Origin of the sequence: Mycobacterium sp. 852014-50255_SCH5639931 (assembly GCF_001665605.1) — a bacterium.
In the GTDB taxonomy this organism is placed as follows: domain Bacteria; phylum Actinomycetota; class Actinomycetes; order Mycobacteriales; family Mycobacteriaceae; genus Mycobacterium; species Mycobacterium paraffinicum.
On record NZ_LZSV01000016.1, the window covers coordinates 228,876 to 344,218 of the forward strand.

The window sequence follows — 115,343 nt, forward strand, 5'->3', positions numbered from 1 at the left end:
ATGCATTTCGGGGAGAACCAGCTATCACGGAGTTTGATTGGCCTTTCACCCCTACCCACAGCTCATCCCCTCAGTCTTCAACCTAAGTGGGTTCGGGCCTCCACGCGGTCTTACCCGCGCTTCACCCTGGCCATGGGTAGATCACTCCGCTTCGGGTCCAGAACACGCCACTACACCCCAAAGGGGATGCGCCCTATTCAGACTCGCTTTCGCTGCGGCTACCCCGCACGGGTTAACCTCGCGACGTGTCCCTGACTCGCAGGCTCATTCTTCAAAAGGCACGCCATCACCCCACAAGGAGGCTCTGACGGATTGTAGGCACACGGTTTCAGGTACTCTTTCACTCCCCTCCCGGGGTACTTTTCACCATTCCCTCACGGTACTAATCCGCTATCGGTCATCGAGAAGTATTTAGGCTTACCGGGTGGTCCCGGCAGATTCACAGCAGATTCCACGGGCCCGCTGCTACTCGGGAGTTGATACAAGGTAGGTGCCGGGTTTTCGCGTACCGGGCTTTCACCGTCTACGGCGGGCCGTCCCAGGCCACTTCCGCTAACCACGACACTTTCTGACTACCCCTCAGCCAGGTAGAGCTGAGACATATCAATCCCACTACCCCGCACACACAACCCCTACCCGGTTACACATGCGTGCGGTTTAGCCTGTTCCGCGTTCGCTCGCCACTACTGACGGAATCACAATTGTTTTCTTCTCCTACGGGTACTGAGATGTTTCACTTCCCCGCGTTACCTCCCGCACCCTATATATTCAGATACGGGTAACACGACATCACTCGTGCTGGGTTTCCCCATTCGGAAATCCTCGGATCAAAGCTAGGTTGACAGCTCCCCGAGGCATATCGCAGCCTCCCACGTCCTTCATCGGCTCTCGATGCCAAGGCATCCACCATGCGCCCTTAGACACTTACATACACACAAAAATCAAAAAGAAATTACACATTTTAACGAACACGCGACCGTTGCCGGCAACGCATCCGTTTAGATGCTCGCAACCACTATCCAATACTCAAACACCACACCCCACCACCAAGATGGAGGGACACCACACGGACTGGCCGAGTGTTGTCTCAGGGCCCAATAGTGTGTCTGGCAATCATTTGCTGTTGTGCACCCGGCCCTCACCCACTACAGGTGAGAACCCCGCACGGCTTACACCCCACCAATTGGGATGTTTTTCGTGGTGCTCCTTAGAAAGGAGGTGATCCAGCCGCACCTTCCGGTACGGCTACCTTGTTACGACTTCGTCCCAATCGCCGATCCCACCTTCGACAGCTCCCTCCCAAGGGTTAGGCCACTGGCTTCGGGTGTTACCGACTTTCATGACGTGACGGGCGGTGTGTACAAGGCCCGGGAACGTATTCACCGCAGCGTTGCTGATCTGCGATTACTAGCGACTCCGACTTCACGGGGTCGAGTTGCAGACCCCGATCCGAACTGAGACCGGCTTTAAAAGGATTCGCTTAACCTTGCGGCATCGCAGCCCTTTGTACCGGCCATTGTAGCATGTGTGAAGCCCTGGACATAAGGGGCATGATGACTTGACGTCATCCCCACCTTCCTCCGAGTTGACCCCGGCAGTCTCTCACGAGTCCCCGGCATTACCCGCTGGCAACATGAGACAAGGGTTGCGCTCGTTGCGGGACTTAACCCAACATCTCACGACACGAGCTGACGACAGCCATGCACCACCTGCACACAGGCCACAAGGGAACGCCTATCTCTAGACGCGTCCTGTGCATGTCAAACCCAGGTAAGGTTCTTCGCGTTGCATCGAATTAATCCACATGCTCCGCCGCTTGTGCGGGCCCCCGTCAATTCCTTTGAGTTTTAGCCTTGCGGCCGTACTCCCCAGGCGGGGTACTTAATGCGTTAGCTACGGCACGGATCCCAAGGAAGGAAACCCACACCTAGTACCCACCGTTTACGGCGTGGACTACCAGGGTATCTAATCCTGTTCGCTCCCCACGCTTTCGCTCCTCAGCGTCAGTTACTGCCCAGAGACCCGCCTTCGCCACCGGTGTTCCTCCTGATATCTGCGCATTCCACCGCTACACCAGGAATTCCAGTCTCCCCTGCAGTACTCTAGTCTGCCCGTATCGCCCGCACGCTCACAGTTAAGCCGTGAGATTTCACGAACAACGCGACAAACCACCTACGAGCTCTTTACGCCCAGTAATTCCGGACAACGCTCGCACCCTACGTATTACCGCGGCTGCTGGCACGTAGTTGGCCGGTGCTTCTTCTCCACCTACCGTCAACTCACAAAGTGAGCCTTCGTCGATGGTGAAAGAGGTTTACAACCCGAAGGCCGTCATCCCCCACGCGGCGTCGCTGCATCAGGCTTGCGCCCATTGTGCAATATTCCCCACTGCTGCCTCCCGTAGGAGTCTGGGCCGTATCTCAGTCCCAGTGTGGCCGGACACCCTCTCAGGCCGGCTACCCGTCGTCGCCTTGGTAGGCCATCACCCCACCAACAAGCTGATAGGCCGCGGGCCCATCCCACACCGCAAAAGCTTTCCACCACAAGGCATGCGCCAAGTGGTCCTATCCGGTATTAGACCCAGTTTCCCAGGCTTATCCCGAAGTGCAGGGCAGATTGCCCACGTGTTACTCACCCGTTCGCCACTCGAGTACCCCCGAAGGGGCCTTTCCGTTCGACTTGCATGTGTTAAGCACGCCGCCAGCGTTCGTCCTGAGCCAGGATCAAACTCTCCAAACAAAATCTCCTCGCATAACGAGGTGAATTTCAAATCAGAGAAAATCTGACCTAACAAAAAGACACCAAATAACTGGCATCAAAAATTGCCATACCCACACACGGGGAGTGCTAGGTATGGCCAAAAAAACAACAACAAATAATAAAAACCAAACACACTATTGAGTTCTCAAACAACACTTGTTTCGCCCGTTTTGGGGCAACCCTGCCAGCTTAATACAAGTCCGGCAGTGGAGTCAACTCCCAGTTTTGGTCTTCCAGAGACCGTTTCGGGAGCAGCCGTGCCAGGCTAGTACCAATCCAGCGAGGGAGTCAAGCGCCCGGGGTGTCGACCGCCTGGTGTGGCGACCGGCCCTGCGGGGCACTGACTTTGGTTACTCTACCCGCTCGATCTCCGCTCCCAAAATCGCCAGGTTTTCGACGAACAAGGGGTAGCCGCGATCGATGTGGAAGACGTCGTGGACCTCGGTGTCACCGTCCGCCACGAGCCCCGCCAACACCAGGCCGGCACCGGCCCGAATATCCGAACACCACACCGGGGCGCTCGACAATTGGGGCAGACCTCGTACGACGGCATGGTGCCCGTCGGTGCGGGCGTCGGCGCCCAACCGGATCATTTCTTCGACGAAGCGGAAGCGCGCCTCGAAAACGTTTTCCGTGATCATCGACGTGCCGTCGGCGATCGACGCCAGGGCGATAGCCATCGGCTGCAGGTCGGTCGGGAACCCGGGGAACGGCAGCGTCGCGACGTTGACGGCCTTGGGGCGCTCGTACTGCGTGATCCGGAAGCTGTTGTCCGTTTGGGTGACCGTCGCGCCGGCGTCGTGCAGTTTATGCAGCACCACCTGGAGGTGGGCGGGGTCGACCCCCGTCACCGAAATGTCGCCTCGGGTCATCGCGGCCGCGATGCCCCACGTGGCGGCGACGATGCGATCACCGATCACCCGGTGCTCGGTCGGGTGTAGCCGGGGGACGCCGGTGATGGTCATGGTCGGCGAACCCGCACCTTCGACCTGCGCGCCCATCTGATTCAACATGGTGCACAGGTCCACGACATCGGGTTCGCGCGCCGCGTTGTGGATTGTGGTTACGCCCTCGGCCAAGACGGCGGCCATCAAGATGTTTTCGGTGGCTCCTACCGACGGAAACTCGAGCTGAATCTCCGCACCGCGCAACGTTTCGGCTTGGGCGACGACGCAGCCGTGCTCGATATTGCATTGCGCGCCCAGTTGGCGCAGGCCCGACTGGTGCATGTCCAGCGGACGAGACCCGATCGCGTCACCGCCCGGCAGCGCGACCCTGGCCCGCTTGCACCGGCCGACCAGCGGCCCAAGCACGCAGACCGACGCGCGGAACTGTCGCACCGCAGCGAAATCGGCGTCGTATTTCGGCTCGTCCGGTGAGGTGATGCGGGCGACGTCGCCGTCGAGCTCCACGGTGGCGCCGAGCCCACGCAACACCTCGGCCATCAACGGCACGTCGAGGATGTCGGGGCAGTTGGTGATGGTGCTGGTGCCTTCGGCCAGCAGGGTCGCTGCCATCAGCTTGAGCACGCTGTTTTTGGCGCCCCCCACTGCGACTTCGCCGGACAACCGGTTGCCGCCGGTCACCACGAATCGCTCAGCCACCCGCGTCAGTCTAGTGAAGCGGTATCGGCTTGTCAGTCAGCCCGCTTGACGACGATGCGCTCCGCCGAGCGGAGTGAGGAGCGACACCCCCCAGCCGCGCTGGGAGCACCGCCCGCTCGCGGGGGACGGCGAGGGGGCGAGTCAAGCAGTCAGCCGAGGCTCCATGCCTACCCGGGCCGCAGTACCGTTTTGCTCATGGCGATACACCTGACCCGGATCTATACGCGAACCGGTGACGACGGCACGACGGGATTGAGTGACTTCTCGCGGGTCTCCAAGAACGACCCTCGTCTGGTCGCGTACGCCGATTGCGACGAGGCCAACTCGGCGATCGGCGTCGCGATCGCCTTGGGGCAGCCCGACGAGGAAACCGCCGGCGTACTGCGGCAGATCCAGAACGACCTGTTCGACGCCGGCGCGGACCTGTCGACCCCGGTGGTGGAAAACCCCGAATATCCCCCGCTGCGAATCACCCAGCCCTACATCGATCGACTGGAGGGCTGGTGTGACAAATATAACGAGCACCTGCCGGCGCTGAATTCCTTTGTGCTCCCGGGCGGTTCGCCGTTGTCCGCGCTGTTGCACGTCGCCCGCACGATCGTCCGTCGAGCGGAACGATCGGCCTGGGCGGCGATCGATGCCGCGCCGCAGCAGATCAACGTGCTTCCGGCGAAATACCTGAACCGCCTCTCGGATCTGCTTTTCATCCTGGCACGCGCGGCCAATCCCGACGGCGACGTGTTGTGGAAACCCGGCGGAGGCGCGCCGACCCCGGGTTAGCCTGCGGCACAAGGCCTAAACGCTGCGGCGACGGGCGCGTGGTGACGGACGGGACTCCAGCCAGGACAGGAAGGCCGTCAAAGCGCCCTTGTCCAGCGCGATCTCGTAACCGGTCCTGCGGTCCTGCGTCGTGTCGCGCAGCTCCACCACGACGATCTCGTCGGTCATGATGTCGAATTCGTCGCCGCGCGGCGCACGCCGGGCGACAATTTCCACTCCCCGGCGGCTGAGTCGACGGTCCGGCCACAAACGCAGGCTGGAGAGTCGGTAGAACGCCGCCTCACCGCCGCGGTAACGAATCACGCCGTGACGCCAGCCGTGACCTCCGATCGCGGGAATGTCCCGCATGATCCCCGCCGTGCCGCCCTGACGCAGCTTCCACAACCGATAACTCAGCGCGACGACCGCGCCCGCGAGGACAACGACGAGCACGACCATGCCGACCATGGGCGCGCTCATCCTCTTGTCCGGGGCGGCTAGTCGATCGCGCCGACGGCGCGCAATCTGCCGCGCCCCCGCGCCGCGATGCGCGGATCGTCGGACTCAGATTCCTCCCTGGCGGCGCTTTCGTCGATCTCAGATTCGAATGCGGCGGACTCGGCCAGGACCGTGACCGTCTCCTCGGTGACCGACAGGAAACCGCCTTCGATGGCGACCCGCAGATCGTCTTCGCCATCTCGCTCGACGCGCACCATTGCGTCGTCGACCAATTGCGCTACCAACGGGATATGCCGCGGCAGGATGCCGATCTCGCCGACGGTGGTGCGGGTGAACAGGAAAGTCGCCTCACCCGACCAGATCTTCCGGTCTACGGCGACTATCTCAACATTCAAATCCGCCATGCCACAGTGCCCTTCACAGCCTTTGACTCAGTCCTCAGGAATCCAGTTTGGCGCCGAAGCTTTCGGCTTTCTTGGCCAAGTCGTCGAGGCCACCGATCAAGAAGAACGCCTGCTCCGGTATGTGGTCGAAGTCGCCCTTGGTCAGGCGGTCGAACGCCTCGATGGTCTCCTTCAGCGGCACCGTCGAACCCGGCTGACCCGTGAACTGCTCGGCCGCCATCATGTTCTGCGAGAGGAACCGCTCGATGCGTCGTGCGCGCTGAACGAGCTGCTTGTCCTCTTCCGACAGCTCGTCGATACCGAGGATCGCGATGATGTCCTGGAGGTCCTTGTACCGCTGCAGGATTCGGATGACCTCCTGCGCCACGCGGTAGTGCTCGTCACCAACGATGCTCGGGTCCAGGATGGTCGAGCTCGATGCCAGCGGGTCCACCGCGGGGAAAATTCCCTTGGAGAACACCGAACGCGACAGCTCGGTGGTCGCGTCCAGGTGCGCGAACGTCGTCGCCGGCGCGGGGTCGGTGTAGTCGTCGGCGGGCACGTAGACCGCCTGCATCGACGTGATCGAGCGGCCGCGGGTCGACGTGATGCGCTCCTGCAGCTCGCCCATCTCGTCGGCCAGCGTGGGCTGGTAGCCCACGGCCGACGGCATACGGCCGAGCAGTGTCGACACCTCGGAACCCGCCTGAGTGAAGCGGAAGATGTTGTCGATGAACAGCAGCACGTCCTGGCCGGCCTCGTCGCGGAACCACTCCGCCATCGTCAGCGCCGACAGCGCCACCCGCATACGGGTGCCGGGCGGCTCGTCCATCTGACCGAACACCAGCGCAGTGTCTTTGAGCACGTCGGCTTCTTTGAGCTCAACCCAAAGGTCGTTGCCCTCGCGGGTGCGCTCGCCCACGCCGGCGAAAACCGAAGTACCACCGAAGTTGCGGGCGATACGGTTGATCATCTCCTGGATGAGCACCGTCTTGCCCACGCCGGCACCGCCGAACAGCGCGATCTTGCCACCACGCACGTACGGGGTCAGCAGGTCGACGACCTTGAGCCCGGTTTCGAGCATCTCGGTACGGGGCTCGAGCTCTTCGAAGGCCGGGGGCTTGCGGTGGATCGACCAATGCTCGAAGTCCTCGCCGTATCCCGGCTTGTCCAGGCAGTCCCCGAGCGCGTTGAAGACGTGACCCTTCACCTCTTGGCCGACCGGCACCGAGATCGGCTTGCCGCTGTCGGTGACCTCGACGCCGCGGACCAGGCCGTCGGTGGGCTGCAACGAAATGGTGCGAACCAGGCTGTCGCCGAGGTGCTGTGCGACCTCCAGCGTGAGGGTCTTCTTGAGTTCCTCGAACGTGATCTCGGCGTTGAGCGCGTTGAACAGTTCAGGCACGGATCCACGCGGGAACTCGACGTCGACCACGGGACCGGTGATCCGTACCACGCGGCCGCTGTTCTCGGAGTTGGTGGACTTATCGGTCTTTTCTGTTGCTTCGGTAGTAGCAGCCATATCTTTTCTTCTTCCTCGTGTGCTACTTGGCGTCGGCGAGTGCGTTTGCACCGCCGACGATTTCGCTGATCTCTTGGGTGATCTGAGCCTGCCGCTCGCGGTTCGCCATCAGCGTCAGTTCTTTGATCAGGTCGTCCGCATTGTCGGTCGCCGACTTCATCGCTCGTTGGCGCGACGCGAGCTCAGATGCCGCCGATTCGAGCAGCGCGGCGTAGACGCGGGTCGTCACGTACCGCGGTAGCAACGACTCGAAAAGCGTTGTCGCGTCAGGCTCGAACGAGTACAGCGTGTGAAGTTCCTCGGTGTCTTCGACATACTCCACGACCAGCGGAGCGATGCGGTGGGCCACCGCGGCCTGCGACATCATCGACTTGAACTCCGAGTAGACGATGTGCAGTTCGTCCACGCCTTGGTCGTCCTGTGACTCCTCGTCGCCTGCGCCCTTCATGAACGTCTCAACCAGGGTCGAGGCGATCTCCGCGGCGTTTTCGTAGCTGGGTTGCTCGGAGAAGCCCGTCCACGAGTCGGTGATGTCCCAGTTGCGGAATTTGAAGTAGTTCAGCGCCTTACGGCCAACCGTGTAGACGACCGGCGTCTTGCCTTCCTCCCTTAGCAGGGAGAACAGCTCCTCGGATCGACGGAAGATGCTGGAGTTGTAGGCGCCGCACAGACCGCGGTCGGAGGACACCACGACGACGCCGGCCCGCTTGGGCTCTTCCCGTTCGACCAGCAAAGGGTGATCAAGGGCGGCTTCCGACGACAGGGTGGTGAGCATCGCCGTGATCTGGAGCGCGTAGGGCCTGGCGGCTTGCAGCCGGGTCTGCGCCTTGCCGATGCGCGATGTCGCGATCATCTCCTGGGCCTTGGTGATCTTCTTGATCGACCCCGCCGAGCGAATCCGGCCGCGTAGTTCGCGAAGTGTGGCTGCCATCGTTAGCTACTTCTTGTCCTTGCCGCTCTTGGAGTCCTTCTTGTCCTTCGGCTTCTCCTTCTTGACCTGGACCGACTCCTTTTCGAGATCTTCCTCGTCCAGAGGCTCGACGTGCTCGTCGGGCACCACCGATCCGCCGCCCGTGGCCGCGAATCCCTTCTTGAACTTGTTGATGATCTCGGTCAGCTGATTTTCGCCCTCTTCGGAAAGCTTTCCGCTGTCGCGGATACCGGCCAGAAACTTCTCTTCCGATGCCCGCATGTGGTCCAGCAACTCGGTTTCGAAGCGCCTGACGTCCTCGACCGGCACGGAGTCCAGGTGACCGCCGGTGCCCAGGAAGATCGAAACCACCTGCTCCTCAACCGGCATGGGCTGGTACTGCGGTTGCTTGAGCAGCTCGACCAGCCGCTCACCGCGCTCCAGCTGCGCCTTGGAGGTGGCGTCCAGGTCCGAAGCGAAGGCCGCGAACGATTCCAGTTCGCGGTACTGCGACAGGTCCAGACGCAGCGAGCCGGCCACCTCTTTCATGGCCTTGATCTGCGCCGCACCGCCCACGCGGGACACCGACACACCGACGTTGATGGCCGGCCGCACACCCTGGTTGAACAGGTCGGACTCCAGGAAGCACTGGCCGTCGGTGATCGAGATGACGTTGGTCGGGATGTAGGCCGAGATGTCGTTGGCCTTGGTCTCGATGATCGGCAGACCCGTCAGCGAACCGCCCCCAAGTTCGTCGGAGAGCTTCGCGCAGCGCTCCAGCAGCCGCGAGTGCAGGTAGAACACGTCACCGGGGTACGCCTCGCGGCCCGGCGGGCGGCGCAGCAGCAGTGAGATCGCGCGGTACGCCTCGGCCTGCTTGCTCAGGTCGTCGAAGACGATCAGCACGTGCTTGCCGTCGTACATCCAGTGCTGGGCGATCGCCGAACCCGTGTACGGCGCAAGCCATTTGAAGCCCGCGGAGTCCGATGCCGGCGCCGCGACGATGGTGGTGTAGTCCATCGCGCCGCCCTCTTCGAGCGCACGCCGGACCGAAGCGATCGTGGTGCCTTTCTGGCCGATGGCCACGTAGACGCAGCGGACCTGCTTCTTTTCGTCGCCGCTCTCCCAGTTCTCCCGCTGGTTGAGGATGGTGTCGACGCAGACGGCGGTCTTGCCGGTCTTGCGGTCGCCGATGATCAGCTGCCGCTGGCCGCGTCCGATCGGCGTCATCGCGTCGATGGCCTTGATGCCGGTCTGCAGCGGCTCGCTGACGCTTTGCCGCTGCACCACGGACGGCGCCTGGATCTCCAGGGCGCGTCGGATGTCGGTGTCGATGTCTCCCCGACCGTCGATGGGGTGCCCGAGCGGATTGACGACGCGCCCCAGGAATGCGTCGCCGACGGGGACGGACAGGACCTCGCCGGTGCGCTTGACCTGTTGGCCCTCTTCGATTTTCTCGAAGTCGCCGAGGATCACCGCGCCGACGCTGTGCTCGTCGAGGTTCAGTGCGACGCCGAGGACCCCGCCCGGAAACTCGAGCAGTTCCTGGGTCATGACGGAGGGCAGCCCTTCGACGTGCGCGATGCCGTCCCCGGCGTCGACTACGGTACCGACCTCTTCGCGGGAGGTGTCGGAGGCGAAAGAGCCTACGTACTCCTCGACGGCGCTCTGGATGTCATCAGCGGAGATTGTCAACTCGGCCATGGCTTTTCGTCTTCCTACTTGATCTTCGTTCGCGTGTGCTTGTGCTGATTGATGGTGTCAGTCGGGCAATTGAGCCTTTGCCGCGGCAAGGCGAGAAGCGAGTGTCCCGTCAATCACTTCGTCGGCCAGGGAGATAAGCAGGCCGCCCAGGAGTTCGGCATCGATCTCTAGCTGCACCGTCACCCGGTGACCGTAAATACGGCCGAGCACGTCGGTGAGGCGAGACCGCTGGGCATCGCTGAGTTCGGCCGCCGCGCTGACCTGGGCGACGATTTCACCCCGGCGTGCCACCGCAACTTGTGCCAAGAACTGAACAGCCTCCTCGGCCGACCGACCTCTTAGCAGCTGGACGGTGTGCGTCAGCAGCGACACCACAATTGGGTTGACCCTGCCGCTCGCGCTGTCAAGTACGTTGCGCAGCAGCCCAACTCGGCCTTCCACCGGCACACCGTAGTCGCCCAATAGGATGGCGAGTCGCGGCTGCGCGTCAAGAATGCGGGAGAACCGGAACAACTGGTCTTCGACGTCGTCGACCTTGTCCTCACGTTCGGCGACTTCGAGCAACGCCTGCCGCGAGATGTGCTCGATGGCGTCGATCAAATCGGAGTTGGCCGACCAGCGCTCCGAGACGGCCAGCCGGAGAACGTCGAGTGTGGCGTCGGAGACCTTGCCCGAGACCAGCCGCTCGATCAACCGTACCCGGGGCGTCGCGTCCTCGGCGGGCACGGTGAGATACCGGGTGACAACGATCTCGCGGTCCAGCATTTCGGCGACCGAGACGAGCTCGCCGGACACCGTGGAAAGCGCCTTGTTGTCAAGGTCTTTGGCTATGTCGCCGAACCGCTCGACCAGGCTGACCACTGCTTGCCGACTGGCCGAGCGCATCTTCGTCAACAGCGGATACTGAACCTCGGCGGGTGCCGGCGCCATCTCTTCGAGATCTTCCAGGAACCGATCGACGGTGGCCGACTGCTGCTCCGGGTCTGCGACGTAGTTACGCACCAACTCGCCCGCCTGGCGGACAGCTTCGTGACCGAGTTCCAGGCGAAGCTGGCGGCTCAGCTGGGTGCGCAGCAGGTCGACCTGGCGGCCGCCCTGTGCGGTAATGCGTTCGGACTCGACGTCGGCCTGGGTCCGGAACTGTTCTGCGAGGCGGCCCGCGTCCGTCTGGGCCTCTTCGACGAGCCGTTCGGCTTCCGTCTTGGCGGATTCCACGGCATTACTGTGGGCCGTGGTCGACTCGGTCAACCGATCTGCCGCTGCCGCAGAGTCTTTCAACTGTTGGCGCACGGTCTCTTGACGAGCGGCCATCAGACGACGCACCGGCGGCACGACGTACCGCACGACCAGAAGCACGATGGCCGCGAACCCGATCAACTGCCCGATGAATGTCGACATGCGCGATTACCGTCCAGATTTCCCGGTTGCGGACGTGGCAGCGGTGGCCGGGACCACCTCGACGCCCAGGATCCGGCTGGCCAGCGTCGCCGACATGGCCGCCACGTTGGCGCGCAGATCCAGTTCCACGGAGTCTCTCTCCCGCTTCAGTTGCTCGGAGGCCATTTGCAACGTCGACATCACCTGTTGCTCGGCACGGGCGCGCGCGTCTTCGACCACCTTACGGCCTTCGGCGCGGGCATTGTCCCGCAACGACGACGCCTCAACCCGGGCCTCCGTCAAAGCCTCTTCGTAGTCCGCCTTGGCGGCGTCGAACTGCTCAGCGGCCTTCTTGTTGTCGGCAGCCGTCTTGGCAACCATGGCGTCCCGCTCGCGCAACACCCGCATGACCGGCGGCACGACGAACGTGCCGATGACGGCCAGCACGATCAGGAAGATGGCCAGAACGAAGAAGAAAGTGCCGTTCGGGACGAGGAAGTTGTTGCCTCCCTCTGCCATCACCTGGCTGGATGCCAGAACGCTCAGGCTCGCGTCACCCATCACAGCGGGTTAGGTGCCGACGGGTGTGGCGAAGACGAACAGCGCCATGAACGCCAAGTTGATGAAGTAGGCCGCCTCAACCAGACCGACGGTGATGAAGAAAGGCGTGAACAGCCGGCCTTGCGCCTCGGGTTGCCGGGCGATGCCGGATACCAGCGCGTTACCGGCGATACCGTCACCGATACCGGCGCCGATCGCGCCACCGCCCATGATGAGTCCACCGCCGATGAGAGCAGCGGCAGCGACTTGGGGGTCCAGAGCCATTCTTATCCTCCTTGATAGCTGGTAGCGGTCTACCAGGCCTCTGTAATGGTGTGTGGGACAAAGCGATTCATGGTGGGCTCAGTCATGGTGTTCCTCGATCTCCATGGCTTGGCTGAAGTAGAGGATCGTCAAGATCGAGAAGATGAACGCCTGGATCGCCCCGACGAACAGGTCGAAGGCCTTCCAGATCGCGTTGGGTGCCCACATGATGTACGGCGGGAAGAGCGCGATCAGCGCGACCAGGATGCCGCCGGCGAAGATGTTGCCGAAAAGTCGGAGCGACAACGAGATCGGCTTGGCGAGCTCTTCGACGAGGTTGATCGGTGCCAGGAACGCCACGTGGCCCTTGAGCACGGCGAGCGGGTGGCCGACGATGCCGCGGCGCCAGATGCCCGCCACGTGATAGCAGACGAACACGAAGAGGGCCAGCGCCAGAACGTAGTTGATGTCCGCGGCCGCCGACTTCAGCAGTTCGGTGGTGTGCCCGGACTTATCGGTGTACTGCAGCGGGAGCACCGACAGCCAGTTGGAGATCAGGATGAACACGAAGATCGTGACAGCCAGCGGCAACACGAACGGCGCGATCCGCATCCCGACCGCGGCCTCGATCTGATCGCGCATCTGGACGGTGATGGCCTCCCAGAACAACTGCACACCGCTTGGGACCCCGGTGGAAGTGATCTTCGCCCGGAGGAAGAAGGCCAGCGCCAGGACGATCACGGCGGCGATCGCGGTCGACAGGATCGTGTCGGTGTTGACGGTCAGCCCGAGCCATTTGGCCTGGTTGTGTTCCCCAACCTCGATGGCGGCGGCCAGGAACGTCGTCTCAGTCATCGCTGCTGCCTCTTCCTTCCGTTCCTTCCGATCCCGCGATCACGCCGCCGCCTCCGTCCGAGGGATGGGCGTCCGCCCAGTCACCGGCGCGCAGCTTCTTCCACACCGGAAGCGCCGTCGATGCCACCAACAAGACCTGGAAAAGCGCCAGCCCGAACACGACACCCAGGCCGGCGGGCCGGAAAATGTAGGCGATGATCAGCCCGATGATCGTGATCATGGCCAGCCGGGTAGCAGAATTGAGCGCCATCGTGCTTTTCAGCGGGTGCTCTTTCGCGGTGATCGACGCGACCGAACGACGCACCAGAAGGGCGTTGAGCAAACCGAGCAGCAACCCGACACCGAAGAAGACGCCGACCATCACGTGACCGGTCAGACCGGCGGCGATGACTGCCACCGCAGTAACCGCAATGCTGAGGACGAACAGGCGGACCGGGCGGAACGCAACAGAGGGAAACACCAACGGCGCGTCCTGCGCTGGTGTCGTCACTGCAGCACCTCAATCCCAAGTTGGTAGAGCGGGAGTCCCCCGACCGACTGATCGGTGGCCCGCCGAGCGTATCGCACGTCACAGTGGAATCACCCAAGGGGTATCTCCCGACGTGAGTCCCCAGCCGACCCAACCGGATCTGCGTCCGATGGATAGGCGTTCTGTGCGGCTTTTTGGGGTTCTACCTGCACCGTACCATATCGCGAACACCACTACTACTAGCTGTCGTAGTCCTCGTCTTCGTACTCGTCTCGCCGGCGCATGAGCGGGATCGCCGTCGCGACGCCGGCGACCACGATCGCGCCCAGCATCACCGCGGCGGTATCGCGGGGATTGAAGAAAATCGTGCTGGCGGCGCCGAACGCGACGATGCCGACCCACAGGTAGATCAGCAATACCACCCTGCGGTGGGAATGACCGATCTGCAGCAAGCGGTGGTGCAGGTGCATCTTGTCGGGGCTGAACGCGCTGCGGCCCGCGCGGGTGCGGCGCACGATCGCCAGCAGCAAATCAAGCATCGGCACGAACATGACGGCGACCACCAGCAGGAACGGCGACAGCAGCGCGAACACGTCGCGCGCACCATAGGCGTTTTGCGAAACGGGGCCGGCGGCGGTGGTGGAGGCCGCGGCGAGCATCAAGCCGATCAGCATCGAGCCCGAATCACCCATGAAGATCTTGGCGCGGTGGAAGTTGTGCGGCAGGAAGCCCAGACAGGCCCCCGCGAGCACCACGGAGATCACGGCGGGCGGGTAGAAGAGGACATCGCCGCCGTGGTCGCGTAGCAGGCCGACCGAGAACATGCAGATCGCCAGGGCGGTAATCAGTCCGAGCCCGGCGGCCAGTCCGTCGAGTCCGTCGACGAAGTTCATCGCGTTGACGATGGACACCGTGAGCGCCAGCGTGAGCAGGATCGACGAGGCCTGGTCCAGCACGATGGTGCCGACCCCGCCGATCGGGATGTAGAGGACGCTCCAGGCCACGCCCATGGTGACCAGCACACTCGCCGCGGTGATCTGGCCGGCGAACTTCGTCAGGGCGTCGAGCCCCCAACGATCGTCGATGAGGCCGATGCCCATGATCACCGCGCCGGCCACCAGCACCGCCGGCATACCCGTCGAATAGACGAACCCGCGAGTGAGCGCCGGAAGCTGGGACGCCAGGAAGACGGCCGAAAGAACGCCGAGGAACATCGCCAGCCCGCCCATGCGCGGCGTCGGGGTGACGTGTACGTCGCGTTCCCGCGGATAGGCAACCGCGCCCAGCCGGGTGGCGAGCACGCGGACGGGACCGGTCGCGAAATACGTGATGATGGCGGCGGTCAGTCCAACGAGTGCAAGCTCGCGAAGCGGGACACCGGTCCCGCGGTCACCCAGGGCGAGCAAACCACTGGCGAGGTTGGTTACGTCGCTGGACACGTCGAGACCGTACTGCACCAACCTGGCAAGAGAACCGCTCGGGTTAGGCCTGGGCGGTCAGGCTTTCGGGGTCCACCCCGAGCACTTCGGCGATCCGTTCGGCGCTCACCGGGCCGGGCCGCAGGATCCGCGGGGCGGAACCGGTGAGGTCGACGATCGTGGAAGCGGCCTGCTGCTCGGCCGTCCCCGCGTCGAGATAGACGTCGACGAGGTCGCCGAGTTGATTACGGGCCTCGTCGGCATCCACCGCGGGCGGACGGCCGGACACGTTCGCGCTGGACACCGCCATGGGGCCGACTTCGCGCAACAGCTCGATGGCGACCGGGTGTAGCGGCATCCGCAGCATCACCGTGCCGCGTGCGTCGCCGAGGTCCCACTGCAGCGATGGCGCCTGCGTCACCACCAGGCTCAGCGCGCCCGGCCAGAATGCGCGAATCAGGTCGCGGGCCCCGTCCGGCATGGTGTAGACGAGACCCTCGATGGTGTGCCACGAGCCGACCAGCACGCCGACCGGCATGTCCCGGGCCCGCCCCTTCGCCGACAGCAGGGCGCCCACCGCGGCGCTGTTGAAAGCGTCGGCGCCGATACCGTAGACGGTGTCGGTCGGCATGACAACCAGTCGACCACCCTTGAGCGCCCCTGTCGCCGAGGCGATTCCGCGCGAACGTTGGTCGGGATCGGCGCAGTCGAAGACTTCAGTCATCCGCGCCGCTCCTTTCTGCGCGCGGAGACGAATCTCGGCCGACCGGCCAGGTCGTGGCGGGCCGTGACATCGTCGAAATGCCCCGTCCCACAAACCAACTCGACGGTCTGCGGCGACGTCGTGTCGTCATGTTCGACGGCAAAGATGCCGCCCGGGCGAAGCCAGCGTCCGGCCAGGCGGACGATGGGCGCGATCACCGCCATCCCGTCCGGGCCACCGAACACCGCACGATGTGGGTCGTGTTGGGCGACTTCGGGTTCCACCGCCGCGGCGTCGGGAACGTAGGGCGGATTGGCCACCACCAAGTCGACTCCGCCGTCCAGTTCGGAAAGCAGTCCAACGGCTGTGACGTCGGCCCGCAGGAGTTCGACCGGGGTGCCCGCCGCGTTGCGGCGCGCGTACTCGAGCGCCGTCCCGGAGTCATCGATGCCGATGATCCGCGCTGCGGGGTGGTGCTGGGCCAGCGCCACCGCCAATGCGCCCGAACCGGTGCACAAGTCGACGATGACAGGCCGGGTGGGGAGGCGTTGTTCGGTCACCCACGCCAAGAGGGCTTCGGTTTCCGGGCGCGGGATGAAGACACCGGGGCCGACGTGCAGCATCAGGGGCCCGAACGCGGCTGCGCCGGTGAGATGCTGCAGCGGCACCCGCCGGGAGCGTGCAGCCACGACGTCGCGGTAACGACCGAAGAAATCGTCGCCGAGCGACTCGAGCAAGGCCAGCCGACCGCGCTCGGTACCCGTCAGGTGCGCGGCCAGCTCCTCGGCATCCCAACGGGCGGAGTCGATTCCCGCTTCGGCGAGCGTCGCCGCAGCGGAGTCGATCGCGCGCCGCACGACACTCATGCCTGTTGCAACCGGGACTGTCTGTCGGCGGCGCCCAACGCGTCGAACATCGCGTCCAGGTCGCCGTCGAGTACTTGATCGAGATTGTGTGCCTTGTAACCGATTCGGTGGTCGGTGATCCGGTTCTCCGGGAAGTTGTAGGTGCGAATGCGTTCGCTGCGGTCGACGGTCCGGATCTGGCTGGCGCGGTCGGCCGACGCGTCTGCCAGCGCCTGCTCTTCGGCCAATGCCTGCAGGCGGGCGGCCAGCACCTGCAACGCACGCGTCTTGTTCTGCAGCTGCGAGCGTTCGTTCTGACACGTGACCACGATGCCGGTGGGCAGGTGGGTGATTCGCACCGCGGAGTCGGTGGTGTTCACCCCCTGCCCGCCCTTGCCGGACGAGCGGTACACGTCGATGCGCAGATCCGACTCGTCGATCTGCACCTCGCCCACTTCCTCGGGTTCGGGATAGACCAGTACGCCCGCCGCCGAAGTGTGTACGCGGCCTTGCGATTCCGTCACGGGAACGCGCTGCACCCGGTGCACCCCGCCCTCGAACTTCATGCGGGACCACACTCCGTCGGCCGAGTCGCCCTTGCTGGCGATGGACAGCGTCGCGTCCTTGTAGCCACCGAGGTCCGACGTCGTTTCGTCCAGCACGGTCACGTTCCAGCCGTGCCGCTCGGCATAGCGGATGTACATCCTGGCCAGATCCGCCGCGAACAGAGCCGATTCCTCGCCGCCCTCGCCGGATTTGACCTCGAGCACGATGTCGTCGGCGTCATGCGGGTCGCGCGGCGCCAGCATGTCGGTCAATTGGGTGTCCAATTCGGCGACCCGGGACTCGAGTTCGGTCACCTCATCGGCGAACGACTCGTCGTCGGCGGCCAATTCCCGCGCGGTGTCCAGATCGCCGCGCGCCGACTCCAACTTGCGATACGTGGCGACGATCGGGGCCAATCGGGCGAACCGGCGGCCGGCTTTGCGCGCCTCGGCGGGATTGCTGTGCAGGTCGGGATCCGCCAGCCGTTGCTCGAGCTCGGCGTGTTCGGCCAGCAGCACATCAATGGTCTGCACCGGCTGCGTCACGTGTCACCTCCTGGCCGTTCAGCCCCGCGTTCTCATTTGCCGTAGACGCAAACCGACGCCCGGCCTGTGCTCTCTTGCACAGTTCGGGCGTCGGCAACGCAGCTATTTGTCGGTCTTATCCGCCGCGGCACCTTTGCGCTTGCCGTAGCGCTTCTCGAAGCGCGCCACCCGGCCGCCGCTGTCAAGAATCTTCTGCTTGCCGGTGTAGAACGGGTGGCACTGCGAGCACACCTCGACGACGATGTTGCCGCCGGGCTTGGTGCTGCGGGTCTGGAACGTGTTTCCGCACCCGCAGTGCACGGTGGTCTCCGCGTAGGCGGGATGAATGTCAGATTTCATGCTGTCCTCTTCGATCTTGTCGAGCATCGATTATGCCAGGTCAACTGCTGTTCTCCCAAAACAACGGGGTACCCGTCGGCATTCCCGCCGCATGGGTTGCGCCGAAACTTAAACCATGGCGGCGTCAGCCGGCGTGTCGGGTACGTGGCTTAAGTGTCGCGGTGACGACCCGCCGAGGAAGGGGTTCGGCTAGTCGTTGTCCATCGATCCCGGCGTGGTCTTGGAGACCTGCACCAGGAACTCGTAATTGGTCTTCGTCTTGCGCAGCTGCGACATCAGCAGGTCGATGGCCTGGTGGGAGTCCAGACCCGACAGCACGCGGCGCAGCTTGTGCACGATGCCGAACTCGTCCGGCGACAGCAACAGCTCGTCCTTACGGGTACCGGACGGGTTCACGTCGACCGCCGGGAAGACCCGTCGTTCGGAGATCTTGCGGTCCAGCTTGAGCTCGGCGTTACCGGTGCCCTTGAACTCCTCGAAGATGACCGTGTCACCGGTGGATCCGGTCTCGACCATCGCGGTGGCGATGATCGTCAGCGACCCGCCTTCCTCGATGTTTCGCGCTGCACCCAGGAAGCGCTTCGGCGGGTACAGCGCGGTGGAGTCGACACCACCGGACAGGATTCGGCCCGACGCGGGTGACGCGTTGTTGTACGCGCGGCCCAGGCGGGTGATCGAGTCGAGGAGCACCACGACGTCCTTGCCCTGCTCAACGAGCCGCTTGGCGCGCTCGATGGCCAGCTCGGCGACTGCCGTGTGGTCCGTGGGCGGCCGGTCGAAGGTCGAGGCGATCACCTCGCCCTTGACGGAGCGCGTCATGTCGGTGACCTCCTCGGGGCGCTCGTCGACGAGCACGACCATGAGGTGGCATTCCGGGTTGTTCTTGGTGATCGCGTTGGCGATGTCCTGCAGGATCGTCGTCTTACCGGCCTTTGGCGGCGACACGATCAGGGCGCGCTGGCCCTTACCGATCGGCATGATCAGGTCGATGACCCGGGTGGTCAGCCGGTCGGGGGTGGTTTCCAGACGAAGTCGCTGGTTGGGGTAGAGCGGCGTCAGCTTGCTGAAATCGGGCCGCTTCTTCGCGTCCTCGACCGGACCGCCATTGACGCTGTCCAAGCGGACCAGCGGGTTGAACTTCTGGCGTTGGTTGGGCTGCTCGCCGTCCTTCGGCACGCGAACCGCCCCGGTCACCGCGTCGCCGCGGCGCAGGCCGTTCTTGCGCACCATGTTCATGGACACGTAGACGTCGTGCGGACCGGCCAGGTAACCGGAGGTGCGGACGAACGCGTAATTGTCGAGCACGTCAAGGATTCCGGCGACCGGCTGCACGACGTCGTCCTCGCGGAGTTCGGTGTCGCCGCCCTCGCCGGACCGCTCACCGCGCCGCCTGCGATCGCGGAAGCGGCGACCACGCCTGCCTCCACGACCCTCGCCGTCGTCGTCCTGCTGGTTCGAGCCGCCACGAGACTGCTGGCCGCCCGAGCCCTGCCGATCATCGCTTTGCTCGCTGCCCGAGTCCTGGCCGCGCTCTTCGCTCTGGTTGTCACGCTTGCCGCCCTGGCGGGTGCGGTCCTCGCCGGTCGCATTGGCCTCGCGGTTGCGTGAGCGCTCGCCATCCGATTCGTCGCCGGTGCGGGCTGATCCCGGCTCGCGGGAGGCGCTGCGCCGTTCGCGGCGGGGCGCCTCGGTTGTCGAACCGTCCTGGTGGTCCTCGCCGGCCGGTGCTTCAGCACTGGCGGCGTCGGACTTTGCGCCGTCCTCGGGGGTGGCAGGGGCGGACGTCCCGTTGGACTGTCCCCTGATTTCCTTTATGGCGGCGATGAGTTCGTTCTTGCGCATGCCCGACGTCCCCTTGACGCCGACCTCGTTAGCCAGCGCGCGCAATTCGGGAAGCACCATGGTCGACAGGGAGCCAACCGTGGCTTTGGTTTTGACATCGGGTGTGTCTGGGGTCACAGCGCTCGGCACCTCGTTGCTGTCGGTGCTCGCGTCAGCCGTGAACAGGTCCGTATCGGTCACGGAGTTCCTTTCTTCCCCCGCTGATCACGTCATCCGGGGGGTTCGTTGCATTCAGCCAAATCGCCGAGTGCGCCCAAATATCGACTCTGCAACGGTGATCGCCTAAATCGGCGGAGTAAGCGGCGAACCTCGTCCACGAGAAGAATTGGTGTTGTCCTAGCGGCAAGGCAGTATGGATGCAGATGCAGATGCTGCGATTGCTGGACGGGTCCGAGGATAGCCCGCATCCTGCCTGGAAGCAAGCAAACCCTCCGGCCACGCTAAAGATCAACCGGGGACTGTGACTCCCGGGCTCCAGCGAACTCCGTCGCCGGCGGTCATCTCAGAAAGGGCAAATCCGTTCGCGGCCCCGTACTCCACCACTTCCGTGGGCAACTCCGGCGCTGTGCTCAGTGCAATCAATGCCGGACCGGCCCCCGAAAGTGTCGCTGCCACGTTATGACGCCGCAACAGTCGCAAATATTCCGCAGACGCGGGCATCGCGGGAGCCCGCTGCGGTTGGTGGAGCACATCCTCGGTTGCCGGCATGAGCATGTCCGGGCGTTCGCTCAGCGCTACCACCAGCAAGGCGGCGCGGCTGACGTTGAACCGGGCATCCTCGTGGCTCACCTGGGCGGGCAGTAGCACCCGGGTCTCCGCGGTCAACGAGCGCTCTTGGGGTATCGCGCAGTACAGACGGATGTCGGGGTGCAGGCGCACGGACACCGCCGAATACCGGGGACGGTCACCCGAGCGGTCGATCCAGGAAACCACCGCACCACCCAGCACGGCCGCCGCGGCGTTGTCGGGATGCCCCTCGAACTCCGAGGACAGCTGGATCAGCTGAGCATGGCTCAGCAGTTTCGAATCCGTCTGCGCCACAAGGCCGTTGGCCGCAGCCAGGCCGCCGACCACGGCCGCCGCGGACGAGCCCAGGCCGCGGGAGTGTGGAATGGCATTGCGGCAGCGGACCACCAGGCCCGGGGCGCGGACGCCCACGGCCCGCAGCCCGCATTCCACGGCGCGCACCACCAGGTGTTCGGGACCCCGCGGCACCTGCTCGGCGCCCTCCCCTTCGACCAGCACGACCAGGCCGGAATCCGTTGTCTCCACGACGATCTCGTCGCAGAGGCTCAATGCCAGACCGATGCTGTCGAAACCGGGACCAAGGTTGGCACTGGACGCGGACACCACGGCGCTCGCCACCAGCCCGGTGGGCAGCATCTGACTCACCGACAGGCTCTCATTCAGGAGAGCCCCAGCTTCTCGACGACGAGCACCGGATCAACGGGCAACGGGGAGACGGTCGGCATGTCCCTCAGCGCGGTGTCGGGATCCTTGAGGCCATTGCCGGTCACCGTGCACACCACGGTCGACCCGCGCGCGACCCAGCCGTCGTCAACGGCCTTGAGCAGACCCGCGATGCTGGCCGCCGAGGCGGGCTCGACGAAGACGCCTTCACTTTCGGCCACCAGGTGATACGCCGCGAGAATCTCCTCGTCGGTGGCGGCCAGGAAACGCCCGTTGGACTGCTGCTGCGCGTTGACCGCGGCCGCCCACGAGGCGGGCGCGCCGATGCGTATCGCGGTCGCGATCGTCTCGGGGTTGCTGACCGGGGCGCCGTGCACCAGTGGTGCGGCGCCGGCCGCCTGGGTGCCCAGCATCCGGGGCAGCTTGTTGATCACGCCGTCCTGGTGGTACTCGGTGTAGCCCTTCCAGTACGCGGTGATGTTGCCCGCGTTGCCCACCGGGAGAGCGTGCACGTCCGGCGCGGCGCCCAACGCGTCGACGATCTCGAATGCCGCCGTCTTCTGGCCCTCGATGCGGACCGGGTTGACCGAATTGACCAACGCGATCGTTGGGAAGTCGGCGGCCATTTTGCGGGCCAGTTCCAGGCAGTCGTCGAAATTGCCGTCGATCTGGATGATCTTGGCGCCGTGCATGACCGCCTGCGCCAGCTTGCCCATCGCGATCTTGCCCTGCGGGATGAGCACCGCGCAGGTGATGCCGGCACGTGCGGCGTATGCCGCCGCCGACGCCGAGGTATTGCCGGTCGAGGCGCACAACACGGCCTGCTGGCCCCGCGCCAGTGCGTCGGTGACCGCCATGGTCATGCCCCGGTCCTTGAACGAGCCGGTCGGGTTGAGGCCCTCGACCTTGAGGTGGACCGTGCAGCCGGTCTTTTCCGAGAGACGCGTGGCCGCGATCAGCGGCGTGCCGCCCTCGAGCAGGGTGACGGGGGTCCAGTCGTCGCCCACCGGGAGCCGGTCGCGGTACGCCGCGATCAATCCGGGCCACGGTTGGTGCACGGCGGTATGCGGGACGCTCATGAACCGGTCTCTTCCAATCGCAGCACACTGGTGACGCCCTGCACGACGTCCAAATCCGCCAGCGCATCGACGGTTTCGGAGAGTGCGGCGTCGGTGGCGCTGTGTGTGACAACCACGACACGGGCTCCCACCCGCCGCCCGCCCTCGTCGGACACGCCCTCCTGCCGGACCTCGGCGATGCTCACCTCGCGCTTGGCGAATTCGGCAGCCACCGTGGACAACACGCCCGGCTTGTCGGCGACGTTCATGCTGACGTAGTAGCGGGTGTTGATGAAACCCATTGGGGCGATGGGAAGCTGGGCGTACTTGGATTCCTTCGGCCCGCGGCTGCCCAGTACCCGGTTGCGGGCGGCCATCACCAAGTCACCGGTGACCGCGGATGCGGTGGGTGCGCCACCGGCGCCCTGACCGTAGAACATCAGCCGGCCGGCCGCCTTGGCCTCGACCACCACGGCGTTGAACGCCCCGTTGACGGTGGCCAACGGGTGCGACAGCGGCACCAGCGCCGGATAGACGCGGGCCGAGACCCGTTCCTGTCCATCGTCGCCCGGGATGCGCTCGCAGATGGACAGCAGCTTGATGGTGCAGCCCAAAGAGCGCGCGGAGGCGAAGTCGGCCGGGGTGATTTTGGTGATGCCCTCGCGATAGACGTCGTCGGCGGTGACCCGGGTGTGAAAGGCGATCGATGCCAGAATCGCGGCCTTGGCCGCGGCGTCGTAGCCTTCGACGTCGGCCGTGGGATCGGCCTCGGCGTAGCCCAGCGCGCTCGCCTCGGCCAGGGCGGTTTGGTAGTCGGCGCCGGTGCTGTCCATCGCGGACAGGATGTAGTTGGTGGTGCCGTTGACGATGCCGGCGACCCGCAGCACGGTGTCGCCCGCCAGCGACTGGGTGAGCGGGCGGATGACCGGGATCGCACCCGCGACCGCCGCCTCGAAATACAGGTCGACGTGGGCGTTTTCGGCGGCCTGCGCCAGTTCCCCGGTGGAGGTGGCCAACAGCGCCTTGTTCGCCGTGACGACGGATTTGCCGTGCTCGAGCGCGCGCAGGATGGCCTTGCGGGCCGGTTCCACCGGCCCCATCAGCTCCAAGACGATGTCGACGTCTTCGCGGGAGACGAGTTCCTCGATGTTGTCGGTGAGCAACTCGATCGGAACACCGCGGTCGGCGGCGACCCGCCGCACTCCGACGCCGCGCAACACCAAGGGCGCGCCGACCCGAGCCGCGAGGTCGTCGGCGCTGTCCTCGATGATTCGGACAACTTCGCTTCCGACGTTGCCGAACCCGAGTACCGCTACGCCGACGGGCTTTTCGTCACCGGGCACAGTTCACCTCACTTCCAGACTCAGTAGATCGTCAACCGTCTCGCGGCGCAGGATCAGCCGGGACCGCCCCGCGCGCACCGCCACCACCGCCGGGCGGCAGATCATGTTGTAGCGGCTCGACAGCGAATAGCAGTAGGCGCCGGTCGCCGCGACCCCGAGCAGGTCACCGGGCCGAAGGTCGTCGGGCACCCACGCGTCACGCACCACGATGTCACCGGTTTCGCAGTGCTTTCCGACGATCCGGGCCAGGGTCGCCGGCGCGTCGCTGGCCCGCGAGACGAGCCGGGCGTCGTACTGCGCGTCATAGAGCGCGGTGCGGATGTTGTCGCTCATCCCGCCGTCGACGCTGACGTAACGGCGTTGGGCTGTGCTGCTCACGTCGACGTCCTTGACGGTGCCCACCTCGTACAGCGTGATGGTGCCCGGCCCGGCGATAGCACGCCCGGGCTCCACCACCAGCCTCGGGGTGGGCAGGCCGACGGCCGCCGACTCGTTGCCGACGATGGCAGTCAGCTTGGCCGCCAGTTCGGCCACCGGGGGCGGGTCGTCAGTTCCCAGGTATGAAATCCCCAGCCCCCCACCGAGATCCACGGTCGAGATCTGCACCGTCTTGTCGACGCCGAATTCATTGACGATCTGGTGCAGCAGCCCGATGACGCGATGCGCGGCGACTTCGAAGCCGTCCACGTCAAAGATCTGGGAGCCGATGTGGCTGTGCAGGCCCACCAGTCGCAGGTGATCGGTGGCGAACACCCTGCGCACCGCGGCCATCGCCGCGCCGCTGGCCACCGACAGCCCGAACTTCTGGTCTTCGTGTGCCGTGGAGATGAACTCGTGCGTGTGCGCCTCGACCCCGACGGTGAGCCGGACGTAGACGTCCTGGACGACGCCGGCGTCGGCCGCGATGGCGTCGAGGCGTTCGATTTCGGTCATCGAGTCCAGGACGATGTGCCCGACACCGACTTTGACAGCCGCGGTCAGCTCCGCGACGGATTTGTTGTTGCCGTGGAAGGTGATCCGCTCCGGCGGGAAGTCGGCGTGCAGCGCGACCGCGAGCTCGCCGCCGGTGGAGACGTCGAGCGAGAGCCCTTCCTCATCAACCCAGCGAGCGATCTCGCTGCACAAGAAGGCCTTCGCCGCGTAGCACACGTTGTGGCCACCGCCGAAGGCCGTCGCCAGCTCGCGGCACCGGGAACGGAAGTCGTCCTCGTCGACGACGAACAGCGGGGTGCCGTACTCCTGGGCGAGCTGGGTCACCGGGATTCCAGCGAGGCTGGCCGCACCCGTGTCGTCACGAACGATGTTGCGCGGCCACACGTTCGGCGCGAGCCGCAGCAGCTCGTCGGGGGATTGCGGTCGCGGCGGGCTATTCAGGGGCCGAGTCTCTTCGGCGTGCCGCGGACCGGCGGGGTGTACGTTCACATTCGCTCCGGAGCGGCGACACCGAGGATCGTCAGCCCGTTGGCGATGACCTGGCGGGCGGCCTCGCACAGCGCCAGGCGCGCGGTGTGCAGGTGGGTGGGCTGTTCGTCGCCCTGGGGCAGGACCCGGCACGAGTCGTAGAACCGGTGGTAATCGCCGGCCAGGTCTTCCAGGTAACGGCACACCCGATGCGGTTCCCGCAGGGACGCAGCAGTTTTCAGCACGCGGGGGAATTCCCCGATGCTGCGCAGCAGGGTCCCCTCCTTGTCGTGGCTGAGCAGCTCGAGATGACCGGTGTCGGGGATCAGGCCCAGCTCGGCGGCGTTGCGGGCCAGCGCCGACAGCCGCGCATGCGCGTATTGCACGTAATAGACCGGATTTTCGTTCGACGCCGACGACCACAGCGCCAGGTCGATGTCGATCGGGGTGTCGACCGAGGAACGGATCAGGCTGTAGCGCGCCGCGTCGACGCCGATCGCCTCGACCAGGTCGTCGAGCGTGATGACGGTTCCGGCCCGCTTGCTCATCCGGACCGGCGCGCCGTCGCGGACCAGGTTCACCATCTGCCCGATGAGGACCTCGACGGTCGCCGGGTCGTCACCGAACGCGGCGGCGACGGCCTTGAGCCGGGCGATGTATCCGTGGTGGTCGGCGCCGAGCATGTAGATGCACAAGTCGAAGCCGCGCTGCCGCTTGTCCAGGTAATAGGCGATGTCACCGGCGATGTAGGCGGGCTTGCCGTCGCTCTTGATCACGACGCGGTCCTTGTCGTCACCAAAAGCGCTGGTGCGCAACCAGGTTGCGCCGTCCTTCTCGTAGATGTTGCCCGTCTCGCGCAACCGGGCGATGGCCTGGTCGACCCGGCCGCTGGTGTGCATCGAGTCTTCGTGGGTGTAGACGTCGAAGTCGGTCCCGAACTCGTGCAACGACTCTTTGATGTGGGTGAACATCAGGTCGACGCCGATGGCGCGGAACGTCTCGCGCATGTCGGCGTCGGGCAGGCTCAGCGCGTCGGGCGCCTCCTGCAGCACCTGCGCGGCGATGTCGTTGATGTAGGCGCCGGCATAGCCGTCCTCGGGCGTTGGTTCGCCCCTGGCGGCGGCGATCAGCGAGCTTGCGAACCGGTCGATCTGGGCGCCGTGGTCGTTGAAGTAGTACTCGCGCAGGACGTCGGCGCCCTGCGTGGCGAGCAGCCTGCCCAGCGCGTCGCCGACGGCGGCCCAGCGGGTGCCGCCGATGTGGATGGGTCCGGTGGGGTTGGCCGAGACGAATTCGAGGTTGATCTTGTGGCCGGCCAGCGCGTCGGATTGACCGAAGGTGTCGCCGGCGCCGATGACAGCGTTGACGATCTTGGCCTGCGCCGAGGCCTCGAGACGCAGGTTGATGAAGCCGGGACCGGCCACCTCCGCCGAGGCGACACCGTCGGCCTCGGACAGCGCCTCGGCCAGCCATCCGGCCAGTTCACGGGGGTTGGCGCCGACCTTCTTGCCCAGCTGCAGCGCCAGGTTGCTGGCGTAGTCGCCGTGCTCGGGATTGCGGGGCCGCTCCACGGTGACCGTCGCCGGCAACGCGGCAGCATCCAGCCCACGCTCGACCAGCACCGCGGAGGCGGTGGTCTTGAGCAGCTCAGCGAGGTCAGCGGGGGTCACGAGCGTCCATCCTATTGGCTGAGGTGCCCGCGCCCCGAATCCATTGCGGTGGCATAGCGGCTACCGACATGCGCTACTCTGGCGGGGCCCAATGGCGCAACACCGACGTCGTAGCGCCCCCGTAGCTCAGGGGATAGAGCGTCTGCCTCCGGAGCAGAAGGCCGCAGGTTCGAATCCTGCCGGGGGCACTCATGTTTCTTGCAGGTCAGACGGTGTTTCCGTTAGTCAGCTCGGCTGATGAAAATGCCATTTCGGGCCTCAGTGTCACGAGGATGTCACAACTGTTCCCAAAGTCTTTCCGGCCAGCAAAAGCGCGTCGTCCTGGCTATGGGCGTAGCTCCGCGCCGTGGTCGCCGCGTCGGTATGGCCCAGCCAATTCGCGATGACGGCCAGCGGCACGCCGCGCAGGTGCAGCACGGTCCGAGTGACGGGCGTCGTGCAGCCGGATCGGTCGCACACCGGCCGCCTTGCCTGGAGTCGCCATCAGGCACGCTGAAACGTTCACCGCGCATAGACCGGACTCAGATGGTGCATTTCAGCCCGACGTGGGCGGCGTGGTACCCGAGCCGGCGATAGAACGCCCGAGCCCTTTCGCGAGCCTCGTCTGTGGTCACCTGCGCCAGCTGTGCCCCGTGTGCTCGGCCGTAGTTGTGTGCCCACTCGACGAGTGCAGTACCAAGGCCCTGTGCGCGTTCGGCTTTGGCGACCCGTAATCCCTCGATCTGCAGCCGGGTGGCGCCGCCGCGGGAAAGGCCGGGAATGATCGTCAATTGCACGGTCGCGACGACCATATCGGAACCGTTCAGGACGACTCCGAGGTAGTTGGATCGGTTGCGAACGACGATGTCGTAGGCCGCCTCGTAGCGTTCGAGTTCGGCGTCTTCGCGATCCTGACCGAATTCGTCGTCGGAGAGCAGCTGGGCGATCACCCCCACGTGTTCGCGCGTCGCGCGTTGCACACGATATGTGCGGCCCGCTACCCGCAGCAGTCCTCGAACCGAGGACTGCGCCTGTGCCTGTAGGCGCGCCACCAACAGGTCCAGCCACGCCCCCACGTTGGTTCGTGCCTCCGCGGTATCCGGGTAGCGGCATCGCAGATGTAGCCCGGACTCGTCCTGGATGAACCAGAGCATGACGCCGTCGGTATCAACGCTCGCGCTCACATACTGGGCGTCGAGTCCGACCGAGTCGATGCGCACCGGAAGTCTGCTTTGGTCCAGCCAGGAAATCGCGAACATGCCGGGCGCGATGGGCATTCCACCCCACGGAGCCAGTACGTCGGCCAGTGGCCAGGAACCAAGCTGCACGGCTTCTTTGACGGCCGCGGCCGCGGCGTGCGGCTCGGCAACCGCCGACTCCAGGACCGAATTGGTGATGAACCAGCCCACCGAGTCGTGCCATTTGTCTTCAAATCGGCTGTGCACGGGGAAGACCGCGCGCAGCGGCGCCCCGGCCAACTCGCGGGTCACCGCAGTCATGGCGACCACAGCGAGTGCCAGCGTCGAGACACCGTCTTCGCGTGCCTGCGCGACGAACGCGGCGCCATCATCAACATCGAACACGTCACGCACTTCAACGCGTTCCGGATGCGGCCCGGACTCACCCAACGGCAGCGGAAACCGTGGCATCACCCCACCGCTGTCGCTGACGATTTGTGCCCATCGCGCGCGCACGCGTTCCGGTGCCGCGGGACGGTCCAACAGTGCTTGCGTGTGCACGACAAATGCCGGCGGCGGCTGCAGCGACGACGTACGTCCGATCCGCGCGTCGGCGAGCCACGACAACAGGTCCCGGGCAATCACCAGCATTGACCACATGTCCACGTGGGCGTGGTCGGCAGCGATCACCACCGTCAATCCGGCGGCGGTCTCCAGCACACACAACCGATGTGAGGGCCGCTGATAGGGCGAGCACGTCGCATTGAGAACTACTCGCAGTGCGTCGTTGACCGCCTGGCCCGGAGCGATCTCGTGCTCAACCCATTCGCCCGGGTGAATATCGATCTCATGCAGCTGCGGATCGCCGTCCGCCCCGCGTGTGAATGCCGTTCGTAGGGTGCCGTGGCGGGCGATCACCGCCAGCCAGGCATCGGCCAACGATTGGCGGCTGACCTCCGCCGGCAACCGAATGGACAGAGCCATCCAGGAGCCGGGTCGTGCGCCCGCACCAACGTGTATGCGCTGGTCGAAAGACACCGGGAGCTGCCGGCCAAGGTCAGACACCGACACGTCGTAGCCCCAGAGTCGTCCAAAGGGTAGCCGCAGGTGCGCCACGTTGGTCAGCCGCATGGCGGTACCCTAACGCCCCGGTTAGCCTGAATGCTCGGTCTGCGCGGTCGGCTCCGGGGCGAGCCGTCCGGTCGTGAGAAGAGTTGCGTGATGTCCACTTTCGTGGTTCCCGGAGCAGAGCTTGCGGTTGAACTCAGCGACGAAGGTGGTCATCCGGTAGTTCAACTGCACGGACTTACCTCCAGCCGCGCGCGTGACCGGGTGCTCAATCTCGACCTCGGCAGGGGCCTCAGCGGGACCCGACTGCTGCGGTACGACGCACGCGGCCATGGCAAGTCGACTGGGCGCAAGGTCCCGGAGGATTACCGATGGGAAAGCCTTGCCGAGGATCTTCTGCAGCTGCTCGACAAATGGTTTCCCGGCGAACGGGTGCACGGGGTCGGCCCGTCCATGGGTGCCGGCACGCTGCTGCACGCGGCTGCCCGCGAGCCGGACCGCTTCGCCGGCCTCACGCTCATGGTGCCGGCCACCGCGTGGGAAACCCGGCCCGCGCAGGCGGCGATCTACCGGGTTGCGGCCGAATTTATCGAAACCGAGGGAGTCGGGGCATTCATCGCTTCGGCGCGTGGGGCGACTCCGCCGCCAGCCACGGTCGGCGCGCCCGAAACAGTTCCCGATGTGGCCGACGCGCTGCTGCCGTCACTGTTTCGAGGCGCGGCTCTCAGCGACCTGCCCGCTCCCGAAGCGGTCGCACGAATCGACGTGCCGACGACGATTCTGGCCTGGGTCGGCGACCCGGCGCATCCGATGTCGACAGCGGAATCGCTTGCCGCACTGATGCCGCGGTCAACGCTCACCGTGGCGCACATCCCGGCCGATGTCGAGACCTGGCCCCAGATCCTGAGCCAAGACGTCGCCCGCGGAGGCTGACTTGTACGCGGACGCCACGTCGGCTCGTGCCTGGGCCGCGTCGGCGTCTTGCATGGTGTAGGCAATCAGCGGCCTCCGTCCGTACACCGTGCGCCGGCCCGAATCAATCGAGAGATCCCGGATGAATCCCGCTGCGATTGAGCGCACTGCGCAACCACCACGTTGGCCCAACGCGGCGGCGACGCCTTCGGGTGATCAGATTTGGAACCGATTGTCGCACAACGGATTTCATTTCGGCCGAGCTGAGGCGTCCGACAACGATCCGACACGCACACCCGCATTATGCCTCTGAACTGCGAATATGTGGCTCAATTCCGCAGTTATTGTTCCTGCCGGGGGGCACAAACATTCTCGCAGGTAGGTCGGCCTTACGACCGTCGGCCAGGGCGGGTTAGATCGTCAGCATGGGCGAACGTGTGACGTTCCACGGCTCCACGGGCGCGCAGCTGGCAGGGGTCATCGAGGTGCCGGAAGGACCGGTGCGCGGCTGGGGCGTGTTCGCGCACGGCTTCACGCTCGGTAAGGACTCGCCGGCCGCGGCGAGAATCTGCAAGCAACTGGCCTCCGACGGTATCGGCATGCTGCGCTTCGATGCGCTGGGTCTCGGTGGATCCGAGGGCGACTGGGGGGACGGGTCGTTCACGGTCAAGGTCGACGACATCGCCACGGCATGCGAATTCATGACCAACCGCGGAACCCCGGCCGACATCCTGGTCGGGCACTCGTGGGGCGGCGCGGCGGTGCTCGCTGCGGCACGACAGTGCCAGGGCGTGCGGTCGGTTGTCACCGTTGCCGCACCCGTTGACCCGAGCCACGTCGAGAAGCATTACGACGCAGTCGTCGACCGTTGCTTGGCGGAGGGCACTGCCGAGTGGATGGTCGGTGGCCGCACGCTGACCCTCAAGCGAGCATTCGTCGAGGATGTCCGCGCAGCCCACCTGCGCGACAAGATCAAGGACTTGCGCAAGCCGCTGCTCATCCTGCACTCGCCCACCGACAACACGGTCGGCATCGCGAATGCGAGCGAGATCTTCCGCTTGGCCCGTCACCCCCGCAGCTTCGTTTCGCTCGAGGGTTCGGATCACTTTCTGACCGCTCGGGGTCAAGCTCATCGCGCGGGGCGAATCATCGGCGCCTGGGCCGACGCCTACCTGGGCGATGGAGTTTGAGCCCAGACCGCCTGTAGGACAGCAGAACTGGGCTTACCTCAACTTCGCACCAGGACGAACGCCTCGATGTGGCGCTTGCCGGCCCGCACTTCGTACTTCCGCCAGCCGGGGTACAGCTCGAGGCCCTTCGCCCAGATATCGTCGCGCTCGCCCGGCGAGGCGAGCCGCGCGTTCGCATGCCAGGTGTCGCGGCCGATCGCCACCGTCGCCTCCGGGTGCGCCTTGAGGTTGTGGTACCAGGCGGGATGCTTGGAGCCGCCGAAATTGGACGCGATGAGGGCCAAGCCATCCGGATGCGGGATTCCGTACACGGCGACGGTGCGGGGCTCGCCGGATTTAGCGCCGGTGGTGGTGAGCATCACCACGGGGATGCCGGTCGCGAGGCCGGCGAAGCTGGTTCTGCCGCCCGTGAGCTTGGTGATGAGTCGGTCGAGGTGGTGCGCCGTGGGGCGAAGGAGCGCCGCACCCACCGGCGTGGACGCGAAGCGACGCATGATCCGGTGGAACGCATTGGCATCGCCGAAGGATTGGCCGGGCATGGTGACATTGTGACCCGACCTTGCGCCGCGTAGGGCCTATTCGTCCGAGCTGAATAACTGGACGAAAACGGGTTACAGACGTCGCTTACGGCACTAAGCTGCTGGTCGTGGGCAAGAACGTGTTAGCCAACGGCCGAAGCCGCTGGCTGGCGATCGTGGCCTCGTTCGCGCTTGCGGCCGCCATGGTCTACGCCCAAGACACAAAGCCGCGCTGCTGCGCGCCGAACGCGGTGGCGGCGGCGCCCACCACCGCGGCCGCGGCGTCGATCAACGCCGCCGCCCCGCCCAACACCCCGCACACCGCCAGCCCCGCGGAAGTGGAAATGTTGACCGCCAGCGCGCCTGCCGCGGCGCAGCAATTCCAGGTCGCGCTGCCCCATGGAATCGCGTCGGAGGACAGGCTGCAGGTCAAGACGATCTGGGCGGAACGCGCCATCAGCGTGCTGTTTCCGCAGATCAAAACCATCTATGGGTACCGGGAAGACCCGCTGCCGTGGCACCCGAACGGGCTGGCGATCGACGTGATGATCCCGAACCACGGTAGCCCCGAGGGTATCGAGCTCGGCAACCAGATCGCCGGGTACGCCCTGGCGAATGCGAAGCGATGGGGAATCAACCACGTGATCTGGCGGCAGAAGATTTACCCGGGCGTCGGCGGGGGCAGCTGGACCGCCGATCTCGGGTCGGAAACCCTAAACCACTACGACCACGTGCACATCGCCACCAACGGCGGCGGCTACCCGACCGGGCACGAGGTCTACTACATCGCCTCGATGACGCCCGCGCCGCAGTAATGATTGAGTGACAAAGAGATTCACTCCGGCCCGGCAGGAAACGCCGCCACGGGCATCTCGACGGTTCCTCGGCACGGGCCGCCGTTGATGTCGGTGTGCCAGCTGCCGCGCAGCGAACCGTCCGCCTGCGGCGTGTAGAACGCCCACGACCGCGCGGGCGCCCACACCTTCGGGACGCCGTCGCCCATGTAGCAATCCCATTGGAAGTCGAAGCGCTCAACCCAGCGAGTGCCGTCCCAGGCGTAATGAGACGGCTGGGGCAGCGTCGGGTTCCTGGGCGTGGGGCCGTTGGTGGCGGTGGCCACGCACTTGCCTGCCGGGCAGGCGGTGACGAAGACGTAGTCGGCGCTGAATGTCGGTTCGGGCTGACTGGCCGCCGCGCTGGTGCCGGACTTGCTGGCGGCGTACCTCACCAGCGAATATTTCCCGTTCCACGCCGGTGTCGCCGCGTGCGCCGGAACGACGGTCATCGCGAGCACCGCCGCCGCGATGGCGCCGAGCGGCGCAACGCCGAACCGCCATCCCGGAAACATCAGGTCCATGGTGGGGGTTCGACGACGGAGCCCATACTCCGCCAAGAATTCTTTGAGAAGCCGTTAAGGCCCCGTGCTGATTCTGTGATCAACGCACTCCGCGTCCGTCAGAAAAGTCCACCTCAGCACAAGGAGACCCCGATGTTCCCTCGCCATTTCACCGCCTCGGTCGTCGGCACCGCCGCCCTGGGTCTGGCCGCGCTCGGCCTCGCCGGCACCGCGGGCGCGAGCTCGGTCGATGACGCGTTCCTCGCCCAGCTGGCATCGGATGGCATCACCCCGCCGAGCGCTTCGGTTGCCATCAAGGACGCACACGCCGTCTGCAACGCGCTCGACCAGGGCCACTCGAGCAAGGAGGTCATCAGCGCCGTGGCGAAGGCGACCGGCTTGAGCACCAAGGGCTCCAAGACGTTCGCGGTCGACGCGGCCTCGGCCTACTGCCCGCAGTACGTCACGTCGGCCTGACACCGACCACCACAGTGCGGGGACCCCGGCGGGCCCCCGCATTGTTCATGGCCGCCGCAGCAGAAACAGGCTGTAGGCCGCGACGGACTGCGCGTCGGCGATCACTCCCGACCGGATCATCTGCTCGACGTCCTCGCGGGCGAACCAGGCACTGCGCATGTCCTGTTCCTCGTGCTCGAGATCCGGCTCCCCTTCGGCGATTCCGGTGGCCAGGAACACCCAGCCGCGCTGGCTGGTCATGCCCGGAGCGACGTCGAGCTGGCCGAGCACCTCGAATGATGTCGCACTCAATCCCGTTTCCTCGCGCAGCTCACGCTCGGCCAACTCGGACGGGTCGGTGTCCGCCAAGCCGGGAGCGGTGCCCTGCGGGAATTCCCACCGCCGCTCCCCGAGCGGATACCGGAACTGTTCGACCAGCCGGAAGCGCTGCCCGTCGAACGGCATCACCAGCGCATAGTCCGGTTTGTCCACCACGCCGTAGATGCCGGGGCTGCCGTCCGGGCGACGGATGTCGTCTTCGCGGAGCACCATCCATTGGCTCCGATAGATCTCGCGGGACGCGACGCATTCGATGAAGGGCACCAACCCAGTATCACTGGGATGCCGTGAAGCGGTCGTACGTGCGGCGCAGGGCGCCGCGGTCGACGGAGTGCAGCGCCCGGGTGAGGACTTCGAACACGTCGACGTGCCCGACGGTGGGATCCGCCGTATCGCCACGCGTGTATTGCCACGGCAGGGACCGGCCGCGCCGCAGCACTTCGCCGAGGTACCACACGGCGCCATCGACGAACGGTTCATTCCGCTCTTCGTTCAGGAGCTGTTCGGGTGTCGGGGCCTTCTGAATGACGAGCTCTTCCAACGCGTCAAGGGACTCCGGCGAGAAGTCCCACACGGCATCGCCGCCGTAATGACCTGCCCAGACCGGGAATTGGGCCCCGCGCTCGGCAAGCCAGCATCGCAGGTATTCCTCATCAGAAAACCGCTGTGTGACTTGCCTTTTGGCGCTGAGGCGGCGCTTGCCGGCTTCTTCGACCCGGCCGCGCAACTCGGCCACCCACCGGTGGTCCTCGACGCGGTCGCGCCACTTCGCGAGTTCCTCCCTGGCCGCGACGGTGAGCGGATTGTCTTCGCCGAAGACCCGTGCTTCGTCGGCGACCAGGGCCTGCCAGGTAGCCACCTTGTCCCCGTAGTCCACGGGTTCTGGCTCCCAGAGCGCGATGGTGTGCCGCGCGATCAGCGTGTGGCGGTGGTCGTCGCCCAACTTTTCGCGCATCACCTCGACAAGGGACTCGAGCTCAGCCACGGCGCCGGCGCCGTCCTCCGATTCGCCGTGCCATTGCGCCAGCGACAACCGCATGCCCAACGTGTCCTCGTGGTCGTCGCCGAGCACCCGGCGCCGGGCGGCAAGGACGCGCTCGCCCTCGGCGATGGCACCCGGGTAGTCACCAAGCTCCTTGCGCTTGTGCGCCACGCGGTCCATGGACGTCAGCACGGTGGGGTGCTCTTCGCCCAGCACGCGTTCTTCGTCGGCCAGCAGCTGCGACCATTCGGCCAACGCGGCCCGCGCTTCCTGCTGGGGCCGGTCCGCGAACATGTGGCGCGCCGTCAACGTGGTGATGTGATCCCAACCGAGCACCTCCTCGAACTCGGGTACCAGCTGCTCGAGGACGGCGTAGGCCCCGGCCTGGTCTCCCATTTGGAGCTGCAGGTGTACTAGCGCAAGCTTCATGTCCAAGACGTTGGGGTGGCGCTCCCCCAGGATCGGGCGGCAGACCGCGACCAGCTCGTTCATCAGTGGCAACGCCCCGGCGAAATCGGCCGCGGCGATGCGCTCCGAGATGAGCCGGGTCAAGGCGGCGAGCGGCCCAGGCAGTTCCGGCTGCGTCATACCGCTATCGAATCTCTCCTGCGGCCCCGCCGCAATTCACTCTGCGGCCGGTGTGGCGCTGGCATGAATCGGCACCGTGCCCGATAGTCATAGGAACAAATTCCAACGTCAGCAGAGGTGGGGGTCATGCCGGACGACCCGAAGCGGGCCTAACCATGCGCGGGCACATCATCGTCAGCGGTGACGACGCGCTGGCGACCACGATCGTCGAGGAGCTCAACAACGCCGGTGTGCACATCGTCAAGCTCCAAACCGCCGGCGAGCTCGACACCGCCGAGGTCACCCGCGCTCGCGCCGTGATTTGTGTTGGCGACGACGACGCGACCAACCTCGAAATCGCACTGCTGGCAAGGAAAGCCAACCCCCGGGTGCGCGTGGTGGCACGGCTGGCCAACGACGTGCTGCGGACGGCGATGGCCGCCGACAAGCGTCCCGGCGCGATCCTGGACGTCGCCGACCTCGCCGCGCCCTCGGTCGTCGAGGCGTGTCTGGCGCACACCGTGCACCCCTTCGAGGCGGCGGGCATCGAATTCGTCGTCTCCGGCGCCGAGGCACCGTATAGCGCGACGCTGCGCGAAATCTACGGTGACCTGGCACCGGTGGCGGTGATTCACGGCGAGAACTGCGCCACCCCGGACGAGGTGGTGTCCTGTCCAGGCCGTGATCTGTCGGTGCATGCCGGTGACTGGACCGCGATGATCGGCACCGCTGAGGAATTGGCCGAACGCGGCATCAAGGTCCCGCGGCCGACCGTGACGCGCTATCGCCTGCCCCGGCTGCGGCGGATGCTCGACAGTGCGCGCGCGCTGCGCGACGACGTCAACCCGATGTTCGCCCGAGCGTTGCTGGCCGCGGCATGCCTGCTGATCGGATCGACGGTAATCCTGCGGTTCTGCTACCAGCCGGGACCGAGGATGAACTGGCTCGACGCGCTGTATTTCAGCACCGAGACGATCGCGACGGTCGGTTACGGCGATTTCAGCTTCCTCCATCAGCCGACCTGGCTGCGGCTGTTCAGCATCATGCTGATGTTCGCCGGCGTAACAACCACCGCGCTCCTCGTCGCTTTCGTCGCCGACCTGCTGATATCGCGGCGTTTCGCCCACTCCGTGGGCCGCCGCCGGGCGCGCCATCTACGCAATCACGTCATCGTGGTCGGGCTCGGTTCGTTCGGCAGCCGCGTCGTCGCCGACCTCAGGTCAGCGGGATACGACGTCGCCGTGATCGAGCGGGACGAAAACAACCGCTTCCTGTCGGCGGCGGCCGACCTCGACGTGCCGGTGATCTTCGGGGACGCGACGCTGCGCCAGACGCTGGAGGCCGCCCGCGTCGAGCACGCCCGCGCGGTGGCGGTGCTGACCCAGGACGACATGGTGAACATCGAGACCGGGATCGTGCTGCGCGAGATGCTGGGCCCCCGGGTGAAGCCCGAAGTGGTCCGCACCGACGTTCCCCTGGTGCTGCGCGTATACGACCGCGCGCTGGGTGCCGCGGTGGCGCAGCGGTTCGGATTCGAAAACGTCCGGTCCACCGTCGAACTGGCCGCACCATGGTTCATCGGAGCCGCGATGGGCCTGCAAGTGCTGGGCACATTTTCCGTCGGGCAGCGCTCGTTCATGATCGGTGGAATGCACGTGGCGCCCGGCAGCGAGCTCGACGGGCTGAAGATGTTCGAACTGTCCACCCAGACCCGGGTCATAGCGATCACCCGGCGGGACGCGCCCGTCGAGCTGCACCCGCGGCGGGACGCCTGGCTTCGTGGCGGCGACACCGTCTACCTCGTCGGCCCGTATCGCGAGTTGTTGGCGACGCTGCGCAAGGGGCAGCCGCCCCAGCAGCCGGCCGCCGGCGACGAGCGCGCGTCGGCCTAGTGGCGATCGCAAGCGCGGCGTAGCCGGGCGCGGCGGGTCGCCACCGTCGAGCTAGTGGCGATCGCAAGCGCGGCGTAGCCGGGCGCGGCGGGTCGCCACCGTCGGCCTAGTAATGGGTTAAAGCCGGCCGGTCACGTCCGCCGCGCGGCTCAGCTGGTCGATGTCCGCGCTCGTCGGGATGAGCTGTACCTCGTCGGTGCCGATGTCCTCGAACTTGCGCAGCACCGCCAGCAGCTCGTCCTCGGAGCCGGCCCATCCGGTCGTCGGCGCCATGGCGTCGACGTACTCCGCCGGTATCCAGTTCATGTAGCGCCGTAGGTGGCGATGCACCTGGGCCCGGGCCTGCTCCGGTGACCCGAACGCGAACCAGAACGACGTCACCAGGTGGGGTTTGCCCTTGCCTGCCTGCGCCCACGCTTCGCGCGCGACGTCGAACAACTCGTTCTGCTTGGCGACGTCCAGATCCAGCGTGGTCCCGGCCAGTCCGGCGGCCCACGCCGCGGCGCTGCGGATGGTCTTGGGCCCGATGCTCCCCACGAACAGCGGCGGACCGCCGGGCTGCACAGGCGCCGGCCCCACCGGCAGGACCGACTCGGTGAGCTTTTCGCCGGCCCACACCCGCTTCATCACGGCGACGCGCTCGGCCATCTCGCGCATCGTCTGCGTTGCCGGATCGGCGCCGACGGCGTGGTAGTCCTCGTGCCTGCCACCCACGCCGATGCCCACGCTCAGCCGCCCGCCGCACAGCATGTCGCCGGTCGCCAGGCCCTTGGCCAGCATCACCGGGTCGTGCAACTGCGGCACGATCACGGTGGTCAGCAGCCGCACCCGGTTCGTCCAGGCCGCCAGGGCGCCCAGCAGAGTCAGATTGTCCGGGTTGTCGAACGCGATGCGCTCGCCCCAGCACAGCGACGAGAACGGGCCGGCGTCAATCGCGCGCGCCCAGTTCTCCAAAATTCCCGCGTCCAAGTCCGGCTCCATCACCGGCAGCGTCATCGCAATCCGCACGACGGCGATTCTGGCATGACAGTCAACATCCGGTCGTACAAGTGGCAGCATGGAGCAGATGGGTTTCACCAGCAGTTCCATCGCGCACGTCCGCCTCACCGTCACCGATATTGAGCGATCCCGGCAGTTTTACGAGAGCGTGTTCGGTTGGCCGGTACTACTGGAGGTGCCCGACAACGCCGACGAGGCCACCCGCAGCCAGTTGAGCTTCCTGTTCGGTGGCGTCATCTACGATCTCGGCGGCACGCTGCTGGGACTGCGGCCGGTTGCCACCGACCGCTTCCACGAGGATCGCGCCGGGCTCGACCACATCGCGTTCCGGGTCGGCAGCAAGGATGAATTAGACTCCGCCGCAGCGCATCTCGATGAGCTCAGCGTCGTGCACGAGCCCGTGAAAGACATCGGACCGTCGTACATCCTGCAGTTCCGCGACCCCGACAACATCGCCCTGGAGCTCACGGCACCCAAGTAGGAGGAGGCCATGTCCATCAGTTTCAACCACACGATCGTCGCCGCCCGGGACAAGCGCGAGTCCGCGGAGTTCCTCACCGAATTGTTCGGGCTGCCCAGCCCAAAGCCGTTCGGCCACTTCATGGTTGTCGAACTCGAGCACGGCGCCAGTCTGGACTACGCGGATGCTTCCGACGGCGGGGAGATCCCGCGGCAGCACTATGCATTCCTGGTGTCCGAAGAGGAATTCGACACGATCTACGGCAAGATCTCCTCGCGCGGCCTTCAGCACTGGGCCGACCCGGGCGCCAAACGGCCCGGCGAGATCAACCACAGGGACGGCGGACGCGGGGTGTACTTCCGCGATCCGTCGGGACATGCCATGGAGATTCTCACCCGCCCGTACGGGTCGGGGGGCTGACGCTCCGGCGGGCGGCGGCGCCTACTCGCCGGCGTGCGGTGTGCCGTGCCGCACGCTCTCCTGTGCCCGATAGTCGTGGGCGAATTGGGCGACATGCTCGGGCAGGGCATTGGCGGCGACGTCGGCCAGGGTTGTCTCCTCGAGCACCGACCGCATGCTGGCACGCAACGCCCGCCAGACGTCGGTGAGCGCCGCGGTCGGACCGGAGTAGGGCAGGTCCCCCAGCCCGATGTCGCGCACGCTCGCCAGCGGCCCGTCGATACAGCGCAATACGTCGGCGATGCTGATCTCGTCTCCTGGACGGGCCAGTTCATAGCCGCCTTCGCGGCCCCGATGGCTCTTCACCAGCCGGTCGGTGCGCAGGTTGGTCAGGATGTCGACGAGGAATTGCGGCGGTATGCCCTGCGCTTGGGCCAAGTCGTCGGTTTTCACCAATGCCCCGCTGGGGACCGTGGCGAGCTGGACCATGGCCCGCACCGCGTACTCCGCCTTCGCCGACATGCGCACTCTCAGGATTGTGCCACTCGGCGCGCTAATTCCGGTGCAGCCGGGCTGTGGCGGTGCGCTAAGCCCGCGATTCGAGCAGATCGACGATGCTGCGCGCCTGCTCCTCGACGGTACGGTCCGGCGTAAGCCGCAGGTCGGGGTTTGCCGGCGGCTGATACGGGCTGTCGATGCCCGTGAAGTGCGCGATCTCGCCCGCGCGGGCCTTGGCGTACAGCCCCTTCGGATCACGCTGCTCGCATTCTTCGATCGGGGTATCGCAGAACACCTCGACGAAGTCGAACCCCGCAGCGGCGTGCACATTACGAGCCATCTCGCGTTGCTCGGTCAGCGGGCTGATCGCCGGCACCAGCACGACGTTGCCGCAGTCGGCGAGCAACGCGGCCACATGTGCCAGCCGGCGCAGATTCTCGGCGCGGTCGGCCATGCTGAAGCCCAGGTCGGCGTTCAAACCGTGTCGCAGGTTGTCGCCATCGAGAACGTAAGCGGGCGTGCCCTTTTCGAGCAGCATCTGCTCTACCAGCATGGCCACCGACGATTTGCCGGAACCGGACAGGCCGGTGAACCACACCGTCTTGCCCCGCGGCCGGGCTTCGGCGACGGCCGACGACTTGTGCCGCACGATGTTGGGGCTCGCCGTTTGCACCGAGACGTCGCGCAGCACCATGCCCGCGGCCACGGTGCCGTTGGTGTGCGGGTCGATGAGGATGAACGAACCGGTGCTGGCGTTGCGGGTGTACTCGTCGAGCAGCAGCGGCACCTGGGTACGCAGCGAAATTCGGCCAAGCTCGTTGAGCTGCAACGCCGTTGCGGACTTGTCGCGATGCAGGGTGTTCACGTCGAGCCGGTAGTCAAGCCCGGTCACCCTCGCGCGCGTGGTACGGGTGGTGTGCTTGATTACGTAGTCGCGGCCAGGCTCCAGCGCCGCATCGTCGGCCATCCAGCACACGGTCGCATCGAATTCCTGCGTGACCCGGGGATGATTGTTGTTACGGGCGATGAGATCACCGCGCGAGATGTCGATCTCGTCGGCCAGGCTCACCGACACGGCCATGGGCGGAAACGCTTCCTCCACTGGACCGTTCGGCCCTTCGATCGCGGTGATGCGGGTGGTCTTGCCGACCGGCAAAACGACGACTTCGTCTCCCGGACGCATGACCCCGCTGGCCACGGTGCCGGCGTAGCTGCGGTGGTCTTGATGCTCGCGGGTGTGCGGCCGGATGACGTACTGGACTGGGAACCGCACGTCGACCAGGTTGCGGTCACCGGCGATGTAGACCTCCTCCAGGTGCGACAGCAGCGCCGGACCCTCATACCAGGGCGTCTGGTCCGACTTGGTCACCACGTTGTCGCCGTGCAGCGCGGAAAGCGGGATGGTGGCCACGTCGTGCACATCCAGGCGCGCGGCGAAGGCGTGGAATTCGTCCCGGATGGCCTCGAATTTGTCTCTGTCCCAACCGATCAGGTCCATCTTGTTGACGGCGAGAACGATGTGCCGGATACCGAGCAGCGAGGCCAGGAAGGCGTGCCGGCGGGACTGCTCGAGCAGGCCGTGCCGGGCATCGACGAGCACGATCACGAGTTGGGCGGTCGACGCGCCGGTCACCATGTTGCGGGTGTACTGGATGTGGCCCGGGGTGTCGGCGATGATGAATTTCCGCTTGGGAGTTGCGAAATAGCGGTAGGCGACGTCGATCGTGATGCCCTGCTCGCGTTCGGCCCGCAAGCCGTCGGTCACCAGGGCCAGGTCGGTGTAGTCGTGGCCACGATCCTTGGACGTCTGTTCCACCGCCGCCCACTGGTCCTCCATGACGGCCTTGGAGTCGTAGAGCAAGCGGCCGATCAGGGTGGACTTGCCGTCGTCGACGGAACCCGCGGTGGCGAGGCGAAGCAGCGTGGTGGGTGTGGCCATCAGAAGTACCCCTGCCGTTTGCGGTCTTCCATCCCGGCCTCCGAGATTCGGTCGTCGGCCCTGGTCGCGCCGCGTTCGGTCAGCCGGGACACCGCCGTCTCGGCGATGACCTCCTCCACCGTCGTGGCCTCCGATTCCACGCATCCGGTGCAGGTGACGTCCCCGACGGTGCGGAAACGCACCGTCGCTTCGAACACCGGCTCGTCGTCGCGCGGCTGCATGTGCCGGTCGACCGCCAGCAGCATGCCGTCGCGGCGGAACACCTTGCGCCGGTGCGCGTAATAGATCGAGGGCAGCCCGATGTTCTCCGCGCCGATGTAGGACCAGATGTCGAACTCGGTCCAGTTCGACAGCGGGAAGGCCCGGATGTGCTCGCCCTTGTGGTGCCGGCCGTTGTAGAGGTTCCACAGCTCGGGCCGCTGCGCCTTCGGGTCCCATTGGCCGAACTCGTCGCGGAAGCTGAACACCCGCTCCTTGGCGCGCGCCTTCTCCTCGTCGCGGCGCGCTCCGCCGAACGCCGCGTCGAACTTGTTCTCCCGGATGGCGCGAAGCAGCGTCACCGTCTGGATCGGGTTGCGTCCCTGCTTCGGCTCGACGACGCGCCCGGCGTCGATGTCTTCCTGAACCGAGGCGATCACCAGGCGCACCCCGTGCTCGGCGACCAGCTCGTCACGGGTGGCGATCACCTCGTCGAAGTTGTGGCCGGTGTCGACGTGCATCACGGGGAACGGCAACCGCCCGGGCCGGAACGCCCGCAGCGCCAGGTGCAGCATGACGATGGAGTCCTTGCCCCCCGAGAACAACAGCACGGGCCGCTCGAACTCGGCGGCCACCTCCCGGATGATGTGGATGGCTTCGGCCTCCAGCGAGCGCAGATGGCTCAACTCGTACTGGCCGGCGGCGGGGGCCGCCTTCAGATCGCTGGTCATAGCTTCCTCGGGTAAACCTGGTTGAGTCGGTCATATTTGGCAGCTTTGCCCTCCATAGCATCAGTTCGCGCCGACGGTTGTCAAGTGGGGGCCGCCTCACGGCGCGGAGGACGGCCATGCGACGTATCGGGTCAAGACCGGCGGCAACCCTTTTCCGGCCGATGCCTGGTGCGACAGCATGAACGGATGACCTCCGACCCTGCACCCGCCGGCCCACCACCGAGCGGCCGCGACGTCATCGCGCAATTCCTCCCCCAATCGGCGTTCGTCGCCAAGCTGGGCATCGTCGCCGACCAACTTGAGGAGCACGAGGTCAGGCTCCGTCTGCCGTGGGACCCGTCCAACGTCACCATCGGCGACATGGTCCATGGAGGCGCTATCGCCACACTCGCCGATGTGACCGTCATGGCGGCGGCGTGGTGCGGGGCCGAGGCACCCCCGGAACTGCGGGGCGTAACCGTGTCGATGACGTTGGACTTCATGGCCCCCGCCCGGGCCACCGACGTGATCGGCGTCGGCCGGGTGCTGCGGCGCGGCCGGTCGCTGATCAACTGCGAGGCCGAGATCGTCGACGCGCAGGGCCAGCTTGTCGCGAAGGCCCTCGCCACCTACAAGGTCGGTTAGAGCGTCACTTCCTCGAGCTTGCCCGTGGCGACGTCGAAGACGAACCCGCGAAGCGAGACATGCTTGGTCACGAATTGGCTGTTCTCGATGCGGCGCAGCGACTGCCGGACGTCCTCGCCCACGTCGGGGAATGCCTCGGCCGCCCACGGCGGCTTGACGCCGGTCTCCTCCTGAATGGCGCGCTTGAAGTCGTCGTCGGTGAAGGTGAGCATCCCGCAGTCGGTGTGGTGGATCAGGATGATCTCGCGGGTCCCCAGCAACCGCTGGCTGATGGCGAGCGAGCGGATGACGTCGTCGGTGGCGACTCCGCCGGCGTTGCGGATGACGTGCGTCTCGCCCTCGTTGAGGCCGAGGAGGCGGTAGACGTCGAGCCGGGCGTCCATACACGCGACCACCGCGACGTGTTTGCTCGGCGGCATCGGCAGCGGGCCCTGGAAGCCGCTCGCGTATTGGGCGTTGTTGGCCAGGTAGTCATCGGTAACCGTCACGCGCGCCTCCTCGGGATATCGCGGCCTGAAAGTAGCAACGAACCACCCGTAATTCACTCATGAGAATCAGCCGGATCACAAGGACGGGCCCGGCTCGTTAACCTGTCCCAATGCGAGGCGGGCGGTGTGGTCGGGGATGATCCGCTTCTTGGCGCGCCGATTGCTCAACTACGTCGTGCTGCTGGCGCTGGCGTCCTTTCTGACGTTCTGCCTGACGTCGGTGGCGTTCCGCCCACTGGACAGCCTGTTGCAACGCAGTCCGCGTCCGCCACAGTCGGTGATCGATGCGAAGGCTCATGCGCTCAACTTGGACAAGCCAATACCGATCCGCTACGCGCAGTGGGCCTCGCACGCCGTTCGTGGCGACTTCGGAAAGACCATCACCGGACAGCCCGTCGGCGCCACACTCTGGCGCCGCGTCGGGGTCACCCTGCGGCTCCTGGTCGTCGGGTCGCTGGCCGGCACGGTCCTCGGCATCGCGGCCGGCGCCTGGGGAGCCATCCGCCAGTACCGACTCAGTGACCGCCTCGTCACCATGGTGGCGCTGCTGGTCCTGAGCACCCCGACGTTCGTCATCGCCAGCCTGTTGATCCTGGGTGCGCTGCGGGTGAACTGGGCTTTGGGCGTGCACCTCTTCGATTACACCGGCGAAACCTCGCCGGGGGTGAGCGGCGGGCTCGGGCACCATTTGGTGGACCGGTTGCGGCATTTGATTCTGCCCACGCTCACCCTGACGTTGGCCGCCGCCGCGGGATACAGCCGTTATCAGCGCAACGCGATGCTCGACGTTCTGGGCCAGGATTTCATTCGCACCGCGCGCGCCAAAGGGCTTACCCGCCGGCGCGCGTTGGTCAAGCACGGGTTGCGCACGGCGCTCATACCGTTGGCCACCCTGTTCGCCTACGGGGTGGCCGGGCTGGTCACCGGCGCGGTGTTCGTGGAAAAGATCTTCGGCTGGCATGGCATGGGTGAATGGCTGGTACAGGGCATCGCCACACAGGACACCTACATCATCGCCGCGATCACGCTGTTCTCGGGCACGGTGGTGCTGCTGGCCGGCCTGCTCTCCGACGTCTTCTACGCCGCTCTTGATCCGAGGGTGCGGGTGTCATGACGACCGAACCCAAAGTGGAAGGCGCTCAGGGCATCTCGGCGCCGAAGGCATCGGAGTTCACCTCGCGCCGGACTCTTGTGCTGCGCAGGTTCGTCCGCAACCGGTTGGCGGTCGTGTCGCTGGCGCTGCTGGTGCTGCTGTTCGTCGGCTGCTACACGCTGCCTGCGGTGCTGCCGTATTCCTATGACGACCTCGACTTCGACGCGCTGCTGCAACCACCGAACAGCCGGCACTGGTTGGGCACCAACGCGCTGGGGCAGGACTTGCTGGCGCAGATCCTGCGGGGCATGCAGAAGTCGATGCTGATCGGCGTCTGCGTGGCGGTCATCTCAACCGGCATCGCTGCCACGGTCGGTTCGATCGCCGGCTATTTCGGTGGCTGGCGCGACCGGGCGCTGATGTGGCTGGTCGACCTGCTGCTGGTGGTGCCCAGCTTCATCCTCATCGCCATCGTCACACCGCGAACCAAGAGCTCGGCCAACATACTGATGCTCGTCTTGCTGCTGGCCGGATTCGGCTGGATGATCAGCTCGCGCATGGTGCGGGGCATGACCATGAGTCTGCGCGAGCGCGAATTCATCAGGGCCGCAAGGTACATGGGGGTTTCCAGCCGACGGATCATCCTCGGTCACGTGGTACCGAACGTGGCCTCCATCTTGATCATCGACGCCGCCCTCAACGTCGCCTCGGCCATCCTGGCCGAGACCGGGCTCAGCTTTCTCGGTTTCGGCATTCAGCCGCCCGACGTGTCGCTGGGCACGTTGATCGCCAATGGCACCCAGTCCGCGACCACCTTCCCGTGGGTGTTCCTGTTCCCGGCGGGCGTGCTGGTGTTGATCCTGGTGTGCGCCAACGTGACCGGCGACGGCCTGCGCGACGCCCTGGACCCCGGCAGCGGCATGCTGCGAGGTGGCGCCCGGTGAGCCCGCTGCTGGAGGTGACCGACCTGGCCGTCAACTTTCCGACGGACGGCGAACCGGTGACCGCGGTGCGCGGCATCAGTTACAGCATCGCCCCGGGCGAGGTTGTGGCCATGGTCGGCGAATCGGGCTCGGGCAAGTCGGTTTCGGCGATGGCGGTGGTGGGCCTGCTGCCGGAGTACGCGCGGGTGCGCGGCTCGGTGCGGTTGCACGACACCGAGTTGCTGGGTCTCGGGGACGATGCGATGTCGCGGTTCCGCGGCAAGACGGTCGGGATGGTGTTCCAGGATCCGATGTCGGCGCTGACACCCGTCTACACCGTCGGCGACCAGATCGCCGAGGCGATCGAAATTCATCAGCCGCACGTTGGCAAGAAGGCCGCCCGCCGGCGCGCGGTGGAACTGCTCGGGCTGGTCGGCATCGCGCAGCCGGAACGGCGCGCCCGGGCGTTTCCGCACGAGCTGTCCGGCGGCGAACGGCAGCGGGTGGTGATCGCGATCGCGATCGCCAACGACCCGGATCTGCTGATCTGTGACGAACCCACCACCGCCCTGGACGTCACCGTGCAGGCGCAGATCCTCGAGGTGCTCAAGACGGCGCGCGACGTCACCGGCGCGGGGGTGCTGATCATCACCCACGACCTGGGCGTGGTCGCCGAGTTCGCCGACCGGGCGCTGGTGATGTACGCCGGCCGGGTCGTCGAATCCGCCGGGGTGCACGACCTTTACCGCGATCGCCAAATGCCATACACCGTCGGGCTATTGGGCTCCGTTCCGCGGCTGGACGCCGCCCAGGGCACTCGGCTGGTCCCCATCCCCGGCGCGCCCCCGTCCTTGGTTGGCCTGGAACCCGGCTGCCCCTTCGCGCCGCGCTGCCCTCTCGTCATCGACGAATGCCGAGCGGACGAACCGGAATTGCTCCCGGTCGGGGTGGATCACCGCGCGGCCTGCATCCGGACCGACCGGGTGAACGGGCGCAGCGCGGCGGACATCTACGGGGTCAACACGGAGGCCCCCCGAACCGAATCCGGCGACTCGTCGGTCGTCGTGCGCGTGCGCGATCTGGTCAAGACGTACCGGCTGACGAAGGGCGTGGTGTTACGCCGCACCGTCGGGGAGGTCCGCGCGGTCGACGGCGTCAGTTTCGAGCTGCGCCAGGGCCGCACGCTAGGCATCGTCGGCGAGTCCGGCTCCGGCAAGTCCACCACCCTGCACGAGATCCTGGAGCTCGTTGCACCGCAATCGGGCTCGATCGAAGTGCTCGGTACCGATGTCGCGACCCTGAGCGCCTCCCACCGGCGATCGTTGCGACGCGACATTCAGGTGGTGTTCCAGGACCCGGTGGCCGCGCTGGACCCCCGCCTGCCGGTGTTCGACCTGATCGCCGAGCCGTTGCTGGCCAACGGCTTCGACAAAGACCACACCAACGCGCGCGTGGCAGAGCTGCTTGACATCGTGGGGTTGCGCCGGGCCGACGCCGCCCGCTATCCGGCCGAGTTCTCCGGTGGGCAGAAGCAGCGCATCGGCATCGCCCGGGCGGTCGCACTACAACCGAAGATCCTGGCACTCGACGAGCCGGTGTCCGCCCTCGACGTATCCATCCAGGCCGGCATCATCAACCTGCTGCTCGACCTGCAGGAGCAGTTCGGCCTGTCGTATCTGTTCGTGTCCCATGACCTTTCGGTGGTCAAACACCTCGCTCACCAGGTGGTGGTGATGTATGCCGGCGCGATCGTGGAGCAGGGCGACAGCCGGCAGGTGTTCGGCGATCCGCAGCACGATTACACCCGGCGGCTTTTGGGCGCCGTGCCACAACCGGATCCGGGCAAACGTGTCTAGGCGGGTCGCGACGGCGCTTGTCGTTGTGGCACTTACGGTCTCCGGATGCTCACCGGCCATCAACGTCATGCCGGAAACCGGCCGCAACGCCGCCGAGATCGGCACAACCAGCGATATCAACCCGCAGGATCCCACCACCTTGCGGGACGGCGGCAGCCTGCGGCTGGCGCTCAGCGATTTCCCGCCCAACTTCAACATCCTGCACATCGACGGCAATTCGGCCGAAGTGGCCGCCATGATGAAGGCCACGTTGCCACGGGCATTCATCATCGGCGCCAACGGCTCGACCACGGTCGACACCGACTACTTCACCAACGTCGAACTCACCGGCACCGCACCGCAGGTGGTGACCTACACGATCAACCCGAAGGCGGTGTGGTCCGACGGCACCCCGATCACGTGGGAAGACATCGCCAGCCAAATCCACGCGCTGAGCGGAGCGGACAAGACGTTCGAGATCGCGGGACCCAGCGGCGCCGACCGGGTCGCGTCGGTCACCCGGGGTGCCGATGACCGGCAGGCCGTCATGACCTTCGCCAAACCGTACGCCGAGTGGCGCGGCATGTTCGCCGGCAACGGGATGCTGCTTCCCAAGAGCGTCACGGCCACGCCGGAGGCGTTCAACAAGGGCCAACTCGATGGGCCCGGCCCGTCGGCCGGCCCCTTCATCGTCACGTCGCTGGACCGGACCACCCAACGGATCGTGTTGTCCCGCAACCCGAAATGGTGGGGCGCCCGTCCGCGCCTGGACAACATCACCTACCTGGTGCTGGATGACGCCGCGCGGCTGCCCGCACTGCAGAACAACACCATCGACGCGTCGGGCGTCGGTACGGTCGACCAGCTGACCATCGCGCAGCGCACGAAGGGAATCTCGATCCGGCGCGCCCCTGCCCCCGCGTGGTCTCACTTCACGTTCAACGGTGCGCCCGGGTCGATCCTGGCCGACAAGCCGCTGCGTCTCGCGGTCGCCAAGGGCATCGACCGGCGCACCATCGCCAAGGTCGTCCAATACGGCCTCACCAGTGATCCGGTGGCGTTGGGCAACCACATCTATGTCGCCGGGCAGAAGGGTTATCAGGACAACAGCGCAGCCGTCCCCTACGACCCGGACGAGGCCCGGCGGGAACTCGACGCGCTGGGCTGGAAGTTGAACGGCCAGTTCCGCGAGAAAGACGGCCGCCCACTGGTCATCCGCGATCTGTTCTACGACGCCCAGGGCAGCCGGCAGTTCGCCCAGATCGCCCAGCACAGCCTCGCCCAGATCGGCGTCAAGCTCGAACTGGTGTCCCGGTCCGGCAGCGGATTCTTCACCAACTACATCAACGTCGGCGATTTCGACATCGCCCAATTCGGTTGGCTCGGCGATGCTTTCCCGCTCTCGGCGCTGACCCAGATCTACCTATCGGGTGGCGAAAGTAACTTCGGCAAGATCGGCAGCCCACAGATCGACGCGGCGATCGAACGGACCCTCGAAGAACTCGACCCCGCCAAGGCGCGGGCGTTGGCCAACGATCTCGACAAACTCATCTGGGCCGAGGGGTTCAGCCTGCCGCTGACGCAATCGCCGGGCGACGTCGCGGTCCGCAGCACGCTGGCCAATTTCGGCGCCGCCGGGCTCGGCGACCTGCGCTACACCGCCATCGGGTTCATGCGCGGCTGACCCGGCGCAGCGGCGCCGGGATCGGCAGGATGCCCTCCACTGCGGCGGCAACGCCGATCGCCTTCCACAGCAGGCGCAGCTCCGGGCGCGGCGGAAGCGCGTCGAGCGCCGGGGCTTTCGCGGCGAGCCCGTCGAATTCGCCCCGCGACACCGCTTGGGCGATGGCGATCGCGGCGGGCTCGCGGAAGTCCAGCGCGCTGTGCGCCATGGTGAGCAGCTTCAACAGCACCGCGTGAGGCAGCAGCGCGGCCACGCGCTCGGCGACCGCCGGCGGGGTGATGAGGTCGCGGCCACCGGAAACCACCGCGGTGGGCCAGCCGAAATGCGGCATTTCGGCCACCAGGTCATAGGGCTCGTCCTCGAAAGTCGCCGTCTGCGTGCGTGCCTCGCGTTCCGCCACGGCCGGGTCCAGCGGAAGCCCGTCGGGTTCGGCGGCGTAGTCGAGTTCGCGGAACGCGATGCGGCTCACCAGGTCTTCCTCGTAGCGATACGGCAGGTTGCTCAGGGTGGTGAACCGGGACATCGCGCACCACAACAGCTTTCGACCATCCAGCAGCAGGTCGAGTTCGCGCTCGAGCAGGTCGGCGCCGCCGTAGCCGTAGATCGTCGCCACCACCTGGGTGGCCGCCGCGGTCATCACCCCGGCGTCGACGAGCTTGCGCATTTTGGGCGCCAGCGCGGCGGTTTCGGGGCTATCGCCCCTGAGCAGGAGCCGACGGATCGCGCGGCGCACGATCACAATGTCATGCCGCGACAGCAGTGGAGAGTCGAGGATCATCGCCCGCACCCGGCCGGGATGGCGCACACCGAACCCGGAGGCGATGTAGGTGCCGTACGACGCGCCGTAGATGACGGCCGAGTGGACGTGGGCGTCGTCGAGCACGGCGGCGATGTCGTCGACGACCTGGTTCACGGTGATCGCTTCGGGGGGCAGGTCTGCGCCCGAGTCGTCGTGGCGCGACATACCCACCCCGCGGTGTTCGATCATGATGACGTCCAGGCCGGCAGCGGCCGCGCGGCGCCGCAGGCCCTTGTACAGCTGCACCGACGCCACGCCGGGGCCGCCCGGGATGATGACCAGTGGGTGCGCTGACTTCCGGCCGGTGCGCACGTAGTACAGATCGAACTCTTCGCTGGTTTCCGGCGAGATCGGCCGACGCACGGGCCGCACACCGGGTAACGCCGCAAGCTTCTCCTGCACCCGGCGCCGCTTCGCATTCATCGTCATCGCTGTCGGCCCGCCATGATCCCATTCTGCCGGGACGGCCGGCGGCCACCGCCGCGCCGGTCCACAGGCGGGGTTCGACGCAGCTCAGCGGGTTGGCGCTAGGCGCTGAGATCGATGCGGTGCGCGCCCTTGACGCCGTCGTACCGGTCGGGACTGCAGGTGAGCACAATCACCTGACCGTGCGTGCCCACCGTGTCGAACACCTCCCCCATCTTCGCCAGCCGGTCGGGGTCGGTGAACCCCAGCGCGTCGTCGACCACCACCGGAACGGCGTCCTCCTTGGCGACCAGGGCGGCGCCGGCCAGCCGCGCCAGGATGCCGAGTTGCTCCTTGGCCCCGCCCGAAAGGGATTCGTAGGGCACCGTGACGCCGTCGAGCGTGCGGCTGCGGATGCACAGGTCGCTGTCGATGTCGACCTCGAACGTTGGCCCGAACACCGGCCGGCCAAGCCGTTCCAGTTCCGCGCGATAGGGCTCGACGTACCGCTGCCGCGTGGTGTCGCGGTGGCGCGTCATGACCGAGCGCAACAGCCGCGCCGCGCGGGCCCGGCTGCCGACCCGGATGTGCTCGCTGGCGGCGTGCTCACGTTCGGTTTCCGCGGCGTCGAGCTTGCCCTGGCGCCCCTCGCTGCCGAACACCGAGAGTTCGATGGTGATCTCACGCAATGCGCGCGCGGCGTCTTCGTAGCGTTCGCGCATTTCCTCGGCTTCCTTTGTAGCAGAAGCTAATTCGCCGCGTACCGCGTTCGGATTCGCCGCTGCGAGCCCGTCGGCGAGCTCGGCATGACGACGTTCGGCGGCCCGCGCCGCTTGCAGCGCCGCGTCCGCCGAGGCCGCGAGCTCGTCATCTCCGGCCGATGCACGCTCCTTGGCCAGCCGGTCGGCGGCGGCGGCGAGCTCACCGCGTTGCGTCTGCAATGTGTTGTGGAGAACCGTTGCCCGGGTAGCTAATTCGGTGAGCCGGGCGGCTTCGGCGGTGGCGGTCCGACGGCGGTCGTCGCACTCCGCCATCGCGGCCAGGTGCGCCTTCTCGAGTGCATCGAGTTCGTCGCGGGCCGCGCCGACGTCCGCCGCGGGAAGGCCGGCCTCTGCCGGCTGCGCGGCACGCAGCTCTGCGAGTCGCGCGCGTAGCTGGTCGATCTCCTGGTCGCCGCACAGGCCGGCCAGGGTTGCGCTCAGCTGGTCGCGGCTGCCCTGCAGTTCACGGCGATGCTGGTCCGCAGATCGAGCGGCGGCGAGGTCGGCTACCCGAGCAGTGGATAACGCCGCGGACAATTCTTGCTGTGCGGCAGTGTGTTTCGCTTGGACATCGAGCGCCGTGGCGCCCGGACTGACCCGCACGGTCAGCACGCCGGGGACCTGGACAGAGGTGGGTCCGGTGGTTGTGATGGACCAGGTTTGGCCCGCAGACAGCGACACTCGTTGCTCGCCGATTGCGAGTTCGATGTCCGCGGCGGCGGTGAACTCGACCGCGGCGGACGTCGACGCCAACTGGTCGCCGATGCGATCGGCCGCGGCGGCGGCGTTCTCGATTCGCCGCAGCAGCTGCTCGGTAATGGCGATCTCGCTGAGCGCCGCGCACACTTGATCGCGGTCCCGCTGGATGGCCTCGATCTTGGCCAGTCGGGCATTCAACCGGTCGGCCTCTTCGCGTTCGGCTCGCTGAGCGACGGCGCGCCGGGCGGATTCGACGCGGAGTTGCAGGTCCGCAAGGGCCGCGGCGGCCTCCTGAGTCGCGGCGTCGGCGGCCTCGGCCTCGGCACGCGCCGCCTCGTGCGCGTTGCCGGCTGCCTGCGCTTCGGCCTCGGCGGTAGCGACAACGGCTGTGCGGGTGCTGATTTCGGCGAGCAGTTGCAGGCGTGAGTGGTGGGCGGTTGTCGCGGCGGCGCTTGTCGCCGCTGCGGCGGCGGCAATCAACTCGGCCTCCCGCGCCTGGCCGGTGAGTTCGTCGATCTTTGCCGCGGCCTCCTGAGCAGCGGCGAGCCGGGGGCGGGCGGCGATGCGCTGCTGCGACAACTCCGCGACCCGTTCCGTCAGGACGGCATGCCGACACACCCGCTCGTCGACCTCGGCGACCGCCGCCGCGTACTCGGCGACCGCGGCTTCCGCGTCGGCCAGTCGCGTGATCGCCGCGGCCCATTCGCCCGTCGGACGCCCGGTGGCGGTGAAATAACGGCCGTATTCCGCGTCGATTCGCTCGATGAGCAACGGCTCGCTGCCCGACAGCGCCCCAGTGTCGCCGGCCGCCACATCGAGCGCGCGCGAGAGTGCGTCGCAGCCCGACAGATCCACCGCGGCGGTCGACGCGGACTGCAGCACCCGCTGGGCATGCCAGAGATCGCTGTCCACCGTCTCGGCCAGCATCGCGCGGACGCGTTCGTGTGCCTCGTCGCCGGTGAGCTGCTCGCGGTGCGGGGCCTGAATCGTCAGCTCGGTTTCACATTTCTTATGGAACCGCTTCCGATAGATGAATCGATAAGGGCCACAGCTTAATTCGGCGCTTACCTCGGAGCCGACATCACTGTTAGTGGGTTTGACCTGCTTGACTTCCTTCTTCGTCGAGCGGTCCCTGGATTCCAGCAGTAAGTCCAGGGCTTCGACCATCGATGACTTGCCGATCTCGTTGGCGCCGCACACCACGACGACGCCATGGTCGGGGAACTCGATCTCCCGGTGCGTGATACCGCGGTAATTCGTCAGGGTCAGGCGGTGCAACTTCATGCGGCGCCCTTATCGGTGAGGCGCAGTAACAGAGCCAGCGCCGCTTGCGCGTCGACCGCCGTCTCCGAGTCGGCCTCGCGCGCGGTCGCCACCAACTCGTCGACCGCCGCGGCGGCGAATCCCCCGATACCGAGATCGCTGAATTCGCCGTCGGCCGGGATGACCGCCAGGTCGGTGCGGCGTTCCCACAGGCCGAGCCAGGCATACAACCTCGCGTACTTGTCCAGGCAAGCATCCAGCGCGGCGCGATCGGTGACCGTCAGCGACCCCGTGAGCGCCAACCGCACCACGGTGCGGTCCTTTTCGGTCATCAAGTCCAAGTTGACGTCGAGGTCGGCGATGTCGCGGCGAGTGTCGACCTGTCGGTGCATGGTGACGAACCGCCAGCGGCCGACATGTCGGGATTCGACCGTGACGGCGCGGCGCGGATCGGCTTCGTCGATCTCGACGATGAGGACGTGGCCTGGGTCCGATTCCACGTCATCGAAGTTGGTGACTTCGGGCGCGCCGGAGTACCAGACCCGGCCGCTGTTGCCGACGTGCGTGCGGGAATGCTTGTCCCCCAGCGCCACATAGTGCACCGTGCCGGTCGCCAGCGCGTCGTCGAGCGCGGCGAGCCGAATCAGGGAGGGTTTATCGCGGTCGGGGTCCAGAACGTCGACCCCGCCGTGGGCGACCAGGATCCGGGTGCCCGGTTCCGGCGTCAGGTCTTCGAGGACTTCGGCGACCAGGTCGGTCGTCGGGGCTTTGGACCGCCATGGCGCGGCGACGATCTCCAGCCCGGGCCTTAACTCGTGCACACCGGCCCGGTCGAGCACCACCACGTTGTCGGGACGTTCGGCGGTGAACAGCGCGCTGGTGTAGACCGAGGATGCGTCCAGCGGATCGTGGTTGCCCGGCAGCAGGTAAACGGGAATCCCGATGGCGCGCATGGCTTCCAGGGACTGTCCGACAACCTGCGGGGGAAGCTGGTTGTGTTCGAAGACATCACCGGACACCACGACGAACTCGGCACCCACCTCCGCCGCCAGCGCCCCCAATCCGGCCACCGCATCCCGGCGGGCCGCGGAGTAACGCGGCTGGGCATCACCGGCGAGGAAATGCCGGGTCATGCCGAGCTGCCAGTCGGCGGTGTGCAGGAATCGCATGGCGGTGACCCCCTTTCGAACTGCGTGGTTACCAGGGCATTGCGAGCTTAAGTCCGCGCACCGACAAGACGCGGGACCTCGCCCGGCAGGTCTCCGAGCGGACCCCGCACCAACACCTTCCACCACCGGAGAAAAGCTCCTGCGTGACGGGGACGATGACGACGACGCGGCATAGGGGTTAGCGTGGCTCCCGTGAAAGACCAGCGCACGTTGCTGTTGATGCGCCACGCGAAATCCGACTACCCGTCGGGGGTCACCGACCACGACCGGCCGCTGGCCTCCCGCGGCATCAAGCAGGCCGGACTCGCCGGTGATTGGTTGCGCGCCAACGCGCCCGCCGTCGACGCCGTCCTGTGCTCCACCGCGACGCGTGCCCGGGAGACGTTGGCCAACACGCGCATCGATGCCCCGGTGCGGTATAGCGAGCGGCTGTACGGCGCCACACCCGGCACCATGATCGAGGAGATCAACACCGTCGCGGACGACGTAAAGACGCTGCTGGTCGTCGGACATGAGCCGACGATGTCCGCCCTCGCCCTCGGCCTGGCCGGCAGTGGCACCGATGCCACTGCGGCCGAGGGAATTTCGGCCAAGTTCCCGACGTCGGCGATCGCGGTGCTGGCCGTGCCGTCCGGATGGGAAGACCTCGAACTCGGCCGCGCGGCATTGATCGGCTTCGAGGTGCCGCGCTGAACTACGAGTTCGTGGCCAGCGTCAGCTCCATCAGCTTGAGGGCCTGACCGCAGGCGTCGATGCCGGGAGCCTGGGGGTTGACCCACCACCCGACCACTCCGGCCGCGTCGCTGGCTACTCCGCATGCGCCGTTCGGGTCATCCGGGCGCATCACGATCGAATCGATCCCGGCGATATTGCGCGTCTCGACCTTGTACTTCAGGAAGTCTGCGACCTTGCGTTCATTGCTCAGGCTGCCCTGCTCGAACCAGAACCGGGTGATGTCGATCAACCCGGCCGGGTTGGCCGCCTGCCACCGGCAGATGGCGCCGACGAACGTGCTCTGGATGTCGAGCGGGTCGGCACCCACGGTCTTGGCCAGGATGTCGCTGGTGAGCACCTCACACTCCTTGAGCAGGTTCGGATACTGCTGCTGGGAGTTGTTGTTGCGCGTGGGGCCGCCCGCCTTCACGGCGTTGCCGGCGACGGACCTCGAACATCCGGTCAACACCAGTAACGCCGCGATCAAGACGGCTACCACGACGCGCACGCTTCTTCTGGTCATTTGGAGTTCGCAATCGACTGACGCGCCAATTCTTTGGCTATGTCGCATGGCGGCGGGAACGGCTTTTGGCTGAAGCTGATCGACCACTCGATGAAGTCGTCCTGAAACTGGATGCCCACCTCGCATAGCGAGTCACCGAGGTTCGGCTCGTTTCCTATCGCGATGAAGCCGCCGTGTCCGTTGATGTTGATGTCATCGACGCTGGCGCGCGAGAGTTCCTCGGTCTTGCGCTCACGTCCGATCGGGCTGCCGCGATACCAGGAGAAGGAGAAGTGCGGACCGAGGATGCCGCCCCCGGCCAGCCACTGGCAGCCAACGGAGTTCCGGGCGGTGTTGATCAGGCCGGTTACCTTGGTCAGCTCGGCCACCGTCTGATCGCTGATGCCGCCGCACTGGGGGAACATCGGCCCATGGTGTCCCTCCGAATTTCCCGGCGCCGTCGACGACGTCGCCCCCGGTTTGTTGCCCCCCGAATCGGAGCACGCCGCAACCGCGGGGACCAGGATCGCCAAGGCTAACGCCGCACCGGCCAGCGCCCTCGAGTTACGCCGCACCGCTACCCTGCTTTTGCTCAGCCTGCTGCCGGTCCACACGATGCACTGTAGCGGCAGCTCAGCGGGTCAACCACCGACGCGCCTGAGCAGGCGTTTCAGTCGCCCCCACGCGGGTTGGGCCATCCGGCGGCTGCTGCCCACCGCGGGACGCGCCGTATGCGACCCTTACGAAATGCTCCTGGCACTGCTGCGCCAGTACATCCAGCCGTACCGGCGGCTGGTCGCAGTGCTGATGGCGCTCCAGCTGACCAGCACGCTGGCTTCGCTGTACCTGCCGACGGTCAACGCCGCGATAATCGACGAGGGCGTCGCCAAGGGCGACACGGCCACCATCGTCAGGCTCGGCGTGGTGATGCTTTCGGTCACCGGGTTGCAGGCGTTGTGCGCGGTCGCGGCGGTGTACTTCGGCTCGCGGACCGGGATGGGCTTCGGCCGCGACCTGCGTGCCGCGATCTTCGACCACATCACCACCTTCTCCGAGCATGAGACCGCCCGCTTCGGCGCGCCCACGCTGTTGACGCGCAGCACCAACGACGTCCGCCAGATCCAGTACCTGGTTCAGATATCGAGCACCGTGCTGGTCACCGCGCCCATCATGTGCATCGGCGGAATCTTCATGGCCATCCACCAGGAGGCGGCGCTGACCTGGCTGCTGCTGGTCAGCGTTCCCATCATGGCCGTGGCCAATTACTGGGTGATGTCGCACATGCTGCCCCTGTTCCGCAGGATGCAAGGCCTGATCGACGGCATCAATCGGGTGATGCGCGACCAGCTTTCCGGCGTCCGGGTCGTGCGGGCGTTCGCCCGCGAAGCCTACGAGCGCGACCGATTCGCCCGCGCCAACGCCGCCCTGTCGAACACCGCGCTGACCGCCGGCAATTGGCAGGCGGTGATGCTGCCGGTGACCACGCTGACCGTCAACGTGTCCAGCGTCGCGCTGATCTGGTTCGGTGGGTTGCGCATCGATCGTGGCCAAATGCAGGTCGGCTCACTGACCGCCTTTCTCGCTTACTTCACCCAGATCCTCATGGCGGTGTTGATGGCGACCATGACGCTGGTGGTGCTGCCGCGAGCGTCCGTGTGCGCCGAACGGATCACCGAGGTGCTCGCCACCCAGGCCGCGGTCACCGACCCGACGCGGCCGGTGTTTCCGGGCGGCGGGATCGCCGGGGTGGTGCGCGTGGCGGGTGCGACGTTCACCTATCCGGGCGCCGACCGCCCGGTGCTGCAGGACATTTCGTTGACGGCACGGCCCGGCACCACCACGGCCATCGTCGGTAGCACCGGGTCGGGCAAGTCGACGCTGGTGTCGCTGATCTGCCGGCTCTACGACGTGACCGGCGGCGCCGTCCTGGTCGACGATGTCGATGTCCGCGATTACCACACAGAGCGGCTCTGGTCCGCGATCGGACTGGTTCCTCAACGCGGCTACCTGTTCTCCGGGACCGTGGCCGACAACCTGCGCTACGGCAAGGCGGACGCGACCGACGACGAGATGTGGGAAGCGTTGCGGGTGGCGGACGCCGAGGGATTCGTCCGCGCACACGATGACGGGCTGCGAATGCGGGTGGCCCAGGGCGGAATCAACTTCTCCGGCGGTCAGCGGCAGCGACTGGCGATCGCGCGGGCGGTCATCCGCCGCCCGAGCATCTACCTCTTCGACGACTCGTTCGGGGCTCTCGACGTGCACACCGACGCCCGGGTGCGGGCGTCGCTCACGAAGATAGCGGGCGACGCCACCGTCATCGTTGTCACCCAACGGGTTTCGACCGCCGCCCAGGCCGACCAGGTGATCGTCATCGACGGCGGGAAGCTGGTGGGCACCGGCACGCACGAATCGCTGCTCACCGACTGCGCCACCTACGCGGAGTTCGCCGACTCGCAGTCGGTGAGCGCCCTGCGATCGGGTCGTGTCGGGGGCGCGCCATGACCGTGGCGGCCACCCGAGGCTTGACCCCGGCCCCGGCCGGGCGGTCGCGCGACTTCTGGGGTTCGGCCGCCCGGCTGGTGAAACGGCTTGCGCCGCAACGCCGGCTGAGCATCGCGGTAATCACCCTGGGCATCACGGGGACGGCGATCGGGGTCGTCGTCCCGCGAATCCTCGGGCACGCCACGGATCTGCTGTTCAACGGCGTGCTCGGCCGACAGCTCCCCGCAGGCATCACCAAGGCGCAGGCCGTCGCCGCGGCCCGTGCCCGGGGCGAGGGCACCTTCGCCGACCTACTGTCGGGGATGAATGTGGTGCCGGGCAAGGGCGTGGACTTCGGCGCGGTGGCCCGGACCTTGGCCCTGGCGCTGGGCATGTATCTGATTTCGGCCCTGCTGATTTGGGCGCAAGCGCGGCTGCTCAACGTCACCGTGCAACGCACCATGGTCGCGCTGCGTTCCGACGTCGAGGACAAGATTCACCGGCTGCCGCTGTCGTACTTCGATGGGCGCCAACGCGGCGAGCTGCTGAGCCGGGTCACCAACGATATCGATAATGTGCAGTCGTCGCTGTCGATGACCATCAGCCAGCTGGTGACGTCGATCCTGACAGTGGTGGCGGTACTGGCGATGATGGTGTCCATCTCGCCGCTGTTGGCCCTGATCGCGGTGGCGACGGTGCCGCTGTCGTTGGTGGCGACGCGCGCGATCGCGCGGCGCGCGCAGCGGCTGTTCGTGGCGCAGTGGACGAGCATCGGTCGCCTCAACGCGCACATCGAGGAGACCTACAGCGGCTTCACGGTGGTCAAGACGTTCGGCCACCAGGCCGTTGCGCGCAAGCATTTCCGCGATTGCAACGACGACGTTTATCAGGCCAGTTTCGGCGCCCAATTCTTCTCCGGCCTGGTGGCACCGGCGACGGCATTCATCGGCAACCTCGGCTACGTGGCCGTCGCCGTGGTGGGCGGCCTGCAGGTGGCCACCGGCCACATCACTCTCGGCGGTATCCAGGCTTTCATCCAATATGTCCGGCAGTTCAACGCCCCGCTTAGCCAGGTGGCCGGGATGTACAACACCCTGCAGTCCGGGGTGGCCAGCGCTGAGCGGGTGTTCGATCTGCTCGACGAGCCCGAGGAATCGCCGGACCCCGAGCCCGCCCTGCCGCGGCTCGACGGATGCCCGGCCGGACGGGTGGAGTTCCAGCACGTGAGCTTCGGTTACCACCCGAACACCCCGGTGATCCACGACCTGTCGATGGTCGCCGAACCGGGAACCACGGTCGCGATCATCGGACCCACCGGCGCCGGCAAGACCACGTTGGTGAACCTGCTCATGCGGTTCTACGACGTCGGTTCCGGCCGGATCCTGGTCGACGGGATCGACATAACCACCGTCAGCAGGCAGTCGCTGCGGTCCCGGATCGGCATGGTCTTGCAAGACACGTGGCTCTTCGACGGGACGATCGCGGAGAACATCGCCTACGGGCGGCCCGAGGCCAGTGCGGACGAGGTGGTGGACGCCGCCAAGGCGGCTTACGTCGACCGGTTTGTGCACACCCTGCCGGCCGGCTACGAGACGCGCGTCAGCGGCGGGGGCGGGAATATCAGCGCCGGCGAGAAGCAGCTCATCACCATCGCGCGCGCATTCCTGGCCAGGCCGCGCCTACTGATCCTGGACGAGGCGACCAGCTCGGTCGACACCCGCACCGAAGCACTCATCGCCCGGGCCATGTCCGAGCTTCGCCGGGATCGGACGAGCTTCATTATCGCGCACCGCCTTTCGACGATCCGCGACGCCGACCGCATCGTGGTGGTCGAGGCGGGCCGCATCGTTGAACAAGGCAGTCACGCCGAGTTGTTGGCCCGTCAAGGCGCCTACTACGCCATGACACGGGCCTAGCGCGAGATCCCGCGGCACGGCCTGGCCGCAATCGCGTCGCGGGGAACGCATTTCACTCCCGGTGCCAAAAGTTAGTGTCATTGCGTCGGCCCCGTGGGGATTGCAGCAGAATGGCAAAGGTAGTGACCGGAAGGACCGATAGCCGATGGTGGACAAGCGTCTCGAACTCGGCCTGCTCGGACCGCTGGAGATGCGCGTCGACGGCACGCTGGTGCCCCTGGGCACCCCCAAACAGCGGGCGGTGCTGGCCATGCTGCTGATGAACCGCAACAGTCCGGTGGGGGTGGACCGGCTCATCACGGCCCTGTGGGACGACGAGCCGCCGTCGGGGGCGCGGGCCAGCATTCATTCCTACGTGTCCAACCTGCGTAAGCTGCTCAGCGGCGCCGGCATCGACCCGCGGGCGGTATTGGCCGCCGCGCCTCCCGGATACCGGCTCAACATCGCCGAAAACGATTGCGATCTTGGGCGGTTCATCGCCGAAAAGACGGCGGGCGTGCATGCCGCAGCCACGGGCAGATTCGAAGAGGCCAGCCAGCACTTGGCGGCGGCGTTGGCGCAGTGGCGGGGGCCAGTGCTCGAGGACCTGCGCGAGTTCCAGTTCGTCGACACCTTCGCCACTTCCCTTGTCGAGGAGAAGATCCTGGTCCATGGCGCGAAGGCGGAGGCCGAAATCGCTTGCGGGCGTGCGTTCGCCGTGATCACGGAGCTGGAGGTGCTGACCGCGGAACATCCCTACCGCGAGCCGCTGTGGGCCCAATTGATCACGGCCTACTACCTGACCGACCGCCAATCGGACGCGTTGGCCGCCTACCGCCGCGTCAAAACCACTCTGGCCGACGACCTGGGAATCGATCCGGGACCGACACTGCGGTCGCTCAATGAGCAGATCCTGCGGCAGGAACCGCTAGACGTGAAGCGAACCGCCAAGACCGCCGCCGTCGATACGGTCACTGTCCTCGAACAGCACACGATGGTGTCCGGCCAGCAGGCCATCGCATATCTGCACGAGCTCTCGGGACGCAGCTATCCGCTGCGAGCGGCGGCGACCCGCATCGGGCGGCTCGGCGACAACGACATCGTCCTCGACAGCCCCAAAGTCAGCCGCCACCATGCGGTCATCGTCGACACGGGCACCAGCTTCATCATCAACGACCTCCGCTCGTCCAACGGGGTGCATGTGCAGCATGAGCGAATCCGCTCCGCTGCCACGCTGCGCGACGGCGACCACGTCCGCATCTGCGACCACGAATTCACGTTCCAGATCGCGGCGGACGGCGAGAGCTAGCCATTCGGCCGGGCTTCATCGCGCCGAGGGCGCCGGGCTAATCGCGTGATTGTCGTGCGTCGGACTGGGCGGAGGCTTACGGTCATGGTTGCTGGGTCATGGGGTTGCGGCTGACCCGTGCGCCCGGCAATTGTTGGGTGTCGATGGTGTGGTGGCTGGGTGTGAAGGATCGGCGATGAGTGACGAGCAGGTCTCGCGGGCGGGGACGGAATTTGGGCCTTATCACCTAAAGCGGCTGCTGGGCCGGGGTGGGATGGGGGAGGTTTACGAGGCCGAGCACACCGTCAAGGAGTGGACGGTGGCGGTCAAGCTGCTCTCGGAGACCTTCAGCAAGGACCCGGTGTTTCGGGAGCGGATGAAACGTGAAGCCCGCACCGCCGGTCGTTTGCAGGAGCCGCACGTGGTGCCCATCCACGACTACGGCGAAATCGATGGGCAGATGTTCTTGGAGATGCGCTTGATCGAGGGCACCGACCTAGACAGTGTGCTCAAACGCTTTGGCCCGCTGGCCCCGCCGCGCGCGGTGGCCATCATCACCCAGATCGCCTCGGCGCTCGATGCCGCCCACGCCGCCGGGGTGATGCACCGCGACGTCAAACCGCAGAACATCCTGGTCACCCGCGACGACTTCGCCTATCTGGTCGACTTCGGCATCGCCAGCGCCACCACCGACGAGAAGCTCACCCAGTTGGGCACCGCGGTCGGCACCTGGAAATACATGGCGCCCGAACGGTTTTCCAATGCCGAAGTCACCTACCGCGCCGACATCTACGCGCTGGCTTGCGTGCTCTACGAATGCCTCACCGGCTCGCCGCCCTACACATCCAGCAGCGCGGGTGCACTGGTGACCGCCCACACCATGAACCCCATCCCCCAGCCCACCGCGCTGCGCCCAGGCATCCCCAAGGGCTTCGACGCGGTGGTCACCCGCGGGATGGCCAAGAAACCCGAGGACCGCTACGCCAGCGCCGGCGACCTGGCCCTGGCCGCTCACGACGCACTCAGCGACCCCGACCAAGACCACGCCGCCACGATCTTGCGCCGCAGCCAAGAAGCCACCCTGCCGGGCACCGTCATGGCGCCTCCCCCGCCGCCACCGGGTCGGGCGGCCACTACCCCGCCACCGTCGCCGGGCCAGAATTCACCGACACCCACCCCGGCGCCCGGCTCGACTCCGGTTCCCGCGCAAGGCGCCCCGCCCTGGCGGCCCGACAGCGGGCCCATCCCTGCCGCCGCCCAGCCCCCGGTCACGCCCGCCTATTACCAAGCCGCCAACGCCAATTGGGGCAGTGCACCACAACAATTCAGCGGCCCACCCGCCTGGAATCAACCCCCACCGAGGCGACGCAACCCCTGGCCCATCGTCGCCGCGGTCGCCGCGCTGGTGATCGTCGTCGTGCTGGCCGCCGTGGGCATCGCGATATTCATGGGAGGCGACGACAACAGTCCGCAGGCGAACCGCACGTCGACGACGACCACCACCACCAGGACCGTCCCCACCACGACAACCACCCGGCCCGCCAACGCGCAGAGCAAGTTGCTGGGCATGCTGCCCGCCGGGTATCCCAGTGGCGCTTGCACGCCCGCGACCCCTAAGTCCAACAGCATTTGGGTGAATGCGCTGGCCATGGTCGACTGCGACCAGAACACCAATCAGGGCGGCCCATCCCGCGCGGTCTACGGCCTGTTCGCCGATGCGAACGTGCTCAAGAAGGCGTTCGACGACGACGTCGCCGCGGTGCAGCTGATGAATTGTCCCGGAGCCGGGGCGTCACCGGATGGCTGGCACCACGACAGCACGCCGTCGGTGACCGCGGGCATGATCGCGTGCGGCACCTATAAGGACCACCCCAACGTGATATGGACCAACGAGGCGAAACTCATGCTCTGTGACGTCTACGGGGACCCCCCGGCCATCGAGGACCTGCATACCTGGTGGACCAATTACGGTGGCTGAGCGGATCCAAATCCGCAGCCGCGCTGCACCTTTGAATTACGACTGAAGGTCGGGGCCCTCGGCGCGCAGATCGTCGACTGCCGACATGGCGCTACGCAACTTGGCCAACCATTCCTCGGCATGTTCGCCGACGAGCTTGACCGACCACGCGAGCGCGTCCGCGCGGGACCGGGCGACGCCGGCGTCAACCAATGTGTCGAGCACCTGCCGTTCCGGTTGCTTCAAGCGCGTCATCACCGGTACTGCGATGTGAGTGAAGAGGATTCGCTCCGCGCCGGTGCTGGAGCCGACCTCGACCCCCCAGGAGACCTTGCGACCGTAGCGATCCTGCGCCTCGTCGGCGATTCGCATTCGCTCCGAACGGGTTTCCTCGCGGAACCGCGATGCGCGTCCTTCCGCGCGCGCCTCGGTCTCTCTCTCCGAGCCCTGCGGTTCGGGCAGTCTTCCGATGACCGTGATTTCTTCGCGGTCGACGATGACCGTCGGGTCGCCGTCGAACCAGCTTTCGGGCAGGCGCCCGGCGAACCATTCGGCGGCGTCGCTCGCGTCGGGTCGCTGTGCCTGCTGCCAGCCGCCGGGGCGGCCGTAGCGCCGGCCGTGGGCGTGGTGCGATTTCATAATTACATGATTACATCGTTGCACCGGTAATGGAATGGCGTTCACCGCCGGCGAACGCAACCCCAGCGCCGGGCCGCGCGCGAAAGGTGCGTTCAAGTGCGGCCAACCCGTTGATATGGGCAGTTCAAAGTTGTATTTTTGGTAGCGAAGCAGGCCCGGAAACGACCAATTCTCAAGCGCCGGATGTCAGGGTAGAAAACCGGCCGCGTAGGACCCGCGCATGACGGAGCCCAACGCCCCCTAGCGTCGTCCGGGCCTGCCCATGTCCGCAGGATTTCCCGGTCAGTCACCGCCAGAACCGTCCCCGCGGCGGATCCGGAAGAGCTTGACCTCGTTCTTGATGCCCTTGAGGCGGCGGGCACCGGCGAACGACCCATCGAATGTGCCGGCGTCGCCGATCGCCTCCCAGACCGAGTCCGCCGCCAGCACTGTGCCGGGGCGCGCCACACTCGTGACCCGGCTCGCGACGTTGACCGGGCTGCCGAACCAGTCACCGGCCCGGCTCACCGCCATGCCGGAGGCCACCCCCGCTCGCAGCCGAGGAAAGTCGGCGTCGGTGTCGATGGTGTCCACGAGCTTCACCACGACGTCGAGCATCGGCAGCGGGTCGGGGCAGACGAACATGACCGCGTCGCCGATCGTCTTGATGAATCGCACGGGCGGGACGGTGATGTCACGGGCCAGGACCGCCAGCCGGTTGGCCAGGTGGCCCAGCTCCTCCGCCGACACCGCTTCGCCGATCCGGGTGAAGCCGACGAGGTCGGCGAAGGCCACCGTGATCTGACGCGCTCCCGGCAGCGGCTGGCCGGCGGCGCGCTCGGCGGCATTGACCGCTTCGGTCTCCATCATGTGGCGCAGCTGCATGAACATCATGTGCTGCAGCAGCGGGCCGAGTTCGGGCGCGATCTGGCTGACTAATGCCTTTGACGCCTTGGCGATTTCCAGTTCGGTGGCCCCGGGCCGCATGATCGCCGACAGCGCCGAGTAGCGCATGACCTCGGCAGCGCGTGACAGGCCTTCGGTGAGCACCCGGACGACGAGCACCACCTGCTCGGGATCGAGGCCCAGCTCGACGAAACGCTCGGCGGCGGCGGCGGCCTCACCGTCGGCGCGCATGTGGATGACCGCATCGGGGTCGTCGACTCTGGCCAGACCGATCGCGCGCTGGATCTGTTGCAACCGCCCGAGGTCGATGCCGTGGGCCTCGCTGATCTCCCGGGCCGACACGTAGGTGCCGTCGTCACCGATGAGGTGGCGGGTTGCCAGCAACAGCGGCGGATTGGTCGTCCTGATCTCGTCGGGCGTGATGCCCTGCTCGAGCAGCCACTCCACCAATTCGGCCCGTTCGGCGCGTGCGCTGCCCTCAAGTCCGTCGAGCAGGTCCTCGTCCACTTCGCCAACGTACAACGGGCGTCGATCGCGAGCCATGATGGAGAGCGATGAGCGCACCACTGCTGCGGGGATTCCCGCCGATCGTCGATGAGCACGCGAGTGTCCTGATCCTGGGGTCGTTTCCGAGCGCACAATCCCTGGCGGTCGGTCAGTACTACGGCAACCCCCGAAATGCGTTCTGGCCGATCACCGGCGAGCTGTTCGGGTTCGACGCGACGGCGCCGTACGAATCACGGCTGGCCGCGCTGCAATCGGCGGGCGTGGCCCTCTGGGACGTGTTGCGCGCATGCCGCCGCGCCGGCAGCGCGGATGCGTCAATCGAGCCGAAAAGCTTGGCGGTCAACGACTTCGGTGGACTGTTCGCGCGGTACCCAACGATCGCGCGGGTCTACTTCAACGGCGCCAAGGCCGCGGAGCTGTACCGCAGGCTCGCCGAGGTCGACGAGCGCGTCGAGTACCGGCGGCTGCCGTCGACGAGCCCGGCCCACGCCGTCCGGCCGGGTGCCAAACTGGCCGCGTGGCGCGAGATCGCGTCGATCGCGAGCGCGGCGAAGCCGGGCGAAGCGGGTCGGCGCAATCGATGACCGCGTCGATCGCGAGCGCGGCGAAGCCGGGCGAAGCGGGTCGGCGCAATCGATCGGGTCGGCGCAATCGATGAGGCGCAGCCCTTATGACACCGGCGGTTGCCGGTGTGCCCACGGCCTGGCGGATTCGATCTGCGCCGCGAGCGACAACAGCGTCGCTTCGTCGTACGGCCGGCCCACCAGCTGCACGGCGATCGGCAGGCCGTCACCGTCGAAATCCCACGGCACGGCCGCCGCAGGCTGTCCGGTCAGATTCCAGACCTGCTGGTAGGGCACCCGCTGCGCCACCGCCAGCAGCGTCCATACCGCGCCGCGGCGCTGGTAGGCACCGATGCGGGATGGGCCCGTCGCGTTGCCGGGCGTGACGACGACATCGACGTCGTCGAAGATCGCTTGGATCCGCGCGGCCGCCGCCGGCTCCGCGTCGCGAAGGGCGGTCATCCGGCGGTCCGAGAAGAACGAACCGGCGCGCGCCAGGTTGCGGGTGCGCGCTTCGAGACGTTCAGGGTGAGCCAGTGAATCGGCGTCGTCACTGATACCGCGCAGGTAGCGGGGCAGGTAATTGGTCATGATGGCCGATGGCGGATAGTCGGGGTCGGCGGTGATCACGTCATGCCCCAGATCGCGCAGCAACGCGCCGGCCTGTTCGACCGCCGTGAGTTCATGCTTGCCGATCCTGACGGGCAGCGGGGTTGGCGACTTGGTGCTCAAGGCAATTCGCAGCTTGCCGGGGTGACGCGTCGCCGCGGCCACGAACTCCCCCTCGGGCCCCGGCACGGTCGACGTCGCATCGAGGAAAAGAGCCGCGTCCAGCACCGACCGGGCGAGCGGGCCGTTGACACTCAGCCCGTGCCACGCATCGTCATGCGGCTCCAACGACACCCGATCCCGTTGTGGTTTGACACCGAACAGGCCGCACCAGATCGCCGGGATGCGAATCGACCCGCCACCGTCGGACCCCAGCGCCAGCGGAGCGAGTCCGGCGGCCACCGCGGCGGCGCTACCGCCACTGCTGCCGCCCGGAGTGCGCCGGGGATTCCAGGGGTTGCGGGTCGCACCGAACGTCAGCGATTCGGTGTAGGGAAACATCATCAGCTCGGGCACATTGGTTTTGCCGAGGATGACGGCGCCCGCGGCGCGTAGCCGGCGGACCACCTCCGCGTCGGAGGTCGCGGCGGTGCGATGTCCGCCACTGCCGTAGGTCGTCACCTCGCCGGCGACGTCGACATCGTCTTTGATCGCGATCGGCACCCCGAGCAGCGGGAGCCGCTCGCCGGCGGCGAGGCGGTCCTGCGCGACGGCGGCCTCGTAGCGCGCGCTGTCCGAGAGCACCACGCGATAGCAGCGCAGCTGGCTGTCCAGCCGCGCGATCCGTTCCAGGTAGATTTCGAGCAGCTCGGGCGCGGTCAGTTTGCCGTCGGCCAGCATTCGTGCCTGAGCGGCCGCGCCGGCAAAGGCCACGTCGCGAGCGTCCACTGCGGCAGCGTATCCCCCGCACCGGGCCGGCCAGTACCGTGGGCGACATGTCCTGCGTGTTCTGTGCGATCGTCGCCGGGGAGGCCCCGGCCATCCGGATCTATGAAGACGACGACTACTTGGCGATCCTCGACATCCGCCCATTCACCCGCGGACACACCCTGGTGATCCCCAAGGGGCACAGCGTGGATCTCACCGACACGCCACCAGAGACGCTGGCGGGGATGGTCACCATCGGCCAACGGATCGCCCGCGCCGCCCGCGCGACGGAGTTGGCCGACGCGACCAACATCGCGATCAACGACGGCAGCGCCGCCTTCCAGACGGTGTTCCACATCCACCTGCACGTGCTGCCCCGGCGCAACGGCGACAAGCTGTCGGTCGCCAAGGGGATGCTGCTGCGGCGCGACCCCGACCGGGACGCCACCGCGGAAATCCTGCGCTCGGCCCTGGCCCGCATCGACGCCAGCCAGTAATACTGGGCGGATGGCACTTCCGTCCTGGGTCGAGCAGCGGTTGCTGCCTCAGGTTCTGCGCGTACACGACACCGTCTATCGCAGCACGAACGGCTGGATCGGTCATCGCATGCTGCTGATACCCAGCCTGCTACTCCATACCGTGGGCGCCAAGACGGGCCAGGCGCGAACAGCGGCGCTCACCTATGCCCGGGACGGCGACGACTACCTGATCGTCGCTTCCAAGGGGGGCGACCCGCGCGCCCCCGGCTGGTATCACAACCTGCGCAAGCATCCGGACGTGGAAATCAATGTCGGGCCAAGGCGTTTGGCGGTAACCGCCCGCGCGGTGCTGCCGGACGACCCCGATTACTCCCGGCTCTGGCAGATCGTCAATAAGAACAACGGCGACCGGTACACGGCCTACCAGCAGAAGACCTCGCGGCCGATTCCCGTCGTGGTACTCACGCGACGTTGACCCTGAACCTGACGCGGAGGTTTATTCTCCACTAGCGCGCGGTGAACTCCTCGATGGCTCACCAAACGGCGCGGGATCGGCTGGAGCGGGTATGAATCCCTGGGCGCGAAACCCATGGCGTCGATTCAGGCTGCCCCCGCGCCTCGGTTGGCTCTTCGTCGGCGCATACGGTTTGGCGGCCGCGCTCGTGGTGGCGTCCTCGATCGGCGGCTGGGAGGGCGCCTACGCAACCCGACCGGTCGACGAAATCGCCCTGGCTGTCTGCCTGCTGTTCGGGGCGGGGTGTGCCGGCTACGCGGCCCGGTCGGCGGCCGGGCGGCACAGGGCCGGATGGCTGGCAATGGTGACGGCCCAGCTGGGCTGGGCGGCGGGCGAGGTCATCTGGGCCGTGTACGACGTGCGTCCGAAACTGGCCCACGCCACCCATCCCGCCGCCGCGGAGATCGTGCTGTTGCTATGGCCGTTCGGCGCCTATGCATCGTTGGTGCTGTTGTCGCGCTTCTCGCGACAAAGCCCGCGGCGACTGGTGCTAGACGGCCTCATCGTGGCGACGTCGCTGTTCGTCGTGTCATGGGTCTTCGTCCTCGACAAACAGCTGCGCGAGGACAGCGGCTCCCGGGCGACGACGGTCGCCGAAGTCTTCAACGACGTCCTCCTGCTGACGACCGCGATCCTGATGCTTTCCCGGGTTCGTCGCGGCGACCCGCCGAGCCGCAACCTGCTGGCCGGGGGCGTGACGACGATCAGCATTGCCGACATCGCGATGGTGTTCAAGAGCGGGATCGGCAGCTACCAGGTCAGCGATCTCGTGGACCTCGGCAGAGTGGGCGGGCTCGCCATGATCGCGCTCGCCGCGCTGTCGAGCGTCTACGAGGTCCCGGTGCCGGGGGCGCGTGACGACGAAATACGGTCGCGCACCCGGCTGTGGCTGCCGTACCTGCCGCTGCTGGTGGCCGCCGCAGTTGGGCTGACCCGCGCGGTCAGGTTGATGGCGCACGGACCTCTGCTGATCGCGCTGGGGATCCTGGTGGCCGCGGTACTCGTCCGGCAGTTCGTCATGCTGATGGAGAACCAGAGATTACTGTCCGAGGTGGCGCGGGAAGCATTCCGTGACAGCCTGACGGGGCTGGCCAATCGGGCCTACTTCCTCGATCGGCTCGAGCAGACCGTCGCCCGGCGAAGCTGCGAAATTTCGCCCATAGCGGTGTTGTGCCTCGACCTCGACAACTTCAAATCGGTCAACGACGCCCTCGGCCACCCTGCCGGTGACGAATTGCTGATCCGGGTCGCCGGGCGGCTCACCGCCGCCTTGGACGAAAAGTGCGTCACCGCTCGCCTCGGTGGTGATGAGTTCGCCGTGCTCATCGAGGGGTCCGTCGAGGAATCACAAGCGGCGGCGAATCGAGTTCTCGAGGCGTTCAACGCCCCAATTCTGGTCGATGGCGTTCCGATACCGGTCCGACCGAGTGTCGGTTACACGGTGGCCACCGCATCGTCGGACTGCAGCGTCGAGCAGCTCCTCAGGCATGCCGACCTGGCCATGTACACCGCTAAACGTGAAGGTGGACAATGCATTCGGAGCTTCGTGCCGGATCTGTCCCTCTCGCTCTCGACCCCGCAGCTGGCTGGACCCGCCCCGGCGGCAGTGGAGGTCGCTGAGCCGAGTGCCGCACCGATGCTCCGGCGGGCCGCTGACGTAGGGACGGTGCAACCGCAGGAAGGTATCGACGGCATCCGGTGGCCCCCGACTGCGATCCGGATCGCTTTGGCCCTCTTGATGATTGGCGTGGTCGCCTTCACCGCGACCAGCGCCCTCCACCCGGATGCCAGCCACAGCGTCTTTTTCGCCAAATCCCTGTACTCGGCGTTGAACCTGCTGGCGGCCGGGTTGATCGCCGTTCGCGCATACCGCCTCAAGGCCGATCGCCTTGCGTGGTCTTTGATCGCGGCGGGCATGGCGTTGTCGGCGCTCGGTGACGTCGCCTATGCCTTATGGGTCCCGAACGCCCACTCGCCCTCGGTTGCCGATCCCGAATACCTGGCGTTCTATCCGTTCGTCTATGCGGGGATTCTGCTGCTGATGCAATCGCGTCTGAAGCGGGTGCCGATGCCCATCCGACTCGATTCCCTGGTGTGCGCGTTGGCCGTCGCCGCGCTGGCCGCGGCGCTGCGGGCCGGGCCCATGCATGCCGCCGCCGCACGGACACCCGCGACCGTGCTGGTGGGTCTGGTCTACCCGTGGGGCGATCTGGTCCTGCTGGCGCTGGCCGTCGGCATGCTGCCAATCCTCGGCTGGCGCAGCGAGTTTCGCTGGGGGTTTCTTGTGGTCGGGCTGGTTGGCTTCGCGGTCGCCGACACGGCCTACCTCTTTCAAACATCTGCGGGCTCATACCGGGTCGGCACCACGCTGGACGCGCTCTGGCCGGCTTCGTCGCTGCTGGTGGCGATGGCCAGCTGGGCGCGATGGTCGTCGGCGGCGCCGGCGCCCCGGCGTGGACTCAGCTCCTACGCGGTTCCGGTGACCTGCACCGTCGTAGCACTGGGCGTCGCCATCCTGGGGCACGATTCGCGGCTCGCGTCGACGCTCGCCGCACTGAGCCTCGTTGCGGTCGCCGCCCGATTCTCGGTGACCTTCCGGGATATCAGCATGCTGGCCGAAAGCCACAAGCAGGCTATGACGGACGAATTGACCACCCTGCCCAATCGGCGATCGCTGGCGACGGCGCTGACCGAGCTGTCGGCTTCCGCGTCACCCGTCAGGACGTCGTCGAATCGTGCGCTGCTGTTGCTGAATCTTAATAAGCTGCGGGAGATCAACGACTCCGTCGGTCGCCACTTCGGCGATGAGCTGGTGTGGCACATCGCAAACCGACTGGCGCACAGCGTTCGTCGCGATGATCTGCTTGCGCGCGTGAGCGACGAGGAATTCGCCATCCTGCTCGGTGAGGGATCGGATCTCGTCGCCGCACGCGCCCAGGCGGGTCGGTTGCTCGAAGGTGTCAGCATCCCATTCGAACTCGACGCCATCAGCGTGCAGATCGATGCGTCCATCGCCATCGCGCTCTACCCGGATCATTGCGACCATCCGCAAGAGCTGTTGAATCGCGCCGAGGCGGCGATCCCGCACGCCAAGTCCGCCCTCAGCAGGATCGCGGTGTACGAGTCCGCCTTCGAGATTGACCGTGACCACGACCCCAACCTCGTCGGGGAGCTACGGGCCGCGCTGATCGATGGCGATCAGTTGACGGTGCACTACCAGCCCAAGGTGAATGCGAGCGACGGAGCCGTCCACAGCGTCGAGGCGCTGCTGCGCTGGCAGCATCCCACCCGCGGGTTGCTGCTGCCGGAGGAATTCCTTCCGGCCGCCGAGCGGGCCGGTCTGATGCGCACGGTCGCCCATCGCACCATCAACGCCACGCTCGAGCAGATTCGGTCCTGGCGCGACCACGGCATTCCGCTGACCGTCGCGGTGAACCTGTCGACGACGAATTTGCTCGACCTCGACCTCGCGGTCACCATCGAGCGACTGCTTCGGGTCCACGGCCTACCGCCCGAGGCGCTGATCGTCGAGATCACCGAGAGCGCCCTCGTCGACTCGGACCGCTCCCGCAACACCGTCGCCGCCCTGCAGCTTCTCGGCGTTCGCATCTCGCTGGACGACTACGGCACCGGATGGTCGTCGCTGGCGCGCCTGCAGGACGTCTCGGTCGACGAGCTCAAACTCGACAGGCGATTCGTGGCGCGGCTGGCCCAGGACCCGCGATCGGTTGCCATCGTGCAGTCCACCGTGGACTTGGCGCACAACCTGGGCGCCGACCTCGTCGCCGAGGGGGTCGAAGACGAGGCAACACTGAGTGCGCTGCGCGGCTACGGCTGCACCATCACCCAGGGGTTCGTGCACAGCGCGCCGTTGCCGCCGGACGAACTGCAACGCTGGATCACGACCAGGAGCGCGATCGCGGGCGTCGGATCCGAGCGATCGGCTGTGACGGATTGACCGGTTAGAACAACTCCTTTGCCAGCAACTCCAGGGTCAGCACCCGTGCCGGCGCGGTGGCCGGATCGGTGCCGCGGCGGGCCGAGGCGACCGGGTGCACCATCACCTCGTCGACGTCGAACCGCTGCGCAAGCGCCCGCAACTGGTCGGCGGCCTCGGCCGGTGTACCCAGGACCGCCCGTTGCAGCCCGCTCTGCACGATGTGCTCCTGCTGTGGCGTCAGCTCGGCGCCTTGCGCTTCCTCGACCAGGGGCACCGGGCCGAGGGGCTGTCCGGTGCGCAGCTTCGCCATGATCTGCAGGTTGGGCAGCATCAATGCCGTTGCCTCGTCGCGTGTTTCGGCCACCGCGGCGTTCACCGTCAGGAAAGTCACCGGTTCGGGCGTTAGGGCGCTGGGCCTGAATCGGGAGCGATAGAGCTCGAGCGCCTCTTCGGTTCCGGTGCCCGAGAAGTGATGCGCGAAGACGTACGGCAGCCCCTTGGCGGCGGCCAGGTGTGCCGAATACATCGACGAGCCCAACAGCCACAGGCGCGGCTCACCGGCCGCCGCCGGGGTCGCCTTGAGGCGATAGTCCCCCGAGCGCAGCGGCACCACCACGCCGCGCGCGCTCATCAGCGCCGCCACGTCGTCGAGATACTCCGGAAAGTTTTCGATGTCACGGTCGTCCCGGCCGCTACGCAGCGCGTAGGAGGTCACCGGGTCGGACCCGGGCGCCCGGCCGATGCCCAGGTCGATGCGGCCCGGGGCGGCGGCCTCCAGCAGCGCGAACTGCTCGGCCACCGCCAGCGGCGCGTGATTCGGCAGCATCACACCCCCGGATCCCAGCCGCACCTGCGTGGTCTGCGCGGCCAGATAGGCGATCAGGACCGGCGGGCTGGTGGCGCCGACGGACGGCATGTTGTGGTGCTCGGCGACCCAGTAGCGCGTGAAACCCAGGCGATCCGCGGCCTGTGCCAGCTGCACGGTCGCGGCGAGCGCATCGCTGGTCGTCTGGTCAGTGCGCACCGGGACGAGATCAAGGACGGAAAGACGCACGTTCGCGTCAACGCCTGATGGCGTGCGAACGTTCCCGGGCGTCAGTGGTCCTTCGTAATTGAGTAATCCTTCAGCGTGATCGAACTGACGATGCGGTCGAAGACCTCCTGCGGGATCGGCGCCCCGCCCGGAATGTTGTCGACGACCAGCCATTGGTTGCGCTTGACGTAGTCGTTGAACTCTTTGTGGTAGTTGGCGAAGCCGAGTTCGTAGTCATCACCCGCCGTGACGAGCTCGCCGGCCAGGATGTAGGCGCCCAGGAGGGCGACGCTGGTTCCCTGGCCCGACAACGGCGAACAGCAATATCCGGCATCACCGACCAGCGCCACCCGGCCCTTCGACCAGCGATCCATCTTGATCTGAGACATCTCGTCGAAGTAGAAATCCGGTGCGCCGCGCATGTATTCCAGCAGTTGGGGACGCACCCACCCGTCGTCGGCGATCCGCCGCTCCAGCTCGGCGAACTGCGCCTCGGTATCGAGGTAGTCGATGCGCAGGTCGGTGTCCATGAAACCCAGCATGGCCCGGGCCTCACTGTTGTTGCGGGCGCTGTACACCCCGGCCATCGTGGAGTCCCCGTAATGCCAGGTCTGCCAATAGTCCAGGTCGAGGAAATTGGGCACGGTGAAGATCGCCGCGTAAGTGCCCAACCGCTCGATGAATTGGTCCTCGGGGCCGAACACCAATCGGCGCACGTTCGAGTGCAGCCCGTCTGCCCCGACGACCAGGTCGAAGCTGCGCGCAGGGGCACGTTCGAAGGTCACGTTGACGGCTGCGCCGTCGTCCTCCAAGCCGGTGATGGTGTCATCGAAGATGTATTCGGCCGTCCATTGGCTTGCGCCGTACAGCAATTCGACGAGGTCGTCACGCAAGAGCTCGATATCGAGGCTGTCGATGGGCCCGCCGGTGGGCGTCGACTCCGTGTCGCGGGAGAGCTCGTTGCCGTCGCGGTCGACGACGGAAGCGCCGCGAATTTGTGTCTTCCGTTTTTGGGCGGCGGCCAGCAGCCCCATGCGTTCCAGCACTCCCAGCGCCGGCCCGCGCACGTCGATCGCCTGACCGCCCGGCCGCGGCCCGGGGTGGCGCTCCACCACGGTGACCGAATAACCGTGCCGTCCAAGCCAATAAGCCGCCGTTGCACCGGCCACGCTGGCGCCGGAAATCAGAACGTCAGTCACTTAATCCCTGCCAGCCTTTTCGCGTCTCGGAAAACGTCGTCGAGCATTGCTGGTGTCAACCTACCGGTAAACATGTTTTGCTGGCTCGGGTGGTAGCAGCCGAGTAACCGCACACCAGGGGCGAATTGCGCCACCACCCCGTGGCCGAACCGCGGTTTGCGCATGGCGGACGCGCCCGGCAGGCGCAGCGCGATCTGCCAGGCGAAGCCGCCCAACGCCACGATCGTGCGCACATGATCGGACACCAGCCGCCATTCGGCCTCCAGCCACGGCCAGCAGGTGTCGCGCTCCGCCGGCGTCGGGGCGTTGGCCGGGGGCGCACACCGCACCGGTGCCGCGATGCGAATCCCATTGGCCTGCAACCCATCCGCAGCGTCCACGCTGGTGGGTTGGTTCACCAGCCCGGCTCGGTGCAGCGCCGCGTAAAGCTGATCGCCGGACCGGTCACCGGTGAACATGCGTCCCGTCCGGTTGGCCCCGTGCGCGGCGGGCGCCAGCCCGACGATCAACAGCCGCGGTCGCTCCGACCCCCAGCCCGGAACGGGCCGGCCCCAATACGGCTGGTCGGCGAACGCGCGGCGCTTGAGGACGGCCACGTCTTCGCGCCATTCGACCAACCGCGGGCAGGCCCGGCAGACGCTGATCAGGGCGTCGAGCTCGGGGATCGACGCGGCGTGCGGGGCGAGCGCGGCAACCTGTGCGGCGTCGGCGGCCACCGTGGTCTGCGGGGTCGCCGGATCACCCGGCCATCCGGTGCCGGGAACCACTGGAGAATCAAACGCCTGGCCGGTACGAGGGTGAGCGAGCACATGAACATCCTGCAGTCAGCCGGTAGGCGCCGGCCGAACGCCCCGAATATTCAGTGGTCCCGCCGCAAATCAACGGCTAAATTCTCCCCGGGATATTTCATGAGCCATACGAGCCGCGGCCCGGCGTTTCTGATCCTGTCCGCCACGCTGATGGCGACGGCCGGTACCGGCATCTCGGTGATCGCGTTTCCGTGGCTGGCGTTGCAGCATCACGACCGCGCGCGCGACGCGTCGATCGTGGCCGCGGCCATGACGCTGCCACTGGTGCTGTCCACCCTGGTCGCCGGCACCGCGGTCGACTTTTTCGGCCGCCGCCGGATTTCGCTCGTTTCCGACTCACTCTCCGGCGCGGCGGTGAGCGCCGTCCCGCTGACCGCCTGGCTGTTCGGCGCGGGCGCGATGAACGTCGCCGAGCTGGCCGGGTTGGCCTTCTGCGCGGCCGCCTTCGACCCGGCCGGGGCAACGGCGCGCCAGTCGATGCTGCCCGAGGCCGCCGCCCGCGCGGGCTGGTCGCTGGACCGCACCAACAGCCTCTACGAGGCGATCCTCAACCTCGGTTTCATGGTGGGCCCCGGCATCGGCGGCTTGATGATCGCCACGGTCGGCGGCGTCAACACCATGTGGGTCACGGCGGGTTGTTTCGGCTTGTCGCTGTTGGCGATTGGTGCGCTACGGCTCGAGGGCACCGGCAAGCCCCACCACGCGACCCGCCCCGACGGGTTGGTCTCCGGCATCGTCGAAGGCCTGCGGTTCGTCTGGAGTCTGCGGGTGCTCCGGACGCTCGGGCTGATCGACCTGGCCGTCACCGCGTTGTACCTGCCGATGGAAAGTGTTTTGTTCCCAAAGTATTTCGCCGACCAGCACCAGCCCGCCCAGTTGGGTTGGGCGCTGATGGCGCTCGCGGTCGGCGGGGTGGCGGGCGCGCTGGGTTATGCGGCGCTCTCGAAATACACCCGGCGGCGTACGGCCGTGCTGACGGCGACCCTGACCTTCGGCGCGGCGACGGTGGGCATCGCGTTCCTGCCACCGCTGCCGGTGATCTTGGTGCTCTGCGCGGTGACCGGCCTGGTCTACGGGCCGATCCAGCCCATCTACAACTACGTCATGCAGACCCGAGCGCCACATCATCTGCGCGGCAGGGTGGTCGGGGTGATGGCGGGGCTGACCTACGCCGCCGGGCCGTTGGGCCTGCTGGTGGCCGGTCCGCTCGCCGACGCCGCCGGGTTGAACGTCACCTTCCTGGCGCTGGCGGTGCCGATTCTGCTGATCGGGTTGTTGGCCATACGGCTGCCGTCGCTGCGGGAGTTGGACCGCGCGCCGGAGTTGGAGGCGAGTCGGCAGTCGCCGCTGTGATCCGTCAGTCGCCGAGGATCTTGCGCTTTTGCTGCTCGAATTCCTCATCGGTAAGCAGCCCCCGGTCTTTCAGCGCGGCCAGCCTCTCGAGCCGCTCGATCGGGTCTGCACCCTGTTGGGTCTGCGCCGCCTCCATGGCGCCGAACGCCTGCTGCTGCATCTCGGCTCCGCGCCGCATCATCTCCTCCCGGAATGCGGTCGGATCGGCAATGGCTTGGCGGATGACATCGGCCATCGGCATACCCATGACCTGAGCGCCCGCCAGGTCGGGACGGGCTGAGGTCACGGCGTCGATTGCCACATCGGCCGTGGCGGCCGGCTGGCGGTCCATTTGGACGCGGCTGTGGTCCTTCGGGTCGTAGAGCACCGGCAGTCTCATGCCCGGACGCGGTGGGCTCAGCTGAGGTAGCAGCGCGGTGAGGCTGGCCTCGAACGGCGGTTCGGCGTCCGGCGTGACCCGCAAAAGCAGCTTCCAACGGACTTCGGTGTTGTTAACCAGGTTCGGGTTGCCGATCGTGACGGCAATCGCCGACTGCTCGGCGGAGAGGACGTCCGCAAACGCACGGATGCCGACTTTGCTGAGATCTCGCCGTCCGAACATCTCTGACCCGACCTTTCGGAGAATCGCCCAACTGTACAGCGCCGATCGGCCCGTAGGATCGGTCCGTGACCGCTGATGTCCTGGCCGAGCTCATCGCCGGCCTGCCCGACGGCATGGTCGTCACCGACCCGACCGTGACCGAGGGCTACCGCCAGGACCGCGCGTTCGACCCGTCGGCCGGCAAACCGTTGGCCGTGGTCCGGCCGCGGTGCACCGAGGACGTGCAAACCGTGTTGCGCTGGGCATGTGCTCACGCGGTTCCGGTGGTGACCCGGGGCGCCGGCAGCGGCCTGTCCGGTGGGGCGACGGCGCTGGACAACGGGATCGTCCTGTCGACGGAGAAGATGCGCGACATCACCGTCGACCCGGTCACCCGCACCGCGGTGTGCCAGCCGGGTTTGTTCAACGCCGAGGTCAAGAAGGCCGCCGCCGAGCACGGCCTGTGGTATCCCCCCGATCCGTCGTCGTTCGAGATCTGCAGCATCGGCGGCAACATCGCCACTAACGCCGGCGGCTTGTGTTGCGTCAAGTACGGCGTCACCACCGACTATGTGCTGGGGATGCAGGTGGTGCTGGCCGACGGCACGGCGGTCCGGCTCGGCGGCCCGCGGCTCAAGGACGTCGCGGGGCTGTCGCTGACGAAGCTTTTCGTCGGCAGCGAAGGCACCCTGGGCGTCGTCACCGAGGTAACGCTGCGCCTGGTGCCCAAGCAGAACGCGTCCAGCATCGTGGTGGCCGGCTTCGCCACGGTCGAGGCGGCGGTCGAGGCGGTGCTCGGGGTCACCGCGCGGTTGCGCCCGTCGATGCTGGAGTTCATGGATTCGGTGGCCATCAACGCCGTCGAGGACACCTTGCGCATGGACCTGGACCGGGGGGCGGCCGCGATGCTGGTGGCCGGGTCCGACGAACGCGGCGGGGCCGGCAGCGAAGACGCCCAGATCATGGCCGCGGTGTTCGCCGAACACGGTGCGACGGAGGTGTTTTCGACCGACGACCCCGACGAGGGCGAAGCGTTCGTGGCCGCCCGCCGGTTCTGCATCCCCGCGGTGGAGGCGAAGGGATCGCTACTGCTCGAGGATGTCGGGGTCCCGCTCCCGGCGCTGGGCAGACTGGTCACCGGCATCGCGCGCATCGCCGCCGAGCGTGACCTGACCATCTCGGTGATCGCCCACGCCGGTGACGGCAACACCCACCCGTTGATCGTGTACGACCCCGCGGACGCTGCGATGACCGAGCGGGCCCATCTCGCCTTCGGCGAGATCATGGATCTGGCCGTCGGGCTCGGCGGGACGATCACCGGCGAGCACGGCGTCGGCCGGTTGAAGCGGCCGTGGCTGGCCAGCTATCTCGGGCCCGAGGTGATGGACCTCAACCGGCGGATCAAGCAGGCCCTGGACCCGCGGGGCATCCTCAACCCGGGCGCGGGGATCTAGTTCTCTACTCATCGCCCGGCGGGCCGGGCGGTCGATGTCGACTGCCCTGCTGGCCGGGCACTCGGCGGTAGGGCAGTTGACATTACCCCACGACTGTCGTACGAATGAGACATGGTCACGGTTATGTCTCATAACGCACCGGTCAAGTTCGAGCTGGCGACCGCCGACACCTGGCGGGATCCGTGGCCGATGTACCGCGCGCTTCGCGACCACGATCCGGTGCACCACGTCGTGCCGGCCAAGCGGCCCGACCATGACTACTACGTGCTGTCCCGGCACGCCGACGTGTGGGCCGCCGCCCGTGACCACGAGACGTTTTCCTCCGCGCAGGGATTGACCGTCAATTACGGCGACCTGGAAATGATTGGGCTGCAGGACAATCCACCGTTTGTTATGCAGGATCCACCGGTGCACACCGAGTTTCGGAAACTGGTGTCGCGCGGCTTCACTCCCCGACAGGTGGAGGCGGTGGAGCCCAAGGTGCGCGAGTTCGTCGTCGAGCGCATCGAGCGGCTGCGCGCGAACGGCGGCGGCGACATCGTCACCGAGCTGTTCAAACCGCTGCCCTCGATGGTGGTGGCGCACTATCTCGGTGTGCCCGAGGAAGATCGGGCACAATTCGACGGCTGGACCGAGGCCATCGTGGCGGGAAACACGGCGGACGGCGGGATCGGTGCGGCGCTGGAAACGGTGGGTGATGCGGTCGGGTCGATGATGGCCTACTTCACCGCCTTGATCGAGCGCCGCCGGACCGAGCCCGAGGACGACACCATCTCGCACCTGGTGGCCGCCGGCGTGGGCGCCGACGGTGATATCGCCGGCACACTGTCGGTGCTGGCGTTCACGTTCACCATGGTCACCGGCGGCAACGACACCACCACCGGAATGCTCGGCGGCTCAATGCCTTTGCTGCATCAACGCCCCGACCAGCGCCGGCTGCTTGCCGATGATCTGGGGCTGATCCCCGACGCGGTCGAGGAGTTGCTCCGGCTGACCTCGCCGGTGCAGGGATTGGCCCGCACGACCACCCGCGACGTGACGATCGGCGACACCACCATCCCCGCCGGTCGCAAAGTGTTCCTGCTGTATGGGTCGGCCAACCGCGACGAGCGCCAATATGGTCCGGACGCCGGCGAACTCGACGTGACGCGACGCCCGCGCAACATCATGACCTTCAGCCACGGCGCGCACCACTGCCTGGGCGCGGCGGCGGCGCGGATGCAATCCCGGGTCGCCCTGACCGAACTGCTCACCCGCTGCCCGGATTTCGAGGTCGACGAGTCCGCGGTCGTCTGGTCGGGGGGAAGCTACGTGCGGCGCCCACTGTCGGTACCGATCCGGGTGAAGCGCTGATGCCGAACGACTGGCTGGGCACGCACCGCACCGAAGCGGCCGCGGACCGGATCCTCGACGCGGCCGAGCAGCTCTATACCGAGCGCGACCAGGCTTCGATCGGCATGAACGACATCGCCAGGGCCGCCGGCTGTTCCCGCGCGACGCTGTACCGGTACTTCGAGAACCGCGAGGCGCTGCGAACCGCCTACGTGCACCGCGAAACCCGTCGGCTCAGCCGCGCGATCAAGGAGCAGATCGGCGGCATCGACGATCCCCGGGAACGGCTCGTCGCGAGCATCACCGCCACGCTGCGGATGGTTCGCGGCAGCCGCGCGTTGGCGTCGTGGTTCGCCATCACCCGGCCTCCGATCGGCGCCGAGGTGGCCGGGCAGTCCGAGGTGATCACCGCCCTCGCGGCCGCGTTCGTCGGCTCACTCGGGCCGGAAGATGCCGCCGTGGTGGAGCGCCGGGCGCGCTGGGTGGTGCGAGTGATCACTTCGCTGCTGCAGTTCCCGGGCCGAGACGACGCCGACGAGCGGGCGATGATCGAAGAGTTCGTCGTGCCGATCGTCACGCCGGTTTCCGCCCGGCGCTAGGCGGCCGTTTCGTCAGACCGGGACCCGACGACCCGGGCGCTCAGGTCCGCACGCGCGTGAAGCGGTGCAGCAGCCAGGCCAAGGGGATGGTCAGCGCCATCGTCGCGATGAAGAGGCCCAGCATCGAGCCGGTGTAGACGTGGGCTCGGACGACGTAGACCATGGCGAATTCCATGGTGATCAGGTGGATGAGGAAGATTTCGTAGGAGATCTCCCCCAGCCACACCATTGGCCGCGTCGCCAGCAGCCGCCAGTACCAGCCTTGGTCCCCCAGGGCCAGCGGCGCCACCGCGAGCGCGGAGATCACGGCGTAGAAGCACGTCTTGAACAGGGCCTCGCTCAGCGTCGCAGGCGACGTGGTGGGCGCGCCGGCGATGGGAGTCGAGACGATGAAGTAGCAGATCGTGGCCAGCGGTATGGCCACGAACGCGTAGCCGCGCACGCGCATCGCCTGCAGCACGGCCAGCAGCATCCCGGCGAGGAACCAGGCAAGGTAGGTGGGCAGCCAGAGCCGCGCGCCGTCGGGGAACCAGTGATCGGTGTGCACGAGGATCAGCCAGGCCGGGCTGATCAGCGTCAGCGCGGCCAGTGCACCCAGCAGCAACCTCGGCTGCCACCGCCGCCGGCAGACGAGCACCAACAGCAGGTATGCCAGCAACGGGAGCAGCAGGTAGAAGGACGCCTCAACCGCGAGGCTCCACATCTGAGTCAGGCCCTGATGCAGGTACTTCCCCAGGTAGCCGTTGCAGTAGATCTGCGTCAGCGTCAAGTTGCGCACCAGGCCGAGCCACGTGTGCCCGGGGTTGGGTCCCGCCTCGCGGAAGTGGTACAGCACGTAGGCGAACAGCACGGTGATGACGTAGGCCGGCATGATGCGCCGAACCCGATGCCACGCATAGCGACTCAGCGACGGTGGCGGCCCGCCGGTGGCGGCTGATTTCAGCCAAGGCCGGAACAGCAGGAAGCCGGAGAGCACGAAGAAGATCGGCACGCCGATCTCCATCCGGGAGCCAACCAGGCCCCAATAGCCGTGGGTGTACTTACCGGTGGTGTAGGCCGCGTGGGTTCCGACGACGAGAAGGGCAGCGACGGCACGGATTCCGGTCAGGGAGGCGACCCGGTCGACGTGGGCGGTCTGCTCGAGTCCGCCCTGGGCGTCTTGTTCTTCGGACAGGGTCATCCGGTGTGTTTCCTGCGCGGCTTTCCGCCGTCCCGGCTGCGGGGCTTGGTCGCCGACCGGTCCGGCTGAAGGTTGATCAGCACTCCCGAGATGCGGGTGTGCTCGAGTTTTTTCAGCGTCGACTTGGGCAGCTTGGCCGGCAACTCCACCAGCGAGAAGTCCGGGCCGATCGCAATGTGGCCGAAATCGCTTCGATGCAGGCCGCCCTCGTTGGCGATGGCGCCGACGATCGAGCCGGGGCCGATCTTGTGTCGCTTGCCCACCGCGATGCGGTAGGTGGTGAAAGGTTTAGTCTGCCTTGGCTTTTCGGGACGCTCGCGATGTTCGGTGTGCCGCTCGCGCCGCTCGCGCGGCGGCTCGGGCGACATGAGAAACTCTTCGCCGTCGCGGGACTGTAGCGCCAGGGCCGCGGCTATGTCGGCCAATGGGACATCATGCTCGCGTTCGTAGTCCTCGACCAGCTTGCGGAACAGCTCGATTCCCGGACGGCCCAGCGCAGTGGTGATGGAATCGGCGAACTTCACCACCCGCTGGGCATTGACGTCCTCGACGGTGGGCAGCTCGGCCTCGGTGAGCGTTTGCCGCGTCGCCTTTTCAATCGCCCTGAGCAGGTGGCGCTCTCGCGGGGAGACGAACAGCAGAGCGGTTCCCGAGCGCCCGGCCCGGCCGGTGCGTCCGATGCGGTGCACGTAGGACTCCGTGTCGTGCGGGATGTCGTAGTTGAGGACGTGCGATATCCGCTCCACATCCAGCCCGCGCGCGGCCACGTCGGTGGCGACCAGGATGTCGATGCCACCGTCCTTCAGCGCGGCGACGGTCCGCTCCCGCTGGCCCTGTGGAATGTCACCGTTGATGGCGGCCGCGGAAAAGCCTCGGGCCCTTAGCTTTTCCGCGACTTCCTCGGTGGCCTGCTTGGTGCGCACGAAGACGATCATCGCCTCGAACGGCTCGACTTCCAACACCCGGGTCAGCGCGTCCATCTTGCGCGGACCGGCGACCTGGATGTAGCGCTGTGAAATGTTCTCCGCGGTAGCGGTTTTCGCCTTGGTGGTGACCTCGAGCGGATCGTGCAGGTACTTGGTGGTGAGCTTGCGGATCGCCGCCGGCATGGTCGCCGAGAAGAGGGCGACCTGTTTGTACTCGGGGGTGTCGGCCAGGATGCGTTCGACGTCCTCGGCGAAGCCCATGGTGAGCATCTCGTCGGCCTCGTCGAGCACCAGGTAGTCGACGTGCGACAGGTCCAGTGTCCCGCGTTCGAGATGGTCGATCACCCGGCCGGGGGTACCGACCACCACCTGGGCGCCGCGCCGCAGCCCGGCCAGCTGAACCGTGTAGGAGGAACCGCCGTAGATCGGCAGCACGTTGATCTTCGGGAGGTGGGCCCCGTAACGGCTGAACGCCTCGGCCACCTGCAGCGCCAGCTCCCGGGTGGGGGCCAGCACCAGCGCCTGCGTCGCCCTGCTGGTGGCGTCGATCTTGGACAGGATCGGGATCGCGAACGCCGCGGTCTTGCCGGTGCCGGTCTGCGCCAGCCCGACCACGTCCGAGCCCTCCATCAGCGCCGGAATCGTCGCCGCTTGGATGCCCGTGGGTGACTCGTAGCCGACGTCGGCGATCGCCCGCAGGACCGAGGGGTGGATCTGCAGGTCGGCAAACGTCGGAGAGGCAGCCTCAGGCGAGGTGTCCGGGAGGGTCATCGTCCAAGGAGTCTAGTGGTGATCGCGAGCTCAGCGGACCTGAGCGCTGCGGGTCACCACCATCGGCCCCGTGGTGATCGCGAGCTCAGCGGACCTGAGCGCTGCGGGTCACCACCATCGGGCCCCGTGGTGATCGCGAGCTCAGCGGACCTGAGCGCTGCGGGTCACCACCATCGGGCCCCGTGGTCTTGGCCCCGTGATCATGAGCACAGCCGCGCCGGGCCCGGCCATGCCTGTCACACCGGCGCGCGCGATGACGGTACGGTGCGCGATGTGTGGTCGATACCCCGCCGTACCGAGCCACTGACCGGCTCGGCAGCTCTCGCGTTGATCGCCGTGACGTTGACCGGCTGTGGTTCGGGAGACTCCACGGTCGCGAAGACGCCGCAGGCTACGACGACTACGGACACCCCGTCCATCACCGCCCCGGCTCAGCCTTCCGGCGCCGCCGCGCCGCCCGGCAGTAACGCCGCGCCGGCGGACCCGTGCGCGGTCAACCTCGTCTCCCCCACGATCGCGAAGGTGGTCTCCGAGCTCCCGCGCGACCCGCGCAGCCAGCAAGGCTGGAACCCCGAGCCGCTGGCCGGCAACTACAACCAGTGTGCCCAGCTGTCGGCGGTGATCATCAAGGCCAACACCAACGCCGTCAACCCCACCACCCGGGCGGTGCTGTTCCATCTCGGGCAGTTCATCCCGCAGGGGGTCCCCGACACCTACGGGTTCAATGGCGTCGACGCGTCGCAGACCACCGGCGACACGGTGGCGCTGACCTACCCCAGCGGTATCAACGGGTTGAACACCGATGTGCGATTCCACTGGAACGGCAACGGCGTGGAGCTGATCGGTAACGCACCGGGTCACTGAGCCCGCCTTTCCGTCAGTCCCCTCACCTACAGTTGCTGCTGTGTTCGTCACCGGCGACAGCATCGTGTACAGCGCGTCGGACCTCGCCGCAGCAGCCCGCTGTGAGTACGCCCTGTTGCGGGATTTCGACGCGAAGCTGGGCTGGGGACCCGCCGCCACGGTCGAGGACGATCTGCTCGCGCGGACCGCTGTCCTCGGGAACGAGCACGAGCGACGCGAATTGGAGCGGCTGCGCGAGCAGTTCGGCGATGGCGTTGCGGTCATCGGCCGTCCGGCCTACACGCCCGCCGGCCTCGCGGCGGCCGCCGAGGCGACCCGGCGCGCCATCGCCGGCGGCGCGCCCGCGGTGTATCAGGCGGCCATGTTCGACGGCCGCTTCCTCGGCTTCGCCGACTTTTTGGTGCGAGACGACGAGCACTACCGAGTGATCGACACCAAGCTGGCCCGTTCGGCCAACGTCACCGCGCTGCTCCAGCTGGCCGCGTACGCCGACGCGCTGGCCGCATCCGGTGTGGCGGTGGCCCCCGAGGCCGAACTGCACCTGGGCGACGGGACGGCGGCGCGCTACCGCGTCCGCGACCTCGTTCCGGTCTACCGCTCTCAGCGCGCCCGATTGCAGCGGCTCCTCGACGAGCACCACGCCGGGGGCGCCGCGGTTCGCTGGGATGACGAGGGCGTGGGCGCCTGCTTGCGTTGCCCGTTGTGCACCGAGCAATTGCGGGCCACCGACGATCTGCTGCTGGTCGCCGGCATGCGAGTGGGCCAGCGAGACAAGTTGATCGACGCCGGAATCACCACGGTGTCCGAGCTTGCCCGGCACACCGGCCCGGTGGCGGACATCTCGTCCGGCGCGATCGGCAAACTGACCGCCCAGGCGAGTCTTCAAGTCCGCCAACGCGAAACCGGCACGCATCTTTTCGAGATCGTCGACCCGCAGCCGCTGACGCTGCTACCCGAACCGGACCCAGGCGACCTGTTCTTCGACTTCGAGGGCGACCCGCTGTGGACTGTCGACGGGCGGGAGTGGGGTCTGGAATACCTGTTCGGCGTCCTGGAAGCGGGGCCGGCCGGCACGTTCCGTCCGTTGTGGGCGCACAACCGGGTGGACGAACGCAAGGCGCTGACCGATTTCCTGGCGATGGTGGCCAAGCGCCGCAAGCGCCGTCCGAACATGCACATCTACCACTACGCGCCGTACGAGAAGACCGCGCTGCTGCGGCTCGCCGGCCGCTACGGGGTCGGCGAGGACCAGGTTGACGAATTGCTCCGCAGCGGAACGCTCGTAGACCTTTACCCGTTGGTGCGCAAGAGCATTCGCGTGGGTGCGGAGTCGTTCAGCCTGAAGGCGCTGGAACCGCTCTATATGGGAGCGCAGCTGCGGGCCGGCGACGTGACCACGGCCACCGGTTCGATCACCTCCTACGCCCGGTACTGCGAACTGCAGGCCGACGGCCGACGCGACGAGGCCGCCTCCGTGCTCAAGGAGATCGAGGACTACAACCACTACGACTGCCGCTCGACCCAGGAACTGCGTAACTGGTTGATGTTGCGCGCCTACGAATCCGGCGTCGTACCGGTCGGCGCCCAGCCCGTCCGGGGCGGCAACACGGTCGAGGACCGTGACCAGTTGGCGGTGACCTTGTCGGCGTTCACCGGTGACGCCGCCGTCGGTGAGCGCACGCCCGAGCAGACGGCGGTGGCACTGCTGGCCGCGGCGCGCGGCTACCACCGGCGCGAGGACAAACCGTTCTGGTGGGCCCACTTTGACCGGCTGAACTTCCCCGTCGAGGAGTGGGCGGACAACACGGACGTCTTCATCGCCGAGCACGCGTCCGTCAGCGTGGACTGGAACACGCCGCCCCGCGCGCGCAAGCCGCAGCGGCGGGCCCGATTGCGCGGCGAGCTGGCACGCGGGGAGCTGGTGGCCGACGTCTTCGCGCTCTACGACCCGCCGGCCCCCCCGGGGATGTCCGATGATCCCGACCGGCGGGCGGCCGGACGCGCCACTGTCGTCGAGGCCGACGATCCGGCGCTGCCCACCGAGGTGACCATCGTTGAGCGAGTAGGCAACGACGGCAAGCCATTCCACCAGCTCCCGTTCGCGCTCACCCCGGGCCCGCCGATTCCGACGACCGCACTGCGCGAGTCGATCGAGGCGACGGCCGCCGCCGTGGCGGCCGGCTTGCCGCAGCTACCCCGCAACGCCGTCGCCGACATCCTGCTGCGCCGCGCGCCCCGCACACGCAGCGGGACCGCACCGCCGCATGGCGCCGACACTTTAGCCGACATCGACACCGCGGTACTGGATTTGGATTCGTCGTACCTGGCGGTGCACGGACCGCCGGGCACCGGCAAAACGCATACCGCCGCCCGGGTGATCCAGCGCATGGTCACCGACCACGGCTGGCGCGTCGGCGTCGTGGCGCAATCGCATGCCGCGGTGGAGAACCTGTTGGACTGCGTCATCGACGCCGGGCTGGAGCCGGCGCGGGTGGCGAAGAAACGCAACGACCACAGCGCCCCGCGCTGGCAGGAAATCGACGGCGGCGCTTACGCCGCATTCATCGCCGACACCGCGGGCTGCGTGGTGGGCGGAACCGCATGGGATTTCGCCAACGCCAATCGGGTCCCGCGCGACAGCCTGGACCTGCTGGTGATCGACGAGGCGGGCCAATTCTGTCTGGCCAACACCATCGCCGTGGCGCCGGCTGCGGCGAACCTGTTGCTGCTCGGTGACCCCCAGCAGCTGCCGCAGGTCAGCCAGGGAACCCATCCCGACCCGGTTGACACGTCCGCCCTCGACTGGCTGGTGGACGGCCAGCGCACGCTGGCCGACGAGCGGGGCTATTTCCTCGACCTCTCGTACCGGATGCACCCGGCGGTGTGCGCCGCGGTGTCCGCCCTGTCCTACGAGGGCAGGCTGCATTCCCACGAGTGCACCGCCGCCCGACACCTTGCCGGATACCGGCCCGGCGTGCGGACGCTCACCGTAGGGCACCACGGCAACTCGACGGAGAGCCCCGAGGAGGCGGAGGCGATCGCCGCCGAGATCGATCGACTGCTCGGCACACCGTGGACCGATGAGCACGGCACCCGGCCCCTGACCGCTTCCGACGTGTTGGTGTTGGCGCCCTACAACGCCCAGGTGGCGCTGCTGCGCCGGCGGTTGGCCGCCGGCGGGCTCGGCGGGGTCCGGGTTGGCACGGTCGACAAGTTCCAGGGCGGGCAGGCGCCGGTGGTGTTCATCTCGATGACGGCCTCTTCCGCGGACGTGGTGCCGCGCGGAATGTCGTTCCTGCTCAACAGGAACCGACTCAACGTAGCCGTCAGCCGGGCCCAGTATGCGGCTGTCATCGTTCGCTCGGGGTCGCTGACCGAGTATCTGCCCAGCACGCCCGCGGGGCTGATCGACCTGGGCGCGTTTCTGGCGTTGACGCAGCCGACGTGACGACCGGCCCGGCCCTAGTTGCCGGACGAGTGGCGACCGTAGCCGGTCGGGTCGTCGTCGGCATCGCGGTGCCGGTGACCGCGCGCCGAGAGTTCGGTTACCGGATGGAAGCGCTGACGGGTGTCGACATGGGAGCCGTTGTGCGCGAAACCGATTGGGCCACCGTTCGGGACGGGGTCGTCGCGCCGACTGTGCCATGCCGACGGCGGGCGCGGGCGCGCGGGCCGATCGGCCGGCGCCCCGGCACGGCTTTCGCGCCCGTACGCCGCTCGCGATGCCGGGGCGGCCTCGGGTTCCCGAAGAAGGATGAATTCGACGTAGTCGTCGTCGTCATAGTCGTCGCCGACCAGGTCGCCCACCTCGGATGGGCCGCCAGACATTGCCGACGGCGCGTAGCCGAGCAAGAACAAGGCGGCCACGATTCCGAACAGCGCGATGAACGCGGGCAACAGCACAGATTGCGACATGGCGGACGCGAACGGGTCACGCAGGAATTCGGGCAGTTGCAGCGTGGCGGGCGCCTCCTCGCCGACACCGCCGGACGGTTGCGGCGGCATCTCGGCGCCGATCCGTGCGGTCATGAACGCGGCCATCCCGGCGCTTCCGAGCACCGCGCCGAGCTGGCGGACCGAGTTGTACACGGCGGAGCCCGCGCCGGCCAGCCGAGGCGGCAGGTTGCGCGTCGCGGTGGCGGTCAGCGGCGACCACACGAACGCCATCCCGACGCCCGACGCGAAGAAGGGCAACACCAGCCGCCAGATCGGCGTCGCCGGCGACATCTCGAAGGTGAGCCAGGTCAGCGCTATCGCCAGCACCGAGAAGCCGAACCCGAGGACCGGCCGTGGATGGTATTTGTCGACCATCCTGCCGACGAACGGCGCGAACACACCGTTGGCGATCGCCATCGGCGCGATCAGCAGGGCCGAGCGCGTCGGCGACAGCCCGCACACCGCCTGCGCGTAGAACGTCAGCGGCAGCATCATTGCCGTGGCGGCGAACGAGACGATGGCCACCCCGACGTTGCACAGGCCGAAGTCGCGGTCACGGAAGATCACCAGGGGAATCAGCGGCTCGTCGGTGTTCATCGACTGCCAGAACACGAACACCGTCATGAACCCGACTCCGGCGACCAGCATCGCCCAGATCCACGGTTGCCAGTGCGCGGCCTGACCCTGTTGCAGCCCGAACACGATCAGGAACATCCCCACGCCGGACAGCGCGACGCCGACCACGTCGAATCGGTGTCCCTGGGTGGGCAACACCGGGACCAGCCAGTACGCCAGCACGAGCCCGACCACACCGATGGGGACGTTGACGAAGAAAATCCACTGCCACCCCAGCCCGTCGACCAGTACGCCGCCGGCAAGCGGGCCCACCAGGCTGGCGACCCCGGCGGTGGCTCCCCACAGGCTTACCGCGACGCCGCGCCGCTCCGGCGGGAAGATCCGGGTGATCGTCGACAAGGTCTGCGGGGTGAGCACCCCGGCGCCGACACCCTGCACCACCCGGGCGACGATCAGCATTGCGGCGCTGCCCGACAACCCGCACCACACCGAGGCGACGGTGAACACCACCAGACCGATCAGGTACAGGTTCTTGGGGCCGAATCGGTCACCGAGCCGCCCGGCCACCAGCAACACGACCGCATAACCCAGCAGATAGGCGCTGGTCACCCAGACCACCGTGTCGTAGCCGATGTGCAACTTGGTCATGATCGTCGGGTTCGCGATGGCGACGATGGTCGAGTCGACCATGATCATGAAGAAGCCGATCATCATCGCCCAGAGCGCGTTCCAGGGCTTCTGGGATTGCGGTGAGTTCTGGGTGAGGAAGTTCCAGCGCTTGGTGAGTTGGGCTGGGTTCGCCGCCGCGCGCCGGGTTACCCCGGACGACGGAGGCGTCGCCGCGGTCATCTACCCACCTCGTTTCAGCTTCCGTGGATGCCCGGCTACACGGGGCCGGTCTGTCGACAGGCCCGGACCGTCACGGACATCCAGCCTGCATTATGGCCGCTGACACGATTGAGGGCAGCGACGGACCCGATCCGGGGTACACCCCGCGGGAAGGTTTCGTGTTCGGTCGGCGTTCTGCAGCGCGCACGTTAGCCTGGTAGGACGCCATTTGCAGGAGAGGCAAGATGCGGGCCCGACGGAAGCGGTCTTCGAACCGGTTTTTTAGCATGTCGCACGTGGAGCAGGCGCCGACGCCCACCAACGGCCGGCCTAAGACGTCCGCGCGGGCTTTGGCCCAGGTCATCGAGCGGAGCTCGCGGGTCCAAGGACCGGCGGCCGAGGCCTATGTGTCCCGGCTGCGCAACGCGCACCCGAGCAGCAGCCCGGCCGAGATCCTCGCCAAGCTGCAGAAGCGCTACGTGGGCATGGTGACGGCCAGCGGCATGGCGGTGGGCGCGGCGGCGACGATCCCCGGCATCGGCACCTTGAGCGCGCTGTCTGCCGCCGCGGCGGAAACGGTGACGTTCCTTGAGGCCACCGCGTTCTTCGTGTTGGCCGTCGCGGTGGTCTACGACATCCCCGCCGATCACCGGGAACGCCGCCGGGCTTTGGTGCTGTCGGTACTGGTCGGCGACAACAGTAAGGAAGCGGTCGCCCAGCTCTTCGGCCCGAGCCGTACCAACGGCGGCTGGATTTCCGAGAGCGTGGCCGCCGTGCCGCTGTCGTCGATGTCACGGCTGAACTCGCGATTGTTCAAGTCGTGGGTCAAGCGGTACGCGCTGCGACGCGGCGCCCTGGTGTTCGGCAAACTGCTCCCGGTGGGCATCGGGATCGTCGTCGGGGCCGTGGGCAACTACTTCGCGGGCAAGAAGATCGTCCGCAACGCCGACAGGGCGTTCGGCGCCCCGCCCGTGCGGTGGCCGCGCGCCCTGCACCTGGTGCCGCCGTTCCACGAAGCCGGCTAGCGCCCCTCCGACCCCCGTCTCCCTGGCGAATTGCTGGCGAAAGGTTAGCCTTTATAGGGCGGGAATCGTTGAGCATCGCCACTGCTGTGACATGCTCCACAATCCGAGGCCCGAGAAATGTACAGGCGCCGTGCAACAGCTGCGTAAGCGCTTGCAGGACAGAGGAATTGAGGCGAACAGCGGTCGTGAGCAACATAAGTTCACCATTCGGGCAGAACGAATGGCTGGTCGAGGAGATGTACCGCAAGTTCCGCGATGATCCCTCGTCGGTGGATCCGAGCTGGCACGAGTTCCTGGTCGACTACAACCCCGAGCCGACCGGCGAATCGGCCTCGAGCGCCCCGGCCGCCGGCGACGGCCAGCCCGCCGCGAGCGCCCCGCAAGCAAAACCCGCGCCGGTCGCCCAGCCGTCCGCCCAGACCGCCGCGCCGGCCCAACCAGCCGCCGGCAACGGTGCCGCCAGCGCCCCCGCCGCAGCACCGGCCAAAGCCAAAGCCCCGACTCCCCCGCCCGCCGAAGGCGACGAGCTGCAGACGCTGCGCGGCGCCGCGGCGGCCGTCGTCAAGAACATGTCAGCCTCGCTGGACGTGCCGACCGCCACCAGCGTCAGGGCCGTCCCGGCCAAGCTGATGATCGACAACCGGATCGTCATCAACAACCAGCTCAAGCGCACCCGCGGCGGCAAGATCTCCTTCACCCACCTGCTGGGCTACGCGCTGGTGCAGGCCATCAAGCAGTTCCCGAACATGAATCGGCACTACGCCGAGGTCGACGGCAAGCCCACCGCGGTCACACCCGCCCATACCAATCTGGGCCTGGCCATCGACCTGCAGGGTAAGGACGGCAAGCGTTCGCTGGTGGTGGCCGGCATCAAGGGTTGCGAGACGATGCGCTTCGCGGAATTCGTCTCCGCCTACGAGGACATCGTGCGCCGGGCCCGCGACGGCAAGCTGACCGCCGAAGACTTTGCGGGCGTGACGATTTCGCTGACCAACCCGGGCACCATCGGCACGGTGCACTCGGTGCCGCGGCTGATGGCCGGCCAGGGCGCCATCATCGGAGTCGGCGCGATGGAATACCCCGCCGAGTTCCAGGGCGCGAGCGAGGAGCGCATCGCCGAACTGGGAATCGGCAAGCTGATCACGCTGACCTCGACGTACGACCACCGGATCATTCAGGGCGCGGAATCCGGTGACTTCCTGCGCACCATCCACGAGATGCTGCTGTCGGACGCGTTCTGGGACGACATCTTCCGCGAACTGGGCAACCCATACCTGCCGGTGCGGTGGAGCACCGACAACCCGGACTCGATCGTCGACAAGAACGCCCGGGTGATGGAGTTGATCGCGGCCTACCGCAATCGCGGCCACCTGATGGCCGACATCGACCCGCTGCGGTTGGACGGCAGCCGCTTCCGCAGCCACCCCGACCTGGAAATCCTCAACCACGGGCTGACGCTGTGGGATCTCGACCGGGTGTTCAAGGTCAACGGCTTTGCCGGCTGCGAGTACAAGAAGCTGCGCGACGTGCTGGGCCTGCTTCGCGATGCCTACTGCCGCCACATCGGCGTGGAATACACCCACATCCTCGAGCCCTCACAGCAAGAGTGGCTGCAGCAGCGCGTCGAGACCAAACACGTCAAACCGACGGTGGCCGAGCAGAAATTCATCCTGAGCAAGCTGAACGCCGCCGAGGCGTTCGAGACGTTCTTGCAGACGAAGTACGTTGGACAGAAACGGTTTTCGCTAGAAGGTGCGGAAAGCGTGATCCCGATGATGGACGCGGCGATCGACCAATGCGCCGAGCACGGCCTCGACGAAGTGGTCATCGGGATGCCGCACCGTGGCCGGCTCAACGTGCTGGCCAACATCGTCGGCAAGCCGTACTCGCAGATCTTCAGCGAGTTCGAGGGCAACCTCAACCCGTCGCAGGCGCACGGCTCCGGTGACGTCAAGTACCACCTCGGCGCCACCGGCGTCTACCTGCAGATGTTCGGCGACAACGACATTCAGGTCTCTTTGACCGCCAACCCGTCGCACCTCGAAGCCGTGGACCCGGTGCTCGAGGGCCTGGTCCGGGCCAAGCAGGACCTGCTGAACCGCGGCGCCCACGACGACGGGGACGAGAAGGCCTTCTCGGTGGTGCCGATGATGCTGCACGGTGACGCCGCCTTCGCCGGCCAGGGCATCGTCGCCGAGACGCTGAACATGGCGGACCTGCCCGGGTACCGGGTCGGCGGCACCATTCACATCATCGTCAACAACCAGATCGGCTTCACCACCGCGCCGGAGTATTCGCGATCCAGCGAATACTGCACCGACGTCGCCAAGATGATCGGGGCGCCGATCTTCCACGTCAACGGCGACGACCCGGAAGCCTGCGTATGGGTGGCACAGCTGGCCGTGGACTTCCGGCAGAAGTTCAAGAAGGACGTCATCATCGACATGCTGTGCTACCGCAAGCGCGGCCACAACGAAGGCGACGACCCGTCGATGACCAACCCCGCAATGTACGACGTCGTCGACATCAAGCGTGGGGTCCGCAAGAGCTACACCGAAGCCCTGATCGGCCGCGGCGACATCTCACTGAAGGAGGCCGAGGACGCGCTGCGCGACTACCAGGGTCAGCTCGAACGGGTGTTCAACGAGGTCCGGGACCTGGAGAAACACGGCGTACAGCCGAGCGCATCCGTCGAGGCGGACCAGATGCTTCCTGCGGGCCTGTCGACCGCGGTGGACAAGGCGTTGCTGTCCCGCATCGGTGACGCGTTCCTCGCCCTACCGGAGGGCTTCAGCCCGCACCCGCGGGTGCAGCCGGTGCTGGAAAAGCGTCGGGAGATGGCCTACGAAGGCAAGATCGACTGGGCCTTCGGCGAGCTGCTCGCGCTAGGTTCGCTGGTGGCCGAGGGCAAGCTGGTGCGGCTGTCCGGCCAGGACACCCGGCGCGGAACCTTCTCCCAGCGGCATTCAGTGATCATCGACCGCAACACGGGCGAAGAGTTCACCCCGCTGCAACTGCTGGCGACGAACACCGACGGGACGCCCACCGGCGGCAAGTTCCTGGTGTACGACTCACCGCTGTCGGAGTACGCCGCCGTCGGATTCGAATACGGCTACACCGTGGGCAACCCGGACGCCCTGGTGCTGTGGGAGGCGCAGTTCGGCGACTTCGTCAACGGCGCGCAGTCGATCATCGACGAGTTCATCAGCTCCGGCGAGGCCAAGTGGGGCCAGCTGTCCAACGTGGTGCTGCTGCTCCCGCACGGCCACGAAGGCCAGGGCCCCGACCACACCTCCGGCCGCATCGAACGCTTCCTGCAGCTTTGGGCGGAGGGTTCGATGACCATCGCGGTGCCGTCGACGCCGTCGAACTATTTCCATCTCCTGCGCCGGCACGCCCTCGACGGAGTTCAGCGGCCGCTGATCGTCTTCACGCCGAAGTCGATGCTGCGCAACAAGGCCGCCGTCAGCGACGTCAGGGACTTCACCGAGATCAAGTTCCGCTCCGTGCTCGAGGAGCCGACCTACGAGGACGGTATCGGTGACCGCACCAAGGTCACCAGGATCCTGCTGACCAGCGGCAAGATCTACTACGAGCTGGTGGCGCGCAAGGCCAAGGACAACCGGGACGACGTCGCGATCGTGCGCATCGAGCAGCTCGCCCCGCTGCCCAAGCGCCGGCTCAACGAAACGCTCGAGCGTTACCCCAGCGCAAACGAGTTCTTCTGGGTGCAAGAGGAGCCGGCCAACCAGGGTGCCTGGCCGCGGTTCGGCCTAGAGCTCCCTGAACTGCTGCCCGACAAGCTGATCGGGCTCAAGCGGATCTCGCGCCGAGCCATGTCGGCCCCATCGTCGGGCTCGTCGAAGGTGCACGCGGTCGAACAGCAGGAGATCCTCGACATAGCGTTCCGCTGAGCCGAGCCCGGCGACGGCGAGCGCCCGAAGGGTGCGAGTGAGGAGCCGGGCAATTGAGCCTGAGCCCGGCGCGGCGCGACCACCCGCCGGTACGAGTGACCGCCGGTACCGGCTAGCCTCGACGCAAACGAGCCGACAAGGAAGGGTGCTCATGCAGGGATTCGCCGGCAAGGTCGCCGTGGTGACGGGCGCGGGTTCGGGCATCGGGCAAGCGCTGGCCATTGAGTTGGCCCGCTCGGGCGCCAAGGTCGCGATCAGCGACGTCGACGTCGAAGGCCTGGCCGAAACCGAGGCGCAGCTGAAGGCGATCGGTGCCGACGTCAAGGCGGACCGGCTCGACGTGACCGAGCGCGAGGCGTTTCTGGCCTACGCCGACGCGGTCAAGGAGCACTTCGGCAAGGTCAACCAGATCTACAACAACGCCGGCATCGCCTTCACCGGCGACGTCGAAGTCAGCCAGTTCAAGGACATCGAACGGGTGATGGACGTCGACTTCTGGGGCGTGGTCAACGGCACGAAGGCATTCCTGCCGCACCTGATCGCCTCCGGCGACGGCCACGTCATCAACGTCTCCAGCGTGTTCGGGTTGTTCTCGGTGCCCGGGCAGGCGGCCTACAACTCGGCCAAGTTCGCGGTCCGGGGATTCACCGAGGCGCTGCGACAGGAAATGGTGGCGGCCGGACATCCCGTGGCGGTGACCACCGTGCACCCCGGCGGCATCAAAACCGCGATCGCCCGCAACGCCACCGCCGCCGAGGGGCTCGACCAGGCCCAGCTGGCCAGCCTGTTCGACAAACGGCTCGCCAAGACCAGCCCGCAACGAGCCGCCCAGATCATCCTGGAGGCCGTGCGCAAGAAGAAGGCCCGAGTCCTGGTCGGCACGGACGCCAAGGTGTTGGACGCCTTGGTGCGGCTGACCGGCCCCGGATATCAGCAGCTCTTCGGGCCCGTCATGGGCCGGCTGATGCCCAAGCAGTGATCCCCACGTGGCGACGGCGGTTGCTACCGGATAACCTGACGCAGCAAACACTGCCACAGGGAGCACGCATGCATGGGTTCGCCGGCAAGGTCGCCGTCGTGACGGGAGCGGGTTCGGGGATCGGCCAGGCGTTGGCCCTCGAACTGGGTCGCGCGGGCGCCAGGCTCGCCATTAGCGACGTCGACACCGCGGGACTGGCGCAAACCCATGAGCAACTCAAGGCCATGGGCGCACCGGTCAAAGCCGATCCCCTCGACGTGACCGAGCGCGAGGCGCTTGTGGCATATGCGGAGGCTGTCCGGGAGCACTTCGGCCAGGTCAACCAGGTCTACAACAACGCCGGCATCACGTTCGTCGGCTCCATCGAAGACACCCGGTTCAAGGACATCGAACGGGTGATGGACGTGGACTATTGGGGCGTCGTCAACGGCACCAAGGCGTTCCTCCCGCACCTGATCGCCTCCGGCGACGGCCACGTTATCAACATCTCAAGCGCCCTCGGACTCTTCGCGGCACCCGGGCAGGCGGCATACGTTTCGGCCAAGTTCGCCGTCCGGGGCTTCACCGAGGCGCTCCGACAGGAGATGGTGCGGGCCGGCCATCCGGTGCGGGTGACGACGGTGCACCCGGGCGGGGTCAAGACGGGGTTCGCCCGCAACGCCATCTTCGCCGACGGGCTCGACCAGGACGGTCTGGCGGAAATATTCGAGGAACAACAGGCCAAGACGACCCCAGAACGCGCGGCTCAGGTCATCTTGGGCGCCGTGCAGAAGAACAAGGCTCGGGTGCTGGTCGGACCCGACGTAAAGGCCATGGACCTGGTCGTTCGGCTGACGGGTTCGAGACCTGAACGACTACTGAATGGGCCCGTCATGGGCCGGGTGCAGCGCATTGTGACCCACCTGTTGCCCAAGCGCTGACGCCCGCCTTACCGCCCCAGCGGATGTTCCGCCAACCACCCGCCGGCGACCGCCTGCGGGTCGGCTCCGCCGGCCACCTGGCGGCGCATGTCGACCAGGGCCGCGGTGTCCAGCACGCCGGCGACCTCGTTGATCGCCAGCAGCTGCCGATCGCTCAGCGCGTTGCGGCGATACAGCGGCACCACGTTCTCGGCCCGGATCAGCGCGGGTTTGCCGTCGGCGAGCGTGACCAGGTCGGCAGGGAGGCCGGGGTCGGCGGTCGTCGTCCACCCCGCGGTCAGCTGCCCGGCCCGAACCGCGGCGAACATCGTTGTCTCGTCGGGTAATTCGCGCGGAACGGGAAGCCGGCAGGTGCCTACGCTCGAAGGGGTCCGACGGCCGGTGGCGGTGCCCACGACCAGGCCGGCGCAGTGCTTCGGCAGCGTGCTCAAGTCCGCGCTGACATCGCTGCCGCCCCACGCCTTGGCGGTGGGTCCCGTCACCAGCAGCACGGGCTTGTCTTCCGCGGCGGTCGCATAGTCGCCCGCGGCGACTCCCTCGGGCAGCGCGGCCACCATCGCGCGGTAGACATCCGCGTCGGACATCGCCACCGCGCCGGGCTGCAAGCTCTCCAGCTTGCGGCCGGTCAGGGCCGGGACGACGGTGAACGCGCCCGAGTCCAGGCGCGCCATCGGATCGTCGGCAGTCTCGGCGCGCGCCGCGAAGCCGTAGGACCGCAGCGCGGCCACGTAGACGCCGGCCAGCAGCGCCGACTCGGAATCCGTCCCGGAGCCGACCACCAGTTCCGGACGGGCGCGGTGGTCGCCGGCGTCGGTCCCGCAGCCGGCCACAACGAGTAGGGCGGCGAGCAGCGGCACCGCCAGCCGGCCGGTCCTCACCCCGCGATGTCTGCGGGGTCCGCGGCCAGGGCCACCGCCGTGGCGACCGCATCCCCGACGCGCAGGTCCAGCGGGCTCGGGACGATCCGGTCGAACGCCAGGTCGTCACTGACGACCGAGAAGATCGCCTCGGCCGCGGCAACCATCATCTTTTCGGTGATCCGGCGCGCCCCGACATCCAGCGCTCCCCGAAACACGCCGGGGAAGGCCAGCACGTTGTTGATCTGGTTGGGGAAGTCGCTGCGGCCGGTGGCCACCACCGCGGCGTACTTGGCCGCCACCTGCGGATGGATCTCCGGATCGGGATTGGACAGCGCGAAGACGATCGCGTCGGGCGCCATTGTGGCGATCATCTCCTCGGGCACCACACCACCGGACACCCCGAGAAACAGATCGGCGCCGCGCAGCGCTTCCGCCATGCTTCCCGTGAGGCCGTCAGGGTTCGTGCGCTGCGCCAGAACGCTCTTCACGCTGTTCATGTCGTCGCGCCCGGTGTGCAGGATCCCGCGTGAGTCCAGCACCGTGATGTCGGAAACACCCATCGCCAGAAGCAGATTCGTGCACGCGACACCCGCCGCCCCGGCGCCGGAAACCACTACCCGCAGCGACGTCATGTCGCGGCCGAGCAACTTGGTGGCGCCCATCAGTGCGGCCAACGCGACGATCGCCGTCCCGTGCTGGTCGTCGTGCATCACGGGGCAGTCCAGCGCTTCGATGACCCGCCGTTCGATCTCGAAGCAGCGCGGCGCGGCGATGTCCTCGAGGTTGACCGCGCCGAACGTCGGGCGCAGTCGCACCAGGGTTTCGACGATCTCGTCGGGATCCTTGGTGTCCAGCACGATGGGGATCGCGTTCAGGCCGCCGTACGCCTGAAACAGGGCGCACTTGCCCTCCATCACGGGCAGCGACGCGGCGGGGCCGATGTCGCCGAGGCCCAGCACGGCGCTGCCGTCGCTGACGACGGCGACCAGCCGGTTCGCCCACGTGTACCGGGCGGCCTGTCTGCGATCGGCGGCTATCGCGCGACTGACCTGCGCCACACCCGGGGTGTACGCGATCGACAATGCCCGCCGGGTGTCCAGGGGGGCCGTCAGGCCTACGGAAAGCTTGCCGCCTACGTGTGCCTCGAAGATCTCCGCGTCGGTGATCGCGGCCTGTTCGGCGCGCGTCTGTATCGATTCAATCAACTCGGACACGCGCCCCAGGGTACTGACTACCGATTAGTAGGCCTAATCTGCGCGGGATGACGTTGCGCGACGACCGGGTGGCGTCAGATCAGTCCCAGCTCGGTCACCGCGTTGCGCTCGTCGACTAGCTCGGCGGTGGTCTTTTCGATGCGGCTGCGGGAGAAGTCGTCGATCTCCAGCCCCTGCACGATCGACCAGTTGCCATCCTTGGTGGTCACCGGGAACGACGACACGATTCCCTCCGGCACGCCGTAGGAGCCGTCGGAGTAGACCGCCATCGACAACCAGTCACCGTCCGGGCTGCCGAGCAGCCACGAGCGGGCGGCGTCGATGGTCGCCGACGCGGCCGAGGCGGCCGAGGAGGCACCGCGCGCGTCGATGATCGCCGCGCCGCGCTTGGCCACGGTCGGGATGAAGTCGTTCTCGATCCAGTTCTGGTCGTTGACCACCTCGGCGGCGTTCTTGCCGCCGACCTCGGCGTGGAAGATGTCGGGGTACTGGGTGGCGGAGTGATTGCCCCAGATCGTCATCTTCTTGATGTCGGTGACCTTCGCGCCGGTCTTCTTGGCCAGCTGCGAGATGGCCCGGTTGTGGTCCAGGCGGGTCAGCGCCGAGAACCGCTCCTTGGGGATGTCGGGGGCGTTGCTCAGCGCGATCAGCGCGTTGGTGTTGGCCGGGTTGCCGGTAACACCGATGCGGACGTCGTCAGCGGCGACGGAGTTCAGCGCCTTGCCCTGCGCTGTGAAGATCGCGCCGTTGGCCTCCAACAGGTCGCTGCGCTCCATGCCCGGGCCACGCGGCCGCGCGCCGACCAACAGTGCCAGATTCACGCCGTCGAAGATCTTGTTCGCGTCGGCGCCGATCTCCACCCCGGACAGCAGCGGGAACGCGCAGTCGTCCAGCTCCATCACGACGCCCTCGAGCGCCTTGAGCGCCGGCTCGATCTCGAGCAGACGCAGCTCGATCGGGCGGTCGGGGCCCAGCAGTGCACCGCTCGCCAGGCGGAACAACAGGCTGTAGCCGATCTGGCCGGCGGCGCCGGTGACGGCGACCTTGAGAGGACTTGCGCTCACGTCGAAATGCTCCTTGTGGAGGTAGTCATGCAGATTCGGGTCTCGGCACGAAACTAGCGCACCCCTCTGGGCTGCCAACTTCCGGTCCGACGCCCGGCCATTCCGCCGCGCGCGGATCGGCGCGCTTTGCGAACCCAGGGCGCGTAGCATGAAGCACCGCCCGGTCAGAGGAGCGCAGCGATCGGAGGTGGATGTGTTCCAGGGTTTTGACGCATTGCCCGAAGCGCTTCGGCCGCTCGCCCACGAGCCGCGTCCGCCGCATCCCGATTCCCAACCCAACTCCCCCAACGAGACGTTGGTCGACTGCGCCATCTACGCCGAGGGCCACCGGCTGCCCGGGAAATTCAGCCCCGCCGCGGCCCGGGACAAGGTGCGCCAGATCGAAATGCTCGGACACGAGGCCTTCGTCTGGGTCGGTCTGCGCGAGCCCGACCAAACCGAGATGCAGGATGTCGCGGACGTTTTCGGGCTGCACCCGTTGGCCGTCGAAGACGCGGTCTGCGCGCATCAGCGGCCCAAGCTTGAGCGCTACGACGACACGGTGTTCCTTGTCTTGAAGACCGTTACCTACGTCGCGCACGAATCGGTGACGAAGGCCCGCCAGATCGTCGAAACCGGCGAGATCATGGTCTTCGTTGGCAAGGATTTCGTGGTCACCGTCCGCCATGGTGAACACGGCGGGCTATCCGAGGTGCGGAAGCGCATGGAAGCCGACCCGGAGCAGATGCGCCTGGGACCGTACGCGGTGATGCACGCCATCGCCGACGACGTGGTCGACCATTACCTCGAGGTGAGCGGTCTGGTCGAGTCCGACATCGACAGCATCGAGGAGGTGGCGTTCGCCCCGGGCCGCAAGCTCGACGTCGAACCGATTTATCTCCTCAAACGCGAGGTCGTCGAACTGCGCCGGTGCGTCAACCCATTGTCCGGCGCGTTCCACCGAATGCAGGTGGAAAACAAGGACCTGATCTCGAAAGAAGTCCGGCGCTACCTGCGCGACGTCGCCGACCACCAGTCCGAGGCCGCGGACCATATCAACAGCTACGACGACATGCTCAACTCGCTCATACAGGCGGCATTGGCCCGTGTGGGCATGCAGCAGAACTCCGATATGCGCAAGATATCGGCCTGGGCCGGCATCATCGCGGTGCCGACCATGTTCGCGGGCATCTATGGCATGAATTTCGAGTTCATGCCTGAGCTGAAGTGGCACTGGGGCTATCCGGTGGTGGTCGGCATAATGGTCACTGCCTGCCTGACTCTGTACTTCAGCTTCCGAAAACTCAACTGGCTCTAGTCCAGCGGCTGAGCTATCAATTAGGTTGTGCGGCAGGTCGATTCGGATTCAGCACGTCGACGCCGTCGTTCTGCCACGCCTGTCGCATGGCTTCGGCGCCCTTCAACCGCACCCAGGCCGCTTCGGTCGCGGTGATGGGAGTCGCCGCGAGGAATTGCACCGGGTCGCGGGGCGGTTCCAGCGGCAGATCGTCGATGTCGCTGGGGCCCAACAACACCGCCGTGAACGGCACCCGGCCCCCGGGTCGCGCCCACAGCGGCGAGCCGAGATCGACCAACGCGTCGGCGGTCAGCACCAACCCCTCGACGGCCGGTGTCGCGGCCAGTACCGCCAGGCTGCGGGCAATGCCGCTGACCGGCCCCGGATTTCGCAGGCTCAGCACGACTTCGGCGCGGGGGCCGCGCGTCCGGTCGTCGACGATCTGTGTCGGGTCGGTCATCGGATAGCGCGAACAGCCCAGCGACACATAGTGAACCAGCCCGTCGCTCCCGCGGAAGCGCAGTACCTCGATGGGTTCGGTGCCCAGGAAGGTCACGCTCGCCGAATCGGGCTCGGCGCCGGCGAAGTGGCGGCGCAGGTGGGCCCGCACCTGGTCCAGGATCGGGCTCACCGCTCCCCAGACACCGCGTTGGTCAGGTTCACCCCGGAGCCGGCGTCGAAAACGGCGAGCTTCGCGGTGTCGAACGCCAGCTCGAGAGACTGCCCGATTGCCGCTTTGGACTCCGCGGGAACCCTTGCCACGAACTGGTTTTCGTGTGCGTGGGCCGCGGCGGCCAGCTCGTCGAGCTGGGCGGAGTGCGCCGCCCACCCCGCAGTGGAAAAGTAGACGAACTTGTCGGCACCCAGCGACTCAACCAAATCCACCTTCACCTCGAAGGTGAGCGCCCGGATGCGCTGGTACCCATCGATCAACGCGGCGTCGTGCAGATGCTCGGGCCGTACCCCGACAATGACGTTCTCCGGCGCCGGATGCTGCGCGATCGCCTGTCGTACTTCCGGTGTCACCACCACTTCCCCGAACGGCAGCGTCAGCCCGGTGGGCGTCAACGTGGCCGGGAAGAAGTTCATGGCCGGCGAGCCGATAAACCCCGCGACGAACAGGTTGGCCGGATGTTCGTAGAGCTCGTCGGGGGTGCCGATCTGCTGCGCGACGCCGCCGCGCATCACCACCACCCGGTCTCCCAGCGTCATGGCCTCGGTCTGGTCGTGGGTGACGTAGACAGTCGTGGTGCCCAGCCGCTTCTGCAGCCGTGCGATCTCGCCGCGCATCTGGACGCGCAGCTTGGCGTCCAGGTTGGACAGCGGCTCGTCCATCAAAAAGGCTTTGGGCTGGCGCACGATCGCCCGGCCCATCGCGACCCGCTGTCGCTGCCCGCCCGACAATTGGGAGGGCTTGCGGTCGAGCAGTTCAGTCAGGTCAAGGGTTTTGGCGGTCTCCACTACCTTCTGGGCGATCTCGGCCTTCTTCATCTTGGCGAGCGTCAGCGGAAACGCGATGTTCTGCCGCACGGTCATGTGCGGATACAGCGCGTACGACTGGAACACCATCGCGATGTCCCGATCCTTGGGCGCCTTCTCGTTCATGCGCTCTCCACCGATGCGCAGCTCGCCCGACGAGATGTCCTCAAGGCCGGCAATCATGTTCAGCGTTGTCGTCTTACCGCACCCCGACGGGCCGACCAGAATCAGGAACTCGCCGTCGGCGATGGTGATGCTGAGGTCCTTTACCGGGGTGGCGCCGTCCGGGTAGCTCTTGGTGACATGGTCCAGCACAATCTCGGCCATCGCGCTATCCCTTCACAGCGCCGGAGGTCAGCCCGGCGATGATTCTTCGTTGGAAGATTAGAACAAAGAGGATGATCGGGACCGTGATCACGACGGCCCCGGCCGCGATCGACCCGGTGGGTTCCTCGAATTGCGAACTGCCACCGAAGTTCGCGATGGCCACCGGAGCGGTGATCGCCGCCTTGGTGGCGGTCAGCGACAGCGCCAGCAGCAAGTCGTTCCAGGCGAAGATGAACACCAGAATCGCCGCGGTGACCACCCCGGGCGCGGCCAGCGGGACGATCACCTTGCGGAACGCCTGGGCCGGTGTGGCGCCGTCCATTTTGGCCGCCTTCTCCAGATCCCACGGAATCTCCCGGAAATACGCCGACAGCGTGTAGATGGCAAGCGGCAGAGCGAACGTGATGTAGGGCAGGATCAGCCCGGGCCAGGTATCGAACAGGCCGACGAAGCGTTCGATGTTGAACAGCGGGGTGACCAGCGAGATCGCGGGGAACATGGTGACGAGCAGGGTGGCACCGATCAGCATCCGCTTGCCCGGGAAGTTCAGCCGGGCGATCGCGTAGGCCGCCATCGCGCCGAGCCCGACCGCGATCGCGGTGGTGATCAACCCGATCCCGATCGAGTTGACCAGCGCCGAGCTGAACAAGTCACCGCGGAAGATGCCGCGGTAGTTCTCGAAGGACACCGACGACGGAATCAGCTTGCCGTCCTTGACCGTTGACGTCGGCTTGAGCGAGAGGCTGAGGATCCACAACACCGGAACAAGTGCGTACACCACCACAACGGTGTCTAGCAGGACCCAGCCGGCCCAGGCCCGCCCGGTCCCCGCCGTGTTAGCGGCCATCGACGTCACCACCGGGCGCCGCGGCGCCGAACGCCTTGATGTAGACAAGCGCGATGATGCCCACACAGAGGAAGATCAGCACGCTGATCGCCGAGCCCAATCCGACGTTGAACCCCTTGAAGAGGTTGTCGTAACCCAGGATTGACACCGAGTCGGTGTTGTTGGCGCCGTCGGTCAGCACGTAGATGCTGTCGAAGATGCGGAAGGCGTCCAGCGTCCGGAAGAGCAACGCGACCACCACCGCCGGCTTGATGATGGGCAGGGTGATGCGCATCAGCCGCCGCCACGGCCCGGCGCCGTCGACCTGGGCCGCCTTCAGCAAGTCCTCGGGCACCAGCGCCAGCCCGGCCAGCAGCAGCAGCGACATGAAGGGGGTCGTCTTCCAAACCTCGGCCAGGACGACGATGCCGAGCGACGGGATCTGGGCGGTCAGGGGGGCGCTGCCCTGCGGCAGAAGGTTGGCCAGATAGCCGGTTCCCGGCGTCCACGCGTAGTACCAGCTGTACGACGCGACCACGGTGACGATGCCGTACGGAATGAGCACCGCGGTGCGCACCAGGCCCTTGCCGACCAGCGTGCGGTGCATCACCAGTGCCAGCGCCAGGCCCAACACGAACTCGAGCGACACCGAAACCGCTGCTATTCCCAGCGTTACGGCCAGCGCGGTCCACCAATAGCGGTCGGTCAAGATCGTTTGGTAGTTGCTCAACCCGACGAACGCAGTGTCGTTGGGGGTGGCGAGATTGTTGCGCTGCAGGCTCAGCCACACCGCATAGCCGATCGGGTAGGCCGTCACCGCCAGCATCAGGATCGCCGCAGGCGCGACGAGCACAAAGGCAAGTCGCCGTTCCGGCAGCTGGTTTCGGGCCCGGGGGCGCGGCGCGGCGGCGGTTGTGGTCACGGCAACAGCCCCTTGCCGTCGATGGCCTTCTGCGCCTGCGCGGTGAGTTCGTCGGCCGTTCGCTCCGGGTCGATTTCGGCGATCGGGCTCAGCGCCGCCGACAGCCGCAGCGACAGCGCCTGATACACCGGCGTCGCCGGCCGCACGGCGGCATCGGTGAGCTGTTGCCGAATGATCGTGTACATCGGATATTTGGTCTGGAATTGCGGGTCGGAGTACAACGACGTCCGGACCGCGGGCAGGCCACCCGCCATCGAAACGTACTTCTGGCTCTGCAGGCTGCGCAGGCAGCGCACGGCTTCGAAGGCCTCCGCACGGTGGCGGGTAGTGCTCGCCACGGCGAGGTTCAACCCGCCGAGCGTCACCTTGGCCGGCCGGCCCGGCGCCACACCGGGATACGGCGCGAATCCGAAGACCCGCCGGCTGGCGTCGTAGGCGATGCGGAACTGCTCGTCGCTGGGCACGAACGTCCCGACGTCGTTGATGCTGCCCGCCAGGGCCGGGTCGCGGTTCAGCGGCAGGAACGGGACACCGCCCTTCACCGCGTTCTCCAGCATGGAGGCCAGCACATACGGCCAGTTGACTTCCAGTGCGGCCTTGCCCTGTTCGACCGCCAGGCGGGCCGTGCCTTCGTCGGTCCGGCTGATCGACGGATCGGCCCCGGGGGCGGTACCGACGGACTTGAGGATGCGCAGCGCGTTGACGGTCGCGGCCCGGTGCGCGGGCGTGTCGGTCAGCGTGACCTGGCGGCCGTCCTCGGAGAGCACCTGACCTCCGCCGCTCACCAGCAGCGTGTTGAACCACACAACCAGGCCCTCGCCCTCGTTGGCCTGCACGGCGATCCAGGCGGGCTGACCCGCCGCGTGCAACCGGGCGGCCTCGGCCACCATCGCGTCCCAGTCCAGCGGCGGCTGGCTCACCAAATCGGGCCGGTACCAAAGTAATTCTGTGTTGGTTGTGACGGGCTCGGCATACAGCCTGTGCTTCCAGCGGGCCGTCGCCAGCGGGCCGGGCAGGGTGTCAGCGGTGGCGTCGGCGTCGGCCCGCCCTTCGGGGTCGTCGGATAGCGGCACGGCCCAGCCTGCCTCGGCGAACTCCGCGGTCCACACCACGTCCAGCGCCATCACGTCCAGCCCGCGGTCGTGGGCGCTCAGCCGCCGCGCCAGCTGCACTCGCTGCTCCCCGGGACCCCGCGGCAGGCTCACGTGCTGGATGGTGAACCGTCCCCGCGATTGCCTGGTGCACTCCTGGGACACCGCCGTGAACGTGGCCGAGTCGGTGGCCGGCGTGAAGAAGGTGATCACCAGCCCGTTGGCGGCGGACCCGCAGCCCGAGAGCGCCACCGTGGTGGTCACCGTCGCCAGCGCGATGACGCCCATCCGGCGCAGGCGCCCAGGACGTTTCACCACCGATTCACACCTCTCGCGCGCGGCCTCAAATCGCTAAGCGCGCCAACAAATCCCGTGCCTTCTCCGCGTTCTGCGGATCGCAGAGCACGTCGTAGCGGCCGGCCACCAGCTGCATGGTCGAGCTGAAATCCCTTGTGCCACGGGCCATCGCGTACGGGACCGCTGAGGTGATCAAACCGAAGAAGACACCGGCGACCAGGCCGGTGGCCAGCGCAGCCCACGGATTCGGGCTGAAGAATCCGAGCACCAGCCCGATGAACAGGCCCAGCCAGGCCCCGCTGAGCACACCGCCGCCGAGAACTTTTGGCCACGTCAACCGGCCGGTCACTCGTTCGACCTGCATCAGGTCGACGCCGACAATGATCATCTGCTGCACCGGGAACTGCTGCTCGGACAAGTAGTCGACGGCACGCTGCGCCTCGGCGTAGGTCGGATAAGAGCCGACCGGCCAGCCCTTGGGCGGGGTCGGTAGTGAGGGCACGCCGCGCCGAGCGGCCGCCGCACCGGGGGGCGTGGCGCCTGGAACTTGACCGGGCTGGAAAGGACTAGTCATTGGTGCTCATTCTCCTCCGCCCTGGCCGAGGTCACATCTCGGGCCCTCGTAGCCTATCCAGCGACCGCACGCCAACCTGCGCAAACAAGACCCCGCGGTCCGCACGTCCGCGGCGATTCGCCGCCAATCCCCCACTTGAGCATCGGCTAGGTTGAACAGCATGACAGCGCCCGGCGATGACTTCGGCGAACGCGCCCACGACGACCAGGCCAAACCGACGCCCGCCGGCAGCGGGGCCCCGGACCAGCCAGAGAGGCCGTGGGAGCCGCCCGCATCGGCGCCGGCACCGGAATATCCGCCCCCGGCCTATCCGCCGGCGGCGTATCCCACCGAGCACCACCCCGGCTATGGGGGCCAATACCCGCCGCCGCCACCCGGATACGGGCAGCCGACGGGGTACGAACAGCCGCCGGGCTATGGCACGCCGCCGTACCAGCCGGTGCCCCCGCAATTCGGCGGGCCGCCCGCCGGCTACGGGCCACCGTCTTATCCGGGCGGCTACTACCCCTCCCCGGACTACCTGGGCGGCTACGGGTTGCCGAGTGGACTCAAGCCGGGCACGAACAAGCTCGCTATCGCGTCGCTCATCTCGTCGTTCACCGGTGTGTTCTGCTGCTGCCTCGGCTCGATCGCGGGCATCGTGATGGGAGTGGTCGCGCTCAATCAGATCAAGCGCACCCAGCAAGACGGCTACGGCCTCGCGGTCGCCGGCATCGTCATCGGCGTCGCAACCCTGGTGGTGGGCCTGATCTTCGCGATCTTCGCGATGCACTCGCGTTAGCACCATCGCGTAAGCGGGCCAACACCGCCGCCATCTGCCCTGCCGCCCGGCGCTGCCTAGGCTTTCCCCATGGCATCGGTCAACAGGGTGTACATCGCCCGGCTCTCGCGGATGTTGGTGCTGGGTCCACTCGGCGAGTCCTTCGGCCGGATCCGCGATGTGGTGATCAGCATCAGCATCGTGCGTCAGCAGCCCCGCGTGCTGGGGTTGGTCGTCGATTTGGCGACGCGGCGCAGCATCTTCATCCCGATGCTCCGGGTCACCGCGATCGAGCCGGAGGCGGTCACGCTCAACACCGGCAGCGTGTCCCTGCGCCACTTCGAACAGCGTCCGGGCGAGGTGCTGGCGATCGGCCAGGTGCTCGACACCCAGGTCAGGGTCAACGACCCCGCGCTGCCTGAGCTGGCCGGCCTCGACGTCGTCGTCACCGACCTGGGCATCGAACAAATCCGCACCCGCGACTGGATGGTGAGCCGGGTGGCGGTCCGCAGTCAGCGGCGGCTGGGTCGGCGCGGCCCCGTGCACGTCGTGGATTGGCAAAACGTGCAGGGCCTGACCCCTTCGGCGCTGGCGCTGCCGGGCCAGGGGGTGGCGCAGCTGCTGAACCAGTTCGAGGGCTGGAAGGCGGTCGATGTGGCGGACGCCATCCGCGGGCTGCCGCCCAAGCGGCGCTACGAGGTGCTCAAAGCGCTCGACGACGACCGGCTGGCGGATGTCCTGCAGGAACTGCCGGAGCTGGACCAGGCCGACGTGCTGTCCGAGCTGGGCACCGAACGCTCGGCCGACGTGCTCGAGGAGATGGATCCCGACGATGCCGCCGACCTGCTCGGCGTGCTGAATCCGACCGACGCCGAGATGCTCCTGACCCGGATGGACCCTGGCGATTCGGCCCCGGTACGTCGGCTGCTGGCACATTCGCCCGACACCGCGGGCGGCCTGATGACGTCGGATCCGGTGGTGCTGACACCTGACACGTCGGTCGCCGAGGCGCTGGCCCGGGTCCGCGACCCCGACCTCACCCCGGCCCTGTCGTCCATGGTGTTCGTGGTGCGCCCGCCCACGTCCACACCCACGGGTCGGTATCTGGGCTGTGTGCAGTTGCAGCGACTGCTACGCGAACCACCGGCGGAGTTGGTCGGTGGGATAGTCGACAACGACCTGCTCACCCTGACGCCGGAAACGCCGCTGGGGGCGGTGACCCGCTACCTGGCCGCCTACAACCTGGTGTGCGGACCGGTCCTGGATGACCAGAACCACCTATTGGGCGCGGTGACGGTGGACGATCTTCTCGATCACTTGTTGCCGCACGACTGGCGGGTCGATGTGCAGGCGCTCGACGCCACCGGCCGGCTCGATGAACTGGGAGGATCCGCGTGAGCACGTCCTCGACCCCGCGCCGGCTCTACACCCCGCGGACGTCGCGCAGGTACTCGCCCCGCCTCGACCCCGAGGCCGTCGGCCAGATCACCGAATCGATCGCGCGCTTCTTCGGCACCGGCCGCTACCTGCTGGTGCAGACCATCCTCGTGGTGGCGTGGATTGCGCTGAACCTGTTCGCGGTGGGTCTGCGGTGGGACCCTTACCCCTTCATCCTGCTCAACCTGGCTTTCTCCACGCAGGCCGCCTACGCGGCGCCGCTGATTCTGCTCGCCCAGAATCGTCAGGAAAATCGCGACCGGGTCGCGCTCGAACAGGATCGCCATCGCGCGGCGCAGACCAAGGCCGACACCGAGTTTCTGGCCCGCGAACTCGCCGCCGTGCGACTGGCGGTCGGTGAGGTCGTGACCCGCGAATATCTGCGTCACGAGCTCGAGGACCTACGCTCCCTGCTGGCGAATCTGGACGCCGAATCCGAGGGTTCTGAGGCGGTGCAGGGCGATGACAGCGTCGACCGCAACGCAAGGAAATAGGGCATAAACCAGTTCCGACCATTGCGCCACTCTGGTCACAAGAGTTATGTATGGTGATCTAGTTCACGGCTGAGAAGCAGTTGACCAGATCACATACCTAGGACGGTCGAGTGCGCATTGGGGGACGCCGGGGTGCACACCCGGCCGCCGCTGCGGAGCGGCAACGAGCGCTTCAGGTAACACGCACGCGCGCGTTCGGGGTCGCGACCATCACCCCGTTGATTTTCGCCGGAGCCGTGAGCGGAGCGGCGCCTTCGCTCCCCGAAAAACTCCCTCCGGTGCACGCGAACATCACCCCGGTGGCAGCTGTCTCCCCTAGCATTCCCGACTTGTCGGGGCCCGCCGTCGTCCCCATCGACCGTTCCCCGACCGCTTTCCACGTCGCCGAACCCGCCTTGTCGGCACCACCGCCAGCGATGATCGTGAATGCGCCTGGGGCGCTTGGCATCCCGAGCATCGCGCTGGCGGCCTATCGCAGTGCCGAGCAACGGATGGCCGTGGCCGCACCGAACTGCGGCGTCAGCTGGAACTTGCTGGCGGGGATCGGACGCATCGAGTCGGGGCATGCGGGCGGCGGCGCGGTTGACGCGCGCGGCACCGCCGTCGTCCCGATCTACGGCCCCGCGTTGGACGGCACGCTGCCGGGCAACGAGGTCATCCTGCAGAGCAGCACCGGCAATCGCCCCACTTATGCCCGCGCGATGGGACCGATGCAGTTCTTGCCGGGCACCTGGGCGCGATACGCGTCCGACGGCAAGGGCGACGGCGTTGCCGATCCGCAGAACCTCTTCGACTCCACCCTGGCGGCGGCCCGCTACCTGTGCAGCGGCGGCCTCAACCTCCGCGACCCGTCGCAAGTGATGGCCGCGATCCTTCGCTACAACAACTCGATGGCCTACGCGCAGAACGTGCTGGGCTGGGCCTCGGCGTACGCCACCGGGGTGGTTCCGGTCGACCTGCCTCCGATGACGGGTCCGCCGCCTCCGCTCGGCGACGGATTCCTCGAGCATCCCGAGGGACTAGGCCCCAACCTGCCGATGAACGTCAACGGGTTGCCGGTGGACGATCCACTGGCGCGCATGCCGCTGATCGACCTCGGCCAACCGCAGAGCGCCGGTCCACCGCCGATGTTCCCGTGGATGACCCCCACCCAACAGCAGGCCCCGACGCGGCAGCCCGGCTGCACGGTGATCTGCGTCGGCTCCCAGAACCCGCCGCCCGCCGCCCCGCCGTGGGCGCCGCCGCAGGGCCCACCGCCGCCTCCGGACCCGCAGGCGGCCCCGCCCGCCGCTGCGCCCCCGGCCGCACCGGCGCCCAAGCCGGCCGGCCCGCCGAACGCGGCGGCGCCGAAGCAGCCGGGTCCCGCTACGGGCGGCTGACCAGCCCACAACGTCACGCGCCTACACTCGGCGGTGATGTCCCCTCATGACACTGCCGACCTGAGCGCAGCAATCCGCACCGCACTGGGGAAGGTGATCGACCCCGAGTTACGGCGCCCGATCACCGAACTCGGAATGGTCAAAAGCATTGACACCGAGCCCGACGGTGGCGTGCACGTGGCGATCTACCTGACCACCGCCGCCTGCCCGAAGAAGACCGAAATCAGCGAGCGGGTCACCCAGGCCGTCTCCGACGTTCCGGGCACCGGGGCCGTGAAAGTCACCCTCGACGTGATGAACGACGAGCAGCGCACCGAACTGCGCAAGCAGTTGCGCGGAGACGCCCGCGACCCCGTCATCCCCTTCGCCCAGCCGAACTCGCTGACGCGGGTCTATGCGGTCGCGTCCGGGAAGGGCGGGGTGGGAAAGTCCACCGTCACGGTCAACCTCGCCGCCGCGATGGCGGCCCGGGGACTGTCGGTCGGCGTACTCGACGCCGACATCCACGGCCATTCCATCCCCCGCATGATGGGCACCACCGACCGGCCGACCCAGGTTGAGTCGATGATCCTGCCGCCGATCGCCCACGAGGTGAAGGTCATCTCGATCGCCCAGTTCACCGAGGGCAACGCGCCCGTGGTGTGGCGCGGGCCCATGCTGCACCGGGCGTTGCAACAGTTCCTGGCCGACGTCTATTGGGGCGACCTCGATGTCCTGTTGCTGGATCTGCCGCCGGGCACCGGCGACATCGCCATCTCGGTGGCTCAGCTGATCCCGAGCGCCGAGCTCATGGTCGTGACGACGCCGCAGCTGGCCGCCGCCGAGGTCGCCGAGCGGGCGGGCAGCATCGCGTTGCAAACCCGGCAGCGCATCGCCGGCGTGGTGGAGAACATGTCGGGCCTCACGCTGCCGGACGGCTCGACCATGCAGGTGTTCGGCGAGGGCGGCGGCCGTCAGGTGGCCGAACGATTGTCCCGCGCGGTCGGTGCCGATGTGCCGCTGCTGGGTCAGATCCCGCTGGACCCCGCGTTGGTGGCCGCGGGCGATTCGGGCACTCCGATCGTCCTGAGTGCCCCCGATTCCCCGGCGGGCAAGGAACTGCGCAACGTGGCCGACAACCTGTCGTCGCGACGGCGTGGATTGGCGGGTGTGTCACTCGGGCTCGATCCGACGCGGCGCTAGGCCTGATGGGGGCGACCCTTCGCCGCGGTTGCGATCCCCGCGCTAGGTCGCGTCGGCGTCGAAGGGTGTCTGTCCGGGGGCGTGCGTCTGGGGCGGTCTCGACGGCTCCGACGGAGTGGCGGGCGCCCCGTTGACCGGCCTGTCGAAGTTCCCGGTGAGGAAGGAATCGTCGCCGTCCAGCAGGTGCTTGGTCAGCGCGGCGCGCGGCGTCATCCCCCGTAGCCTCTGCAATTCGCTCAGCGGAACGCGCAGATCGTCGAACTCGGGCCCGAGGTCTTCGCGCAGCTGGGTGGTCACCCCGCTGAGGTAATCACGGGCCTGCCGCAGCGCGGTCGACGTCCAGCGGATGGCCCCGGGAAGTCGCTCCGGCCCGAGGACCACCAGCCCGACCACGACGAGGACCAGGATGTGCTCCCAGCTCAGACTGCCGAACATTTAGCTGCCGTCGGGGTCGGGCTTGACGGTCAGGGTGACATGCCGGCCGTCGCGGACCACCTCGATCGGGGAGTCCTGGCCGATGGTCAGCTGGCGCACCGCGACGACGAACTCATCGGCGTCGGCGACCGTGCGGTTGCCGACCTTGACGATGACGTCGTTCTCCAGGATTCCGCCCTTCTGCGCGGGGCTTCCCGCCTTCACGTTGGCAACCTGCGCGCCGGAGGCGATGGCGTTGCTCACCGACCGGGTGCTCACCCCCAGCGTCGGGTGCACGATCTTCCCGTCTTTGATCAAGGTCTGGGCGACCTGCTTCGCCTCGTCGATCGGGATCGCGAAGCCGAGCCCGCTTGCGCTGTCGGACAAGGACTTACCCGCGGTGTTGATGCCGATCACCTGCGAATCCATGTCGATCAGCGGGCCACCGGAGTTGCCGTGGTTGATCGAGGCGTCGGTCTGCAGAGCGTCGATGACGGTGTCGGTGTCCGAGCCCTCCCCCGACAACGGGACGGGCCGGTGCAACGCACTGATGATGCCGTGGGTCACGGTGCTGCGCAGCCCCAGCGGCGCGCCCGCGGCAAGGACCTCGTCGCCGACGCGCACCTTGTCCGAGTCGCCGAACCGGGCGACGCTCAGGTTGTCGACGTTGTCGACCTTGAGCACGGCAAGGTCGGTCTTGGGGTCGCGGCCAACCAGGTTGGCGGGCACTTCCTTGCCGTCGTTGAACACCACGGTCGTCTTGAACTGGCTGGGGTTGTTGGCCGCCTCGGAGATCACGTGGTTGTTGGTGATGATGTAGCCGCGACCGTCGATCACCACGCCGGAGCCCTGCATGCCCTCCTGGTCGCTCTTGGACTCGATGGTCACCACCGCGTTGGCGGTCGCCGCGGCGACCTTGGCGAACCGCCCCGCCGGCCCTTCACCGTTGCCATTGGTGGAAAGCGTCACCTTCGAGGTGGTGAACGCCTCGGCGACCTCGGCCGTCTTGCGGCCGACCACCCCGCCGATCACCCCGATGAGCAGCGCGATCAGCAGCAAGACCAGCAGCGCCAGGTAGGACACCTTGCCGCCGAACAGCACGTCGCGCACACCGAGCTTGCCGCCGTAGCCCTGCGGCCCTCGCGGCCCCGAGGGGGCGACCGCCGGCGTGCCCAGCGCCGCGGCCGCCGACGGGTCGCGCCAGGGGTCGTCGAGCTCGTCCGGCTCCGCACCGTTTTTCTCGGCCGCCAGCGCACCGGCGTCGACGGGGTGGCGCTGCAGCGAGTCGGGACTGCCGACCGGGCGACTGAACGCCTCCTGAAGGACCGGATCGGCCTCTTCTTCGTGCGGCCGGAAGTCGGCCTGGTCGCGATACTTCTGCGGGCGGACGCGGTCGGCCACGAAGGATCCGCGCAGCCCGTCGGGACGGCTGAAGAGTTGACGCGATGCGGGGTCGACCGGCGGACGGGAGATGGGGCGCGGCGCTAAGCGGTTGCCGCTGTTCTTGCCGCTGTCGTTGCCTTGATCGGAGGTCACGTTACCCCTTTGGATCCTCTTCTTGAGCGCTTGAGACAGGCCCTTCACCGGGCGATATACCCGACACCGGCGTGGTCGTGTCCACCCTAGTATCCACGGTTCGACGCCGGCCGCCCATGAGCGCGCGGGCGGGGTGCGCAAAAGTCGGCGGGATCAACCACGGGGAGTTCGGCGAGACGGTGTCGAGCTACGGGCGCTTGCGCTGCTCACGGGCGTCGCGCTCAGCAAAACGGTCGGACGCCCGGGTGGTCATGTCATCGGGCGAATCGTAGGGAATCTCAGCGAGCATTCCGAGCAGCGTGCTGGGGATACGGATCGGATGCGAGTCGCGCAGCGCCGCACGGGCCCGGCTCTGATCGTCGACCTCGGCCGCGCACTCCGGGCACAGCGACAGGTGATGCGCCGCCCGGAGGTGCGCGTTCATCCGCAGCTCACCGTCGACGAACGCCGCGATGGCTTCGACGGAAAGGTGCTCGGTCGAACCGAACTGGCGCGGCGCGCCGACGGGCGCATCGCTCTGGGAGGCGAACTGTGCGGGAAGCCAGGAGAACGCGCGGCGGAAGAGATGTCCTCCTCGATCGGGCATCACCGGGTCCTTTCGTAGCGCCTACCCCTCGAATGTAGCGCGAGGCGTGCGCAATAGCGCATCTCAAGACCACAAAACCGGTGGCTTACATCCGGGCGGGGACCCGGCTGTGTCGATTCGGGTGTTCGCCGGCTACGCCGGCTCAGCGTGCAGTGCACCCCGGCCGGCACCGGGATGGGCGGCCAGGTAGTCGCGCAGCGCCTGACGTCCACGGTGGATACGACTGCGCACGGTCCCGAGCTTCACGCCCAGCGTCGCGCCGATCTCCTCGTAGGACAGGCCCTCGATGTCGCACAGCACGACTGCGGCGCGGAACTCCGGCGGCAGCGAATCCAAAGCCGCCTGCAGGTCCGGCCCGAGCCGTGCATCGTGGTAAATCTGCTCGGGGTTGGGCTCGTCCGCGGGCACCCGCTCGTAATCCTCGGGTAGCGCCTCCATCCGGATCCGGGCGCGCCGGCGGACCATGTCGAGGAACAGGTTGGTGGTGATGCGGTGCAACCAGCCTTCGAACGTTCCGGGCTGATAGTTCTGCACCGACCGGAAAACCCGGATGAAGGTCTCCTGGGTGAGATCCTCGGCGTCGTGCTGATTGCCGGAGAGGCGGTAGGCCAGCCGGTATACCCGGTCGGCGTGCTGACGCACCAGCTCGTCCCACGAGGGCATCGTGGACTTGTCCCCGGTCGCGTCGAATACCGCGGTGCCTTGCAACTCGTCGGACGCCTTCACCCACTCGTCCGTGGGGCAGTCCTGCGCGTGCGACATGCTGGTCGGGCCCAAAAGCGTGGTGATGATCGAATCCTCCGAATTCGTCCTGCCGAAAAGCGACAAGTCGTCACCGGCGGCAACACGTAGCCGCCAGTCCGTATTCCCGTGCCAACGCGCTCCGCGATCCATAGGGACACCGTCGCGTATCGGCGTATGTGCGATATATGAGCAGTCTGAGCTGAGGCTGAGAAACAGGATCGTTACCAGCGCTGTCCAGGAGATATCCGCCGCGGCGTGAGCTTAAACGCAGCGGCCTCGCCGGGCGTGTCGTAACGGTGCAGCTTAGGCGCGCCATGCCGGGGTGCGCAGCGAAGTGGAATACGCTGCGGGCATGGACGGCACCGACGCAGAAACCCCCGGCCAGCCGGCGCCCAGTCGAGCCGAATCCCTGTTCGCGCACGCCGAGGGGTCGATCTCCGAAGACTCGTTGCTGGCGGCCGCGCGCGAGCGTGCCGTGGACATCGGCGCGGGCGCGGTGACGCCGGCGGTGGGCGCGCTGCTGAGCCTGCTGACCAAGCTCAGTGGCGGGAAGGCCGTTGCGGAGGTGGGTACCGGCGCGGGGGTAAGTGGGCTCTGGTTGCTGTCCGGCATGAGCGACGACGGCGTCTTGACGACGATCGACATCGAGC

At 67.1% G+C, this 115,343-nt stretch carries 99 protein-coding genes, 1 tRNA gene, 2 rRNA genes and 1 pseudogene (2 of these 103 cut by a window edge); 40 read left to right on the forward strand and 63 right to left on the reverse strand.

Annotated features, from left to right (window positions below; genetic code table 11):
* The 3 genes from A5758_RS08875 to murA all read right to left on the reverse strand — a co-directional run.
* A 23S ribosomal RNA gene (locus A5758_RS08875) occupies positions 1-930 on the reverse strand; it reaches 2,168 nt to the left of the window's first position.
* 281 nt (positions 931-1,211) lie between these two features.
* Positions 1,212-2,739 (reverse strand): 16S ribosomal RNA (locus tag A5758_RS08880).
* The 16S and 23S rRNA genes sit together here, the layout of an rRNA operon.
* 371 nt (positions 2,740-3,110) lie before the next feature.
* Positions 3,111-4,364, reverse strand: a complete 1,254-nt coding sequence (gene murA, locus A5758_RS08885; protein ID WP_067739049.1) for a UDP-N-acetylglucosamine 1-carboxyvinyltransferase — start codon at positions 4,362-4,364, stop codon at positions 3,111-3,113.
* A 195-nt stretch (positions 4,365-4,559) separates the two neighbouring features.
* Between murA and A5758_RS08890 the strand changes: the two genes are divergently transcribed.
* Complete coding sequence (locus A5758_RS08890; RefSeq protein ID WP_067202189.1) at positions 4,560-5,144, forward strand: cob(I)yrinic acid a,c-diamide adenosyltransferase; 585 nt, start codon at positions 4,560-4,562, stop codon at positions 5,142-5,144.
* A 15-nt stretch (positions 5,145-5,159) separates the two neighbouring features.
* On the opposite strand, the gene A5758_RS08895 is transcribed toward A5758_RS08890, so the two are convergent.
* The 21 genes from A5758_RS08895 to argS all read right to left on the reverse strand — a co-directional run bounded on the left by A5758_RS08895 (position 5,160) and on the right by argS (position 26,726).
* A complete protein-coding gene (locus A5758_RS08895; RefSeq protein ID WP_067739052.1) occupies positions 5,160-5,603 on the reverse strand; it encodes a DUF2550 domain-containing protein in 444 nt (147 codons plus the stop codon).
* 17 nt (positions 5,604-5,620) lie between these two features.
* Positions 5,621-5,986, reverse strand: a complete 366-nt coding sequence (locus A5758_RS08900; RefSeq protein WP_067202196.1) for a F0F1 ATP synthase subunit epsilon — start codon at positions 5,984-5,986, stop codon at positions 5,621-5,623.
* Positions 5,987-6,020: 34 nt separating this feature from the next.
* A complete protein-coding gene (atpD, locus tag A5758_RS08905; RefSeq protein ID WP_067739055.1) occupies positions 6,021-7,487 on the reverse strand; it encodes a F0F1 ATP synthase subunit beta in 1,467 nt (488 codons plus the stop codon).
* Between the two features lie 22 nt (positions 7,488-7,509).
* Positions 7,510-8,418: a F0F1 ATP synthase subunit gamma gene (locus A5758_RS08910; RefSeq protein ID WP_067202201.1), complete on the reverse strand. Its 909-nt coding sequence runs from the start codon at positions 8,416-8,418 to the stop codon at positions 7,510-7,512.
* 6 nt (positions 8,419-8,424) lie between these two features.
* A complete protein-coding gene (gene atpA / locus A5758_RS08915; RefSeq protein WP_067739058.1) occupies positions 8,425-10,101 on the reverse strand; it encodes a F0F1 ATP synthase subunit alpha in 1,677 nt (558 codons plus the stop codon).
* A 57-nt stretch (positions 10,102-10,158) separates the two neighbouring features.
* The gene (locus tag A5758_RS08920) at positions 10,159-11,499 is read right to left on the reverse strand and encodes a F0F1 ATP synthase subunit B/delta (RefSeq protein WP_067739062.1); all 1,341 of its coding nucleotides are present in this window, start codon (positions 11,497-11,499) and stop codon (positions 10,159-10,161) included.
* A 6-nt stretch (positions 11,500-11,505) separates the two neighbouring features.
* Positions 11,506-12,039, reverse strand: a complete 534-nt coding sequence (locus A5758_RS08925; RefSeq protein ID WP_067739065.1) for a F0F1 ATP synthase subunit B — start codon at positions 12,037-12,039, stop codon at positions 11,506-11,508.
* A gap of 9 nt (positions 12,040-12,048) precedes the next feature.
* Positions 12,049-12,297 carry a F0F1 ATP synthase subunit C gene (locus tag A5758_RS08930; protein ID WP_024636915.1) on the reverse strand — a complete coding sequence of 83 codons (249 nt, stop codon included), beginning with the start codon at positions 12,295-12,297 and terminating at the stop codon, positions 12,049-12,051.
* Positions 12,298-12,381: 84 nt separating this feature from the next.
* Positions 12,382-13,137 (reverse strand): F0F1 ATP synthase subunit A, encoded by a 756-nt coding sequence (gene atpB, locus A5758_RS08935; protein ID WP_067202211.1) that lies wholly within the window; start codon positions 13,135-13,137, stop codon positions 12,382-12,384.
* On the reverse strand, positions 13,130-13,627 hold the full coding sequence (locus A5758_RS08940) for an ATP synthase subunit I (RefSeq protein ID WP_067739068.1): 498 nt from the start codon (positions 13,625-13,627) through the stop codon (positions 13,130-13,132). The genes atpB and A5758_RS08940 overlap by 8 nt, the downstream gene beginning before the upstream one ends.
* 218 nt (positions 13,628-13,845) lie before the next feature.
* Positions 13,846-15,063 carry a glycosyltransferase family 4 protein gene (locus A5758_RS08945; protein ID WP_156622568.1) on the reverse strand — a complete coding sequence of 406 codons (1,218 nt, stop codon included), beginning with the start codon at positions 15,061-15,063 and terminating at the stop codon, positions 13,846-13,848.
* A 25-nt stretch (positions 15,064-15,088) separates the two neighbouring features.
* Positions 15,089-15,748 carry an L-threonylcarbamoyladenylate synthase gene (locus A5758_RS08950; protein ID WP_067739078.1) on the reverse strand — a complete coding sequence of 220 codons (660 nt, stop codon included), beginning with the start codon at positions 15,746-15,748 and terminating at the stop codon, positions 15,089-15,091.
* Complete coding sequence (gene prmC, locus A5758_RS08955) at positions 15,745-16,593, reverse strand: peptide chain release factor N(5)-glutamine methyltransferase (RefSeq protein WP_067739081.1); 849 nt, start codon at positions 16,591-16,593, stop codon at positions 15,745-15,747. The genes A5758_RS08950 and prmC overlap by 4 nt, the downstream gene beginning before the upstream one ends.
* Positions 16,590-17,663 carry a peptide chain release factor 1 gene (gene prfA / locus A5758_RS08960; RefSeq protein WP_067202224.1) on the reverse strand — a complete coding sequence of 358 codons (1,074 nt, stop codon included), beginning with the start codon at positions 17,661-17,663 and terminating at the stop codon, positions 16,590-16,592. The genes prmC and prfA overlap by 4 nt, the downstream gene beginning before the upstream one ends.
* Before the next feature lie 102 nt (positions 17,664-17,765).
* Positions 17,766-18,002 (reverse strand): 50S ribosomal protein L31, encoded by a 237-nt coding sequence (gene rpmE, locus A5758_RS08965; RefSeq protein ID WP_067202335.1) that lies wholly within the window; start codon positions 18,000-18,002, stop codon positions 17,766-17,768.
* Between the two features lie 189 nt (positions 18,003-18,191).
* Positions 18,192-20,024 (reverse strand): transcription termination factor Rho, encoded by a 1,833-nt coding sequence (rho, locus tag A5758_RS08970; protein WP_067202226.1) that lies wholly within the window; start codon positions 20,022-20,024, stop codon positions 18,192-18,194.
* Positions 20,025-20,291: 267 nt separating this feature from the next.
* Positions 20,292-21,227 carry a homoserine kinase gene (thrB, locus tag A5758_RS08975; RefSeq protein WP_067739086.1) on the reverse strand — a complete coding sequence of 312 codons (936 nt, stop codon included), beginning with the start codon at positions 21,225-21,227 and terminating at the stop codon, positions 20,292-20,294.
* Between the two features lie 23 nt (positions 21,228-21,250).
* A complete protein-coding gene (gene thrC, locus A5758_RS08980) occupies positions 21,251-22,333 on the reverse strand; it encodes a threonine synthase (RefSeq protein WP_067202232.1) in 1,083 nt (360 codons plus the stop codon).
* Complete coding sequence (locus A5758_RS08985) at positions 22,330-23,655, reverse strand: homoserine dehydrogenase (protein WP_067739089.1); 1,326 nt, start codon at positions 23,653-23,655, stop codon at positions 22,330-22,332. Before A5758_RS08985 ends, thrC begins: the two co-directional genes overlap by 4 nt.
* 3 nt (positions 23,656-23,658) lie before the next feature.
* The gene (gene lysA / locus A5758_RS08990) at positions 23,659-25,029 is read right to left on the reverse strand and encodes a diaminopimelate decarboxylase (protein WP_231987265.1); all 1,371 of its coding nucleotides are present in this window, start codon (positions 25,027-25,029) and stop codon (positions 23,659-23,661) included.
* Between the two features lie 44 nt (positions 25,030-25,073).
* The gene (gene argS, locus A5758_RS08995; protein WP_067739093.1) at positions 25,074-26,726 is read right to left on the reverse strand and encodes an arginine--tRNA ligase; all 1,653 of its coding nucleotides are present in this window, start codon (positions 26,724-26,726) and stop codon (positions 25,074-25,076) included.
* A 115-nt stretch (positions 26,727-26,841) separates the two neighbouring features.
* On the opposite strand from argS, the gene A5758_RS09000 reads away from it, so the two are divergent.
* Positions 26,842-26,914, forward strand: a tRNA-Arg gene (locus A5758_RS09000).
* 76 nt (positions 26,915-26,990) lie between these two features.
* On the opposite strand, the pseudogene A5758_RS09005 reads toward A5758_RS09000, so the two are convergent.
* A pseudogene (locus A5758_RS09005) lies at positions 26,991-27,195 on the reverse strand (tyrosine-type recombinase/integrase); the annotation flags it as partial.
* A gap of 52 nt (positions 27,196-27,247) precedes the next feature.
* Positions 27,248-29,014 carry a GNAT family N-acetyltransferase gene (locus tag A5758_RS09010; protein WP_067739096.1) on the reverse strand — a complete coding sequence of 589 codons (1,767 nt, stop codon included), beginning with the start codon at positions 29,012-29,014 and terminating at the stop codon, positions 27,248-27,250.
* A 90-nt stretch (positions 29,015-29,104) separates the two neighbouring features.
* Between A5758_RS09010 and A5758_RS09015 the strand changes: the two genes are divergently transcribed.
* Complete coding sequence (locus tag A5758_RS09015; protein ID WP_067739107.1) at positions 29,105-29,884, forward strand: alpha/beta fold hydrolase; 780 nt, start codon at positions 29,105-29,107, stop codon at positions 29,882-29,884.
* Positions 29,885-30,288: 404 nt separating this feature from the next.
* Positions 30,289-31,053: a S9 family peptidase gene (locus tag A5758_RS09020; protein ID WP_067202268.1), complete on the forward strand. Its 765-nt coding sequence runs from the start codon at positions 30,289-30,291 to the stop codon at positions 31,051-31,053.
* A gap of 38 nt (positions 31,054-31,091) precedes the next feature.
* Here A5758_RS09020 and A5758_RS09025 read toward each other — a convergent pair whose 3' ends face one another.
* Entirely contained in the window at positions 31,092-31,592 is a 501-nt protein-coding gene (locus A5758_RS09025) for a nitroreductase family deazaflavin-dependent oxidoreductase (RefSeq protein ID WP_067739110.1), read from the reverse strand.
* 107 nt (positions 31,593-31,699) lie between these two features.
* Here A5758_RS09025 and A5758_RS09030 point away from each other — a divergent pair, with 107 nt between their 5' ends.
* Positions 31,700-32,386, forward strand: a complete 687-nt coding sequence (locus A5758_RS09030; RefSeq protein WP_197503712.1) for a glycoside hydrolase — start codon at positions 31,700-31,702, stop codon at positions 32,384-32,386.
* Between the two features lie 20 nt (positions 32,387-32,406).
* On the opposite strand, the gene A5758_RS09035 is transcribed toward A5758_RS09030, so the two are convergent.
* Positions 32,407-32,856 carry a hypothetical protein gene (locus tag A5758_RS09035; RefSeq protein ID WP_067739429.1) on the reverse strand — a complete coding sequence of 150 codons (450 nt, stop codon included), beginning with the start codon at positions 32,854-32,856 and terminating at the stop codon, positions 32,407-32,409.
* 204 nt (positions 32,857-33,060) lie between these two features.
* On the opposite strand from A5758_RS09035, the gene A5758_RS09040 reads away from it, so the two are divergent.
* Positions 33,061-33,384, forward strand: coding sequence for a DUF732 domain-containing protein (locus tag A5758_RS09040; protein WP_067202274.1), 324 nt, complete (start codon positions 33,061-33,063; stop codon positions 33,382-33,384).
* 45 nt (positions 33,385-33,429) lie between these two features.
* On the opposite strand, the gene A5758_RS09045 is transcribed toward A5758_RS09040, so the two are convergent.
* A complete protein-coding gene (locus tag A5758_RS09045; protein ID WP_231987266.1) occupies positions 33,430-33,915 on the reverse strand; it encodes an NUDIX domain-containing protein in 486 nt (161 codons plus the stop codon).
* Positions 33,916-33,976: 61 nt separating this feature from the next.
* Positions 33,977-35,272, reverse strand: a complete 1,296-nt coding sequence (locus tag A5758_RS09050) for a tetratricopeptide repeat protein (protein ID WP_067739116.1) — start codon at positions 35,270-35,272, stop codon at positions 33,977-33,979.
* Between the two features lie 155 nt (positions 35,273-35,427).
* Between A5758_RS09050 and A5758_RS09055 the strand changes: the two genes are divergently transcribed.
* A complete protein-coding gene (locus A5758_RS09055; RefSeq protein ID WP_067739119.1) occupies positions 35,428-37,143 on the forward strand; it encodes an NAD-binding protein in 1,716 nt (571 codons plus the stop codon).
* A 117-nt stretch (positions 37,144-37,260) separates the two neighbouring features.
* On the opposite strand, the gene A5758_RS09060 is transcribed toward A5758_RS09055, so the two are convergent.
* Positions 37,261-38,139, reverse strand: a complete 879-nt coding sequence (locus A5758_RS09060) for an LLM class flavin-dependent oxidoreductase (protein WP_067739123.1) — start codon at positions 38,137-38,139, stop codon at positions 37,261-37,263.
* A gap of 70 nt (positions 38,140-38,209) precedes the next feature.
* Between A5758_RS09060 and A5758_RS09065 the strand changes: the two genes are divergently transcribed.
* Both A5758_RS09065 and A5758_RS09070 read left to right on the forward strand, forming a co-directional pair.
* Positions 38,210-38,623, forward strand: a complete 414-nt coding sequence (locus A5758_RS09065; protein WP_067739432.1) for a VOC family protein — start codon at positions 38,210-38,212, stop codon at positions 38,621-38,623.
* Between the two features lie 9 nt (positions 38,624-38,632).
* Positions 38,633-39,022, forward strand: a complete 390-nt coding sequence (locus A5758_RS09070) for a VOC family protein (RefSeq protein ID WP_067739126.1) — start codon at positions 38,633-38,635, stop codon at positions 39,020-39,022.
* A gap of 21 nt (positions 39,023-39,043) precedes the next feature.
* Here the strand turns inward: A5758_RS09070 and A5758_RS09075 are convergent, their stop codons facing one another.
* Genes A5758_RS09075 through cysD form a run of 3 tightly spaced genes read right to left on the reverse strand, consistent with a single transcriptional unit; the run spans position 39,044 to position 42,367 of the window.
* Entirely contained in the window at positions 39,044-39,529 is a 486-nt protein-coding gene (locus tag A5758_RS09075) for an RrF2 family transcriptional regulator (RefSeq protein ID WP_067202291.1), read from the reverse strand.
* A gap of 58 nt (positions 39,530-39,587) precedes the next feature.
* Positions 39,588-41,438, reverse strand: coding sequence for an adenylyl-sulfate kinase (gene cysC / locus A5758_RS09080; RefSeq protein ID WP_067739129.1), 1,851 nt, complete (start codon positions 41,436-41,438; stop codon positions 39,588-39,590).
* Entirely contained in the window at positions 41,438-42,367 is a 930-nt protein-coding gene (gene cysD, locus A5758_RS09085; RefSeq protein ID WP_067202298.1) for a sulfate adenylyltransferase subunit CysD, read from the reverse strand. The genes cysC and cysD overlap by 1 nt, the downstream gene beginning before the upstream one ends.
* A 186-nt stretch (positions 42,368-42,553) precedes the next feature.
* On the opposite strand from cysD, the gene A5758_RS09090 reads away from it, so the two are divergent.
* Entirely contained in the window at positions 42,554-42,991 is a 438-nt protein-coding gene (locus A5758_RS09090) for a PaaI family thioesterase (protein WP_067202301.1), read from the forward strand.
* On the opposite strand, the gene A5758_RS09095 is transcribed toward A5758_RS09090, so the two are convergent.
* Positions 42,988-43,479, reverse strand: a complete 492-nt coding sequence (locus A5758_RS09095; RefSeq protein ID WP_067739139.1) for a carbonic anhydrase — start codon at positions 43,477-43,479, stop codon at positions 42,988-42,990. The genes A5758_RS09090 and A5758_RS09095 overlap by 4 nt on opposite strands.
* Positions 43,480-43,615: 136 nt before the next feature.
* On the opposite strand from A5758_RS09095, the gene A5758_RS09100 reads away from it, so the two are divergent.
* The 4 genes from A5758_RS09100 (at position 43,616) to A5758_RS09115 (ending at position 49,014) form a co-directional block, all read left to right on the forward strand.
* Positions 43,616-44,593 carry an ABC transporter permease gene (locus A5758_RS09100; RefSeq protein ID WP_067202306.1) on the forward strand — a complete coding sequence of 326 codons (978 nt, stop codon included), beginning with the start codon at positions 43,616-43,618 and terminating at the stop codon, positions 44,591-44,593.
* The gene (locus tag A5758_RS09105; RefSeq protein ID WP_067739142.1) at positions 44,590-45,516 is read left to right on the forward strand and encodes an ABC transporter permease; all 927 of its coding nucleotides are present in this window, start codon (positions 44,590-44,592) and stop codon (positions 45,514-45,516) included. Before A5758_RS09100 ends, A5758_RS09105 begins: the two co-directional genes overlap by 4 nt.
* Complete coding sequence (locus A5758_RS09110; protein ID WP_067739145.1) at positions 45,513-47,351, forward strand: ABC transporter ATP-binding protein; 1,839 nt, start codon at positions 45,513-45,515, stop codon at positions 47,349-47,351. Before A5758_RS09105 ends, A5758_RS09110 begins: the two co-directional genes overlap by 4 nt.
* A 67-nt stretch (positions 47,352-47,418) precedes the next feature.
* Complete coding sequence (locus A5758_RS09115; RefSeq protein ID WP_231987267.1) at positions 47,419-49,014, forward strand: ABC transporter family substrate-binding protein; 1,596 nt, start codon at positions 47,419-47,421, stop codon at positions 49,012-49,014.
* On the opposite strand, the gene A5758_RS09120 is transcribed toward A5758_RS09115, so the two are convergent.
* From A5758_RS09120 to A5758_RS09130, 3 genes are all read right to left on the reverse strand, one after another.
* Positions 49,001-50,242: an alpha/beta hydrolase gene (locus tag A5758_RS09120; protein WP_067739148.1), complete on the reverse strand. Its 1,242-nt coding sequence runs from the start codon at positions 50,240-50,242 to the stop codon at positions 49,001-49,003. The genes A5758_RS09115 and A5758_RS09120 overlap by 14 nt on opposite strands.
* Before the next feature lie 98 nt (positions 50,243-50,340).
* Positions 50,341-52,962, reverse strand: a complete 2,622-nt coding sequence (locus A5758_RS09125) for an ATP-binding protein (RefSeq protein ID WP_067739151.1) — start codon at positions 52,960-52,962, stop codon at positions 50,341-50,343.
* Positions 52,959-54,110, reverse strand: coding sequence for an exonuclease SbcCD subunit D (locus tag A5758_RS09130; protein ID WP_067739154.1), 1,152 nt, complete (start codon positions 54,108-54,110; stop codon positions 52,959-52,961). The genes A5758_RS09125 and A5758_RS09130 overlap by 4 nt, the downstream gene beginning before the upstream one ends.
* A 192-nt stretch (positions 54,111-54,302) precedes the next feature.
* On the opposite strand from A5758_RS09130, the gene A5758_RS09135 reads away from it, so the two are divergent.
* Complete coding sequence (locus A5758_RS09135; protein WP_156622555.1) at positions 54,303-54,803, forward strand: histidine phosphatase family protein; 501 nt, start codon at positions 54,303-54,305, stop codon at positions 54,801-54,803.
* 1 nt (position 54,804) lies between these two features.
* Here the strand turns inward: A5758_RS09135 and A5758_RS09140 are convergent, their stop codons facing one another.
* Together A5758_RS09140 and A5758_RS09145 are read right to left on the reverse strand one after the other, a co-directional pair.
* Positions 54,805-55,347: a DUF3558 domain-containing protein gene (locus A5758_RS09140; protein WP_067739156.1), complete on the reverse strand. Its 543-nt coding sequence runs from the start codon at positions 55,345-55,347 to the stop codon at positions 54,805-54,807.
* Positions 55,344-55,901 (reverse strand): DUF3558 domain-containing protein, encoded by a 558-nt coding sequence (locus tag A5758_RS09145; RefSeq protein ID WP_066952984.1) that lies wholly within the window; start codon positions 55,899-55,901, stop codon positions 55,344-55,346. Before A5758_RS09145 ends, A5758_RS09140 begins: the two co-directional genes overlap by 4 nt.
* A gap of 172 nt (positions 55,902-56,073) precedes the next feature.
* Here A5758_RS09145 and A5758_RS09150 point away from each other — a divergent pair, with 172 nt between their 5' ends.
* From A5758_RS09150 to A5758_RS09165, 4 genes are all read left to right on the forward strand, one after another.
* Positions 56,074-57,831: an ABC transporter ATP-binding protein gene (locus A5758_RS09150; protein WP_067739159.1), complete on the forward strand. Its 1,758-nt coding sequence runs from the start codon at positions 56,074-56,076 to the stop codon at positions 57,829-57,831.
* Positions 57,828-59,726, forward strand: a complete 1,899-nt coding sequence (locus A5758_RS09155) for an ABC transporter ATP-binding protein (protein WP_067739162.1) — start codon at positions 57,828-57,830, stop codon at positions 59,724-59,726. The genes A5758_RS09150 and A5758_RS09155 overlap by 4 nt, the downstream gene beginning before the upstream one ends.
* A gap of 145 nt (positions 59,727-59,871) precedes the next feature.
* The gene (embR, locus tag A5758_RS09160; RefSeq protein WP_067739166.1) at positions 59,872-61,014 is read left to right on the forward strand and encodes an ATPase/transcriptional regulator EmbR; all 1,143 of its coding nucleotides are present in this window, start codon (positions 59,872-59,874) and stop codon (positions 61,012-61,014) included.
* 175 nt (positions 61,015-61,189) lie between these two features.
* Positions 61,190-62,971 (forward strand): serine/threonine-protein kinase, encoded by a 1,782-nt coding sequence (locus tag A5758_RS09165; protein WP_067739169.1) that lies wholly within the window; start codon positions 61,190-61,192, stop codon positions 62,969-62,971.
* A 36-nt stretch (positions 62,972-63,007) separates the two neighbouring features.
* Here A5758_RS09165 and A5758_RS09170 read toward each other — a convergent pair whose 3' ends face one another.
* Entirely contained in the window at positions 63,008-63,589 is a 582-nt protein-coding gene (locus A5758_RS09170; RefSeq protein ID WP_067739173.1) for a hypothetical protein, read from the reverse strand.
* 282 nt (positions 63,590-63,871) lie between these two features.
* Positions 63,872-65,017: an adenylate/guanylate cyclase domain-containing protein gene (locus A5758_RS09175; protein WP_067203627.1), complete on the reverse strand. Its 1,146-nt coding sequence runs from the start codon at positions 65,015-65,017 to the stop codon at positions 63,872-63,874.
* An 11-nt stretch (positions 65,018-65,028) separates the two neighbouring features.
* On the opposite strand from A5758_RS09175, the gene A5758_RS09180 reads away from it, so the two are divergent.
* Positions 65,029-65,565 (forward strand): DNA-deoxyinosine glycosylase, encoded by a 537-nt coding sequence (locus tag A5758_RS09180; protein WP_067739176.1) that lies wholly within the window; start codon positions 65,029-65,031, stop codon positions 65,563-65,565.
* Positions 65,566-65,649: 84 nt separating this feature from the next.
* On the opposite strand, the gene A5758_RS09185 is transcribed toward A5758_RS09180, so the two are convergent.
* Positions 65,650-67,041, reverse strand: coding sequence for an amidase (locus A5758_RS09185; RefSeq protein WP_082939624.1), 1,392 nt, complete (start codon positions 67,039-67,041; stop codon positions 65,650-65,652).
* Positions 67,042-67,088: 47 nt separating this feature from the next.
* Here A5758_RS09185 and A5758_RS09190 point away from each other — a divergent pair, with 47 nt between their 5' ends.
* The 3 genes from A5758_RS09190 (at position 67,089) to A5758_RS09200 (ending at position 71,971) form a co-directional block, all read left to right on the forward strand.
* A complete protein-coding gene (locus tag A5758_RS09190; RefSeq protein WP_067203633.1) occupies positions 67,089-67,517 on the forward strand; it encodes an HIT family protein in 429 nt (142 codons plus the stop codon).
* Between the two features lie 10 nt (positions 67,518-67,527).
* Positions 67,528-67,974: a nitroreductase family deazaflavin-dependent oxidoreductase gene (locus tag A5758_RS09195; protein ID WP_067203635.1), complete on the forward strand. Its 447-nt coding sequence runs from the start codon at positions 67,528-67,530 to the stop codon at positions 67,972-67,974.
* A gap of 91 nt (positions 67,975-68,065) precedes the next feature.
* The gene (locus tag A5758_RS09200) at positions 68,066-71,971 is read left to right on the forward strand and encodes a bifunctional diguanylate cyclase/phosphodiesterase (protein ID WP_082939625.1); all 3,906 of its coding nucleotides are present in this window, start codon (positions 68,066-68,068) and stop codon (positions 71,969-71,971) included.
* A 4-nt stretch (positions 71,972-71,975) separates the two neighbouring features.
* Here A5758_RS09200 and A5758_RS09205 read toward each other — a convergent pair whose 3' ends face one another.
* Genes A5758_RS09205 through A5758_RS09215 form a run of 3 tightly spaced genes read right to left on the reverse strand, consistent with a single transcriptional unit; the run spans position 71,976 to position 75,009 of the window.
* The gene (locus A5758_RS09205; RefSeq protein WP_067739184.1) at positions 71,976-73,007 is read right to left on the reverse strand and encodes an LLM class flavin-dependent oxidoreductase; all 1,032 of its coding nucleotides are present in this window, start codon (positions 73,005-73,007) and stop codon (positions 71,976-71,978) included.
* A gap of 41 nt (positions 73,008-73,048) precedes the next feature.
* Positions 73,049-74,185, reverse strand: a complete 1,137-nt coding sequence (locus A5758_RS09210; protein ID WP_067739189.1) for an FAD-binding protein — start codon at positions 74,183-74,185, stop codon at positions 73,049-73,051.
* Entirely contained in the window at positions 74,182-75,009 is an 828-nt protein-coding gene (locus tag A5758_RS09215) for a uracil-DNA glycosylase (RefSeq protein WP_067739193.1), read from the reverse strand. Before A5758_RS09215 ends, A5758_RS09210 begins: the two co-directional genes overlap by 4 nt.
* An 84-nt stretch (positions 75,010-75,093) precedes the next feature.
* Between A5758_RS09215 and A5758_RS09220 the strand changes: the two genes are divergently transcribed.
* Complete coding sequence (locus tag A5758_RS09220; RefSeq protein ID WP_067739196.1) at positions 75,094-76,347, forward strand: MFS transporter; 1,254 nt, start codon at positions 75,094-75,096, stop codon at positions 76,345-76,347.
* 4 nt (positions 76,348-76,351) lie between these two features.
* Here the strand turns inward: A5758_RS09220 and A5758_RS26020 are convergent, their stop codons facing one another.
* Positions 76,352-76,948, reverse strand: coding sequence for an SHOCT domain-containing protein (locus A5758_RS26020; RefSeq protein WP_067739199.1), 597 nt, complete (start codon positions 76,946-76,948; stop codon positions 76,352-76,354).
* Between the two features lie 65 nt (positions 76,949-77,013).
* Here A5758_RS26020 and A5758_RS09230 point away from each other — a divergent pair, with 65 nt between their 5' ends.
* The 3 genes from A5758_RS09230 (at position 77,014) to A5758_RS09240 (ending at position 80,312) form a co-directional block, all read left to right on the forward strand.
* Positions 77,014-78,381, forward strand: coding sequence for an FAD-binding oxidoreductase (locus A5758_RS09230; protein WP_067739203.1), 1,368 nt, complete (start codon positions 77,014-77,016; stop codon positions 78,379-78,381).
* A gap of 111 nt (positions 78,382-78,492) precedes the next feature.
* Complete coding sequence (locus tag A5758_RS09235) at positions 78,493-79,734, forward strand: cytochrome P450 (protein ID WP_197503813.1); 1,242 nt, start codon at positions 78,493-78,495, stop codon at positions 79,732-79,734.
* Positions 79,734-80,312 (forward strand): TetR/AcrR family transcriptional regulator, encoded by a 579-nt coding sequence (locus tag A5758_RS09240; RefSeq protein ID WP_067203652.1) that lies wholly within the window; start codon positions 79,734-79,736, stop codon positions 80,310-80,312. Before A5758_RS09235 ends, A5758_RS09240 begins: the two co-directional genes overlap by 1 nt.
* 40 nt (positions 80,313-80,352) lie before the next feature.
* On the opposite strand, the gene A5758_RS09245 is transcribed toward A5758_RS09240, so the two are convergent.
* Positions 80,353-81,492, reverse strand: a complete 1,140-nt coding sequence (locus A5758_RS09245) for an acyltransferase (RefSeq protein WP_067739206.1) — start codon at positions 81,490-81,492, stop codon at positions 80,353-80,355.
* Positions 81,489-83,189, reverse strand: coding sequence for a DEAD/DEAH box helicase (locus tag A5758_RS09250; protein WP_067739215.1), 1,701 nt, complete (start codon positions 83,187-83,189; stop codon positions 81,489-81,491). The genes A5758_RS09245 and A5758_RS09250 overlap by 4 nt, the downstream gene beginning before the upstream one ends.
* A 264-nt stretch (positions 83,190-83,453) precedes the next feature.
* On the opposite strand from A5758_RS09250, the gene A5758_RS09255 reads away from it, so the two are divergent.
* Complete coding sequence (locus tag A5758_RS09255; protein WP_067739218.1) at positions 83,454-84,053, forward strand: LppP/LprE family lipoprotein; 600 nt, start codon at positions 83,454-83,456, stop codon at positions 84,051-84,053.
* A 40-nt stretch (positions 84,054-84,093) separates the two neighbouring features.
* Positions 84,094-87,501, forward strand: a complete 3,408-nt coding sequence (locus A5758_RS09260) for a TM0106 family RecB-like putative nuclease (RefSeq protein ID WP_067739221.1) — start codon at positions 84,094-84,096, stop codon at positions 87,499-87,501.
* A 14-nt stretch (positions 87,502-87,515) separates the two neighbouring features.
* Here A5758_RS09260 and A5758_RS09265 read toward each other — a convergent pair whose 3' ends face one another.
* Positions 87,516-89,414: an MFS transporter gene (locus tag A5758_RS09265; RefSeq protein ID WP_067739224.1), complete on the reverse strand. Its 1,899-nt coding sequence runs from the start codon at positions 89,412-89,414 to the stop codon at positions 87,516-87,518.
* Between the two features lie 224 nt (positions 89,415-89,638).
* Here A5758_RS09265 and A5758_RS09270 point away from each other — a divergent pair, with 224 nt between their 5' ends.
* The 4 genes from A5758_RS09270 (at position 89,639) to A5758_RS09285 (ending at position 96,231) form a co-directional block, all read left to right on the forward strand.
* On the forward strand, positions 89,639-90,418 hold the full coding sequence (locus tag A5758_RS09270) for a hypothetical protein (protein ID WP_067739227.1): 780 nt from the start codon (positions 89,639-89,641) through the stop codon (positions 90,416-90,418).
* Positions 90,419-90,603: 185 nt separating this feature from the next.
* Positions 90,604-94,332 carry a multifunctional oxoglutarate decarboxylase/oxoglutarate dehydrogenase thiamine pyrophosphate-binding subunit/dihydrolipoyllysine-residue succinyltransferase subunit gene (locus A5758_RS09275; protein WP_067739230.1) on the forward strand — a complete coding sequence of 1,243 codons (3,729 nt, stop codon included), beginning with the start codon at positions 90,604-90,606 and terminating at the stop codon, positions 94,330-94,332.
* Positions 94,333-94,483: 151 nt separating this feature from the next.
* On the forward strand, positions 94,484-95,311 hold the full coding sequence (locus A5758_RS09280) for an SDR family oxidoreductase (RefSeq protein ID WP_067203670.1): 828 nt from the start codon (positions 94,484-94,486) through the stop codon (positions 95,309-95,311).
* Positions 95,312-95,379: 68 nt separating this feature from the next.
* Positions 95,380-96,231, forward strand: a complete 852-nt coding sequence (locus A5758_RS09285) for an SDR family oxidoreductase (protein WP_067739232.1) — start codon at positions 95,380-95,382, stop codon at positions 96,229-96,231.
* A gap of 8 nt (positions 96,232-96,239) precedes the next feature.
* Here A5758_RS09285 and A5758_RS09290 read toward each other — a convergent pair whose 3' ends face one another.
* From A5758_RS09290 to A5758_RS09300, 3 genes are all read right to left on the reverse strand, one after another.
* Positions 96,240-97,109, reverse strand: coding sequence for a glycine betaine ABC transporter substrate-binding protein (locus A5758_RS09290; RefSeq protein ID WP_067739235.1), 870 nt, complete (start codon positions 97,107-97,109; stop codon positions 96,240-96,242).
* Positions 97,106-98,305, reverse strand: a complete 1,200-nt coding sequence (locus A5758_RS09295; protein ID WP_067739246.1) for an NADP-dependent malic enzyme — start codon at positions 98,303-98,305, stop codon at positions 97,106-97,108. Before A5758_RS09295 ends, A5758_RS09290 begins: the two co-directional genes overlap by 4 nt.
* 74 nt (positions 98,306-98,379) lie before the next feature.
* Positions 98,380-99,369 (reverse strand): malate dehydrogenase, encoded by a 990-nt coding sequence (locus A5758_RS09300; RefSeq protein ID WP_067203678.1) that lies wholly within the window; start codon positions 99,367-99,369, stop codon positions 98,380-98,382.
* A gap of 148 nt (positions 99,370-99,517) precedes the next feature.
* Here A5758_RS09300 and corA point away from each other — a divergent pair, with 148 nt between their 5' ends.
* Positions 99,518-100,666 carry a magnesium/cobalt transporter CorA gene (gene corA, locus A5758_RS09305; RefSeq protein WP_369816410.1) on the forward strand — a complete coding sequence of 383 codons (1,149 nt, stop codon included), beginning with the start codon at positions 99,518-99,520 and terminating at the stop codon, positions 100,664-100,666.
* Between the two features lie 16 nt (positions 100,667-100,682).
* Here corA and A5758_RS09310 read toward each other — a convergent pair whose 3' ends face one another.
* Genes A5758_RS09310 through A5758_RS09335 form a run of 6 tightly spaced genes read right to left on the reverse strand, consistent with a single transcriptional unit; the run spans position 100,683 to position 106,161 of the window.
* Positions 100,683-101,276 carry a suppressor of fused domain protein gene (locus tag A5758_RS09310; protein ID WP_067203680.1) on the reverse strand — a complete coding sequence of 198 codons (594 nt, stop codon included), beginning with the start codon at positions 101,274-101,276 and terminating at the stop codon, positions 100,683-100,685.
* Positions 101,273-102,451 carry an ABC transporter ATP-binding protein gene (locus A5758_RS09315; protein WP_067739249.1) on the reverse strand — a complete coding sequence of 393 codons (1,179 nt, stop codon included), beginning with the start codon at positions 102,449-102,451 and terminating at the stop codon, positions 101,273-101,275. The genes A5758_RS09310 and A5758_RS09315 overlap by 4 nt, the downstream gene beginning before the upstream one ends.
* Before the next feature lie 4 nt (positions 102,452-102,455).
* Positions 102,456-103,298, reverse strand: coding sequence for a carbohydrate ABC transporter permease (locus A5758_RS09320; RefSeq protein ID WP_067739442.1), 843 nt, complete (start codon positions 103,296-103,298; stop codon positions 102,456-102,458).
* Positions 103,288-104,199 (reverse strand): carbohydrate ABC transporter permease, encoded by a 912-nt coding sequence (locus tag A5758_RS09325; RefSeq protein ID WP_067739252.1) that lies wholly within the window; start codon positions 104,197-104,199, stop codon positions 103,288-103,290. The genes A5758_RS09320 and A5758_RS09325 overlap by 11 nt, the downstream gene beginning before the upstream one ends.
* The gene (locus A5758_RS09330) at positions 104,196-105,608 is read right to left on the reverse strand and encodes an extracellular solute-binding protein (protein ID WP_067739256.1); all 1,413 of its coding nucleotides are present in this window, start codon (positions 105,606-105,608) and stop codon (positions 104,196-104,198) included. The genes A5758_RS09325 and A5758_RS09330 overlap by 4 nt, the downstream gene beginning before the upstream one ends.
* 25 nt (positions 105,609-105,633) lie before the next feature.
* On the reverse strand, positions 105,634-106,161 hold the full coding sequence (locus tag A5758_RS09335) for a general stress protein (RefSeq protein ID WP_067203688.1): 528 nt from the start codon (positions 106,159-106,161) through the stop codon (positions 105,634-105,636).
* Between the two features lie 160 nt (positions 106,162-106,321).
* Here A5758_RS09335 and A5758_RS09340 point away from each other — a divergent pair, with 160 nt between their 5' ends.
* The 5 genes from A5758_RS09340 to A5758_RS09360 all read left to right on the forward strand — a co-directional run bounded on the left by A5758_RS09340 (position 106,322) and on the right by A5758_RS09360 (position 111,413).
* Positions 106,322-106,942 carry a DUF4190 domain-containing protein gene (locus A5758_RS09340; protein WP_067739259.1) on the forward strand — a complete coding sequence of 207 codons (621 nt, stop codon included), beginning with the start codon at positions 106,322-106,324 and terminating at the stop codon, positions 106,940-106,942.
* Positions 106,943-107,011: 69 nt separating this feature from the next.
* Entirely contained in the window at positions 107,012-108,319 is a 1,308-nt protein-coding gene (locus A5758_RS09345; protein ID WP_067203692.1) for a magnesium transporter MgtE N-terminal domain-containing protein, read from the forward strand.
* Positions 108,316-108,852, forward strand: coding sequence for a DUF1003 domain-containing protein (locus tag A5758_RS09350; protein WP_067739262.1), 537 nt, complete (start codon positions 108,316-108,318; stop codon positions 108,850-108,852). Before A5758_RS09345 ends, A5758_RS09350 begins: the two co-directional genes overlap by 4 nt.
* 110 nt (positions 108,853-108,962) lie before the next feature.
* Positions 108,963-110,231: a lytic transglycosylase domain-containing protein gene (locus A5758_RS09355; protein ID WP_082939626.1), complete on the forward strand. Its 1,269-nt coding sequence runs from the start codon at positions 108,963-108,965 to the stop codon at positions 110,229-110,231.
* Between the two features lie 36 nt (positions 110,232-110,267).
* Positions 110,268-111,413: an Mrp/NBP35 family ATP-binding protein gene (locus A5758_RS09360; RefSeq protein ID WP_156622557.1), complete on the forward strand. Its 1,146-nt coding sequence runs from the start codon at positions 110,268-110,270 to the stop codon at positions 111,411-111,413.
* A gap of 42 nt (positions 111,414-111,455) precedes the next feature.
* Here the strand turns inward: A5758_RS09360 and tatB are convergent, their stop codons facing one another.
* The 4 genes from tatB to sigE all read right to left on the reverse strand — a co-directional run bounded on the left by tatB (position 111,456) and on the right by sigE (position 114,843).
* On the reverse strand, positions 111,456-111,848 hold the full coding sequence (tatB, locus tag A5758_RS09365) for a Sec-independent protein translocase protein TatB (RefSeq protein WP_067739271.1): 393 nt from the start codon (positions 111,846-111,848) through the stop codon (positions 111,456-111,458).
* Positions 111,849-113,363, reverse strand: a complete 1,515-nt coding sequence (locus A5758_RS09370) for a S1C family serine protease (protein ID WP_067739274.1) — start codon at positions 113,361-113,363, stop codon at positions 111,849-111,851. It abuts the gene before it with no gap.
* Between the two features lie 187 nt (positions 113,364-113,550).
* Positions 113,551-113,949: an anti-sigma E factor RseA gene (gene rseA / locus A5758_RS09375; protein WP_067203703.1), complete on the reverse strand. Its 399-nt coding sequence runs from the start codon at positions 113,947-113,949 to the stop codon at positions 113,551-113,553.
* Between the two features lie 132 nt (positions 113,950-114,081).
* A complete protein-coding gene (sigE, locus tag A5758_RS09380; protein ID WP_067739277.1) occupies positions 114,082-114,843 on the reverse strand; it encodes an RNA polymerase sigma factor SigE in 762 nt (253 codons plus the stop codon).
* Between the two features lie 202 nt (positions 114,844-115,045).
* Between sigE and A5758_RS09385 the strand changes: the two genes are divergently transcribed.
* A protein-coding gene (locus A5758_RS09385) for an O-methyltransferase (protein ID WP_067203855.1) crosses the window boundary here: on the forward strand, positions 115,046-115,343 show its beginning. Its footprint extends 371 nt past the window's final position; only the first 298 of its 669 coding nucleotides appear in the window; the start codon lies at positions 115,046-115,048; the stop codon falls past the right edge of the window.

What these genes read in the sequence shown, in the direction of transcription:
- A5758_RS08890 (WP_067202189.1), top strand. Translation starts at nt 4,560, where the DNA reads ATGGCGATACACCTGACCCGGATCTATACGCGAACCGGTGACGACGGC.
- A5758_RS08895 (WP_067739052.1), bottom strand. Translation starts at nt 5,603, where the DNA reads ATGAGCGCGCCCATGGTCGGCATGGTCGTGCTCGTCGTTGTCCTCGCG.
- A5758_RS08900 (WP_067202196.1), bottom strand. Translation starts at nt 5,986, where the DNA reads ATGGCGGATTTGAATGTTGAGATAGTCGCCGTAGACCGGAAGATCTGG.
- atpD (WP_067739055.1), bottom strand. Translation starts at nt 7,487, where the DNA reads ATGGCTGCTACTACCGAAGCAACAGAAAAGACCGATAAGTCCACCAAC.
- A5758_RS08910 (WP_067202201.1), bottom strand. Translation starts at nt 8,418, where the DNA reads ATGGCAGCCACACTTCGCGAACTACGCGGCCGGATTCGCTCGGCGGGG.
- atpA (WP_067739058.1), bottom strand. Translation starts at nt 10,101, where the DNA reads ATGGCCGAGTTGACAATCTCCGCTGATGACATCCAGAGCGCCGTCGAG.
- A5758_RS08920 (WP_067739062.1), bottom strand. Translation starts at nt 11,499, where the DNA reads ATGTCGACATTCATCGGGCAGTTGATCGGGTTCGCGGCCATCGTGCTT.
- A5758_RS08925 (WP_067739065.1), bottom strand. Translation starts at nt 12,039, where the DNA reads ATGGGTGACGCGAGCCTGAGCGTTCTGGCATCCAGCCAGGTGATGGCA.
- atpB (WP_067202211.1), bottom strand. Translation starts at nt 13,137, where the DNA reads ATGACTGAGACGACGTTCCTGGCCGCCGCCATCGAGGTTGGGGAACAC.
- A5758_RS08950 (WP_067739078.1), bottom strand. Translation starts at nt 15,748, where the DNA reads ATGACTGAAGTCTTCGACTGCGCCGATCCCGACCAACGTTCGCGCGGA.
- prmC (WP_067739081.1), bottom strand. Translation starts at nt 16,593, where the DNA reads ATGAGTGTCGTGCGGCGCGCGATCGACTCCGCTGCGGCGACGCTCGCC.
- rpmE (WP_067202335.1), bottom strand. Translation starts at nt 18,002, where the DNA reads ATGAAATCTGACATTCATCCCGCCTACGCGGAGACCACCGTGCACTGC.
- thrB (WP_067739086.1), bottom strand. Translation starts at nt 21,227, where the DNA reads ATGCTGCCCACCGGGCTGGTGGCGAGCGCCGTGGTGTCCGCGTCCAGT.
- thrC (WP_067202232.1), bottom strand. Translation starts at nt 22,333, where the DNA reads ATGAGCGTCCCGCATACCGCCGTGCACCAACCGTGGCCCGGATTGATC.
- A5758_RS09010 (WP_067739096.1), bottom strand. Translation starts at nt 29,014, where the DNA reads ATGCGGCTGACCAACGTGGCGCACCTGCGGCTACCCTTTGGACGACTC.
- A5758_RS09015 (WP_067739107.1), top strand. Translation starts at nt 29,105, where the DNA reads ATGTCCACTTTCGTGGTTCCCGGAGCAGAGCTTGCGGTTGAACTCAGC.
- A5758_RS09020 (WP_067202268.1), top strand. Translation starts at nt 30,289, where the DNA reads ATGGGCGAACGTGTGACGTTCCACGGCTCCACGGGCGCGCAGCTGGCA.
- A5758_RS09025 (WP_067739110.1), bottom strand. Translation starts at nt 31,592, where the DNA reads ATGCCCGGCCAATCCTTCGGCGATGCCAATGCGTTCCACCGGATCATG.
- A5758_RS09035 (WP_067739429.1), bottom strand. Translation starts at nt 32,856, where the DNA reads ATGACCGTCGTTCCGGCGCACGCGGCGACACCGGCGTGGAACGGGAAA.
- A5758_RS09040 (WP_067202274.1), top strand. Translation starts at nt 33,061, where the DNA reads ATGTTCCCTCGCCATTTCACCGCCTCGGTCGTCGGCACCGCCGCCCTG.
- A5758_RS09045 (WP_231987266.1), bottom strand. Translation starts at nt 33,915, where the DNA reads ATGGTGCTCCGCGAAGACGACATCCGTCGCCCGGACGGCAGCCCCGGC.
- A5758_RS09050 (WP_067739116.1), bottom strand. Translation starts at nt 35,272, where the DNA reads ATGACGCAGCCGGAACTGCCTGGGCCGCTCGCCGCCTTGACCCGGCTC.
- A5758_RS09055 (WP_067739119.1), top strand. Translation starts at nt 35,428, where the DNA reads ATGCGCGGGCACATCATCGTCAGCGGTGACGACGCGCTGGCGACCACG.
- A5758_RS09060 (WP_067739123.1), bottom strand. Translation starts at nt 38,139, where the DNA reads ATGACGCTGCCGGTGATGGAGCCGGACTTGGACGCGGGAATTTTGGAG.
- A5758_RS09065 (WP_067739432.1), top strand. Translation starts at nt 38,210, where the DNA reads ATGGGTTTCACCAGCAGTTCCATCGCGCACGTCCGCCTCACCGTCACC.
- A5758_RS09070 (WP_067739126.1), top strand. Translation starts at nt 38,633, where the DNA reads ATGTCCATCAGTTTCAACCACACGATCGTCGCCGCCCGGGACAAGCGC.
- cysC (WP_067739129.1), bottom strand. Translation starts at nt 41,438, where the DNA reads ATGGCCACACCCACCACGCTGCTTCGCCTCGCCACCGCGGGTTCCGTC.
- cysD (WP_067202298.1), bottom strand. Translation starts at nt 42,367, where the DNA reads ATGACCAGCGATCTGAAGGCGGCCCCCGCCGCCGGCCAGTACGAGTTG.
- A5758_RS09090 (WP_067202301.1), top strand. Translation starts at nt 42,554, where the DNA reads ATGACCTCCGACCCTGCACCCGCCGGCCCACCACCGAGCGGCCGCGAC.
- A5758_RS09100 (WP_067202306.1), top strand. Translation starts at nt 43,616, where the DNA reads ATGATCCGCTTCTTGGCGCGCCGATTGCTCAACTACGTCGTGCTGCTG.
- A5758_RS09105 (WP_067739142.1), top strand. Translation starts at nt 44,590, where the DNA reads ATGACGACCGAACCCAAAGTGGAAGGCGCTCAGGGCATCTCGGCGCCG.
- A5758_RS09115 (WP_231987267.1), top strand. Translation starts at nt 47,419, where the DNA reads ATGCCGGAAACCGGCCGCAACGCCGCCGAGATCGGCACAACCAGCGAT.
- A5758_RS09120 (WP_067739148.1), bottom strand. Translation starts at nt 50,242, where the DNA reads ATGACGATGAATGCGAAGCGGCGCCGGGTGCAGGAGAAGCTTGCGGCG.
- A5758_RS09125 (WP_067739151.1), bottom strand. Translation starts at nt 52,962, where the DNA reads ATGAAGTTGCACCGCCTGACCCTGACGAATTACCGCGGTATCACGCAC.
- A5758_RS09130 (WP_067739154.1), bottom strand. Translation starts at nt 54,110, where the DNA reads ATGCGATTCCTGCACACCGCCGACTGGCAGCTCGGCATGACCCGGCAT.
- A5758_RS09140 (WP_067739156.1), bottom strand. Translation starts at nt 55,347, where the DNA reads ATGACCAGAAGAAGCGTGCGCGTCGTGGTAGCCGTCTTGATCGCGGCG.
- A5758_RS09150 (WP_067739159.1), top strand. Translation starts at nt 56,074, where the DNA reads ATGCTCCTGGCACTGCTGCGCCAGTACATCCAGCCGTACCGGCGGCTG.
- A5758_RS09155 (WP_067739162.1), top strand. Translation starts at nt 57,828, where the DNA reads ATGACCGTGGCGGCCACCCGAGGCTTGACCCCGGCCCCGGCCGGGCGG.
- embR (WP_067739166.1), top strand. Translation starts at nt 59,872, where the DNA reads ATGGTGGACAAGCGTCTCGAACTCGGCCTGCTCGGACCGCTGGAGATG.
- A5758_RS09165 (WP_067739169.1), top strand. Translation starts at nt 61,190, where the DNA reads ATGAGTGACGAGCAGGTCTCGCGGGCGGGGACGGAATTTGGGCCTTAT.
- A5758_RS09170 (WP_067739173.1), bottom strand. Translation starts at nt 63,589, where the DNA reads ATGAAATCGCACCACGCCCACGGCCGGCGCTACGGCCGCCCCGGCGGC.
- A5758_RS09175 (WP_067203627.1), bottom strand. Translation starts at nt 65,017, where the DNA reads ATGGCTCGCGATCGACGCCCGTTGTACGTTGGCGAAGTGGACGAGGAC.
- A5758_RS09180 (WP_067739176.1), top strand. Translation starts at nt 65,029, where the DNA reads ATGAGCGCACCACTGCTGCGGGGATTCCCGCCGATCGTCGATGAGCAC.
- A5758_RS09190 (WP_067203633.1), top strand. Translation starts at nt 67,089, where the DNA reads ATGTCCTGCGTGTTCTGTGCGATCGTCGCCGGGGAGGCCCCGGCCATC.
- A5758_RS09195 (WP_067203635.1), top strand. Translation starts at nt 67,528, where the DNA reads ATGGCACTTCCGTCCTGGGTCGAGCAGCGGTTGCTGCCTCAGGTTCTG.
- A5758_RS09200 (WP_082939625.1), top strand. Translation starts at nt 68,066, where the DNA reads ATGAATCCCTGGGCGCGAAACCCATGGCGTCGATTCAGGCTGCCCCCG.
- A5758_RS09220 (WP_067739196.1), top strand. Translation starts at nt 75,094, where the DNA reads ATGAGCCATACGAGCCGCGGCCCGGCGTTTCTGATCCTGTCCGCCACG.
- A5758_RS26020 (WP_067739199.1), bottom strand. Translation starts at nt 76,948, where the DNA reads ATGTTCGGACGGCGAGATCTCAGCAAAGTCGGCATCCGTGCGTTTGCG.
- A5758_RS09235 (WP_197503813.1), top strand. Translation starts at nt 78,493, where the DNA reads ATGGTCACGGTTATGTCTCATAACGCACCGGTCAAGTTCGAGCTGGCG.
- A5758_RS09240 (WP_067203652.1), top strand. Translation starts at nt 79,734, where the DNA reads ATGCCGAACGACTGGCTGGGCACGCACCGCACCGAAGCGGCCGCGGAC.
- A5758_RS09245 (WP_067739206.1), bottom strand. Translation starts at nt 81,492, where the DNA reads ATGACCCTGTCCGAAGAACAAGACGCCCAGGGCGGACTCGAGCAGACC.
- A5758_RS09250 (WP_067739215.1), bottom strand. Translation starts at nt 83,189, where the DNA reads ATGACCCTCCCGGACACCTCGCCTGAGGCTGCCTCTCCGACGTTTGCC.
- A5758_RS09265 (WP_067739224.1), bottom strand. Translation starts at nt 89,414, where the DNA reads ATGACCGCGGCGACGCCTCCGTCGTCCGGGGTAACCCGGCGCGCGGCG.
- A5758_RS09270 (WP_067739227.1), top strand. Translation starts at nt 89,639, where the DNA reads ATGCGGGCCCGACGGAAGCGGTCTTCGAACCGGTTTTTTAGCATGTCG.
- A5758_RS09280 (WP_067203670.1), top strand. Translation starts at nt 94,484, where the DNA reads ATGCAGGGATTCGCCGGCAAGGTCGCCGTGGTGACGGGCGCGGGTTCG.
- A5758_RS09285 (WP_067739232.1), top strand. Translation starts at nt 95,380, where the DNA reads ATGCATGGGTTCGCCGGCAAGGTCGCCGTCGTGACGGGAGCGGGTTCG.
- corA (WP_369816410.1), top strand. Translation starts at nt 99,518, where the DNA reads ATGAAGCACCGCCCGGTCAGAGGAGCGCAGCGATCGGAGGTGGATGTG.
- A5758_RS09315 (WP_067739249.1), bottom strand. Translation starts at nt 102,451, where the DNA reads ATGGCCGAGATTGTGCTGGACCATGTCACCAAGAGCTACCCGGACGGC.
- A5758_RS09320 (WP_067739442.1), bottom strand. Translation starts at nt 103,298, where the DNA reads ATGGCCGCTAACACGGCGGGGACCGGGCGGGCCTGGGCCGGCTGGGTC.
- A5758_RS09335 (WP_067203688.1), bottom strand. Translation starts at nt 106,161, where the DNA reads ATGACTAGTCCTTTCCAGCCCGGTCAAGTTCCAGGCGCCACGCCCCCC.
- A5758_RS09340 (WP_067739259.1), top strand. Translation starts at nt 106,322, where the DNA reads ATGACAGCGCCCGGCGATGACTTCGGCGAACGCGCCCACGACGACCAG.
- A5758_RS09345 (WP_067203692.1), top strand. Translation starts at nt 107,012, where the DNA reads ATGGCATCGGTCAACAGGGTGTACATCGCCCGGCTCTCGCGGATGTTG.
- A5758_RS09360 (WP_156622557.1), top strand. Translation starts at nt 110,268, where the DNA reads ATGTCCCCTCATGACACTGCCGACCTGAGCGCAGCAATCCGCACCGCA.
- tatB (WP_067739271.1), bottom strand. Translation starts at nt 111,848, where the DNA reads ATGTTCGGCAGTCTGAGCTGGGAGCACATCCTGGTCCTCGTCGTGGTC.
- rseA (WP_067203703.1), bottom strand. Translation starts at nt 113,949, where the DNA reads ATGCCCGATCGAGGAGGACATCTCTTCCGCCGCGCGTTCTCCTGGCTT.
- sigE (WP_067739277.1), bottom strand. Translation starts at nt 114,843, where the DNA reads ATGGATCGCGGAGCGCGTTGGCACGGGAATACGGACTGGCGGCTACGT.